Origin of the sequence: Mycolicibacterium arenosum (assembly GCF_024320865.1) — a bacterium.
Classification (GTDB): domain Bacteria; phylum Actinomycetota; class Actinomycetes; order Mycobacteriales; family Mycobacteriaceae; genus Mycobacterium; species Mycobacterium arenosum.
This window is the reverse complement of the sequence record NZ_JANDBD010000007.1, coordinates 230,687-341,986: the sequence shown is the minus strand read 5'-3', so window position 1 is coordinate 341,986 and position 111,300 is coordinate 230,687. Positions and strand designations below refer to the sequence as shown.

The 111,300-nt window shown below is 69.0% G+C and carries 122 protein-coding genes, 1 tRNA gene and 2 pseudogenes (2 of these 125 only partly in view); 60 read left to right on the top strand and 65 right to left on the bottom strand.

Going from position 1 to position 111,300, the window contains the following annotated elements; genetic code table 11:
* On the top strand, positions 1-860 hold the 3' portion of the coding sequence (locus NM203_RS18825; protein WP_408633376.1) for a MinD/ParA family ATP-binding protein. The gene continues 232 nt to the left of window position 1, outside the view; only the last 860 of its 1,092 coding nucleotides appear in the window; its start codon lies beyond the left edge, outside the window; it ends in the stop codon at positions 858-860.
* Here NM203_RS18825 and NM203_RS18820 read toward each other — a convergent pair.
* On the bottom strand, positions 857-1,018 hold the full coding sequence (locus tag NM203_RS18820; protein WP_255061610.1) for a hypothetical protein: 162 nt from the start codon (positions 1,016-1,018) through the stop codon (positions 857-859). The two genes, NM203_RS18825 and NM203_RS18820, sit on opposite strands and share 4 nt — an antisense overlap.
* A 110-nt stretch (positions 1,019-1,128) precedes the next feature.
* On the opposite strand from NM203_RS18820, the gene NM203_RS18815 reads away from it, so the two are divergent.
* Both NM203_RS18815 and NM203_RS18810 read left to right on the top strand, forming a co-directional pair.
* Complete coding sequence (locus tag NM203_RS18815; protein ID WP_255061733.1) at positions 1,129-1,407, top strand: DUF4229 domain-containing protein; 279 nt, start codon at positions 1,129-1,131, stop codon at positions 1,405-1,407.
* 5 nt (positions 1,408-1,412) lie between these two features.
* Entirely contained in the window at positions 1,413-2,447 is a 1,035-nt protein-coding gene (locus NM203_RS18810) for an aminotransferase class V-fold PLP-dependent enzyme (RefSeq protein WP_255061732.1), read from the top strand.
* A gap of 32 nt (positions 2,448-2,479) precedes the next feature.
* Here NM203_RS18810 and NM203_RS18805 read toward each other — a convergent pair whose 3' ends face one another.
* The 3 genes from NM203_RS18805 to NM203_RS18795 all read right to left on the bottom strand — a co-directional run bounded on the left by NM203_RS18805 (position 2,480) and on the right by NM203_RS18795 (position 7,295).
* Entirely contained in the window at positions 2,480-3,277 is a 798-nt protein-coding gene (locus NM203_RS18805) for a class II aldolase/adducin family protein (protein ID WP_255061608.1), read from the bottom strand.
* Between the two features lie 93 nt (positions 3,278-3,370).
* On the bottom strand, positions 3,371-4,243 hold the full coding sequence (locus NM203_RS18800) for a 1,4-dihydroxy-2-naphthoate polyprenyltransferase (RefSeq protein ID WP_255061606.1): 873 nt from the start codon (positions 4,241-4,243) through the stop codon (positions 3,371-3,373).
* A 25-nt stretch (positions 4,244-4,268) separates the two neighbouring features.
* Positions 4,269-7,295 (bottom strand): arabinosyltransferase domain-containing protein, encoded by a 3,027-nt coding sequence (locus NM203_RS18795; RefSeq protein WP_255061605.1) that lies wholly within the window; start codon positions 7,293-7,295, stop codon positions 4,269-4,271.
* Between the two features lie 71 nt (positions 7,296-7,366).
* Here NM203_RS18795 and NM203_RS18790 point away from each other — a divergent pair, with 71 nt between their 5' ends.
* The 3 genes from NM203_RS18790 to NM203_RS18780 are packed head-to-tail and all read left to right on the top strand — an operon-like array spanning position 7,367 to position 10,342.
* On the top strand, positions 7,367-8,143 hold the full coding sequence (locus NM203_RS18790; RefSeq protein ID WP_255061604.1) for an S-methyl-5'-thioadenosine phosphorylase: 777 nt from the start codon (positions 7,367-7,369) through the stop codon (positions 8,141-8,143).
* Positions 8,140-9,168 (top strand): NAD-dependent epimerase/dehydratase family protein, encoded by a 1,029-nt coding sequence (locus NM203_RS18785; protein WP_255061602.1) that lies wholly within the window; start codon positions 8,140-8,142, stop codon positions 9,166-9,168. The genes NM203_RS18790 and NM203_RS18785 overlap by 4 nt, the downstream gene beginning before the upstream one ends.
* Before the next feature lie 46 nt (positions 9,169-9,214).
* A complete protein-coding gene (locus NM203_RS18780) occupies positions 9,215-10,342 on the top strand; it encodes a nitronate monooxygenase (protein ID WP_255061601.1) in 1,128 nt (375 codons plus the stop codon).
* A 7-nt stretch (positions 10,343-10,349) separates the two neighbouring features.
* Here NM203_RS18780 and NM203_RS18775 read toward each other — a convergent pair whose 3' ends face one another.
* Complete coding sequence (locus NM203_RS18775) at positions 10,350-11,378, bottom strand: sensor histidine kinase (protein ID WP_255061599.1); 1,029 nt, start codon at positions 11,376-11,378, stop codon at positions 10,350-10,352.
* On the bottom strand, positions 11,365-12,057 hold the full coding sequence (locus NM203_RS18770; RefSeq protein WP_255061598.1) for a response regulator transcription factor: 693 nt from the start codon (positions 12,055-12,057) through the stop codon (positions 11,365-11,367). The genes NM203_RS18775 and NM203_RS18770 overlap by 14 nt, the downstream gene beginning before the upstream one ends.
* A 100-nt stretch (positions 12,058-12,157) precedes the next feature.
* Here NM203_RS18770 and NM203_RS18765 point away from each other — a divergent pair, with 100 nt between their 5' ends.
* From NM203_RS18765 to NM203_RS18745, 5 genes are read left to right on the top strand one after another with little or no spacing between them, the layout of a single operon-like run.
* Positions 12,158-12,814, top strand: coding sequence for a glycosyltransferase family 2 protein (locus tag NM203_RS18765; RefSeq protein ID WP_255061597.1), 657 nt, complete (start codon positions 12,158-12,160; stop codon positions 12,812-12,814).
* Positions 12,811-13,488: a TIGR04282 family arsenosugar biosynthesis glycosyltransferase gene (locus NM203_RS18760; protein WP_255061596.1), complete on the top strand. Its 678-nt coding sequence runs from the start codon at positions 12,811-12,813 to the stop codon at positions 13,486-13,488. The genes NM203_RS18765 and NM203_RS18760 overlap by 4 nt, the downstream gene beginning before the upstream one ends.
* Entirely contained in the window at positions 13,478-14,107 is a 630-nt protein-coding gene (locus NM203_RS18755) for a methyltransferase domain-containing protein (RefSeq protein ID WP_255061595.1), read from the top strand. Before NM203_RS18760 ends, NM203_RS18755 begins: the two co-directional genes overlap by 11 nt.
* Entirely contained in the window at positions 14,104-15,210 is a 1,107-nt protein-coding gene (locus tag NM203_RS18750; RefSeq protein WP_255061594.1) for a molybdopterin-dependent oxidoreductase, read from the top strand. The genes NM203_RS18755 and NM203_RS18750 overlap by 4 nt, the downstream gene beginning before the upstream one ends.
* Entirely contained in the window at positions 15,207-15,665 is a 459-nt protein-coding gene (locus NM203_RS18745) for a hypothetical protein (protein ID WP_255061593.1), read from the top strand. The genes NM203_RS18750 and NM203_RS18745 overlap by 4 nt, the downstream gene beginning before the upstream one ends.
* On the opposite strand, the gene NM203_RS18740 is transcribed toward NM203_RS18745, so the two are convergent.
* Complete coding sequence (locus NM203_RS18740) at positions 15,591-16,946, bottom strand: hypothetical protein (RefSeq protein WP_255061592.1); 1,356 nt, start codon at positions 16,944-16,946, stop codon at positions 15,591-15,593. The two genes, NM203_RS18745 and NM203_RS18740, sit on opposite strands and share 75 nt — an antisense overlap.
* A 29-nt stretch (positions 16,947-16,975) precedes the next feature.
* Positions 16,976-17,479, bottom strand: coding sequence for a DUF302 domain-containing protein (locus tag NM203_RS18735; RefSeq protein ID WP_255061591.1), 504 nt, complete (start codon positions 17,477-17,479; stop codon positions 16,976-16,978).
* 58 nt (positions 17,480-17,537) lie between these two features.
* On the opposite strand from NM203_RS18735, the gene NM203_RS18730 reads away from it, so the two are divergent.
* On the top strand, positions 17,538-18,131 hold the full coding sequence (locus NM203_RS18730) for a TetR/AcrR family transcriptional regulator (protein WP_255061590.1): 594 nt from the start codon (positions 17,538-17,540) through the stop codon (positions 18,129-18,131).
* Positions 18,132-18,143: 12 nt separating this feature from the next.
* On the opposite strand, the gene NM203_RS18725 is transcribed toward NM203_RS18730, so the two are convergent.
* On the bottom strand, positions 18,144-18,698 hold the full coding sequence (locus tag NM203_RS18725) for a hypothetical protein (protein ID WP_255061588.1): 555 nt from the start codon (positions 18,696-18,698) through the stop codon (positions 18,144-18,146).
* Between the two features lie 18 nt (positions 18,699-18,716).
* Between NM203_RS18725 and NM203_RS18720 the strand changes: the two genes are divergently transcribed.
* The gene (locus tag NM203_RS18720) at positions 18,717-19,487 is read left to right on the top strand and encodes an endonuclease/exonuclease/phosphatase family protein (protein ID WP_255061583.1); all 771 of its coding nucleotides are present in this window, start codon (positions 18,717-18,719) and stop codon (positions 19,485-19,487) included.
* Between the two features lie 15 nt (positions 19,488-19,502).
* Here the strand turns inward: NM203_RS18720 and NM203_RS18715 are convergent, their stop codons facing one another.
* Positions 19,503-19,778: a DUF4235 domain-containing protein gene (locus NM203_RS18715; RefSeq protein WP_255061578.1), complete on the bottom strand. Its 276-nt coding sequence runs from the start codon at positions 19,776-19,778 to the stop codon at positions 19,503-19,505.
* Complete coding sequence (phoU, locus tag NM203_RS18710) at positions 19,775-20,455, bottom strand: phosphate signaling complex protein PhoU (RefSeq protein ID WP_255061576.1); 681 nt, start codon at positions 20,453-20,455, stop codon at positions 19,775-19,777. The genes NM203_RS18715 and phoU overlap by 4 nt, the downstream gene beginning before the upstream one ends.
* Before the next feature lie 181 nt (positions 20,456-20,636).
* Between phoU and NM203_RS18705 the strand changes: the two genes are divergently transcribed.
* Both NM203_RS18705 and NM203_RS18700 read left to right on the top strand, forming a co-directional pair.
* Positions 20,637-21,818 (top strand): zinc-dependent alcohol dehydrogenase, encoded by a 1,182-nt coding sequence (locus NM203_RS18705; protein ID WP_255061575.1) that lies wholly within the window; start codon positions 20,637-20,639, stop codon positions 21,816-21,818.
* Between the two features lie 54 nt (positions 21,819-21,872).
* Entirely contained in the window at positions 21,873-22,889 is a 1,017-nt protein-coding gene (locus NM203_RS18700) for an iron-containing redox enzyme family protein (RefSeq protein ID WP_255061574.1), read from the top strand.
* On the opposite strand, the gene NM203_RS18695 is transcribed toward NM203_RS18700, so the two are convergent.
* The 4 genes from NM203_RS18695 to NM203_RS18680 all read right to left on the bottom strand — a co-directional run bounded on the left by NM203_RS18695 (position 22,866) and on the right by NM203_RS18680 (position 25,436).
* A complete protein-coding gene (locus tag NM203_RS18695; RefSeq protein WP_255061570.1) occupies positions 22,866-23,090 on the bottom strand; it encodes a CDGSH iron-sulfur domain-containing protein in 225 nt (74 codons plus the stop codon). The genes NM203_RS18700 and NM203_RS18695 overlap by 24 nt on opposite strands.
* Complete coding sequence (locus tag NM203_RS18690) at positions 23,087-23,779, bottom strand: HemK2/MTQ2 family protein methyltransferase (protein ID WP_255061568.1); 693 nt, start codon at positions 23,777-23,779, stop codon at positions 23,087-23,089. Before NM203_RS18690 ends, NM203_RS18695 begins: the two co-directional genes overlap by 4 nt.
* 145 nt (positions 23,780-23,924) lie before the next feature.
* A complete protein-coding gene (mbp1, locus tag NM203_RS18685) occupies positions 23,925-24,164 on the bottom strand; it encodes a microaggregate-binding protein 1 (protein ID WP_255061567.1) in 240 nt (79 codons plus the stop codon).
* 120 nt (positions 24,165-24,284) lie between these two features.
* Positions 24,285-25,436: an NAD(P)/FAD-dependent oxidoreductase gene (locus NM203_RS18680; protein ID WP_255061566.1), complete on the bottom strand. Its 1,152-nt coding sequence runs from the start codon at positions 25,434-25,436 to the stop codon at positions 24,285-24,287.
* Positions 25,437-25,540: 104 nt separating this feature from the next.
* On the opposite strand from NM203_RS18680, the gene NM203_RS18675 reads away from it, so the two are divergent.
* On the top strand, positions 25,541-27,106 hold the full coding sequence (locus tag NM203_RS18675; protein ID WP_255061565.1) for a Na+/H+ antiporter: 1,566 nt from the start codon (positions 25,541-25,543) through the stop codon (positions 27,104-27,106).
* A 1-nt stretch (position 27,107) separates the two neighbouring features.
* Here NM203_RS18675 and NM203_RS18670 read toward each other — a convergent pair whose 3' ends face one another.
* The 5 genes from NM203_RS18670 to NM203_RS18650 all read right to left on the bottom strand — a co-directional run bounded on the left by NM203_RS18670 (position 27,108) and on the right by NM203_RS18650 (position 30,587).
* The gene (locus NM203_RS18670) at positions 27,108-28,232 is read right to left on the bottom strand and encodes an AI-2E family transporter (protein ID WP_255061564.1); all 1,125 of its coding nucleotides are present in this window, start codon (positions 28,230-28,232) and stop codon (positions 27,108-27,110) included.
* On the bottom strand, positions 28,233-28,370 hold the full coding sequence (locus NM203_RS18665; protein ID WP_255061738.1) for a hypothetical protein: 138 nt from the start codon (positions 28,368-28,370) through the stop codon (positions 28,233-28,235). It abuts the gene before it with no gap.
* Positions 28,371-28,493: 123 nt separating this feature from the next.
* On the bottom strand, positions 28,494-29,108 hold the full coding sequence (locus NM203_RS18660; protein ID WP_255061563.1) for a pyridoxamine 5'-phosphate oxidase family protein: 615 nt from the start codon (positions 29,106-29,108) through the stop codon (positions 28,494-28,496).
* Between the two features lie 7 nt (positions 29,109-29,115).
* Entirely contained in the window at positions 29,116-30,264 is a 1,149-nt protein-coding gene (menE, locus tag NM203_RS18655) for an o-succinylbenzoate--CoA ligase (protein WP_255061731.1), read from the bottom strand.
* Positions 30,261-30,587, bottom strand: a complete 327-nt coding sequence (locus tag NM203_RS18650) for a DUF3349 domain-containing protein (RefSeq protein ID WP_255061561.1) — start codon at positions 30,585-30,587, stop codon at positions 30,261-30,263. Before NM203_RS18650 ends, menE begins: the two co-directional genes overlap by 4 nt.
* A 249-nt stretch (positions 30,588-30,836) precedes the next feature.
* Here NM203_RS18650 and NM203_RS18645 point away from each other — a divergent pair, with 249 nt between their 5' ends.
* Genes NM203_RS18645 through NM203_RS18635 form a run of 3 tightly spaced genes read left to right on the top strand, consistent with a single transcriptional unit; the run spans position 30,837 to position 32,727 of the window.
* A complete protein-coding gene (locus tag NM203_RS18645) occupies positions 30,837-32,090 on the top strand; it encodes an inorganic phosphate transporter (RefSeq protein ID WP_255061558.1) in 1,254 nt (417 codons plus the stop codon).
* A 32-nt stretch (positions 32,091-32,122) separates the two neighbouring features.
* On the top strand, positions 32,123-32,407 hold the full coding sequence (locus NM203_RS18640) for a hypothetical protein (RefSeq protein ID WP_255061557.1): 285 nt from the start codon (positions 32,123-32,125) through the stop codon (positions 32,405-32,407).
* Positions 32,408-32,415: 8 nt separating this feature from the next.
* Entirely contained in the window at positions 32,416-32,727 is a 312-nt protein-coding gene (locus tag NM203_RS18635; protein WP_255061556.1) for a DUF3349 domain-containing protein, read from the top strand.
* A 94-nt stretch (positions 32,728-32,821) separates the two neighbouring features.
* Here NM203_RS18635 and NM203_RS18630 read toward each other — a convergent pair whose 3' ends face one another.
* The 10 genes from NM203_RS18630 to NM203_RS18585 all read right to left on the bottom strand — a co-directional run bounded on the left by NM203_RS18630 (position 32,822) and on the right by NM203_RS18585 (position 40,152).
* Positions 32,822-33,208, bottom strand: a complete 387-nt coding sequence (locus NM203_RS18630) for a VOC family protein (RefSeq protein ID WP_255061555.1) — start codon at positions 33,206-33,208, stop codon at positions 32,822-32,824.
* A gap of 165 nt (positions 33,209-33,373) precedes the next feature.
* A complete protein-coding gene (locus tag NM203_RS18625) occupies positions 33,374-34,138 on the bottom strand; it encodes an ABC transporter permease (RefSeq protein ID WP_255061554.1) in 765 nt (254 codons plus the stop codon).
* The gene (locus NM203_RS18620) at positions 34,135-34,887 is read right to left on the bottom strand and encodes an ABC transporter permease (protein ID WP_255061553.1); all 753 of its coding nucleotides are present in this window, start codon (positions 34,885-34,887) and stop codon (positions 34,135-34,137) included. The genes NM203_RS18625 and NM203_RS18620 overlap by 4 nt, the downstream gene beginning before the upstream one ends.
* Positions 34,884-35,936 (bottom strand): efflux ABC transporter ATPase subunit, DrrA-related, encoded by a 1,053-nt coding sequence (locus NM203_RS18615; protein ID WP_255061552.1) that lies wholly within the window; start codon positions 35,934-35,936, stop codon positions 34,884-34,886. Before NM203_RS18615 ends, NM203_RS18620 begins: the two co-directional genes overlap by 4 nt.
* A gap of 32 nt (positions 35,937-35,968) precedes the next feature.
* The gene (locus tag NM203_RS18610; RefSeq protein WP_255061547.1) at positions 35,969-36,853 is read right to left on the bottom strand and encodes an SDR family oxidoreductase; all 885 of its coding nucleotides are present in this window, start codon (positions 36,851-36,853) and stop codon (positions 35,969-35,971) included.
* A gap of 9 nt (positions 36,854-36,862) precedes the next feature.
* Entirely contained in the window at positions 36,863-37,423 is a 561-nt protein-coding gene (locus tag NM203_RS18605) for a GNAT family N-acetyltransferase (RefSeq protein WP_255061546.1), read from the bottom strand.
* A 26-nt stretch (positions 37,424-37,449) separates the two neighbouring features.
* Positions 37,450-37,797 (bottom strand): hypothetical protein, encoded by a 348-nt coding sequence (locus NM203_RS18600; RefSeq protein ID WP_255061545.1) that lies wholly within the window; start codon positions 37,795-37,797, stop codon positions 37,450-37,452.
* A gap of 223 nt (positions 37,798-38,020) precedes the next feature.
* A complete protein-coding gene (locus tag NM203_RS18595; protein WP_255061544.1) occupies positions 38,021-38,563 on the bottom strand; it encodes a hypothetical protein in 543 nt (180 codons plus the stop codon).
* The gene (locus NM203_RS18590; RefSeq protein ID WP_255061543.1) at positions 38,560-39,120 is read right to left on the bottom strand and encodes a hypothetical protein; all 561 of its coding nucleotides are present in this window, start codon (positions 39,118-39,120) and stop codon (positions 38,560-38,562) included. The genes NM203_RS18595 and NM203_RS18590 overlap by 4 nt, the downstream gene beginning before the upstream one ends.
* 123 nt (positions 39,121-39,243) lie before the next feature.
* Positions 39,244-40,152, bottom strand: a complete 909-nt coding sequence (locus tag NM203_RS18585; RefSeq protein ID WP_255061542.1) for a 1,4-dihydroxy-2-naphthoyl-CoA synthase — start codon at positions 40,150-40,152, stop codon at positions 39,244-39,246.
* Between the two features lie 97 nt (positions 40,153-40,249).
* Here NM203_RS18585 and NM203_RS18580 point away from each other — a divergent pair, with 97 nt between their 5' ends.
* Positions 40,250-40,525: a hypothetical protein gene (locus NM203_RS18580; RefSeq protein ID WP_255061541.1), complete on the top strand. Its 276-nt coding sequence runs from the start codon at positions 40,250-40,252 to the stop codon at positions 40,523-40,525.
* Here NM203_RS18580 and NM203_RS18575 read toward each other — a convergent pair whose 3' ends face one another.
* From NM203_RS18575 to NM203_RS18555, 5 genes are read right to left on the bottom strand one after another with little or no spacing between them, the layout of a single operon-like run.
* On the bottom strand, positions 40,526-40,981 hold the full coding sequence (locus NM203_RS18575; RefSeq protein WP_255061540.1) for a nitroreductase/quinone reductase family protein: 456 nt from the start codon (positions 40,979-40,981) through the stop codon (positions 40,526-40,528).
* Positions 40,982-41,014: 33 nt separating this feature from the next.
* On the bottom strand, positions 41,015-41,731 hold the full coding sequence (locus tag NM203_RS18570) for an HAD family hydrolase (RefSeq protein WP_255061538.1): 717 nt from the start codon (positions 41,729-41,731) through the stop codon (positions 41,015-41,017).
* Complete coding sequence (locus NM203_RS18565) at positions 41,728-42,381, bottom strand: sensor domain-containing protein (protein ID WP_255061537.1); 654 nt, start codon at positions 42,379-42,381, stop codon at positions 41,728-41,730. Before NM203_RS18565 ends, NM203_RS18570 begins: the two co-directional genes overlap by 4 nt.
* Complete coding sequence (locus tag NM203_RS18560; RefSeq protein WP_255061536.1) at positions 42,378-43,622, bottom strand: RNA polymerase sigma factor; 1,245 nt, start codon at positions 43,620-43,622, stop codon at positions 42,378-42,380. Before NM203_RS18560 ends, NM203_RS18565 begins: the two co-directional genes overlap by 4 nt.
* A 14-nt stretch (positions 43,623-43,636) precedes the next feature.
* Positions 43,637-44,830, bottom strand: coding sequence for a CynX/NimT family MFS transporter (locus NM203_RS18555; RefSeq protein ID WP_255061535.1), 1,194 nt, complete (start codon positions 44,828-44,830; stop codon positions 43,637-43,639).
* A gap of 115 nt (positions 44,831-44,945) precedes the next feature.
* On the opposite strand from NM203_RS18555, the pseudogene NM203_RS33550 reads away from it, so the two are divergent.
* A pseudogene (locus NM203_RS33550) lies at positions 44,946-45,473 on the top strand (MFS transporter); the annotation flags it as partial.
* A gap of 106 nt (positions 45,474-45,579) precedes the next feature.
* Positions 45,580-46,053 (top strand): MFS transporter, encoded by a 474-nt coding sequence (locus NM203_RS18540; RefSeq protein ID WP_255061532.1) that lies wholly within the window; start codon positions 45,580-45,582, stop codon positions 46,051-46,053.
* A 51-nt stretch (positions 46,054-46,104) separates the two neighbouring features.
* On the opposite strand, the gene fadD8 is transcribed toward NM203_RS18540, so the two are convergent.
* On the bottom strand, positions 46,105-47,706 hold the full coding sequence (fadD8, locus tag NM203_RS18535) for a fatty-acid--CoA ligase FadD8 (RefSeq protein WP_255061531.1): 1,602 nt from the start codon (positions 47,704-47,706) through the stop codon (positions 46,105-46,107).
* 66 nt (positions 47,707-47,772) lie between these two features.
* Between fadD8 and NM203_RS18530 the strand changes: the two genes are divergently transcribed.
* Positions 47,773-48,018, top strand: coding sequence for a DUF3253 domain-containing protein (locus NM203_RS18530; RefSeq protein WP_255061530.1), 246 nt, complete (start codon positions 47,773-47,775; stop codon positions 48,016-48,018).
* A gap of 48 nt (positions 48,019-48,066) precedes the next feature.
* Here NM203_RS18530 and NM203_RS18525 read toward each other — a convergent pair whose 3' ends face one another.
* Entirely contained in the window at positions 48,067-48,531 is a 465-nt protein-coding gene (locus NM203_RS18525; protein WP_255061528.1) for a YciI family protein, read from the bottom strand.
* A gap of 118 nt (positions 48,532-48,649) precedes the next feature.
* On the opposite strand from NM203_RS18525, the gene NM203_RS18520 reads away from it, so the two are divergent.
* From NM203_RS18520 to NM203_RS18500, 5 genes are read left to right on the top strand one after another with little or no spacing between them, the layout of a single operon-like run.
* Entirely contained in the window at positions 48,650-50,257 is a 1,608-nt protein-coding gene (locus tag NM203_RS18520) for an amidohydrolase (RefSeq protein ID WP_255061527.1), read from the top strand.
* 31 nt (positions 50,258-50,288) lie between these two features.
* Positions 50,289-51,851 carry a long-chain-fatty-acid--CoA ligase gene (locus tag NM203_RS18515; protein ID WP_255061526.1) on the top strand — a complete coding sequence of 521 codons (1,563 nt, stop codon included), beginning with the start codon at positions 50,289-50,291 and terminating at the stop codon, positions 51,849-51,851.
* A gap of 45 nt (positions 51,852-51,896) precedes the next feature.
* Positions 51,897-52,880 carry an o-succinylbenzoate synthase gene (locus NM203_RS18510; protein ID WP_408633375.1) on the top strand — a complete coding sequence of 328 codons (984 nt, stop codon included), beginning with the start codon at positions 51,897-51,899 and terminating at the stop codon, positions 52,878-52,880.
* A 40-nt stretch (positions 52,881-52,920) separates the two neighbouring features.
* Positions 52,921-53,868, top strand: coding sequence for an oxygenase MpaB family protein (locus NM203_RS18505; protein WP_255061524.1), 948 nt, complete (start codon positions 52,921-52,923; stop codon positions 53,866-53,868).
* A complete protein-coding gene (locus NM203_RS18500) occupies positions 53,865-54,446 on the top strand; it encodes a TetR/AcrR family transcriptional regulator (RefSeq protein ID WP_255061523.1) in 582 nt (193 codons plus the stop codon). Before NM203_RS18505 ends, NM203_RS18500 begins: the two co-directional genes overlap by 4 nt.
* Before the next feature lies 1 nt (position 54,447).
* Here the strand turns inward: NM203_RS18500 and NM203_RS18495 are convergent, their stop codons facing one another.
* The gene (locus NM203_RS18495; protein WP_255061522.1) at positions 54,448-55,113 is read right to left on the bottom strand and encodes a DsbA family protein; all 666 of its coding nucleotides are present in this window, start codon (positions 55,111-55,113) and stop codon (positions 54,448-54,450) included.
* Between the two features lie 100 nt (positions 55,114-55,213).
* Between NM203_RS18495 and NM203_RS18490 the strand changes: the two genes are divergently transcribed.
* The 5 genes from NM203_RS18490 to NM203_RS18470 all read left to right on the top strand — a co-directional run bounded on the left by NM203_RS18490 (position 55,214) and on the right by NM203_RS18470 (position 60,023).
* Positions 55,214-56,194 carry a GlxA family transcriptional regulator gene (locus tag NM203_RS18490; RefSeq protein WP_255061521.1) on the top strand — a complete coding sequence of 327 codons (981 nt, stop codon included), beginning with the start codon at positions 55,214-55,216 and terminating at the stop codon, positions 56,192-56,194.
* Positions 56,195-56,207: 13 nt separating this feature from the next.
* Complete coding sequence (locus tag NM203_RS18485) at positions 56,208-56,927, top strand: DJ-1/PfpI family protein (RefSeq protein ID WP_255061520.1); 720 nt, start codon at positions 56,208-56,210, stop codon at positions 56,925-56,927.
* A gap of 68 nt (positions 56,928-56,995) precedes the next feature.
* Entirely contained in the window at positions 56,996-57,778 is a 783-nt protein-coding gene (locus tag NM203_RS18480) for an alpha/beta fold hydrolase (protein ID WP_255061519.1), read from the top strand.
* Between the two features lie 65 nt (positions 57,779-57,843).
* The gene (gene menD / locus NM203_RS18475) at positions 57,844-59,490 is read left to right on the top strand and encodes a 2-succinyl-5-enolpyruvyl-6-hydroxy-3-cyclohexene-1-carboxylic-acid synthase (RefSeq protein WP_255061518.1); all 1,647 of its coding nucleotides are present in this window, start codon (positions 57,844-57,846) and stop codon (positions 59,488-59,490) included.
* Positions 59,490-60,023, top strand: coding sequence for a DUF3592 domain-containing protein (locus tag NM203_RS18470; protein ID WP_255061730.1), 534 nt, complete (start codon positions 59,490-59,492; stop codon positions 60,021-60,023). Before menD ends, NM203_RS18470 begins: the two co-directional genes overlap by 1 nt.
* Here the strand turns inward: NM203_RS18470 and NM203_RS18465 are convergent.
* On the bottom strand, positions 59,984-60,667 hold the full coding sequence (locus tag NM203_RS18465) for a DsbA family protein (RefSeq protein ID WP_255061517.1): 684 nt from the start codon (positions 60,665-60,667) through the stop codon (positions 59,984-59,986). The two genes, NM203_RS18470 and NM203_RS18465, sit on opposite strands and share 40 nt — an antisense overlap.
* Before the next feature lie 86 nt (positions 60,668-60,753).
* On the opposite strand from NM203_RS18465, the gene NM203_RS18460 reads away from it, so the two are divergent.
* Positions 60,754-61,881: a glycosyltransferase family 4 protein gene (locus NM203_RS18460; protein WP_255061516.1), complete on the top strand. Its 1,128-nt coding sequence runs from the start codon at positions 60,754-60,756 to the stop codon at positions 61,879-61,881.
* On the opposite strand, the gene NM203_RS18455 is transcribed toward NM203_RS18460, so the two are convergent.
* A complete protein-coding gene (locus NM203_RS18455) occupies positions 61,878-62,702 on the bottom strand; it encodes an SDR family oxidoreductase (protein WP_255061515.1) in 825 nt (274 codons plus the stop codon). The two genes, NM203_RS18460 and NM203_RS18455, sit on opposite strands and share 4 nt — an antisense overlap.
* A 96-nt stretch (positions 62,703-62,798) precedes the next feature.
* On the opposite strand from NM203_RS18455, the gene NM203_RS18450 reads away from it, so the two are divergent.
* Positions 62,799-63,485, top strand: coding sequence for a demethylmenaquinone methyltransferase (locus NM203_RS18450; protein WP_255061514.1), 687 nt, complete (start codon positions 62,799-62,801; stop codon positions 63,483-63,485).
* On the opposite strand, the gene NM203_RS18445 is transcribed toward NM203_RS18450, so the two are convergent.
* Positions 63,482-64,279 carry an NmrA family NAD(P)-binding protein gene (locus NM203_RS18445; RefSeq protein WP_255061512.1) on the bottom strand — a complete coding sequence of 266 codons (798 nt, stop codon included), beginning with the start codon at positions 64,277-64,279 and terminating at the stop codon, positions 63,482-63,484. The genes NM203_RS18450 and NM203_RS18445 overlap by 4 nt on opposite strands.
* Positions 64,276-64,677: a nuclear transport factor 2 family protein gene (locus NM203_RS18440; protein WP_255061511.1), complete on the bottom strand. Its 402-nt coding sequence runs from the start codon at positions 64,675-64,677 to the stop codon at positions 64,276-64,278. Before NM203_RS18440 ends, NM203_RS18445 begins: the two co-directional genes overlap by 4 nt.
* An 87-nt stretch (positions 64,678-64,764) precedes the next feature.
* On the opposite strand from NM203_RS18440, the gene NM203_RS18435 reads away from it, so the two are divergent.
* Positions 64,765-65,325: a TetR/AcrR family transcriptional regulator gene (locus tag NM203_RS18435; protein WP_255061510.1), complete on the top strand. Its 561-nt coding sequence runs from the start codon at positions 64,765-64,767 to the stop codon at positions 65,323-65,325.
* 77 nt (positions 65,326-65,402) lie between these two features.
* Here the strand turns inward: NM203_RS18435 and NM203_RS18430 are convergent, their stop codons facing one another.
* The 4 genes from NM203_RS18430 to menJ all read right to left on the bottom strand — a co-directional run bounded on the left by NM203_RS18430 (position 65,403) and on the right by menJ (position 68,806).
* Positions 65,403-65,972, bottom strand: coding sequence for a hypothetical protein (locus NM203_RS18430; protein ID WP_255061509.1), 570 nt, complete (start codon positions 65,970-65,972; stop codon positions 65,403-65,405).
* A gap of 102 nt (positions 65,973-66,074) precedes the next feature.
* Positions 66,075-67,031, bottom strand: a complete 957-nt coding sequence (locus NM203_RS18425) for an alpha/beta hydrolase (protein ID WP_255061508.1) — start codon at positions 67,029-67,031, stop codon at positions 66,075-66,077.
* Between the two features lie 141 nt (positions 67,032-67,172).
* Entirely contained in the window at positions 67,173-67,589 is a 417-nt protein-coding gene (locus NM203_RS18420) for a GAF domain-containing protein (RefSeq protein ID WP_255061505.1), read from the bottom strand.
* Positions 67,589-68,806: a menaquinone reductase MenJ gene (gene menJ, locus NM203_RS18415; RefSeq protein ID WP_255061504.1), complete on the bottom strand. Its 1,218-nt coding sequence runs from the start codon at positions 68,804-68,806 to the stop codon at positions 67,589-67,591. Before menJ ends, NM203_RS18420 begins: the two co-directional genes overlap by 1 nt.
* A gap of 21 nt (positions 68,807-68,827) precedes the next feature.
* Between menJ and grcC1 the strand changes: the two genes are divergently transcribed.
* The 3 genes from grcC1 (at position 68,828) to NM203_RS18400 (ending at position 71,366) form a co-directional block, all read left to right on the top strand.
* Complete coding sequence (grcC1, locus tag NM203_RS18410) at positions 68,828-69,835, top strand: nonaprenyl/(2E,6E)-farnesyl/geranylgeranyl diphosphat synthase (RefSeq protein WP_255061503.1); 1,008 nt, start codon at positions 68,828-68,830, stop codon at positions 69,833-69,835.
* A 70-nt stretch (positions 69,836-69,905) separates the two neighbouring features.
* Positions 69,906-70,784, top strand: a complete 879-nt coding sequence (gene htpX / locus NM203_RS18405) for a zinc metalloprotease HtpX (RefSeq protein ID WP_255061502.1) — start codon at positions 69,906-69,908, stop codon at positions 70,782-70,784.
* A gap of 45 nt (positions 70,785-70,829) precedes the next feature.
* Positions 70,830-71,366 carry a hypothetical protein gene (locus tag NM203_RS18400; RefSeq protein ID WP_255061501.1) on the top strand — a complete coding sequence of 179 codons (537 nt, stop codon included), beginning with the start codon at positions 70,830-70,832 and terminating at the stop codon, positions 71,364-71,366.
* A 10-nt stretch (positions 71,367-71,376) separates the two neighbouring features.
* Here NM203_RS18400 and NM203_RS18395 read toward each other — a convergent pair whose 3' ends face one another.
* From NM203_RS18395 to NM203_RS18385, 3 genes are read right to left on the bottom strand one after another with little or no spacing between them, the layout of a single operon-like run.
* Positions 71,377-72,402 carry an NAD(P)H-dependent glycerol-3-phosphate dehydrogenase gene (locus NM203_RS18395; RefSeq protein WP_255061500.1) on the bottom strand — a complete coding sequence of 342 codons (1,026 nt, stop codon included), beginning with the start codon at positions 72,400-72,402 and terminating at the stop codon, positions 71,377-71,379.
* 55 nt (positions 72,403-72,457) lie between these two features.
* Complete coding sequence (locus tag NM203_RS18390) at positions 72,458-73,126, bottom strand: hypothetical protein (RefSeq protein WP_255061499.1); 669 nt, start codon at positions 73,124-73,126, stop codon at positions 72,458-72,460.
* 43 nt (positions 73,127-73,169) lie between these two features.
* Entirely contained in the window at positions 73,170-73,661 is a 492-nt protein-coding gene (locus tag NM203_RS18385; RefSeq protein WP_255061498.1) for a YajQ family cyclic di-GMP-binding protein, read from the bottom strand.
* 100 nt (positions 73,662-73,761) lie between these two features.
* Here NM203_RS18385 and NM203_RS18380 point away from each other — a divergent pair.
* Positions 73,762-73,844 (top strand) — tRNA-Tyr (locus NM203_RS18380).
* Positions 73,845-73,913: 69 nt separating this feature from the next.
* On the opposite strand, the gene NM203_RS18375 is transcribed toward NM203_RS18380, so the two are convergent.
* The 3 genes from NM203_RS18375 to NM203_RS18365 form a co-directional block, all read right to left on the bottom strand.
* Positions 73,914-75,632 (bottom strand): amidohydrolase, encoded by a 1,719-nt coding sequence (locus NM203_RS18375; RefSeq protein WP_255061497.1) that lies wholly within the window; start codon positions 75,630-75,632, stop codon positions 73,914-73,916.
* A 194-nt stretch (positions 75,633-75,826) separates the two neighbouring features.
* Positions 75,827-76,066 carry a hypothetical protein gene (locus tag NM203_RS18370; RefSeq protein ID WP_255061496.1) on the bottom strand — a complete coding sequence of 80 codons (240 nt, stop codon included), beginning with the start codon at positions 76,064-76,066 and terminating at the stop codon, positions 75,827-75,829.
* 43 nt (positions 76,067-76,109) lie between these two features.
* Positions 76,110-77,471, bottom strand: coding sequence for an acetamidase/formamidase family protein (locus tag NM203_RS18365; protein WP_255061495.1), 1,362 nt, complete (start codon positions 77,469-77,471; stop codon positions 76,110-76,112).
* 97 nt (positions 77,472-77,568) lie between these two features.
* On the opposite strand from NM203_RS18365, the pseudogene NM203_RS18360 reads away from it, so the two are divergent.
* Positions 77,569-78,900: pseudogene (locus tag NM203_RS18360) on the top strand (MFS transporter).
* Positions 78,901-78,967: 67 nt separating this feature from the next.
* On the top strand, positions 78,968-79,534 hold the full coding sequence (locus NM203_RS18355; protein ID WP_255061494.1) for a dihydrofolate reductase family protein: 567 nt from the start codon (positions 78,968-78,970) through the stop codon (positions 79,532-79,534).
* A 14-nt stretch (positions 79,535-79,548) separates the two neighbouring features.
* On the opposite strand, the gene NM203_RS18350 is transcribed toward NM203_RS18355, so the two are convergent.
* Entirely contained in the window at positions 79,549-79,797 is a 249-nt protein-coding gene (locus tag NM203_RS18350) for a hypothetical protein (protein ID WP_255061493.1), read from the bottom strand.
* A 153-nt stretch (positions 79,798-79,950) separates the two neighbouring features.
* Between NM203_RS18350 and NM203_RS18345 the strand changes: the two genes are divergently transcribed.
* Positions 79,951-80,283 (top strand): DUF3140 domain-containing protein, encoded by a 333-nt coding sequence (locus NM203_RS18345; RefSeq protein ID WP_255061492.1) that lies wholly within the window; start codon positions 79,951-79,953, stop codon positions 80,281-80,283.
* Positions 80,284-80,315: 32 nt separating this feature from the next.
* On the opposite strand, the gene NM203_RS18340 is transcribed toward NM203_RS18345, so the two are convergent.
* Positions 80,316-82,424 (bottom strand): lipocalin family protein, encoded by a 2,109-nt coding sequence (locus tag NM203_RS18340; RefSeq protein WP_255061491.1) that lies wholly within the window; start codon positions 82,422-82,424, stop codon positions 80,316-80,318.
* 150 nt (positions 82,425-82,574) lie between these two features.
* Here NM203_RS18340 and NM203_RS18335 point away from each other — a divergent pair, with 150 nt between their 5' ends.
* A complete protein-coding gene (locus tag NM203_RS18335) occupies positions 82,575-84,107 on the top strand; it encodes an alkaline phosphatase D family protein (RefSeq protein ID WP_255061490.1) in 1,533 nt (510 codons plus the stop codon).
* A 4-nt stretch (positions 84,108-84,111) separates the two neighbouring features.
* On the opposite strand, the gene NM203_RS18330 is transcribed toward NM203_RS18335, so the two are convergent.
* Complete coding sequence (locus tag NM203_RS18330; protein ID WP_255061489.1) at positions 84,112-86,370, bottom strand: GGDEF domain-containing protein; 2,259 nt, start codon at positions 86,368-86,370, stop codon at positions 84,112-84,114.
* Between the two features lie 302 nt (positions 86,371-86,672).
* Between NM203_RS18330 and NM203_RS18325 the strand changes: the two genes are divergently transcribed.
* Positions 86,673-87,245 carry a mycothiol transferase gene (locus tag NM203_RS18325; RefSeq protein WP_255061488.1) on the top strand — a complete coding sequence of 191 codons (573 nt, stop codon included), beginning with the start codon at positions 86,673-86,675 and terminating at the stop codon, positions 87,243-87,245.
* A gap of 1 nt (position 87,246) precedes the next feature.
* On the opposite strand, the gene NM203_RS18320 is transcribed toward NM203_RS18325, so the two are convergent.
* Together NM203_RS18320 and NM203_RS18315 are read right to left on the bottom strand one after the other, a co-directional pair.
* Positions 87,247-89,709 carry a phosphoketolase family protein gene (locus tag NM203_RS18320; protein WP_255061487.1) on the bottom strand — a complete coding sequence of 821 codons (2,463 nt, stop codon included), beginning with the start codon at positions 89,707-89,709 and terminating at the stop codon, positions 87,247-87,249.
* A gap of 93 nt (positions 89,710-89,802) precedes the next feature.
* On the bottom strand, positions 89,803-90,078 hold the full coding sequence (locus NM203_RS18315; RefSeq protein ID WP_255061486.1) for a hypothetical protein: 276 nt from the start codon (positions 90,076-90,078) through the stop codon (positions 89,803-89,805).
* A 306-nt stretch (positions 90,079-90,384) separates the two neighbouring features.
* On the opposite strand from NM203_RS18315, the gene NM203_RS18310 reads away from it, so the two are divergent.
* Positions 90,385-91,389, top strand: a complete 1,005-nt coding sequence (locus NM203_RS18310) for an AraC family transcriptional regulator (RefSeq protein ID WP_255061485.1) — start codon at positions 90,385-90,387, stop codon at positions 91,387-91,389.
* Positions 91,390-91,606: 217 nt separating this feature from the next.
* Here NM203_RS18310 and NM203_RS18305 read toward each other — a convergent pair whose 3' ends face one another.
* Positions 91,607-91,924 carry a hypothetical protein gene (locus tag NM203_RS18305; RefSeq protein WP_255061484.1) on the bottom strand — a complete coding sequence of 106 codons (318 nt, stop codon included), beginning with the start codon at positions 91,922-91,924 and terminating at the stop codon, positions 91,607-91,609.
* 169 nt (positions 91,925-92,093) lie between these two features.
* On the opposite strand from NM203_RS18305, the gene NM203_RS18300 reads away from it, so the two are divergent.
* The 4 genes from NM203_RS18300 to NM203_RS18285 all read left to right on the top strand — a co-directional run bounded on the left by NM203_RS18300 (position 92,094) and on the right by NM203_RS18285 (position 96,244).
* On the top strand, positions 92,094-93,269 hold the full coding sequence (locus tag NM203_RS18300) for an acyl-CoA dehydrogenase family protein (RefSeq protein WP_255061483.1): 1,176 nt from the start codon (positions 92,094-92,096) through the stop codon (positions 93,267-93,269).
* A gap of 9 nt (positions 93,270-93,278) precedes the next feature.
* A complete protein-coding gene (locus NM203_RS18295; protein WP_255061482.1) occupies positions 93,279-94,373 on the top strand; it encodes an acyl-CoA dehydrogenase family protein in 1,095 nt (364 codons plus the stop codon).
* Positions 94,374-94,529: 156 nt separating this feature from the next.
* Positions 94,530-94,862: a hemophore-related protein gene (locus NM203_RS18290; RefSeq protein ID WP_255061480.1), complete on the top strand. Its 333-nt coding sequence runs from the start codon at positions 94,530-94,532 to the stop codon at positions 94,860-94,862.
* 80 nt (positions 94,863-94,942) lie between these two features.
* The gene (locus NM203_RS18285; protein ID WP_255061479.1) at positions 94,943-96,244 is read left to right on the top strand and encodes an FAD-dependent oxidoreductase; all 1,302 of its coding nucleotides are present in this window, start codon (positions 94,943-94,945) and stop codon (positions 96,242-96,244) included.
* Between the two features lie 37 nt (positions 96,245-96,281).
* Here NM203_RS18285 and NM203_RS18280 read toward each other — a convergent pair whose 3' ends face one another.
* A complete protein-coding gene (locus NM203_RS18280; protein WP_255061478.1) occupies positions 96,282-97,664 on the bottom strand; it encodes an NAD(P)/FAD-dependent oxidoreductase in 1,383 nt (460 codons plus the stop codon).
* Positions 97,665-97,774: 110 nt separating this feature from the next.
* On the opposite strand from NM203_RS18280, the gene NM203_RS18275 reads away from it, so the two are divergent.
* The 3 genes from NM203_RS18275 to NM203_RS18265 all read left to right on the top strand — a co-directional run bounded on the left by NM203_RS18275 (position 97,775) and on the right by NM203_RS18265 (position 101,329).
* Positions 97,775-98,290 carry a hypothetical protein gene (locus NM203_RS18275; RefSeq protein WP_255061477.1) on the top strand — a complete coding sequence of 172 codons (516 nt, stop codon included), beginning with the start codon at positions 97,775-97,777 and terminating at the stop codon, positions 98,288-98,290.
* 551 nt (positions 98,291-98,841) lie between these two features.
* Positions 98,842-100,653, top strand: a complete 1,812-nt coding sequence (stpK7, locus tag NM203_RS18270; RefSeq protein ID WP_255061476.1) for a serine/threonine protein kinase StpK7 — start codon at positions 98,842-98,844, stop codon at positions 100,651-100,653.
* 199 nt (positions 100,654-100,852) lie between these two features.
* On the top strand, positions 100,853-101,329 hold the full coding sequence (locus tag NM203_RS18265) for a hypothetical protein (RefSeq protein ID WP_255061475.1): 477 nt from the start codon (positions 100,853-100,855) through the stop codon (positions 101,327-101,329).
* On the opposite strand, the gene NM203_RS18260 is transcribed toward NM203_RS18265, so the two are convergent.
* Entirely contained in the window at positions 101,326-102,102 is a 777-nt protein-coding gene (locus NM203_RS18260) for an aminoglycoside phosphotransferase family protein (RefSeq protein WP_255061474.1), read from the bottom strand. The genes NM203_RS18265 and NM203_RS18260 overlap by 4 nt on opposite strands.
* A gap of 36 nt (positions 102,103-102,138) precedes the next feature.
* Between NM203_RS18260 and NM203_RS18255 the strand changes: the two genes are divergently transcribed.
* The 3 genes from NM203_RS18255 (at position 102,139) to NM203_RS18245 (ending at position 104,520) form a co-directional block, all read left to right on the top strand.
* Positions 102,139-102,504: a nuclear transport factor 2 family protein gene (locus NM203_RS18255; RefSeq protein WP_255061473.1), complete on the top strand. Its 366-nt coding sequence runs from the start codon at positions 102,139-102,141 to the stop codon at positions 102,502-102,504.
* Positions 102,501-103,784: a threonine/serine exporter family protein gene (locus NM203_RS18250; protein WP_255061472.1), complete on the top strand. Its 1,284-nt coding sequence runs from the start codon at positions 102,501-102,503 to the stop codon at positions 103,782-103,784. Before NM203_RS18255 ends, NM203_RS18250 begins: the two co-directional genes overlap by 4 nt.
* A 133-nt stretch (positions 103,785-103,917) precedes the next feature.
* Positions 103,918-104,520 carry a rhomboid-like protein gene (locus NM203_RS18245; protein WP_255061471.1) on the top strand — a complete coding sequence of 201 codons (603 nt, stop codon included), beginning with the start codon at positions 103,918-103,920 and terminating at the stop codon, positions 104,518-104,520.
* Here the strand turns inward: NM203_RS18245 and NM203_RS18240 are convergent.
* Positions 104,507-104,977: a PNPOx family protein gene (locus NM203_RS18240; RefSeq protein WP_255061470.1), complete on the bottom strand. Its 471-nt coding sequence runs from the start codon at positions 104,975-104,977 to the stop codon at positions 104,507-104,509. The genes NM203_RS18245 and NM203_RS18240 overlap by 14 nt on opposite strands.
* 255 nt (positions 104,978-105,232) lie before the next feature.
* Here NM203_RS18240 and NM203_RS18235 point away from each other — a divergent pair, with 255 nt between their 5' ends.
* Positions 105,233-106,786, top strand: coding sequence for a serine/threonine-protein kinase (locus tag NM203_RS18235; protein WP_255061469.1), 1,554 nt, complete (start codon positions 105,233-105,235; stop codon positions 106,784-106,786).
* Positions 106,787-106,865: 79 nt separating this feature from the next.
* Here NM203_RS18235 and NM203_RS18230 read toward each other — a convergent pair whose 3' ends face one another.
* From NM203_RS18230 to NM203_RS18220, 3 genes are all read right to left on the bottom strand, one after another.
* Positions 106,866-107,270, bottom strand: a complete 405-nt coding sequence (locus NM203_RS18230) for an STAS domain-containing protein (RefSeq protein ID WP_255061468.1) — start codon at positions 107,268-107,270, stop codon at positions 106,866-106,868.
* A gap of 269 nt (positions 107,271-107,539) precedes the next feature.
* Positions 107,540-108,304, bottom strand: coding sequence for an esterase (locus tag NM203_RS18225; RefSeq protein WP_255061467.1), 765 nt, complete (start codon positions 108,302-108,304; stop codon positions 107,540-107,542).
* Between the two features lie 14 nt (positions 108,305-108,318).
* A complete protein-coding gene (locus NM203_RS18220) occupies positions 108,319-108,930 on the bottom strand; it encodes a DUF6636 domain-containing protein (RefSeq protein ID WP_255061466.1) in 612 nt (203 codons plus the stop codon).
* Positions 108,931-109,093: 163 nt separating this feature from the next.
* Between NM203_RS18220 and NM203_RS18215 the strand changes: the two genes are divergently transcribed.
* From NM203_RS18215 to NM203_RS18205, 3 genes are read left to right on the top strand one after another with little or no spacing between them, the layout of a single operon-like run.
* Entirely contained in the window at positions 109,094-109,717 is a 624-nt protein-coding gene (locus tag NM203_RS18215) for an AIM24 family protein (protein WP_255061464.1), read from the top strand.
* Positions 109,718-109,727: 10 nt separating this feature from the next.
* Positions 109,728-110,435: an AIM24 family protein gene (locus NM203_RS18210; protein WP_255061463.1), complete on the top strand. Its 708-nt coding sequence runs from the start codon at positions 109,728-109,730 to the stop codon at positions 110,433-110,435.
* The gene (locus NM203_RS18205) at positions 110,432-111,193 is read left to right on the top strand and encodes an AIM24 family protein (protein WP_255061462.1); all 762 of its coding nucleotides are present in this window, start codon (positions 110,432-110,434) and stop codon (positions 111,191-111,193) included. The genes NM203_RS18210 and NM203_RS18205 overlap by 4 nt, the downstream gene beginning before the upstream one ends.
* On the opposite strand, the gene NM203_RS18200 is transcribed toward NM203_RS18205, so the two are convergent.
* Positions 111,190-111,300: the 3' end of a TerD family protein gene (locus tag NM203_RS18200; RefSeq protein ID WP_255061461.1), read on the bottom strand. Its footprint extends 525 nt past the window's final position; only the last 111 of its 636 coding nucleotides appear in the window; the start codon falls outside the window, past its right edge — the gene reads right to left on this strand; it ends in the stop codon at positions 111,190-111,192. The two genes, NM203_RS18205 and NM203_RS18200, sit on opposite strands and share 4 nt — an antisense overlap.

The window sequence follows — 111,300 nt, the reverse complement described above, 5'->3', positions numbered from 1 at the left end:
GCTGGCGGCGGCTGGTGTACCTGTCGTCGGGCACGCTGGTGAACCTCGGCGACGGGGCGAAGGCCGCGCGGCGCGACACCCTGACGGCGCAGGTGAACCGGCCGCTGCGGGGCTGCTACCGCATCGCGGTGCTGTCGCTCAAGGGCGGCGTCGGCAAGACGACGATCACCGCGACGGTCGGTGCGACGCTGGCGTCGTTGCGCGGTGACCGGGTCATCGCCGTCGACGCCAACCCGGATCGCGGGACGCTGAGCCAGAAGGTGCCGCTCGAAACCCCCGCCACCGTTCGGCACCTGCTGCGCGACGCCGAGGGCATCGCGAGTTACAGCGACGTCCGGCACTACACGTCCCAGGGTCCCAGCCGCCTGGAAGTGCTTGCCTCCGAGAGTGATCCGGCGGTGTCCGAGGCGTACAGCTCGGAGGACTATCGGCGCACCCTCGAGGTGCTCGAACGGTTCTACAGCCTGGTGCTGACCGACTGCGGGACGGGCATGCTGCACTCCGCGATGTCGGCGGTGCTCAAGAAGGCGGACCTACTGGTGATCGTCAGCTCGGGGTCGGTCGACGGTGCGCGCAGCGCCTCGGCGACGCTCGACTGGCTGGACGCGCACGGTCACCGGGATCTGGTGCGGACGTCGGTCGCGGTCGTCAACGCGGTGCGGCCGCGGTCGGGCAAGGTCGACTTGAAGAAGGTCGACGATCACTTCGCGCGACGGTGCCGGGCGGTGCTGCACGTGCCGTTCGATCCGCACCTCGAGGAGGGCGCCGAGATCAGCCTGGACCGGTTGAAGACGCCGACGCGCGACGCGCTGCTGGAGTTGGCGGCCGTCGTCGCGACCGGGTTCCCCGCGACGCGCTAGCGCGGGTCGGTGTCGGGGTTTCCGATGCGGCGGAGGAAGTCGGGATCGTCGTCGGGGCCGATCATCCGGGTCTGCGGACGGGTGCCCACGGTCCGCGTCAACCGCCAGACCGCGTAGGCCAATCCCGCCAAGATGAGGACGAGGAGCAGATACTGCACGAAAACCTCCTTGCTCCGAGCATACGCGCCGTCGGTAGGCTCGGGCCGTGACTGAAGCCGACGACAACGCCGACGCGTCGCCCGAACCGGCTGCTGGACAGGCCTCGACGCTGGTACGGGACGTGCTCGCCTACCTGGTGGCCCGGCTGCTGCTGGCGGCGGCCCTCGCGGCGGTGGTCTACGTCGTGGGGCATCTCCTGAGCCCGGACTTCCCGATCACGGTGGCGGTCCTGTTCGCCATCGTGCTGGCGTTCCCGCTGGGCATCGTGGTGTTCGCGCCGCTGCGGCATCGCGCGACGGCGAGCATCGCGGCGTACGACGAGCGCAGGCGGACCGACCGCGCGCAGTTGCAGGCGCGGCTGCGCGGCGACGAGCCCACTGAGCGGTGACCGGAGTGCGTTCGGCGTTCGGCGCCGAATTCCCCGGAGCCCCAGGGTTTCTCAACTCGGCGACGTACGGCCTGCCCCCGTCGTTCCTGTCCGAGGCGTTGACGGCCAGCCTGGCCGAGTGGCAGGCGGGCACCATGCACGCGCCGTCGTTCGACGAGCCGGTGCGCCGTGGCCGCGAGGCGTACGCCGCGCTGATCGGCACCTCAGCCGAGTCGGTGGCGATGGGCGGCAGCGTGTCGGCGCTGCTCGGTCTGGTGGCCGCGGCGGTGCCCGACGGCGCCCGGTTCGCGACGCTGACGGGCGAGTTCACCAGCACGACGTTCCCGTTCGCAGCGCAGGCCGCCCGCGGGGTCACGGTGGTCGAGCTGAGTCCTGACGAGTTGGTGACGTCGGCGACCGATTACGACGGTGTCGTCGCCAGCGTCGTGCAGTCGTCCAACGGCGCAGTGCTCGACGTCGACGCGCTACGCGACGCGGTGGCGGGCACGGACACGGTGACGGTGCTGGACGCAACGCAGGCCGTCGGCTGGAAGAAGCTCGATCTGGGTTGGGCGGACGTGACCGTCGCGGCGGTTTACAAATGGCTGCTGGCGCCGCGGGGTACGGCGTGGATGTCGTTGAGCCCCCGCATCTCCGGGGCGATGGTGCCACACGCCGCGAACTGGTACGGCGGCGAGGATCCGTGGTCGACGATCTACGGGCTGCCGCTGCGCCTGGCCGTCGACGCGCGACGCTTCGACACCTCGCCTGCGTGGTTCGGCGCGCTGGGTGCCGGCGTGACGCTGCCGTGGTTGGCCGGGCTGGACGCCGCCGAGGTCGAGGCGCACTGCGTCGGGCTGGCGAATCGGCTGTGCGCTGAACTGTCGCTACCGCAAGCGGATTCGGCGATCGTGTCGCTTCCCATCAGCGGCGCCGCGGACAGGTTGGCGGCCGCGGGCATCCGGGCCTCGGTGCGGGCGGGCGCGGTGCGGGTCGGCTTCCACGTCTACAACACCGACGACGACCTCGACCACCTCCTCTCGGTGATTTCGGCGCGCTAACCGGTCGTTGGTGACCCGAAGCCGCGCCGAGATCACTCGAAGAGGTCGGGCTGCTCGCGGGTGATGCGGTCGTACAGCGGCTGGAAGCTGAACCACCCGGCGAAGTGCGTACCGACCTGACCGGACGTCAGCTTGGCCATGTCGGGGTCGATGAGGATCGGCTTGCCGACGGCCTCGGCCATCAGCTGCGCCTGGCACGACCGCTCCATGGTGATGAACCACCAGGCCGCCTCCTCGACGGAGTGCCCGACGGTGAGCAGGCCGTGGTTGCGCAGGATCGCCGCCTTGCGGCCGCCGAGTTCGTGGGCGATGCGCTTGCCCTCCTCGAGGTCGAGCACCACCCCCGAGTACTGGTCGAACAGGGCGTGGTCGTCGTAGAACGCACACGCGTCCTGGGTGATCGGATCGAGCAGCCGACCGAGCGTCGACCAGGTCTTGCCGTACACCGAGTGCGAGTGGGCGGCGCCGATGACGTCGGGACGCGCCGCGTGCACCTGCGAGTGGATCGCGAAGGCGGCCTGATTCAGCGGCCGGTCGCCCTCGACGATGGTGCCGTCGTGCCGGACCAGCAGCAGGTCGCTGACCCGGATGTGCCCGAAGTGCATGCCGAACGGATTGACCCAGAAGTGGTCGGTCAGCTCCGGGTCGCGAGCGGTGATGTGGCCGGCCACGCCCTCGTCGAAGCCGAACTTGCTGAACAGCCGGAATGACGCGGCGAGCCGCTGCTTGCGGTGCAGGCGCTCCTCGTCGATGGTGCGCTCCTGCGGCATCAGCGCCGCGGTGTTGCCACCTGCCAGTCGGGCGGCCTGTTCGGCTTCGTTCTCGGACATGGGTTCAGGGTAGGCCGCTTACCTCCGCCGAACGTTGGTTACCGACACGCGAAACCGCGCGGGACCGTGGCGGTAACCAACGTTCGCGCGGAACTAGGAGCCGAAGATCAGCGCCAGCGTCACCGCGACCGACCACACCAGCATCGTCAGGCCGGTGTCGCGCAGCACCGGAATCAGGTCCTTGCCGCCGAGTCCCCTGCGCACTGGGCCCGCGGCGCGCACCGCGAGCGGCAGCGCCATTAGTCCGGCCAGGCACCACGGCGTCGCGACCGCCAGCACCAGCGTCAGCACGAAGGCCACCGCGATCAACACCTGATACAGCAGCCGCGTCCTCTTATCGCCCAACCGCACCGCGAGGGTGATCTTGCCCGACTCCTTGTCGGTCGGTATGTCGCGAAGGTTGTTGGCCACCAGCACCGCCGACGACAGCGCACCGGTCGCCACGGCCAGCGCCGCGCCCACCCAGTCGACGCGCAACGCCTGGGTGTACTGGGTACCGAGCACCGCGACCAGGCCGAAGAACACGAACACCGCGACCTCGCCGAGCCCGCTGTAGCCGTACGGCTTCGCCCCGCCGGTGTACAGCCAGGCGCCCGCGATGCACGCAGCGCCGACCGCGACCAGCCACGGTTGGCTCACCAGCGCCAGTGCCAGGCCCGCCGCGGCGCCGACCCCGAGACTGATGAGCGCCGCCGTCAACACCGCCTTCGGGGATGCCACGCGGGACCCGACGAGTCGCAGCGGCCCGGCCCGCACGTCGTCGGTCCCGCGGATGCCGTCGGAGTAGTCGTTGGCGTAGTTCACGCCGACGATCAGCGCCAGCGCGACGACCAAGGCCAGCAGCGCTTTCCACCACACCGCACCGTCGAGGTACGCAGCGGCCCCGGTGCCCGCGAGCACCGGGGCGACGGCGTTCGGCAGCGTGCGCGGACGTGCGCCTTCGATCCACTGCGCGACGGTGGCCATGGGCGTCATCGTCGCACGCGTCGCGTCACGGCCGTTCGGGTGGCTGGGCGGGTGTGCCGCCCGCGCCCGCGACGACGTCGCGCTCGATCGTGACGTCGTAGCGGTCGCGGCCCACCGTCGCCGACCACACCCGCACGGAGCCCCAGTCGATCTCGGGGTGTCCGACCAACCGGGTCGCCACCTCCTGCAGTTCGCCGAGTTCGGCCACCCCCGCGAAGGAGCCGCCGATGGTCGGGTCCCGGTCCTCGGTGAAGAACGGCCGCGGCGACTCGATCACGGTGTCGGGGGTCTCTGCCAAGCCGGTGGAGACGACGGGGATGTCGGTGACGCACGGGAAGAGGAACGACTGCGGCCACGCGACGAGAACCGGTCCCCGAGTGGCGAGGAAGTCGCCGAGACCCACGATCGACCTCGACCGCGGACCGGTGACGGCGAGCCAGCCCAGGTCGTCGGTCCGGCCGTCGACCGCGCGGATGCGCACCCGGTCGGCGGAAGCGGGTGCCGACTCCGCGTCCACACCGACCGTGCGCCACAGCGGATGGTCGGGATCCTCGTCGACCGCCACTCGATCGACGGGCGCGACCTCGCCCACCGGCACGACGCCTCGTGCAGTGTCGCGGCCGTACTCGAGGACCAGCGCGTTGCCCTCGCCGAGGCGCCCCGATACCGACACCGCCACCCCGGTGCCGGGTCGCTGCGGCGGCAACGCGAACCAGCGGCTGACGAGCCGCCCGGCGGTCTCCGGGCTCGCGACCCGGCTGCCCCACACGAACGCCGACGCGCCCGTTCCCGGCGGATCCGGTGGCGGTGCGCCTGGGTAGAACCCCGATCCGGTGCCGAATCCCTCGGTGAGGTCGTCGTCGTCGGACGGCGCGAGGGGCGGGCCGTCGGGGAGTACCTGGATGTCGTCGGCCAACCCGCAGTCCCGCGCATCGTGCAACCGGTTCAGGTTGGCCAACGCCAGGGACCCCTCGGGCCGCCGCAGCGGGGCCGCGACGAAGGAGCCGACGAGCAGCAGCACCGACGTGGTGGCCGCGACGACCGCGACCGGAGCCGGGGAGATGCGGACGACGACGCCGGGGTGTCGTCGCGCCACCGCGAGAGCCGCGATCGCCGCCACCGCGAACCACAGCAGCGGGTTGGTCAACGGCAGTCCGAGGGGTTGGACCGGACCCTCCGACCACGGCACGTCGTAGGCCGCCGACAACCACCATGCGTTCGGCCCCGTGAACGCGACGGCGGCGGCGACGGCGCTCAGCGCGGCCGTGAGCACCCCGGCGACGACTCCGTACCCACCCGGTGCGCGCACCCGCTCCGAGACCAGCACCACCGCCACGGTCGAGAACGCCGCGAGCAGCGCTGCGGTCGCGCCGAGGTGATAGGACCATTTCGACGGGACGGCGGCCAGTGCGGCCAGGCTGATCACGACCATCGCCGCGAGACGCAGTGCCGCGGTGTCGAGTCGCCTACGCCGCCGGGCGAACGCGACGACGGCGGGCACCATGACCGCGGCGATCAGCACGGGTGCGCGCTTGGCGAAGCTGCCCTGTTGGTCCCGGCCCAGCAGATAGTGATAGCGGTCCGGTTCGGACGACCACGGCAGCGTCGGGCCGAAGAACGTGTGCCACCCCGTGGCCGTGCGCAGTGCGTCCCAGGTCTGATCGCAGAACACCACCGTGAGGACCGTCGCGGCCAGGCACGCGATGGCCGCGAATCGCAGTGCGAGGTCCAGACGGTCGCGCGCACCGCGGCGCGCGACGGCGAGCGCCCGCGGTGCCATGACGACCACGGGACCGGCGAGCAGGACGGCGGTCGGCGACACGGCGACCGTCAGCGCCGCGGTCAGTGCCGCGAGCCCGATGCCGAAGGCCGAGCGGGACCGCCACATCAACGCGAGCACCGTCGCAACACCGGCTGCCACATAGGATTCCGGTCGCGTCCCGAGGTTGAACGGCAACCACGCAGCGAGGAAGAACACCGCCGCGAGCAGGCGCACTCCGACCGCTCGGCCGCGTACCGGCAGGGCCGCGGCCAGGATCCCCCTGGACAGCACCAACCACGTCGCGATGCCTAGCAGCGTGCTGGGAAGCCGCAGCCACAGCGGCGCCAGGCTCACCGCGGTGAAGTGCGACAGCACCTCCTGACTCAACGCGAACGGCACTTCCGAGGCGTTCCACCACCGGTAGAAGTTGCCGGGCGACCCGGTATCGGCGACGGTCCGCGCGATCGTCGTCGCCCACCCGTCGTCCACCGCCAGCGGGCCGACGACAGCCCACCCGCCCAGGAGGACGACGACACCGGCGTCGATCCACCACACGCGGCGCGGCCGCAGGCGAGCCCGCCGCACGGAGCGCCGCCAGCGCGATCCCCACCCGAGTGCGACCAAGGAGGCTGCCGCACAGAGCAATTGAACGGCGATCAGAACCGACTTCGTCATGGTCGGACTCGTCGCGAACGGCGACCGGGTCTGTGCTGTAACCGAGATTCCCTTAGCCGCAACGGGACTCAGATCGGTGAGGAAGGCGAACACCCGCGGTACGGGCTGTCCGTCCAAAACGACCGGCTCACCCGCTCCCGACACCGACATCCCCGTCGCGTCGGCGGCGACGGTCACCGCACAGTCCGGTGCGTTGCGGGCCACCGGGACGTCGATCCGCGCGTCGTCGGAGTCGATGCGGATGCCGGTCGCGGTGGTGCGCACCGTCAGGCCCTCGCCGGGTGCGCCGGTGGCCAGCACCGTCGACGGGGCGCCGTTCCACCGCAACGCCGGACACCGCAGTTCCGCGGTGAGCGTCGCGGGGCGGTAGGGGACCAACAGTGCCGACGTCGGCGCGGCCGGTCCGGTTGCGGCCGGCCACGTCACGGTGGCCGACTGCGCGAACACGGGTGCGAACGGCAGCAGGCACGCGGTCAGCAACCCGCCGACGGCGATGACGAGCGCGACGATGCGCGACGTTGACGAGGTGGCGAGCAGGGTGGCCTTTCGGGTTGCGACCGGTCGCGGTAGCGGGCAGTGGGCTCCGGACGAGCCTGTCAGCCGTCCTAGGTCCACGTCGTGAAATCGGCCGCCTCGTCACCCGCCCGTCACGCGTCGCCGGCGGGGCATGCACCACAATGGGGACGATGATCGGAGTAATCGGAGGTAGCGGCTTCTACTCGTTCTTCGGAGACGACGCGCGCAGCGTCACCCCCGACACCCCCTACGGCGCCCCCAGTGCGCCGATCACCATCGGCGTCGTCGGGGACCACGAGGTGGCGTTCCTGCCGCGCCACGGCGTCAGCCACGAGTTCTCGCCGCACACCGTCCCGTACCGCGCCAACATGTGGGCGCTGCGCGCGCTCGGCGTGCGTCGCGTGTTCGGGCCCTGCGCCGTCGGCAGCCTGACCCCGGACCACGGGCCGGGCGCGATGGTGGTGCCGGACCAACTGGTCGACCGCACCCGCTCGCGCGAGGACACCTACTTCGACTCCGGCGGCATCCACGTCGACTTCGCCGACCCCTACTGCCCGTCGCTGCGGGCGGCGGTGACGGGTCGGCCCGGCGTCGTCGACGGGGGCGCCATGGTCGTGATCCAGGGGCCGCGGTTCTCGACGCGCGCGGAGAGCAAGTGGTTCGCGAACCAGGGCTTCACGCTGGTCAACATGACGGGGTACCCCGAGGCGGTGCTAGCCCGTGAGCTTGAGATGTGTTATGCGGCAATCGCATTGGTCACCGACCTGGATGCGGGCATCGAGACCGGCGGCGGCGTCAAAGCCGTTGACGTGTTCGCCGAGTTCGAGCGGAACCTGGTGCCGTTCAAGCAGCTGGTACACGACGCGATCACCGCGGTGGACGTGGAGCGGACCTGTACGCACTGCCAGCCGCACGAGGGGATGACCCTTCCGATCGAGTTGCCGTGAGGGTTCTCGTCACCGGCGCGGCGGGCTTCATCGGCTCGCGGGTCTGCGCGACCCTCACCGCCGCCGGTCACGACGTCGTCGGCGTCGACGTCATGCTGGCGGCCGCACACGGCACCTCGCAGCCACCCGACGGGGTCGACGCGCTCGACGTCCGCGACGCCGTCGGTGTCGCCGCCGCGCTCGAGGGCGTCGACGTGGTGTGTCATCAGGCCGCGATGGTCGGCGCGGGCGTCGACGCCTCCGACGCCCCGGCCTACGGCAGCCACAACGACTACGGCACCACGGTGCTGCTCGCGGAGATGTTCGCAGCGGGCGTGCAGCGCCTGGTGCTGGCGTCGTCCATGGTCGTCTACGGCCAGGGCCGGTTCGCGTGCGACGAGCACGGCGACGTCGACCCACTCCCGCGTACCAGGCAGGACCTCGATGCCGGGGTGTTCGAGCACCGCTGCCCGGTGGGCGGCGAGCAACTCGGGTGGCGGCTCGTCGGCGAGGATGCGCCGCTGCGGCCGCGCAGCCTGTACGCCGCGAGCAAGACCGCGCAGGAGCACTACGCGCTGGCCTGGGCCGAGGCGACGGGCGGCAGCGTGACGGCCCTGCGCTATCACAACGTGTACGGGCCGAACATGCCGCGCGACACCCCGTACGCCGGGGTCGCGGCGATCTTCCGGTCCGTCCTCGAGCGGGGCGGCGTGCCGCGGGTGTTCGAGGACGGCGGCCAGATGCGCGACTTCATCCACGTCGACGACATCGCGGCGGCCAACGCGGCGGCGGTCGAGGCCGAGCTCGGAGGTTTCGCGGCCTTCAACGTGTGCTCGGGACAACCGGTTTCGATCCTGGATGTGGCGACGGCACTGACGCGAGCCCGCGACGGGTCGACACCCGAGGTGACGGGGGAGTACCGCAGCGGCGACGTCCGGCACATCGTGGCGGATCCCGCGCGCGCTGCCGAGGTGCTCGGTTTCCGGGCCGCGATCAGTCCCGACGACGGGCTGAGGGAGTTCGCGTTCGCGCCGCTGCGTGCGTGAGCTTTACCGGACGTCGGGGCGAGCGGAGCGACGGCATACTGGCACTGTGAAACTCGACATCTGTCAACAATTCGGCATCGACTTTCCGCTGTTCGCGTTCAGCCACTGCCGCGACGTGGTGGCTGCGGTGACGAACGCCGGCGGATTCGGCGTGCTGGGCGCGACGGCGTACACGCCCGAGCAGCTCGACCGGGAACTGGCGTGGATCGACGATCACGTCAACGGCAAGCCGTACGGCGCCGACATCATCGTGCCCGCCAAGTTCGAGGGCAAGGGTGAGGCGCTCGCCAAGGGCGACCTCGCCGCGCGAATCCCGGACGGCCACAAGGACTTCGTCGCGAACCTGTTGACCGAGCACGGGATCGAGCCGGAGGCCACGCCGCGGCTCGGCGGCACCATGCTCTCGGGCGACACCGGCCACGAGCTGCTGGACGTGGCGATGAGCCATCCCATCAAGCTGATCGCCAACGCGCTGGGCGTGCCGCCCGATTACATGATCGAGGCGGGCCGCGCCAACGGGGTGCCGGTCGCGGCGCTGGTCGGCGCGCGGGAGCACGCGCTCAAGCAGGCCGCGGCGGGCGTCGACCTCATCGTCGCGCAGGGCACCGAGGCGGGCGGGCACTGCGGCGAGGTGAGCACGCTGGTGCTGATCCCCGAGGTACTGGAGGCGCTGGAGGCGATCGGCAGCGACATCCCGGTGCTCGCGGCGGGCGGCATCGTCAAGGGCAGGCAGATGGCGGCGATGGTCGCGATGGGCGCCGCGGGCGCGTGGACGGGATCGGTGTGGCTGACGACGGAGGAGGCCGAGACCGCGCCGCACACCGTGCAGAAGTTCCTCGCGGCCACCTCGCGGGACACCGTGCGTTCGGCGGGCCGGACGGGAAAGCCGTCGCGCCAACTGGTTTCGGACTGGACCGACGCGTGGCTGCCCAACGAGAAGGGGCAGAAGCCGCTGCCCCTGCCACTGCAGTCGATGCTTAGCGAGCCGGTGCTGCGCCGCATCGACACGCTCGCCGAGCAGGGCCACGAGGGCGCCCAGAAACTGGCGACCTACTTCGTGGGGCAGGGCGTCGGGATGATGAACAAGGTGAAACCCGCCCGCGACGTGGTGCTCGAGTTCATCGAGGACTACCTGGCCGCGGCGCAACGCCTCGGCGAATCCATCCCGGACTGACCGGACGCTACTCCTCGCCGGCCAAGGGCAGGCGCACCTCGAAGCGCGCCCCGGTATCGCGGTTGTAGGCGGCCAGCGAGCCGTGGTGGGCTGCGACCAGACCCGCGGCGATCGCCAGGCCCAGCCCCGACCCGCTGGGCAGCGAGGCGTCATCGCGCGGCACCCGGCCGTTCGATCCGCGGTAGGCGACGTCGAAGACGCGCGCCAGGTCGGCCTCGTCGATCCCCACGCCGGTGTCGTCGACCCGTGCCCAGGCGCCCCGGTCGTCGGCGCCGACGGCGAGTGCGACGGTGCCGCCCTCCGGCGTGTGCGCGATCGCGTTGGCGACGAGGTTGGACAGCACCCGCACCAGCGCGCGATCGCTGCCGATGACCCGCACCGGTCGCTCGGGCAACTCGGTGCGCAACACGACGCCGGCCCGTTCGGCGGCGATCCGGTGCGCGGCCATGACGTCGTCGACGACCTCGTCCAGCGCCACCTTGTCGTAGGCCGGTTGGACGGCGCCCGCGTTGATCTTCGACATCTCGAAAAGGTCGTCGACCATCTCGGAGAGGCGAACGGTCTCGTGCTCGATGTGCTTGGCGTGCTTGCTCACCTCGTCGTTGGACAGCACCCCGTCGGCGATGGCCTCCGCCACCGCGCGGATCCCGGCCAGCGGCGTGCGCAGATCGTGGCTGACGAACGCGACGAGTTGCCTGCGAGACTGCTCGGCGGCCTGCTCCGACTCGCGGATCTCCTGCTCCCACACCGTCCGCCGGGCCTGATATCGGGCCAGCATGACCGCAGCCGGGATGGTCACGATCGAGACGATGACGAGCACCACCACGATCCGTTCGAAGCGGAGCGTGGCCATGAACCCGCTGGCGCCGAGCACCCCGGTGAACGTCGCCAGGGTCGGGATGAGAACCAGCACGACCATGCTGACCGCCAAGGACCACGACCGCGCGAAGCGGATCACGACGGCGCCCAGGAGGACGACGGGGACCGAGCACGCCAGCGCCAGGCCGACGAGTTCGGCGAATTCAGCCAGGCGCATCGGGGCCGCCGCTCCACATGTAGCCGCGCCCCCATACCGTCTGCACGCGGTGCTGGTCGCCGAGCTTGGATCGCAGCCGCTTCACATGCACGGTCACCGTCGACAGGTCACCGAAATCCCACTGCCACACCCGTTTCAACAGCTCCTCCCGGCTGAACACCACATCGGCGTGGGTCACCAGGAACAGCAGCAGGTCGAACTCCCGGTTGGTCAGGCTTACCGGCCTCCCGTTGACGGTCACCGAGCGGGCGGCGGCCGACACCACCAGGCCGCCCGACGTGACGGTCGCCGTCGACGCGTCGGTGCTCGTGGTCGGGCCGCGACGCAGCACCGACCGCACGCGCAGGGTGAGCTCGCGTGGGCTGAACGGCTTGGTCACGTAGTCGTCGGCGCCGACTTCCAGACCGGCGATCCGGTCGGCTTCCTCGGTGAGCGCCGTCAGCAGGATCACCAGGACGCGAAACCCGCTGCGTTCGCGCAGCGTGCGGCAGATCTCCAGGCCGTCGGGGCCGGGCATCATCACGTCCAGAATCGCGAGGTCGATGCGCTCGGAGTCGAGCAGTTGCAGCGCCTCGTTGCCGTCCCGGGCGGTCGACACGTCGTGCCCATCGCGTTCCAGATAGCGGCGCAGCATGTCGCGCACGACGTTGTCGTCGTCGGCCACCAGCACTCGCGTCACATGGCCGAGGTTAGCCCCAGGCCGCAGAATGAATCCTCATGTCATCGTTTCGTCAGGTCCGTAAGGGTTTGCTTCAGCGTGATCGGGATAAAACTGCACTGTGAACGACGGTCCCGTCACGGTAGTTCTGCCGTGTCTGAATGAGGCGTCGTCACTGCCCGGCGTGCTCGACGCGCTTCCGGCGGGCTATGAGGCGCTCGTCGTGGACAACAACAGCACCGACGGCACCGCCGACGTGGCCCGCGCTCACGGCGCCCGCGTTGTCGCCGAATCCGCGCCGGGCTATGGAGCCGCAGTTCACGCGGGGATCGTGGCCGCACCGCCGGGAATCGTGGCGGTGCTCGACGGGGACGGGTCGATGGACCCCCGCGAACTGCCGCCGCTCGTTCGCGAACTGGAGGCGGGAGCCGACATGGCCGTCGGGCGCAGGCGCCCGGTGCCCGGCCTGCGGTGGCCCTGGCACGCGCGTCTAGGGACCTCGGCGGTGAGTTGGCGGCTACGCGCCAAGCACGGGCTGCCGGTGCACGACATCGCGCCGATGCGGGTCGCGCGCCGCGACGCGGTCCTCGCGCTCGGAGTCACCGACCGCAGGTCGGGCTATCCGGTCGAACTGCTGATGCGGGCCGCCGCCGCCGGGTGGCGGGTGGTCGAGTGCGACGTCAGCTACGGGCCGCGGACAGGCGGGCAGTCGAAGGTCAGCGGATCGTTGCGCGGGAGCTTCCACGCGACTGTCGACTTCCTGCGGACCATCTCGTGATCCCCGTCGCCGCTCTGGTCGTGGCCAAGGCGCCGGTGCCCGGTCTGGCCAAGACGCGCCTCGCCGCGTCGATAGGCGCCGAGGCGGCCGCCGATTTCGCCGCCGCGGCGCTGCTCGACACCCTGGACGCGGTGGCCGCCACCCCCGTCGCGAGCCGGGTGGTCGCCCTCACCGGCGATCTCGCCGCCGCCGCGCGGTCAGACGACCTACGCGTCCGACTCGCCGACTTCACCGTCGTACCCCAGCGGGGCGACGGTTTCGCCGAACGGCTGGTGCACGCCCACGCCGACGCGTCGGAGGCCGCCGGTGGCCTGCCCGTGCTGCAGATCGGGATGGACACGCCGCAGGTCACCGCTGAACTGCTCGCCGACTGCGCCACCGCGCTGACCGGTGCCGACGCCGTACTCGGCATGGCCCTCGACGGCGGTTGGTGGGTGCTCGGCATCCGGAACGCGCGCAGCGCCGAATGCCTTGGTGAGGTCCCGATGTCGCGAGCCGACACCGGTGCTGTAACGCTTGCCGCTCTGCGCGGCACTGGTATCGAGGTGCGTCTGGTGTCCGAACTGGGCGACGTCGACACCATCGGTGACATCGACGTCGTCGGCCGAGCCTGCGCGCCCGGCACTCGTTTTCATCGATTGGCAGCGGCAGAAGGAGCTTGGCGTGCTGGGTAATCTCTACGACCGCGCACTGACTGGGGAACGATGTTGGATCCGCAGGGACGACGGCACCGTGTCCGGGCTGCCCGTCCACAGTTGGCTGCGCACCCTCGCTGCGGATGCGGGCTTCGATCGCGCCATGGTGGGCCTGTGTGCGGGGCCCACGATCGACTTGGGTTGCGGCCCAGGCAGATTCGTCGCCGACCTGGTGCAGCAGGGGGTTCCCGCGCTCGGTGTCGACCAGTCGGCGACCGCGGTCGCGATGGCCCGCCGCCGGGGGGCGCCGGCACTGCGCCGTGACCTCTTCGAGCCGCTGCCGGGGACCGGACGCTGGTCGACGGTGCTGCTGGCCGACGGCAACGTCGGCATCGGCGGCGACCCGCTGCGCGTACTGCGCCGAGCGGCCGAACTGCTGGGGTCGAAGGGCCAGTGCGTGATCGAGGTAGACGCCGCGACCAAGGACGTGCAGTCGCACTGGGTGCGGTTGGAGTCGGCGGTGACGGTCGGACCGTGGTTCCGCTGGGCCACCGTCGGGGCCGAGGGCCTGCGCGGCCTCGCCGACGCAGTCGGGTTGGCGGTCACCGCGATCGAGTCGATGGACAATCGGGTGTTGGCGACGCTGTCGGCCGCATGACGACGGCCACCGCACGCGGTCCCGCCGTCACGGCGCGCGTCGGCGCAGCACTGGGCATCGCCGTCGTGGTGTGCTTCGGCACCGGACTGATCAGCCACTTCATCCAGCACCCGCAGCCGTGGTTCTGGTGGCCGACGCGACCGGTCTGGCTGTACCGCGTCACGCAGGGTCTGCACGTGGTCTCGGGGATCGCCGCGATCCCGCTGCTCGTCGTGAAGCTGTGGTCGGTGTGGCCCAAGCTGTTCGAACGTCCGATCCTCGGCGGCCCCGTCCGGCAACTCGAGCGGCTGTCGATTCTCGTCCTGGTCGCATCGATGCTGTTCCAGCTGAGCACCGGTCTGCTGAACACCGCGCAGTGGTACGCCTTTTCGTTCTACTTCCCAACCAGTCATTACGCGATGGCCTGGGTGGCCATGGGTGCGGTGCTGGTGCACATCGGCGTGAAGCTGCCCGTGATCCGGCGTGCGCTGGGCGAACCCCTTGGAGACGTCGCGTCCGGTGGTGCCGTGGGCCCGTCGCGCCGCACGGTGCTGGTCGGTGCGGGCGTGGCGACGGCGCTGGCCACCCTGGCCACCGCCGGGCAGACGGTCCCGTGGCTGCGGCGGGTGTCGGTGCTCGCGCCGCGCTCGGGTGAGGGGCCGCAGGGGGTTCCGATCAATCGATCCGCGGCCGCCGCCGGCGTGCTGCGAAGTGCCCGCTCCCCGGACTATCGCCTGACCGTCGTCAACGGAGCGACGACACGGGTGCTGACGATCGCCGACCTCGCGGCCATGCCGCAGGCCACCAGGGAACTGCCGATCGCCTGCGTGGAGGGCTGGAGCGCCAACGCCGAGTGGACGGGTGTCGTGCTGGCCGACCTCGTCGCCCTCGTCGGCGGCTCGCCGGATTCCGATGTCCGGATGATCTCCCTCGAGCCGCCGGGGCCGTACTCGCGCACGACGCTGCCCGCCGGGCACGCCCGCGATTCGGCCACGTTGATCGCGCTTCGAATCAACGGGGAGGTGCTCAACCTGGACCACGGCTATCCGTGTCGGCTGATCGCACCGACGAGACCCGGTGTGCTGCAGACCAAGTGGCTGACCCGGATCGAGGTGCTGCCGTGAGGGCGGTATTGATCCTGGCCGGGCTGGCCATGGCGGGTTACGGGGCGCTGCTGCTGTGGGACAACCCGTGGGAGGTGATCCTGAACATCGGGATCTGGGCGGCCGCGGGAGTGGTGTTGCACGACTTCGTCTTCGCGCCGCTGTGCGCTGCCGCGGGGTGGGCCGCGCGCCCCCTGGTCCGCGGTCGGCTGTGGCGGCCGGTCGTGGTGGCCGCGACGTGTTCGGTCGTGCTGGTGCTGCTGGCCGTCCCCGTCTACAGCAGACCCGGTGCACGCGCCGACAACGCGACGGTGCTCGATCGCAACTATCCACTGGGGCTGTGGGTTTCGCTGGCCGTCGTGTGGGCGTGCGTGCCGATCTACTATCTGATCGTCCGGCTGCTACCAGTTCGTGAAGATGAAGTGGTTGATCAGCAGCGCGCCGACGACGTTCAGAGCGAGCCACCAACGGTGTGATCGAGGCGGCGTCAGCGCGGCGGCGGCCACCAGCCACACGGTGAACGGCAGCCAGATGCGTTCCGTCTCGGCCTTGCTCAGCATGCTGAGGTCCGCGCACAGGATCGCCAGCAGTGCGCCGAGCACCACCAGGTGCAGGCCGGACCTGCTCTTCAGCGCCGCGATGTCGAACGTCCGCGCCAGCCCCGCCACGGTGCCCAACCCGACCGCGCACACGGTCGACGCGAGGTTGGCCCACGACCAGTACTGGAACGGCCGGTCCAGCGCGATCCCCTGCCAGTACCGATCCTGCACCAGGTGATAGCCGTCGAACCACCAGAACCCGGCCAGCCAGAACACGGCGACGACGGCGAGAGCGGCGAGTACGGCGGGCAGTAGTACCCGCAGGGCCGCGCGCAGGTTCTCCGCGGACACCAGCACCGCCACGGCCGGGATGGCCATCAGGCCCACGCCGTAGTTCAGGAAGATCGCCCAGCCCAACAGAAGTCCGCCAGCGGCCGCGTAGAGCACGGGAAGGCGGGGGTTCCCGCGCGTCGCGATGGCCAGCAGCGCGATACCCCACGCCGCGACACCCGCGAAATACCCGTCGGCGGACACCGCGACCCAGATCGCGGTCGGGGCGACTGCGACGAACGGGGCCACCAGGCGCGCGGTCTGCTCGTCGGCCAGGACCCGCGCGGCGACGACGATCGCGGCCGCCGCACTGGAGCCGGCGAGCAGGCAGAGCAGGCCGGCCCACGCGCCGCCGCCGAGGCCGATGCGGTCCAGCCAGACGAACGTCAGCAGCGCACCCGGTGGATGTCCGGACACGTGGGTGATCCACGAATTCGGTTGGAAATCCAGGATTCTGCTTGAGAAGGTGCGCACGGCTTCGGGGATGTCGGTGATCGTCGGCACCTGGCGCAGGTACTCGTGCCGGGCGGTCAGCCGACCGGCGAAGCCGCGCTGCCAGCCGTCGATCATCGCCAGCGAGAACGCCCACGCGCACGCCGTCGCCCACGTCACCCACGGCACCGCGGGCCACGGCAGCCTGCGGGCCACCGCCTGCCCCCACAGCACCGCGGCGACACCGATGACGATGGCGGGCAGTGTGCCCCAGCCGACGTGTGCCTCCCACCACCCGAATATCGGTGCGGTGTCCGCGAAGTCCCTCAGACGTTGCGGGGTCGCGTTGACGAGCGGGCGGACGATACCGAGGTCGAGGTACTTCGCCGAGAACGCCGCCGCCACCAGAAGCACCGCGACGACGACCGCGATCAGCTCACGGCGGATGGACCTCACGTCCACCCACATTAGGTGGGCCCGGCGGGCTATCCGGCGGCGGACTGCAGCAGTGCGACGACCGCCGCGTCGAGCCGTTCGGCCGCCGCGGTGGCCGGTGCGTCCCCGTAACCGGCGATCGCGCTGGCCACGCGGTCATAGGAGAGCGTGACGCCGCCGTCGCGTTCGACGATCAGGATGGTCACCGGAGCGTAAGAACCGGCGTCGGGAACCGACGTCGCCATGGTGCTCATCGTGACGGGGTTGCCCGCGATGATGCGCAGCATCCGGCGGCCGCGTTCGGGCGTGCGAATCGTGATCGCGGAGCCGAGGTCGAGGGACAGGAACTCGATCAGGCCGCTGGTACCGGCGGCCTCGGCGACGATCGCGTCGTACTCCGCCCGGTTCGCCGCCGTGTTGGAGCGGCTCAGCAGGCCGGCCAGGTCCGCCCGGCCGAGGCCGGCGTACACGCCGTCGACGACGTCGTCGAACGGCCGCTCGGTACGGACCGTGACGCGCTGCAACGGCACGGTGGTTTCGGTGGACTCGGCCATGACGCGGTGAACGTCCAACTCCGTACCGGGTATTCCGCACAGTGCGTAACCTTGGCGAATGGCACGGCCGCGCACGTTCGACGAGGCGGCGGTGGTGCATGCGGCGCGGGCGGTGTTCTGGGACCGCGGCTACGCGGCCACGTCCGTCGACGATCTGTCGAAGGCGACGGGGCTGGGCAGGGGCAGCCTCTACAGCGCGTTCGGGGACAAGCACGCGCTGTTCGTACGTGCACTCGAGGAGTACTGCGCGTCCGCACTGGACCGAGTCACCAGGCAGCTTCAGCAGACGGGCGTGCCCGCCTTCGAGCGGCTCTCCGGACACCTCCGCAGAATGGCCGTCGGCGCCGCCGCGGACACGGCCCGGCGCGGCTGCATGACGGCCAAGTGCGCCGCTGAACTGGGCGGCAGCGATGCCGACGTCGACCGCATCGTCGGCGACACCCTCCGGCGCTGGCGCGGTGAACTCATCGACTGCGTCATCGAGGCGCAGTCGGACGGGGTCATCGCATCCGACGTCGATCCGGAGTCGCTGGCAACCGTGCTACTGGCGCAGGTGCGCGGCTTCGAGAGCCTCCACCGGGCGGGCGTCGCTCAGGAGCAGTTGGTGGTCGCCGCCGAGCAACTGCTCGTGCTGGCGGCGGCGCGGACCTGATTCGCATCCCGTCTACGGTTGGCCGGCGATCTCGAGCCGATCGGCGAGGAAGAGGAACGCCGCGGCGAAGTCGTTGTCGCCGGTGGCGGAGCGCACCGACGTCCAGTCGATCTGTTCGCGCACGGCACGCGCCGCGGGGAGCAGGCGCGCGTAGTCGCAGTGGTGTTCGTTGAGCGATTTCAGCTTCTGCACGAACACCGTGGTCGCCGACAGCACCGGCATGGGCACCGCCAACACCTCGTGAACGGTTGCCGCGCCGATCATCTCGCGGTCGACGACGCTGCCGTTGACCCGGTGCAGGACGTCGACGAGCGCGGTGCCGAGTACGGCCTTGAACAACCAGTTCTCCGGTGGCCGTTCGATCCGGAAGCCGGCGCCGCGCAACGTCGTCACCGCCTGCTCGACGTCGGATTCCGCGACGACGAGATCCACGTCGTGCACCGGTTCGGGCCCGCCGTGCACCCACAGGGCGTAGCTGCCCGCGAGCGCGAACGACATTCCGTCAGCCGAGAGCGCTGATGCGGCGACCTTCAGAGCGTTGCGCAGTGGTGATCCGTCATCCGTCATGGTGGGTATGAAGTACCCATGCGAGTGGCCACGTTCAACATCCTGCACGGCCGCGACCTCCGGCGGGACGTCGTCGACATCGACGCGTTCGCCGACTGCATCCGCGACATCGACGCCGACGTGCTGGCGCTGCAGGAGGTCGACGTCGACCAACCACGCTCGGGGATGGCCGATCTCACCGCGGTTGCGGGTGCGGCGATGGGCGCGGTGAGCCAGCGGTTCGTCGCCGCTATCTCGGGCACCCCTGGCGCCACCTGGATGGCGGCCACCGGGACGACGCAGCCGGGCACCGCGGCCTACGGAATAGCGCTGCTGTCGCGGTTTCCCGTCAGTTCGTGGCAGGTGATCCGACTTCCCCACATCCGGGCGCGCTTCCCGATGTACCTGCCCGGAGCGCGGAAGGTGCTGATCGTCCACGAGGAACCGCGTGCCGCGGTGATCGCGCGCCTAGAAACCCCCGAGGGGAGTGTGACGGTGGCGAACACGCACCTGTCGTTCGTCCCAGGGTGGAATCGCACCCAGCTGCGACGGATCACACGCGATCTGCGCCTTCTGCCCGGCCCGCGGGTGCTGGTCGGCGACCTGAACATGACCCCCACCGCCGTCCGCCGCTGGTCGGGCATGCGAGCCCTCGGCGGCGCGGCCACGTTCCCCGTGGACCGGCCGGACCGCCAACTCGACCACATCCTCACCGACGACACGGGCCTGCGCGCCACCGCGGTCGATGCTCCCGCGCTGCCGATCTCCGACCATCGACCGCTGATCGTCGACGTGACACGCGACGGTTAGCGGCGGCGCCGGCGCCTACTTCGGCGGGCTCTCCCGCGTCACCGCGCGGTAGCCCTTGGCGCTCGCCCGGTTCACCGCCCCTCGGACCAGGCCGAAGACCAGGCCCTGCAGCGCTGCGGCAGCCAGCGTCGACCGCGTCGACTTGGTCAGGTCGTCGGGGTCGGGCGGCGGATCATCCGAGCTGTTGACCGCCTTCCACAGCTGGTTGAACACCGCTCCGGCCAGTAACCCGACCGCAACGCTCGCCGCGAGCGAGAGCGGTTGGTACAGCACCTTGGTCGTTCGGCTCATAGCGTTGCCTCCATCGCCGCCTCGTAATCCGTCCGCTCCGGTGTCTCGCCGGTCGCCTCGAAGACGATTCGCCGCGCGATCTCGACGGCGTGGTCGGCGAAGCGTTCGTAGAATCGGCCCAGCAGTGCGACGTCGACCGCAGCCGCGGCGCCGTGCGTCCACGTCGCATCGGAGACGAGGGTGAACAAGCGGCGGTGCAGATCGTTCATCTCACGGTCCGCCGGACCGACCTCGCGTGCTTTGTCGGCGTCGAAGTCGGCCAGTGCGTGGTGAGCGCGATTCGCGAGTTCGACTGCCACTCTGCCCATTTCAGCGAAGTGTGCGGTGGTGTCCGAGGGTATCGCGGGTGCAGGGTGGTTTCGTTGGGCGACCTTGGCGACGTTGGCCGCCAGCCCACCCATGCGGTCGGCGTCGCCTGCGATCCGGATGGCCGACACCACGAATCGCAGCTCGCGCGCAACGGGTGCCTGGCGTGCCAGCACCGTCAGGGTGCGGTCCTGCACCCGTTGGTTCAGCGCGCTGAGATGGGAGAGCTCGCTCCACACCCGGTCCGCGGCGTTCATGTCGCCGTAAACCACAGCGGCGGTGGCGCTCGACATGATCGAACCCGCCGTGGCGCACATCGCGCCGAGCTCGGCGGCCAGCCGGTCCAGCTCGGCGTGGAACGTGGTGCGCATGTCACACCCCCTGTCATCTTGCGGCGACGTACCCGCTGACGCGAGCGTTAAACGTCGGCGTTGATTGACGCGCGCGAATGCTCAGGGCAGGCGCGAAACGTGTTCGTGGGGCTGGTTTCAGCGTGGTGGCCGAGGGTAGAGCGAGCAGTCGACACGCACGCGATACGACCGAGGAGGTCAGATGAAGGCGGTTACCTGGCAGGGCAAGCGCGACGTACGGGTGGAGACCGTCCCGGATCCGAAGATCGAGAACGACACCGACGCGATCATCGAGGTGACGTCCACCAACATCTGCGGGTCGGATCTGCACCTGTACGAGATCCTGGGCTCGTACATGACACCCGGCGACATCCTGGGGCACGAGCCGATGGGCGTCGTTCGCGAGGTCGGACCGGGGGTGCCGAACCTGTCGCAGGGTGATCGGGTGGTCATACCGTTCCAGATTTCCTGCGGCAGTTGCTTCATGTGCGACCGCCGGCTGTACACCCAGTGCGAGACGACTCAGGTTCGGGAGCAGGGAATGGGTGCGGCGCTGTTCGGCTACTCGCAGCTGTACGGCTCGGTGCCGGGTGGACAGGCCGAGTACCTGAGGGTGCCGCAAGCGCAGTTCACCCACATCAAAGTGCCTGACGGACCGCCTGATTCGCGGTTCGTCTATCTCTCCGACGTGCTGCCGACGGCATGGCAGTCGGTGGAGTACGCGGAGATCCCCGACGGCGGATCGGTCACGGTCCTCGGTTTGGGGCCCATCGGCGACATGGCCGCGCGCATCGCCCACCACCTCGGCTACCGGGTCATCGGAGTCGACCTGGTGCCCGAGCGACTCGCGCGCACCGCGGCGTTCGGGATCGACGTCGTCGACCTGAACACCGTCGACGGTTCCGTCGCGGACGTCATCAGGGACATGACCGACGGCCGAGGCACCGATTCGGTGATCGACGCGGTCGGGATGGAGGCACACGGGTCGCCGGTCGCCAAGATCGCCCAGCAGGCGACGTCGTTCCTTCCCGACGCGCTGGCGCGGCCGCTGCTCGAGAAGGCGGGTGTGGACCGGTTGGCCGCACTGCACTCGGCGATCGACATCGTCCGCCGCGGCGGCACGATCTCGCTCATCGGGGTGTACGGGGGAATGGCCGACCCGATGCCCATGCTGACGCTGTTCGACAAGCAGGTGCGGATGCGGATGGGACAGGCGAACGTGAAGCGCTGGGTGGACGACATCATGCCGTTGCTCACCGACGCCGATCCGCTGGGCGTCGACACGTTCGCCACCCACGTGGTTTCGCTGGACGAAGCGCCGCACGCGTACGAGATCTTCCAGAAGAAGCAGGACGGCGCGGTGAAGGTGATCCTGAAACCCTGATCGCGATACTGGTCACCGCCGTTTCGGCGGAGCCACGGCGGGTACCGGATCTCGGTGACATACGCAGCGACCAACCTCGAGCCCGCACTTCCGACCGCGGTCGGGCCGGTGTCGGGGGCGATACTGGAGCACCTGAGCGGCCGGGCGCCGCGTCGGTTCTATGTACCGGTGGAGGCGCCGGTCGGCGATTCCCATCCGTGCGGGCTCGACGTCCAGCTCGCGCTCTACATCTGCTACGAGCTGCACTACCGCGGCTTCGCGGGCGTGGACTCGCGTTGGGAGTGGGATCCGGGTGTGCTGCAGTTCCGAGGTCGCCTCGAGCAGACCTTCCTCAATCTCATGCGCGACGAGATCGGTGACATCGCCGGCGTCACGGCCGCCGACGAACTCGCGCGCCTGTCGGTGGAGCCGGCCGACGGCGACGGTCCGTCGTACCACCTCGGCGACACCGGCACGTGGCAGCAGATGCGGGAGTACTTCGTGCACCGGTCGGTGTACCACCTTAAGGAGGGCGATCCCCACGCCTGGGCGATTCCGCGGTTGACCGGCACGGCCAAGGCGGCGTTCGTCGCGGTCGAGTTCGACGAGTTCGGCGGCGGTCGAGCGGACCACGGTCACCAACACCTCTTCGCCGAGCTGCTGGCGGCTGCGGATCTCGATCCGACCTATCTCCACTACCTCGACGACGTGACGGCCGAAGCGCTCGCCGCCGTGAACCTCATGTCGATGTTCGGGCTGCACCGTGACCTGCGCGGTGCCGCGGTGGGACACTTCGCCGCCACCGAGACCACGTCGTCGCCGGGCTCACGTCGGCTGGTGGACGCGCTGACCCGCATGGGTGCACCCGAACCGTGCCTGCGCTTCTACCGTGAACACGTCGAGGCCGACGCCGTGCACGAACAGGTGGTGAAGACCGACGTCGTCGGCGACCTGGTGAGCCGCGAGCCGCAGCTGGAAAGCGATGTGGTGCTGGGGATCCGGGCGTTCGAGTGGATCGAGGACCGGCTGGCCGAGCATCTGATGACGTGTTGGCGCGACGGCCGGAGCTCACTCCGGCGCGGGCTCGACTGACGTCTTCTTCGCCGCTTTGCGGCGGTGACTCGTATCGCACAGCGGATACGTCTTGCTGCGTCGGCACGTGCAGATCGCGACCTGAAAGCGGTCCGATTCGACCACCGTGCCGTCGGGTGCCTCCACGCGTACCGGGCCCTCGACGAGCACGGGTCCGCCTTTGACGATGCGGACGAGCCGCACCTGCTCGCTCTCCGTCACGGAACGTCGGCTCGGATCACGATGAGCTGCTCGGTGCGCCTGCCCACCGGCAACCGCCCCGTGCTCTCGAGCCAGCGGGCCCGTGCGGTGAGCACCGGACCGAACGGAATCCACTGGCGCGCAATGACGGAGGCCTTCAGGCCCGTGGCGCGCAGGGACCGCAGCGATGCGTCGATACCGCACAGCTCCGATTGCACTAGGAGCAGCGTGCCCTCGTCTCCGAGGAGGTCGGGCGCCGCCGCGCAGAGCGGGTCGAGGACGAGCCGACCGTCGGGACCCGCGTCGTACGCGAGGGCCGGACCGATGTTCGCGGGAACGGGGGCGACCTCGGGATCCTCCGGACACGGGACGTAAGGGGGGTTGCACAGGACGAGGTCGAAGGGGCCACTGAGCGCCGCGGTCCGGAAGGACTCCTGCCGGACGTCCACGACGACACCCGCTGCGGCGGCGTTCGTCCGCGCGCATGCGACCGCTTCCCCGGACAGGTCGAAGGCTGTCACGGATTCCGCGCCGAGACGGGCGGCTTCGATGGCCAGCACGCCGCTACCGGTGCACAGATCGGCCACCCGGTTGCCCGGTGCCAGCCCGGTGGTGGCCATGGTGGCTGCCATCAGCCGCGAATCCTCCTGCGGCCGATACACACTGCGGACCCGATCGACGGCGATGTCGATGTCGTACGTTGCGGTCACGGAATCCTCTTCCGGTTGATGCGATTTGCAGGCTGATACCCGACCTGTGAGGTTTCAAGCGAAAGGCACTGCGTCGCAACATGTGGCACAGCGGCAACGACGAACCCGGCGACCGTATGCGGTCGCCGGGCTCGTCGTCGATGAATCAGTTCTGGTGCGCCTCTTGACGCTTCTCGGCTGCGGAGGCGCCGGCGCGGGCCGCGTCGGCCTCGGCTTCCTTCTTGGCGACGTCGCGCTGCGCGTCCGCCTTGTCCTGCTGGGCCTTGCCCTCTTCGGACAGGTTCTCGTTACCGGTCACGGCTCCCACCGCTTCCTTGGCCTTGCCCTTGACGTCTTCCACGACGCCCTTGGCGCCTTCTGCGGGACCGCTCTTGTCGTCAGCCATGGTGGCTCCTCTCGAGATCGTGCGGGTCGCCCGAATAAGCAACCCGTGACGAACGCATGCCCGTCATTCGACGCCTCAAACAGCCGGGCGAGCATTTCTCGTGCTCGACGGGCAGCGAGGTCAGCGGACGGGTGTCGGAGCGGGCCCGCCCTCGACGATGAGCCGTCCCCCGAGGTCGTAGTCGTCGTCGGCGTTGTGGGTGAGCACGCCGACGAGTACGCCGTCGCGCTCGTACCACACGGTGAAGCCGTCGTCGTGGTCCACGATTCGGCTGTGCTCGTAGCCGTCGCCCCACGCGCTGTACTTCAGCGTCGCATCGCCGATGTCGGACCAGAATCCCGGCGCACCCGACCACGACACGGTTCGGCCCGCCGCGCGTGCCCCCGCGACCTCACCCTGATCCGCCGCATCCTGCCAGTGCTCGACGGCGATCGCACGGCCGGCATCGGCGTTGTGCGCCAACGCGATATCGCCCGCGGCGTAGACGTCGTCGGCGGAGGTGCGCATGTGCCCGTCGACGACGATGAGCGAGTTCTCGACGCGTAGTCCGGCAGCCCGTGCGAGGTCGCTGTTGGGCGTGACGCCGGTGGCGGCGAGCACCAGGTCGGCCTCGATAGTCCGTTCGTCGTCCAGAAGCACCGAGTGCGAACCGATCTCGCGTACCGAGGTGTTGCCGACGTAGCGCACACCCGTCGCGGTCACCAGGTCGGTGATGCGGTGCCCGGCGTCGGAACCCAGCCGCTTCTCCTGGGGGAGTGTGTCGGGTGCCACCAGATGGACGGTGATTCCGCGCATCGCCAACGACGCCGCCGCCTCGCATCCGATGAACCCCGCACCGATGACGACCGCCGTCTTCGCACCGGTGGCCGCCTCGCGCAACCGACGGGCGTCGGTCAGCGACCGCAGTGACAGCGCGCGCTCACCGCCGGGAACGAGCAACGGCCGAGGTGCCGCTCCGGTGGCCAGCACCAGGGCGTCGTAGGCCATCCGGTCGTCGCCGAGCAGGATGGCGTGGTCGGTGACGTCGAGTTCGGTGACGGTCCCGCGGTGCAGTTCGATGGATCGCTCGGCGAACCAGTCAGCGGGGTGAAGGGCCACGTCGTCGGTCGTCCCGCGCAGGTACTCCTTGCTCAGCGGTGGACGTTCGTACGGCGGATCGGGGTCTTCGGTCATGATCCGCACGGGTGCGTCGGCGTCGTGTTCGCGAAAGGCTTCAGCCGCCGCGACGCCGGCGGGGCCGCTTCCGATGATGACCAATCCTGCTGCACTCATGCACGGTGCGTACCCGCTTCGGCACCGGCGACACGGCAGGGCGGGTTGCGACGGCTCGTTTCGGGTATCGCGCCGGGTCTGACCTTGTAGAGGAGTGGTGGGCCGTGATCGTCGTGCTGGTGCTCGTCCTTGCGACGGTGGTGCTGGCTCCGCTCGCGCAACGCGTCTCCGTGCCGTATCCCGCGGTGCTGTTGGCGTTCGGGATGCTGCTCGCCGCGGTGCCCGGCCTGCCGATCCCCGAACCGAACCCGGAGTGGATCCTGCCGCTGGTGCTGCCGCCTCTTCTGTTCGCCGCGGCCAGGCGGACGTCGTGGCGGCAGTTCCTCGACAACCGGCGTGCCATCGGCCTTCTCGCGGTGGCGCTGGTGGCGGTGACCGCCTTCGTGGTCGGCGTGGTGTTGAGCGCGGTGGTGCCGGGTCTGCCGCTGCTCGCGGGAGTGGCCGTCGCCGCGGCCATCGCGCCACCCGATCCGGTGGCCGCTACCGCGGTGGCTCAGAAGCTGCGGCTACCGCGTCGCTTGCGCACCATTCTCGAGGGCGAAGGACTGTCGAACGACGCGACGGCGCTGGTCCTCTACGACGTCGCGATCGCCGCGACGCTGACGGGTGCGTTCTCGGCGGGACACGCGGCGACCGAACTCGGGCTGGCCGTGGTGATCGGAGTCGCCGTCGGGGTGGCGATGGCGTTCGTCGCCCGCCGGTTGCTCACTGCGTTGCCCGCACATCCGGCGGGCAGCGCGCTGGTCCTGGTGGTTCCGTTCGCCGCGTACGCGGCGGCCGACGTCGCGCACGGCAGCGGCGTGCTCGCGGTGGTCACGGTCGCGCTCGGACTCAGTCGCTACGGTGACGTGGAGTCGTCCCAGACCCGCCTGGCTACCGGCGCCACCTGGGAGATCCTCGAATTGCTCATCACGGGAGTGGCTTTCGCCTTCGTCGGCTTGGAGATCCGCAGCGTCGCGTCGAATGTGACCGGGCCGTTGAGCACGGCGCTCGTGCAGGCCCTCGTCGTCACGGCGGTGGTGATCGTGCTGCGCTTCGCCTGGATCTTCCCGGTCGCCGCGGTGGACGAGCGACTGCGCCGCCGCAAGGGCGTCGGCGCCGAACCGGTGGGCTGGCGCGAGATGACGGTGGCGTCCTGGTCCGGGATGCGCGGTGTGGTCACGCTCGCCGCGGTGCTCGCGCTGCCGGTGGCGCCGACTCCCTTCCCGGAGCGGGAGCGCCTGATCTTCATCGCGTTCGTGGTGATCGCCGTGACCATGCTGGTGCAGGGGATGACGCTGCCGCTGGTCGTGAAGTGGTTGGGCGTCAAGGCTTCCGACGACGAGATCGCCGGTGAGGAGCAGGACCTGATCCGCCGCGCGCGGCAGGCGGGTAACGAACGTCTGGACGAGTTGCGCGACGCGGGGGACATCCCCGCCGACGTCATCGACCACGCCGACGAGAACGCCGACCGGATGTGGCACTCGCTGGGTTTCAAGCCCGAGGAGCACTCGGCCGAGGAGGCCGAGCGGACGGTCGACCACGCGTTCACCGCGAATGCGGTGAAGGACCAGATGCTCGCCGCTGCGCGCGAGGAGATCGTCACCGCCAGAACGGAGTCGGGTGTTGATCCCGTGCTCGTCGACGTCGTGTTGCGTCGTCTCGACGCGCGCGGCACCCAGCCCGAGTGACTCAGCCGGTGTCGTCGGTTGTCGCGTCGATCAGCGGACCGTCGTCCCGCTTCAGCTCCACCGACGCCGCCTCGGGTTCCTCGGCGCCCAGCACGCGGACGAAGCTGTTGGCGAACGCGATGAGAGGCACCGCGAGCAGAGCGCCGATGACACCGGCCAGCACGTAGCCGGTGGTGATGCCGAGAACGACGGCCAGTGGGTGCAGCGACACCGCGCGCCCCATCACGAGTGGTTGCAGCACATGGGCTTCCAGCTGCATGACGGCGATGATCAGTACCAGGGTGATGAGCGCGTAGACCAGTCCCTTCGCGAACAGCGCCACGATGACCGCCAGGAACCCGGTGACCAGGGCGCCGACCACCGGGACGAACGCGCCGATGAAGATCAGCGAGGCGAGTGGCAACGCCAGCGGGATTCCCATGATCGCCAGCCCGCTGCCGATGGCGACGGCGTCGACGAGAGCGACGAGCGAGGTGGCGCGGGCGTAACCGGCCAGCGAGTGGAAACCGGCCGCACCCGCCTCGCGGACGCGATCCCGCTGCGGTGCGGGAACGGCCTTGGTGACGAACTGCCAGATGCCGCGCCCGCCGAGTAGGAAGAAGATCACCGCGAAGAGCGTCAGCAGTGCGCCGGTGAGGATTTCGGCGATGGTGCCCGCGGTGGACAACGCGCCGGTCGTGAGCTGGGTTTGATTGTTGCGCAAGGCGTCGATGATCGAGTCGCCCGCGCGGGTCAACTGGTCGCTGCTCAGATGCAGCGGTCCGGTGGCGAGCCAATCCCTGGCGCCCTCGATGCTGCGGGTGATCTCGTCGACGAGTTGGGGTGCGCCGTCGACGAATTGGTTGACGACGAACGACAGGATCGCGACCAGAGCGGACAGTCCGAGGATCACCACGAACGCGACGGCACCGCCCCGTGCCGCACCGTAGCGATCGAGTGCGTCGACCGCGGGCAGCAGTAGAGCGGCGAGCATCAGGGCCAGAGCGACTGGCACGACGACGAAACCGAGCCTGCGCAAGACCTCCAGAAGTACGACGGCCGCGGCGAAGATGACGAGTAATCGCCATGACCACGCCGCGGCCCGTCGAACCAGGGGGCTTACCGACTCCTCATGGGAGTCGGTCACCTACAACCAGACTTTTCGGCCTCCGACGGGCCGTCCGACCGCGCCCAGGATCCAGAAGACCACGCCGACGACGAGAAGAATGCCGCCGATCGTATACAGGATCGAGAGGCCAGTGAAGTAGCCGATCAGCAGCAGCACTACACCGAGAATGATCATCGTTCTATTCCGATCTGTTCGAGGGGTTGTTCCCTGGCACAGGGAATTGCCCGTTCCGTCAAAACCAAACCGGCGAAAGTGAATCAATTCGGTGACGATCGCTGTCTAGTAGAGCACCTTCCGCATGTTGTCTTCTGCGTAGTACCTCTCCAGATCGGCGTCGGACATGTCGGGTTTGATGGCTTTGGCCAGCTGCGCCACCGTCGGCACGGCGGTGGGGTCCCAGGTGTCCGGCCGCCACGCGTTGGATCGCAGGAACGCCTTGGCGCAGTGGAAGAACACCTCCTCGACGGCGATCTCCAGAGCCAGGATGGGCCGCTTGCCGTCGACGATCATCGCGTCGAAGTAGTCGGCGTCGGAGAGGACGGTGCCGGTGCCGTTGATCCGCAGCGTGTCACCGCGGCCGGGAATCAGGAACACGGTGCCGACGTGCGGGCGCTGCAGCAGGTTGAGGAACCCGTCGACGCGCTTGTTGCCGGGGCGTTCGGGGATGGCGATGGTGCGTTCGTCGATGATGTGGACGAAGCCCGGCGGGTCGCCCTTGGGGGAGACGTCGACGCGGCCGTCGGCGTCGGTGGTGGCGACGAATCCCAGCGGGGAGGCGGACAACCAGGTCTGCTGGTCCTCCGAGAGACGGTCGGTGACCTTCTTCGCCACGGCCGGATTGGGTTCACCGATGATGGCCCGGAGGGCGTCGACCGACGTGACTTCAGCGCGCATCACTCCATCATGCGCCCGCACCGAACCTGACGGTCAGCTCCCTTCGGTCCAGCTTGCCGATGCCGCGGCGGGGGAGCGTGTCGAGCACGTGCAGCTCGCGTGGTGCCGCCGTGGGGTCCAGGTCGCGGGCGACGTGATCGCGCAGTTCGGCGACGGTCGGCGCGGTGTGCCCCGGTGTCAGCACGACGGCCGCCACCACACGCTGGCCCAGCCGCTCGTCGGCCACGCCGAACACCCCGCTGTCCGCGATGGCGGGATGGGTCGCGAGCGCGGCCTCGACCAGCTGGGGGAACACCGTCAGCCCGCCCGTGCTGATCGCGTCGTCCACCCGGCCGAGGATGCGCAGCGCACCCGAATCATCAAGTGTGCCAACGTCATCGGTGCGGAACCAGCCCGGCTCCGAGAACGGGTCCGGCGTCGCGGGATTGCGGTATCCGGTGGCGACGGTCGGGCCGCCGAGCACCACCCGACCGTCGGCGATCCGGATGCGCACGCCGTCCAGCGGGTGACCGTCGTACACGCAGCCGCCCGCGGTCTCGCTCATGCCGTAGGTCCGGACGACGCGCACGCCGGCCGCCGCCGCCCGCTCGGCGACGGTCGGGGGCATCGGGCCGCCGCCGATCAGCACCGCGTCCAACTCGGCCAGCGCCGCAGCCGCCGCGCGGTCGCGCAGCGCCTTGTCCAGCTGCACCGCCACCAGCGAGGCGTAGCGTCGGCTCGAGCCCAAACGCGCTATCGCCGTTGGCAGTTCGGCGACCTCGAAGCTGGCGGGCAGCGCGACCGGGGTGGTGCCCGCCACCGTGCTGCGCACCAGCACCTGCAGGCCGGCCACGTGGTGGGCGGGCAGCGCCAGCAGCCAGCGGCCGGGCCCGCCGAGTCGGACGTGCGTCGCCGTGGCACTCGCGGTCAATGCGGCCGCGGACAGCATGGCGCCCTTGGGAATTCCCGTCGTCCCCGAGGTGGACACCACGACGGCGACGTCGTCGTCGATGTGCTCGCCCGCGCGCAGCGACGTGGTGAGGAGGTCGGTCTCGCGCTCGTCGCCGACGGGCACGGGCAGGACCGCGTCACCGCCGATCAGGGCGGTTTCGAGAGCCGGGAGGATCGCCAGCGCGGCCTCGCCGGCGCCGACCGGAAGTGCGCGCAGGACGGCTATGCCGGGCCCTCCGCGTCCTCGTCGGCGGACTCGTCGCTCTCGCGCGGATCGTCCAGCGGCCACCCTTTGGCGGCGAGTCGCGCGCGCACCCGTTCGACGTCCTCCTCGCGCGGCAGTTCGTCGGTGAGTTGGGTGATCAGCACACCGATGTCGATGTGGTCGAACTCGCCTTGCTCGATGAGGGTTCGCGCAACGGTCTTCACCTCGTCGTCGGTCAGACGACGGGTCAGCAGGGCCATCAGCGGCACCCGGTCGGGTCCGGGCACCCCCTCGGGGTAACCGGCGGTAATCCACGCGACGATCTTCGACAGAAATGCGTTCACAACGACAACTCCCCGAGGGTGTGCGGACACGACGAATGCTAGTGCCGATCGGACGACGAGAACCCCCCGACGCAACCCTGTGAAGTTGCTGGCAGCGTGTCTGTGAACACCCTGTAAGGCGGTGCGGCAGAACGTGGGTGAACACTCGGTGAACAACTTTGCGGAAACGGAAAACTCGCAGCTCAGCGGGTGCAAAGGTCGGTGAGTCCGGCTAGGTGAATCACCGCGGATGGCCGCACAATTACCGCCATGAGCGCAGAGCTGATCATCCTGGTGCTGTTGATTGCCACGGCACTGGCTTTCGACTTCACCAACGGGTTCCACGACACCGGAAACGCCATGGCGACCTCGATCGCCACCAAGGCCTTGAAGCCGAAGACCGCCGTCATCCTGGCGGGCATCTTGAACCTCGTCGGCGCCTTCCTATCCGTCGAGGTGGCCGTCACCGTCACCACGTCGGTGCTGAAGATCCAGGACGGTAAGACGGGTTCCCTGGTCTCCGGAATCGACGCCTCGACCGGCCTGACGATCATCTTCGCCGGTCTCATCGGCGGGATCCTGTGGAACCTCCTCACGTGGCTGTTCGGCATCCCGTCGAGCTCGTCGCACGCACTGTTCGGCGGGCTCATCGGAGCCGGCCTCGCCGCGCTCGGTCTGGCGGGCGTCAACTGGAGCGGCGTGCTGGGCAAGGTCATCATCCCGGCCCTCGCAGCGCCGTTCATCGCCGGTCTGGTCGCCGCCTGCGGCACCTGGATGGTCTACCGGATCACGCGCAACGTCATGAAGAAGCGTCGTGAGGACGGCTTCCGCTGGGGCCAGATCGCGACGGCCTCGCTGGTCGCCCTGTCGCACGGCACCAACGACGCCCAGAAGACGATGGGCGTCATCGCGCTCGCCCTCATCACCACCGGCCACCTCACCGGCGACGTCAAGGAGAACGGTCTGCCGTTCTGGGTCATCGCGTCCTGTGCGCTCGCCATCGGCCTCGGCACCTACATCGGCGGCTGGCGCGTGATCCGCACGCTCGGAAAGGGTCTCGTCGAGATCGAGTCGCCGCAGGGGCTGGCCGCCGAGGCGTCCTCGGCGGCGATCATCCTGAGCTCGAGTGCCGCGGGCATGGCGCTGTCGACGACGCACGTGGCCACCGGCTCGATCCTCGGCAGCGGCGTCGGCAAGCCGGGTGCGCAGGTGCGCTGGGCGGTCGCGGGCCGCATGGCCGCAGCGTGGCTGATCACCCTGCCCGCCGCCGCTCTCGTTGGGGCGCTGTCGTTCTGGCTGTCGCACGGCGTGGAGGCACTCACCGGGTCCGGTCTGGCGGGCGACGGGCTCATCTTCGTGATCCTGGTCGGCCTGTCGGGCTACATGTACTGGCGCGCGCAGCAGCAGAAGGTCGATCACAACAACGTCAACGCCGATTGGGACGAGTCGAGCAACTCGGTGGTCCCGGCGGAGGTGCGCGACGCGAGCAAGGACGCTCCGGCCCAGCCCACGGCGTCGGTCTAGCCCGAGTCCACTGAGAATCAAAGGAATCTGAGATGACTTATCTCGAAGCCATCGGCAAGGTGCTCGTCATCGGCCTGGTCCTCGGCGCCGGACTGCCCGCGTTGTTCGCGGTTGGGCTGGTGGCCTTCTCGAACGGATCAGGTGGAACGCACGAGGACGGCACCACCGTCGCACCGAACCCGGTGCTGAAGGTCCTCGGGCTGTTGCTGTTCGCCTTGGTCTCGGCCGTCATCGTGATCGCGATCCTGTGGATCACGAAGGCCACCATTCAGCACCACTTCGGCTTCAACCCCGTCCCCTTCCTTCCGGGAAAGTGAGCTAGCCCATGACCGAGACGAATCACTCCCACTCGTTCGACAGCGTCGTGAACTGGCTGCGCGCGGGCTACCCGGACGGCGTGCCGCCGAAGGACTACTTCCCGCTGCTGGCGCTGCTGAAGCGCTCGCTGACCGAGGACGAGGTGGTCCGGGCGGCGCAGGCGGTGCTGAAGTCGAACACCGGCGACACCGTCACCGAGGACGAGATCCGCACCGCCGTCGCGGCGATCATCGACAAGGAGCCGAACCCCGAGGAGATCCACCAGGTCGCCTCGCGGCTGGCGTCGGTGGGTTGGCCGCTGGCGGCGACCGCCCGCTGACCGTCCGCCGGCCCGCCCGCCACCCCTCCCGCCGGAATAGCGTTCCTGGCTGTCAATCCGCGAGCTAGACAGCTGGGAATGCTGTTCCGGCGAATCAGTTTCGGGTGTCGCGCCGCAGCGGGTGCTGCTCGGGCACCTGGACGAAGATCAGCGTCACCCCGTCGGGATCGGTGACGTGCATTTCGTGTAGCCCCCACGGCTCCTGCCTCGCCGCGCGCGCGATCTCGACGCCGCGGCCCTCGAGCTCGGCCTGCGTCACGTAGACGTCGCGCACCTGCAGCCACAGTGCACCGGGAAACGGCGGCGCGCCCGCTGCCTGCCCGCCGTGGCCGGCGAGTTCGATCAGCGACTGCCCCGCGTAGAACACCGTGCCCGCGCCGTACTCGCGGGCGATCGCCAAGCCGATGGCGTCGCGGTAGAACGCGACCGATCGTTCGTAGTCCGCCGGCCGGAACAGCACACGGCTGGCGAGTATCTCCATGCCTCTGTGTCTAACACACCGCCTCTCAATCCCGCGAACGTTGGTTACCGCCACGCTGAATCGCGATTTCGCGTGTCGGTAACCAACGTTCGGCGGCGCTCAGGCGGACGTTCGGCGGCGCTCAGGCGGACGTTCGGCGGGGCTCAGGCGGACTTTCGGCGGGGCTCAGGCGGACGATTCGGCGGCCAGGCGATAGCCGCGGACGGCCATCGGGCCGAACACCGCGAACAGTCCGACGACCCACGCCAGCGACTGCAGCGCCGGCCACAGCACCGGGCCGCCCTCGGCGAGGCCGCGCATCGTCTCGATGGCGGGCGACATCGGCTGCGCGCGAACGATAGGCTCCAGCCAGCCGGGGAAGACGTCGACGGGCACCATGCCGGAGTTGAAGAACAGCAGCAGGAAGCACACCGTCGATAAGCCGGTGATGATGTTCTTGCCGTTCGCCTGCACCCCGAACGCGACGATAACCGTCGAGAAGCCGATCACCATCAGCACCGGGATCAGCACGAAACCGACTGCTCCGAGCCAACTCTGGAAGCGCAGCCCCATCGCCACGCCGACGGCGGTGATCGCGACGGCGCCGACGAACGCCCGGCCCGCCTCGGCGAGCAGTCGGCCGACCAGCGCGCTCGCGCGATGCACCGGCAGCGTCCACAACCGGCTCAACAACCCGGATTCGCGCTCGTCGGGCAGGGCGGCGCCCGCGCCGATGGCGCCGAACATCGCGCCGACGATCGCGCACATCGGCACCAGCCCGTACAGGCTGCTGCTGCCCGTGAGGTGGCGGATCGATTCGCCGATCACCAGGTGGTACACGACGAGCAGGAACGTCGGGAAGATCAGCGCCTGTATGAGGACGACGGGCTCGCGGGTCCACCCGCGCAGCAACCGGCCGGCCTGCACTCGACTCTGTACGACCAAGGTCATCGGGCCCGCCTCTGCATCCGCACCGCGATCGCGCCGAACACCACCAGCAGCCCGGCGCACCACGCCACGCTGATGGTCAGGTTCGTCGGGTCGACGCGGCCGATCGTCAGGCCGCGCAGTGTCTCCGCGATCTGCGACACCGGTTGATTGCGCACGAACGGGCCGAGCCAGTCCGGGAACGCGTCCGCGGGCGCGATGCCCGTCGACAGCATGACGAGCAGCAACTGGGGAATCAGCAGCGTCTGCCCCGCGGCCTCGGCGTTGGTGGCCACCGATCCCATGGCGTCGGCGCCCAGCGACAGTGCCAGCGACAGAACCAGGGCGATGGCCCCGAACGCCGCGATGTGCCCGGCGTGGCCGTCGAACCCGAAGCCGAAGGCGTAGCCGATCGCGACCGACGCCACCAAAGCCGCGGTCGCGCGGATCAGCGCCGACAGCATGCGCGCGCTCACCGGGACGAACGCCGACATCGGTAGCGTCCGTAGTCGAACACCCATGCCGCTCAGGTGATCTCGCGCCGCACGGTCGGCCGTCGTCATCGCGGTGAAGATCATCGCCTGCACGACGATGACGGGCAGGATGTACTGCGGGTACGACGAGGTGCCCGTGCCTTCAACATCCACGACCATCCGCAGCGTCAGGTTGAAGCACAGGAAGAACGCGACCGGCCCGCCGATCGCGAAGACCAGATCGCCGTCGCGCAGCGTGCCGAGCACCGACCGCTCGGTCAGCGCGCCGAGCGCGGTCACGACGTCTCCGCGGGTACTGATCCCCGAGTCGCTTCGCTCCTGCCCGCCGGTACTGATCCCCGAGTCGCTTCGCTCCTGCCCGCCGGTACTGATCCCCGAGTCGCTTCGCTCCTGCCCGCCGGCGCCCCGGTGAGCGCGAAGAACACCTCGTCGAGCGACGGCTTGCGCAGCGAGATGTCGGTGAGCTCGACACCGAGATCGCCCACGCGACGGAACACCTCGGACAGCGTCGCGATGCCGTCGGGCGCCGGGACCGACACCGTGCCCGCGTCGGCGTCGATCTCCAGTCCGTTGAGTCCGGCCAACGCCTCCGCCACCCGATCCACGTCACCCGCGTGCAGCGGCGTCACCTCGCAGTAGCTGCCGCCGATTCGTCGCTTGAGCTGCTCGGCGGTGCCGTCGGCGATCACCTCGCCGCGGTCGATCACGACCATCGAGTCCGACAGCGCGTCCGCCTCCTCGAGGTACTGCGTGGTGAGCAGCGTCGTGATGCCCTGTCCGGCAAGCGAACCCACCAGGTCCCAGACTTCGCGCCTGCTGCGCGGGTCGAGCCCGGTCGTCGGCTCGTCGAGGAACACGACCCGAGGCGGCGCGACGAGCCCGCATGCGATGTCGACACGGCGCCGCATGCCGCCGGAGTACGTGGAGACGCGCCGGTCCCCGGCGTCGGTGAGGCTGAACGTTTCGAGCATCTCGTCGGCTCTGGCGCGTGCGGCTCGGCGCGACAGCCCGCGCAGCCGGCCGAACAGGACGAGGTTCTCGCGCCCGGTGAGCAGCCCGTCGATCGCCGCGTACTGACCGGTGAGGCCGATGCTCGCGCGGACGTCAGCCGCCTGCTCGACGACGTCGAAGCCCGCGACGGTGGCGCGGCCGGTCGTCGGCCTGAGCAGCGTCGAGAGGATGTTGATCGTGGTCGTCTTGCCCGCGCCGTTGGGGCCGAGGACGCCGAGCACGGAGCCGGCGGCCGCGGTGAACGTCACGCCGCGCAACGCCTCGCTGTCGCCGAACGTCTTGGTGACCGCGTCGCACTCGATGGCAGGTTCAGGCACGCCCGCGAGTATGGCATGCCTAACCTAACTAACTAGCCGCCGGGTTGGATGCGCTGGCGCTTCATGACGGCGTTGACGGCGGCGGGCGCGAAGCTGTTGACGGTGTGCGCGGCGACCGCCATCCGCGGCGCGATCCGGATGGGCCGCGTGCGCGCCGCGGTCACCATCCAGTCGGCCGCCTCGTCGGCGGACAGTCCCGGCAACCCGTCGTAGGCACGCGTCGGAGCGATCATCGGCGTCTTCACCAACGGGTAGTACAGCGTCGTCGAGTGCACGCCGTCGCGGTCCCACTCCGTCTCGATGACGCGGCTCACCGCCGTCAGCGCGGCCTTGCTCGCGTTGTAGACCGAGAACAGCGGCGAGGACTCGCTCAGCACGCCCCATGTCGAGACGTTGATGATGTGGCCGTCGCCGCGGGCGCGCATACCCGGCGCGAATCCGCGGATCAGCCGCAGCGGCGAGTAGTAGTTGAGCGTCATCGTGCGCTCGACGTCGTGCCAGCGGTCCAGCGACTCGGCCAGGGGGCGGCGAATCGACTTGCCCGCGTTGTTGATCAGCACGTCGACGCCGCCGAGGTCGCGTTCCACATCGGCCACCAGCGCGTCGACCGCGTCCAGGTCCGAGAGGTCGCACGGAACGGCTCTCGCCTCGCCGCCGGCGTCGATGATGCGATCGACGACACCGTCCAGCAGCTCCTGCCTGCGCGCTGCGACCACCACCACGGCACCCTCGCGGGCGAGCTTCACCGCACCCGCCTCGCCGATCCCGGACGACGCGCCGGTCACCAGGATGCGTTTACCGCGGAGGTCGACGGGCTCGCGCCGCGGCCGCACGCTGACGAGCTGATCGAACAACGGCGGCCGCATGCTGGCCAGCAGCAGGCTGTCGGACAGTCGGCGCAACGGGCTCTTGCTCACGGGTGGAGCTTAGGTGGCCGCGAATTCGCGAAGGTTGACGACTGCGAGCGTCTGCTCGGCACCGAACTCGTCGAAGCGCATGGCCGGCGTGAACCCGAGCCGACGGGCCAGCCGCAGTGACCGTTCGTTGTCGCTCTGCGTCACGACGATGACGGCCTCGTCGGGCATGTCGGCGGCCGCGCGCCGCAGCAGCGCGGTGGCGGCCCGGTACGCGAAGCCGCGGCCCCAGTCGCTGCGGCAGAGCGTGTACGCGAGCTCGAGTTCCTCGCCCTCCGGCGTGAGGTGACCGGGGTGGTGGGCACCGCGTCGGGTCAGCGAGATGGTGCCGAGGAAGTCATCGGTGGCCTTGTCCGCGATGACGTAGGCGCCCGGCGCGTCCGTGACCGCGGTGACGCCCGAGCGGTCGAGGTCGCGTTCGACCGCGGCACGTTCCTGCGGACCGCCGAGGTGGGCGCGCACCTCGGCGTCCGTGACGTGGGCGATGATCGCGTTCCGGTCGTCGGCGCGGGCTTTACGCAGGACGACGTCACCGGCGTCGATGCGCTGCGTCGTGAGCATCGGGGTGGGCACTCCACCAGAGTGCCAGACGTTCCCGGTCACGCCTCGGCGCGCGGGGCGGCACGTAACACGCAGCGCGCGTAGCCAATCCAACAGACGAGGGTCGCGACCAGCGTGACGGCGATGACCAGCACCGGCCCCATCGCCACCGAGATGCCCACCGCTTCGCCTCCGGGCAGGCTGCGGGTGGCCGCGGGCATCAGCATGAACGGCAGGACGCCGCCGGCGAAGGCGGCCATCGCGCCGATGACAGCGACCCCGAATGCCCCGCGTATCGCACCCCACAGCATCGCCGCGGCGGGCAGGTAGACCAGGATCGCCAGCGGTAGAGGTCGCAGGCCGGCGTCGACGGTGCCGGTGGTGGTCCACAGTCCCCACCCCGCCATCTCCGCGGAGCCGTGTACGGCGTGGGCCGAGAACCAGGGCAGCAGGGACGCGGCCGCGACGATCAGGACACCGAGGACGACGATCGTCCACTTGGTGATGGCGGCTTCGATGGCGCGGCTCCCGTTTCGCGTGAGGTCCCCGACAGCCTAGCGAGCGCCCGCACAGCGACTCGTGCACCCGCGGGAGCGGTGAGCGCTCTCGCGGGTGCACGAATCGTGGCTGTTAGACGGCGAGCAATCGGTCGAAGAAGTCGCGGTAGCGCCGCAGGGCGACGCGGAGATCCTCGGTGGAGGCATCCTCGCGGCGGGCCCACTGCGCTTCGAGCCCGGAGCGCGCCTGCGCGAAGCTGTTCGTCAACTGGTCGACGACGTCAGTCACCAGGCCGTCGGCCTTCTGCACGCACTCGCGGGGATCGTCGACGAAGCTGGCCTGGACGTGATCCCAGCGTGCTCGCAATCCGGTGAGCTGGTCCTCGGCGATCAGCGTCGAGTCCGTCGTGGCGTCGGTCGGCGGAGCGACCTGCTCACGGGCCTGCTCCCCGTGGACGTCGCGCTCGGGCGAACCGTCCTGATCGCGCCGGACGTCGGCGACCGAGTCGGGCTGCAGGTGCGCCGGCTCCGGCTCCCGGAGATCCTGCGTCTCGGCGGTCCAATCGCCTTGTGCGATGGACGGATCCAGGACGTTGTCGCCCTGACGCGGAGGTGCGGGCTCGTGGGTCTGCTCGGGCGTGCGGTCGAATTCGGTGTGGTGATCGTGGGTGGTCATGCGCTTGCCTCCTGAGTGTTGGTTTCGGCTTCGAGCAGCTTCTCGAAGAGTGCGCGGTAGTGGACGAACGCCTGGCGTTGCTGCTCGGTGCCGACGTCGCCGTGCTGCTGTGCGAGGTGGATGTCGTGCGCCGCGCGGTAGTTCTCCACGACTTTGGGGTGGTCGACGGAGATGTCGGCGGACTGCCGCTCGAAATCGTCGACGGGATAGCCGCGTTCGCGCATCACCTCGGTGACGAGCACGTCAGCCTCGCCGACCGCGCTGGCAGGGTGGTCGACGAAAGCGATTTGCACGGCCCGCCAGCGGTTGGCGTAGCCGTCCAACGCGGCCGGGGACAGCGGGCGGATGTCGAGCTTCGCACGCTGGCGTTCACGCTCTGCGAGTTCCTTCGCGGCGGCCTTCTCGTCGCCCGCGCGGGACACGGTCCGTTCGTACTCGGGGCCGTAGTGTTCCTTGAGCCGTTCGGTTTTCCGCTTGTTCGAACCGCTCAACGTCACGATGGCAACGACGACGGCTATCGCCGCGACCGCCAACAGAATCCATACCCAAACAGGCATTTTCGGTACCTCCTCATCCTCTGAGGAGACGAGTACCCAGGCCGTTCCTACGGAAACGTCAATATCCCGGTTCTCCGTGATTTCACCCTTTGGGGTGACTGGGTCGACGCTGAAATATCTGCCCTAGAAGTAGCGGGGGAACTTCGACCAATCCGGATCGCGCTTCTCCAGGAACGCGTCCCGGCCCTCGACGGCCTCGTCGGTCATGTAGGCCAGTCGCGTCGCCTCGCCGGCGAACACCTGCTGGCCGACCAGCCCGTCGTCGAGCAGGTTGAACGCGAACTTGAGCATCCGGATGGCCTGCGGCGACTTGCCGTTGATCTCGGTAGCCCATTGCAGCGCAACGTTTTCCAGTTCCGCGTGGTCGACGACCTCGTTGACGGCCCCCATCGCGAACATCTGCTCGGCGGTATAGGGCCTGCCGAGGAAGAAGATCTCGCGGGCGAACTTCTGACCGGTCTGCCGCGCCAGGTACGCGGACCCGTAGCCGCCGTCGAACGACCCCACGTCGGCGTCGGTCTGCTTGAAGCGGGCGTGCTCGCGCGACGCCAACGTAAGGTCGCACACCACGTGCAGCGAGTGGCCGCCGCCGGCCGCCCACCCGTTGACCAGGCAGATCACCGGCTTCGGCATGAAGCGGATCAGCCGCTGCACCTCGAGGATGTGTAGCCGCCCGGCCTGCGCGGGATCCACGGTCTCGGCCGTCTCGCCCGCGGCGTACTGGTAGCCGGTGCGGCCGCGGATGCGCTGGTCACCGCCCGAGCAGAACGCCCAGCCGCCGTCCTTCGGCGAGGGCCCGTTGCCGGTGAGCAGCACAACGCCGACGTCGGGGGACATCCTGGCGTGGTCGAGAACGCGGTACAGCTCGTCGACGGTGTGCGGCCGGAACGCGTTGCGCACCTCCGGGCGGTCGAACGCCACCCTGACGGTCGGCTGCGGCTTTCCGTCGACGACGTGGCGGTGGTAGGTGATGTCGGTCAGCTCGAAGCCCGCGACGGGCTGCCAGAGTGACGCGTCGAACGGATTGCTCACGGCTCGACTCTAGAGCGCGGCCTGTTTCACAGCTATCGGCCAGGGGTACTGAGTGGCCCGAGCGCGCGGTTCGCCGCCATGACGAGAGAGGGCCACGATGAAGCGGTCAGCGGGAGTATTGGTGTCGGGATTGGTCGCGGGCTTCATGCTCGCCGGCTGTTCGCCGTCCATTCAGGGTGGCGACACGCCGTGCAAGGACTTCCTGGAATCCGACGAGAAGACGCAGACCGAAGCGGTCTCCAAGATGCTCAAGGACGAGAAGGGCGCTGACGCAGCGCAACTCGAGATCACCGGGACGCGGTTGGCTGTTCAGACCTACTGCCAGACGGCGGGTACGCCCGACACGAAGATCAGTCAGGCACCGCACCTGTAATCACGCGGGGTCGAATCTGAAGACGGCGCAACGCCCGGCGAGTGCTTCGAACTCGTCGGGCGTTCCGTCTGTCACCAGCCCCGACCGCTTCATGAACGAGACGCCCGTGGGCACCAGCTCGGGGAACCGTCGCAGCAGCGGTCGCGCCTCGTCGGCGGACAGTTCGACCATGCGCACCAGCTCGGAGTTCCGGCCCGAGGACAGCGTCGCCGTGTCCGCGGCGCGGGCGTTCTTCTCCCAGTCCGCACCGGGGAAACCGGCGACGACGTAGCGCACTCCGTCGACGTACATCGGGGTGATGGGCGTCGACCGCGGCTGCCCCGTCTTGCGGCCCGGCACGGTCAGCACGAGGGGGCCCTCCTTGCCGGAGATCGGCAGGCCGAGTCGCATCATCAGCATGAACACCTTGTTCATCGGTTTGAGCCACCACGGCGGGGTCGGTTTCTTGTCGGCCATGATTCGAGCCTAGAGCGGTTCTACACCCTCGTCCTAGACGACGATGCCCTCGGCGGCCAGCGCGCGGACCAATCCGTCGGGCCTGCTGTCCGTCGGTAGCGGGTCGACGAGCGCGAACCCGCAACCGATGGCGCGGGCGCCGCCGTCGGCCTCCTCGCTGTCGCCGACCATGAGTGCGTCGGCGGGGTCGACGCCGAGGCGCTGCAGGGCGATCCGGAAGATCTCCGGATTCGGTTTCACCGCACCGACTTCGAACGACAGGATGTACTCGTCGACGTCGTCGTAGGCGCCGAGGGTGCGGAACGCCGACCGCACGTCGAACGCGATGTTCGACACCACGGCGGTCTTGCGTCCCTGGCGGGTCAGCCCCGCCAGTACCCGCGCCGTGTCCGGGTAGGGCGTCCAGTTCGCCGGGTCGATCAGCTTGTCGTACAGCGCCTCGGCATGGTGTTGTGCGACACCGGATTCGCGCAGCACGTGCAGGTAGGCCTCGCGGTGCAGATGCGGTTCGAGGTCGCGGTTCACCCAGTTGCGGTACTGCTCGTCGTTCATCTCGACCGAGCGCCCCGTGGGGGCGGTGAGCCTGCGCATGAGTTCGGCCTGCACGTGGACGTCGACGGACTTCTCGTCGACCTCGATCTCCGAGAACCAGCTGTCGTCCTCCTCGAGCCGGAACAAGGTCCCCGAGTAGTCGAACAGCACTGCGCGGTAGTTCTTCCCGTCGCTTCGCTCGCCGGGGTTGGCGCTCATGTCATCTTCTCCGTGATCGCGTCGATGAGGTTGGGGGTCGGATCGGGGCCGTCGCCCGCGCACGCCTGTACGTCGAGGATCACGTTGGCGCGCAGGGCGATAGCGCGATGGCACAGCCAGTCGTGATCGTCGAGTCCCGACGCCAGGGTGGCGCCCTGCTCGATCGCGCCGACGTCGCGGGTGCGCCAGACGTTGTCGAAGCTGCCGGTGTCGACGGTGACCGTGGTACCTGCGCACCGCTTCAGATCGTTGGTCAGCCTCGACAGTTGCCGTTGCGCCTCGGCCGTCATGTCGTAGGCGATGACGGCCTCGGTGAGTCGCGGGATGTTCATGGCGTCGCGCATCGTCACCCCGTGCACGGTGCGCGGGCCGCTGTCGGCGTAGGCGCTCGCCATCACCGGGTAGACCGCCTCCGCGCAGCCTCGGGGTTGGTCGCGCATTCCGTCGCCGGATTCGAAGTCGGAGAACGGCTGTGCCACCAAGCCGACCTTGGCGATGATCGACTGCGCCTCCGCGGGCGTCAGCAGGATCCGCTCCAGATCGGCGGGGGCGACGGTGGCGCTCGGCAGGGGTGGCCGAGGCGGTGGGATCTCGGGCGCGGCCGAGCACGCGGACAGTGCGACCGCGGAAAGCGCCAGGAGGACTCTCATGTGCGCGCCCGAGCCGCCTTGTCCAACAGCACGTCTCGCTCCGCGCCGTTGGTGGTCAGCGCTGCGGCCGCATCGAACTCGCGGGCGGCCTCGGCGTGTCTGCCGAGACGTGCCAGCAGTTCGCCGCGCACGCTGGGCAGCAGATAGGAACCCGTCAGCCCGTCGATCGCGTCGATGACGGCCAGCCCGGCCGCGGGCCCGTCGCGCATCGCGATGGCGATGGCGCGGTTGAGTTCGACGACGGGCGACGGCGCCGCCTGGACCAGCCCGTCGTAGAGCGTGACGATGCGCGCCCAATCGGTGTCGGCGGCGGTGGGTGCGACGGCGTGACACTCGGCGAGTGCGGCCTGCAGCGCGTACGGTCCCCAGCCGGTACCCCTGCGCTGTACCGCCTGTGCCGCCCGCTCGAGCGCGGCGACGCCCCTGCCGATCTGTGCGCGATCCCATCGGGTGCGGTCCTGGTCCTCCAGCAGCACCGCCCGCCCGTCGGCGTCGGTGCGGGCCGCGAACCGTGAGGACTGGAACTCCATCAGCGCCACCAGTCCGTGCACCTCGGCCTGCTCCGGCAGCAGCGCGGCCAGCACGCGGCCCAATCGCAGTGCCTCCGTGCAGAGTTCGTCGCGAATCCAGCGCTCACCGGACGACGCGGAGTAGCCCTCGTTGTAGATGAGGTAGAGCACGCTCAGCACCGACGACAGCCGCGTCGGGTACTCGGCGGGTTCCGGCACGACGAACGGGACGCCCGCGTCGCCGAGCGTCTTCTTGGCACGGGTGATGCGCGCCGCGACCGTCGCCTTCGAGGTCAGGAAGGCCCTGGCGATCTCCTCGGTGGTCAGGCCGCCGACCACGCGCAGCGTCAGCGCGATCCGCCCCTCGCGAGCCAGCACCGGATGCGTCGAGATGAAGATCAGCCGCAGCACGTCGTCGTCGATGCGCTCCGGATCCCACGACTCGTCGACGTGGTGCTCGAGTTCGCGCGCCAGCACCGCGTACTTGTCGTCGAGCCGGTCCAGCCGGCGCCAGTGGTCGATCGCCTTGCGTTTCGCGACCGTCGTCAGCCACGCGCCGGGGTTGCGCGGAACGCCCGCCTCGGGCCACTGCTGCAGCGCCTCGATCAGGGCGTCGGAGGCCAGGTCCTCGGCGAGGCCGACGTCTCCGACCGACCGGGTCAGGGTCGCGACGATCTTCGCCGCCTCCATGCGCCACACCGCGTCGACGGTCTGCTGCAGGTCGGCCACCACGGTCTCCACCGTAGTCAGACGTAACGGTCGCGGCCCGCCGCCGCCCCGGCGACGATCTGGACGGCGTACACGACGAGGAACATGATGAACGGCACCGTCCAGCCGTGCGAGACGTCGTGCAGCAGACCGAACAGGAACGGCCCGGTGCTCGCGATCAGATAGCCGAAACCCTGTGCCATGCCGGACAGTTGCGCGGTGTCCTCGGCGTCGCGGGCGCGCAGCGCGATAACCGCGAGCGCCAGCGAGAACGCGCTCATGCCCACGCCGATCAGCACGCTCCACACCCACGGGGCGGCCGCGGGATCGACGAGCATCCCGACGACACCCGCCGCCCCGACGACGCCGAGCGCGACGATCCACCGGCTCTGCCCCGCGCTGCGGGCCGCGAGCGGGGTGATGACGAGCGCGACCGGCACGCCCATCAGCGAGATGAGCCCGACGAGTGTGCCCGCTTCGAGCTTGCCGATGCCGTTGTCGATGAAAACCTGTGGCAGCCAGCCCATCACGATGTAGGCGACGAAGCCCTGGCAGCCGAAGAACAGCGTGACCGACCACGCCAGCCGGTTGCGCAGCAGCGAGCGTCGGCCCGTGCTCCGACTGAGTTCGGAGTTCCAGGTGGCGCGGTGCCGCCGCGACGCCGGAATCCAGATCAGCAGCGCGACGAACGCGAGCACCGCCCACACCGCGAGGGCCTGCCGCCATCCGCCCAGCACGTCCTCGGTGGCAGGCGCCACCGCCGACCCGAGGGCGCCACCGCCCTGCAGCGCCGCGGTGTAGATGCCCGTCATCAGACCGATGCGGGCCGGGAACGAACCCTTGATGACGACGGGGATGAGCACGTTGGCCAACGCGATGCCCGCGCACGCGGCGAGCGTGGCGCCGAGCATCAGGTACGGCCCGTCGACGGCGCGCACGGCCAGCCCCGCGGTGAGCAGGACCAGCGCCACCGAGATCGTCCGGCCCAGGCCGATCCGCTCACACAGTCGCGGCGCGGCCAGTCCCGCGGCGGCGAAGCACAGCGGCGGGAGCGACGTCAGGACGCCCGCCCAGGTGGCCGACGTGCCGAGGGTGTCGCGCATCTCGCCGAGCAGCGGCGCGACGCTGGTGACGGCGGGCCGCAGGTTGAGCGCCGCGGCGGCCACGGCGATCGCGAGAAGGGCGCCACCCGCGACGACCGTGGTGCGTTCGTCGAGACGGTTGTCGGCCATTCCGTTCACTGTGCCAGCCGCCGTCGGCCGCTCACGCATTCGGTGGTCGGCGGTCGTGATTCCGTCCGCAATCCGTGATGCGGCTCGGCGCCGCCGGTCAGCAGACTGAACGCGTGTGACGACGCTTCGCCGACTGCAGGCCGCGGCGTTCGTCAGCTCCTACGACCGGTTCATCACGCCGGTTCTGCTGCTGCCCATCGCCGCCGGCTTCGACGTCTCGCTGGTGGTGATGAGCTCGGCCGCGACGCTGTACTACCTGCTGTACGGGCTGATGCAGCCGGTGTGGGCGATGATCTCCGATCGGCTGGGGCGTATCGCGGTCGTGCGGCTGGCGCTGGCGGTGGCGGCCGTCGCGGGCGCGGTCTGTGCGGCGGCGCCCGGCCCCGATGTGGTGATCGCCGCCCGCGCCGTGTCGGGGGCGGTGCTGGCGGGCGTCATCCCCGCGTCCCTGGTGTGGGTCGGCGAGGCACTTCCGGGTGACGAACGGCGCGGCACGTCGAGCCTGATGGGCGGCATCTACCTGGGCACGCTGGTGGCGAGCGTCGCGGGCGCCGCCGCCGCGCACGTCGACATGTGGCGCGCGGCCGTGGTGGCGTCGGCGGCGGTGTCCGCGGTGCTGGCGGTCGCGCTGCTGCGCACGACGACGCCCGCGCCACCGGGCCGACCGCGGGTGTTCGACGCGGTGCGGCACGCGATGACGCCGTCGGTCGCGCTGGTCGTGGTGCTCGCCGTCGTCGAGGGGGGGCGTCGTGCACGGCTCGCTGACGTACTTCCCGGCCGCGCTCGAGCGCCTCGGCACCGGGTACGCCGTCGCGGGATTGTCCGTCGGGGTGTTCGGCCTCGGCGTCGTCGTCGCGAGTCGGTGGGTGCAGACCAGCGGTTGGTCCCGCCGCCGCATGATGGTGGTCGGCGGCGCGGCGCTGACCGGCGCCCTGACGATCGCGGCCGTCGAGCCGGGGATCCCCGGCATGTTGATCGCTGCAGTGCTGCTCGGCGCGGGCTTCGCCGCCACGCATGCGCCGCTGCAGGCGTGGGCCACCAGCGTCGCCCCGCAGGGCCGCACCATCGCGGTGGCGTTCTTCGTCGGTGGCGCACTCGCCGGGGCCGCAGCCGTCACCGCGCTGGGTTCGGCGAGTGCGTCGGCGGGGGACTTCGGGGTGCTGTTCGGCGTCGCGGCGGTGGTTGCCCTGGCGTTCACCCTCGCCCTCACTCGCCGAACGTGAAGGTATGCGCGAGTTTCCGACGAATTCTCGCGCATACCTCGACGTTGGCGGCTACCCGATCGCGCGGTCGCTGCCCTCCCAGAACTGCTTGCGCACGGCCTTCTTGTCGGGCTTGCCGAGCGCGGTCACCGGCACCGAGTCGACGACGATCACCTGCTTGGGGGACTGCACCGACCCCTTGCGCTCCTTGACCGCGGCCTGGATCTCGGCGGTCATCGTCGCGACCGCGGCCTCGGACGAATCAGCGTCGGGCCGCAGCACGACGACGGCGGTCACGGCCTCGCCCCACTTCTCGTCGGGGGTGCCGATGACGCACACCTGCGCGATCGAAGGATGTTCGGCGACAACGTCTTCCACCTCGCGCGGGAAGACGTTGAACCCGCCGGTGACGATCATGTCCTTGGTCCGGTCGACGATGTACCAGAAGCCGTCCTCGTCTTCGCGGGCCACGTCGCCGGTGTGCATCCAGCCGTCGCGGAACGTCTCGGCCGTCGCCTCGGGCTTGTTCCAGTAGCCGCCGGACACCAGCGGACCGGACACGCAGATCTCGCCCACCTCGCCCTGCGCGACCTGCTTGCCGTTCTCGTCGAGCAGCGCCGTCCGCGCGAACACCGTCGGACGCCCGCACGAGGTGAGCCGCTTCTCGTCATGATCGCCCTTGGCCAGGTAGGTGATGACCATCGGCGCCTCGGACTGCCCGTAGTACTGCGCGAAGATCGGGCCGAAGCGGGCGATGGCCTCCTTCAGTCGCACCGGGTTCATCGCCGAGGCGCCGTAGTACACCGTTTCCAGCGACGACAGGTCACGGGTGTGCGAATCCGGGTGGTCCATCAGCGCGTAGATCATCGACGGCACCAGCATCGTGGCGGTGATCTTCTGCTCCTCGATCACCCGCAGCACCTCGGCCGGGTCGAACTTCGTCAGCACGACGAGTTCGCCGCCCTTGATGAGCGTCGGCACGAAGAACGCCGCCCCCGCGTGTGACAGCGGTGTGCACATCAGGAACTTCGGATGCTCCGGCCACTCCCACTCGCAGAGCTGGATCGTCGTCATGGTGGTGATCGACTGCACGGTGCCGATGACGCCCTTCGGCTTGCCGGTCGTCCCGCCGGTGTAGGCCATGCCGCCGATGTGATCCGGCGGCAGGTCCGCGGCCACCAGAGGTTTCGGCGTGTACTTGGCGGCCTCGGCGTTCAGGTCGACCGCAACGTCGGCCAACTCCGAGGGGACCGGGCCGATCGTCAGCACCTGCTTGAGGCCGGGCACCTTCTCGAGCAGCCCCAGCGCGCGCTCGACGAACATCGGGTTCGGATCGATGATCAGCGACGTGACGCCCGCGTCGTTCAGCACGTAGGCGTGGTCGTCGAGTGAGCCGAGAGGGTGTAGTGCCGTGCGCCGGTAACCCTGCGTCTGGCCCGCGCCGATGATCATCAGCACCTCGGGCCGGTTCAGCGACAGCAGGCCGGTCGCACTCCCGCTGCCCGCGCCCAGCGCCTCGAAGGCCTGAATGTACTGGCTGATGCGTTCGGCCAGCTCGCCACCGGTCAGCGTGGTGTCGCCGAGGAACAGCACCGGCCTGTCCTTGTTGCGCTTCAGCGCGCCGACCGTGAGGTGTCCGGAGTGGATGGGATGGCGCAGCAGGTCGTCACTCATAACCTCAGATTAGAACGTGTTACAGAAACGGTTTCAAGGGCCGTCGCAGCGGGCTTCCCTGGACTCGTGAGCGAGGACCGTCTGAAGGCCGTGATCCTGGACCTCGCCAGGCAGCGCGGACCTGCGAAGTCGATCTGCCCATCGGACGCCGCGCGGGCCATCGGCGGTGACGACTGGCGCGACCTGATGGACGACGCGCGCGCCGCCGCCCGCGACCTCGCGCGGGCCGGCGAGGTCGAGATCACGCAGAGGGGTGAGGTGCTGGACCCGGACGCGACGTGGCGCGGACCCATCCGGATCCGCGCCACGTAGCGATTCGGGCGCGCTACTCCGAGCCGAGGCCGGACAAGCGCGCTGAAATCACAGGAGCCTGTCCGCCTCGGCCCGAGCCTGCACCGCGATCTTCTCGGCGAGCTCGGCACGCCACTGGATCTCCTTCTTTATCCACGGGTTGTCCATCGGGAAGTCGGCGGAGTCGGAGACCTTCCGCACCTCGAGCTTCACGCCCGGACCGAGCGGCACCTTGCGCGCCCACTGCTTGGCCTCCTCCTTGGAGGACACCTCCAGCAGCCAGAAGCCGTTGAACAGCTCCTTGGCCTCGGTGTACGGGCCGTCGGTGACGACGGGCGGGTCCTGGTTGAAGTCGACGACGAAGCCGTCCTCCGGCCCGGTCAGTCCCTCGCCGGCCAGCATGACGCCGGCCTTGATGAGCTCCTCGTTGAACCGGCCCATCGACTCGATGATCTCGTCGAAGTCGATCTCCTGCTCCGCCATCAGGGCCTCGGCCTCGGGGGTGGACCGCATGATCAGCATGTAACGCGCCATTTCCATCTCCTTCGGGTGTGCGGGAGGGGCTCTTCCCCATCCTGCCTTCGCAATGACGTCGAACGGCAACCCCCCGAAATCGACACGGGCCGCGAACTTTTCTTGAAAGAATTTCCCCGTGCCTGCTGACCTGGTGATTTTCGGAACCGTTCTGACCGTCGACGATGCCCAACCCACCGCTGAAGCGCTGGCGGTGACCGACGGCCGCATCGTCGCCGTCGGATCCAGGGCCGACGTGGAGCCGCACCGCGGCCCCGACACCGACGTCGTTGAACTCGGCGACGGCTGCGTGATGCCCGGTTTCGTCGAGGCGCACGGCCACCCGCTGATGGAGGCGATCGTGCTGGCCCAGCGCATCGTCGACATCCGGCCCGTCACGATGCGAAGCTCCGGTGAGGTGCTGGCCGCCATCCGGGCCGAGGTGCGCAACCGCGGGGCGGAGGGCGCCTATCTCAACGGGTGGGATCCGCTGCTGCAGCTCGGGCTGCCCGAGCCGACGCTGGCGTGGCTCGACGCGCAGGCGCCGAAGACCCCGCTGGTGATCATCCACAATTCGGGCCACAAGGCGTACTTCAACACCGCCGCCGCACACGCGAACGGGCTGACCCGTGACACCCCGGACCCGAAGGGCGCCAAGTACGGCCGCGCCGCCGACGGCGAGTTGGACGGGACGGCCGAGGAGACCGGCGCGGTGTTCTCGTTGATCGGCGGTGCGATCGATCCGAACGGCTACCCGGCGATGCTGCTCGCCGAATGTGCACGGCTGAACCGGGCCGGGTTGACGACGTGCTCGGAGATGGCGTTCGACCCGTCGTTCCAGCCGGCCCTCGACGCGCTGCGCCCCGAGCTGACCGTCCGGTTGCGCACCTACGAGATGTCGACGGCGGCGCTGTCCACCGATTCCAGCCTCGACAACGGCGACGATGTCGTGAAGCAGGTCGGCATCAAGATCTGGGTCGACGGATCACCCTGGATCGGCAACATCGACCTCACGTTCCCCTACCTCGACACCGAGGCGACCCGCGCCATCGGCGTCACGCCGGGCTCGTGCGGCCACGCCAACTACACGCGTGAGCAGCTGCACGAGATCGTCGAAGCGTACCTGCCGCTGGGTTGGCAGATGGCGTGCCACGTGCAGGGCGACAACGGGGTCGACACCATCCTCGACGTGTACGAGCAAGCGCTGCAGGCACATCCGCGGCCCGATCACCGGCTGCGGCTCGAGCACGTCGGTGCCATCTCGCCGGAGCAGCTGCAGCGCGCCCACGATCTCGGGGTCACCTGCAGCATCTTCGTCGACCAGATCCACTACTGGGGTGACGTCCTCGTCGACGGGCTGTTCGGTCCCGAGCACGGCTCGCGCTGGATGCCCGCCGGGTCGGCCGTGAAGACCGGCATGAAGATCTCGTTGCACAACGACCCGCCGGTGACGCCGGAGGAGCCGCTGCGGAACATGTCGGTCGCGGTGACCAGGACGGCGCCCAGCGGCCGCGTGCTGGCACCCGACGAGCGGCTGACCGTCGAGCAGGCGATTCGCGCGCAGACCATCGACGCGGCGTGGCAGTTGTTCGCCGACGACGTCATCGGCTCGCTGGAGGTCGGCAAGTACGCGGACCTGGTCGTGCTGTCGGCCGATCCGCGGGCGGTCCCGCCGGATACCATCGCCGACCTCGACGTCCTCGCGACGTACCTGGCGGGCAAGCGGGTTTACGCGAAAGCGAGTTGACAACCGGTGTTGTCATGACAGGCTTTGCGTCATGTCAGCGTTGCCCGAACCCCGTTTCCTCGACGAGCGAACCGCCCACTGGGCGAAGACCAAACCCGATGCCGAGGCCATCACCTTCCTGGAACGCACCTGGACGTGGTCGCAGTGGTACGACCGCATCCGCCACCTCGCGGGCGCCCTCGCCGACCGGGGTGTCGGCCGCGGCGACGTCATCGCGTTCCTCGACAAGAATCACCCGGCGTGCGCCGAAACGGTGCTGGCCGCAGCCTCTTTGGGGGCGGCGACCGCGATCATCAACTTCCGCCTCGCCGCCGATGAGATGGACTACGTACTGAACGACTGCGGCGCCAAGCTGCTGATCGTCGGCACCGAGCTGAAGCCCGGCATCGAGAAGATCCGCGACAAGCTGCCGAACGTCGAGCACCTCATCGAACTGACGCCCGACGGCAAGGACGGTGACGAGTACGAGGCGATGCTCGCGGCGGCGACACCGGTGGACCGCTCGCCCGACGTGGAACCCGACGACGTCTGCATCATCATGTACTCGTCGGGGACCACCGGCAGGCCCAAGGGCGTCTCGCTCACCCAGGCCAACCTCATCGCGCACACCGTCAACGCGTTCGACGGCTGGGAGATGGACGCGGACGACAAGAACCTCGTCGCCATGCCGCTGTTCCACGTCGGCGGCACGTCGTACATGCAGCTCGGTCTGCACGAGGGCATCGCCAGCTACATGACGCGCGACGTCGACGGGGCGCAGCTCGCCGCAGGCATCCTGGCGGGTGCCAACCGGACCTTCCTGGTGCCCGCGGTGCTGGCCAAGGTGCTCGAGATCGGGCCCGACGCGGTCAAGCTGTTCAGCGCGTTGAAGACCTACGGGTACGGCGCCTCGCCCATGCCGCTGCCACTGCTGCGCCAGGCGCTCGAGGCGTGGCCGGACACCGACTTCATCCAGGCCTACGGGCTGACCGAGGTCGGCGGCGTCATCAGCCTGCTCGCGCCCGAGGACCATCGAAACGGCAACGAGGAGCGGATGGTCAGCGCCGGCCGGCTGGTGCCGGGGGCCGAGGTGCGGGTGGTGGACCCGGACACCCTCGAGGACGTCAAGCAGGGCGAGCAGGGTGAATTGTGGTTCCGCACAAAGCAGTTGATGAAGGGCTACCACAACAAGCCCGAAGCGACCGCCGAGGCCATCACCGAGGACGGCTGGTTCCGCACCGGCGACATCGGCCGCGTCGACGAGGACGGTTACATCTTCGTCGAGGACCGGTTGAAGGACATGATCATCACCGGCGGGGAGAACGTCTACTCGATCGAGGTCGAGCGCGTACTGGCCGAACACCCGGCGATCGCCGAGGTCGCGGTCATCGGCATTCCCGACGAGAAGTGGGGTGAGGCCGTGAAAGCCGTTGTCGCGCTGGAGGGTGACGCCACCGAAGCGGACATCATCGCGTTCGCCCGCGAGCGGCTGGCCGGCTACAAGTGCCCGAAGACCGTCGACATCCTCGACGAGTTGCCGCGCAACCCCACCGGCAAGATCCTCAAGAAGGACCTGCGTCAGCCGCACTGGGAGAACGCCGGCCGCAAGGTCTAGCCGAGTTGGAATCTGACGACGCGAAAGCGCCTTTTCCGTCGTCAGATTCCGAGTCGCGGGCAGACTGGGGACGTGCCGACGCTCGACGACCTCCTCGACCGCCTGCACGTGGTCGCGCTGCCGATGCGGGTGCGCTTCCGCGGCATCGACGTCCGCGAGGTGGCGCTGTTCCAGGGACCCGCCGGCTGGGGGGAGTTCGGGGCGTTCCCCGAGTACGGACCCGCCGAGGCGGCGCACTGGCTGGCCGCGGGTATCGAGGCCGCCTACGAGCCGTCGCCGCCGGCGGTGCGCGATGCCATCCCGATCAACGCCACGGTGCCCGCCGTCGAGGCCGAGCGGGTGCCCGACGTGCTGGCGCGGTTCCCCGGCGCGCGGACCGCCAAGGTCAAGGTGGCGGAGAGGGGGCAGACCCTCGCCGACGACGTCGCACGGGTGAACGCGGTGCGCGCGCTGGTGCCCACGGTTCGGGTCGACGCCAACGGCGGGTGGACGGTGCCCGAGGCCGTCGCGGCCGCCACGGCGCTGACCGCCGACGGCCCGCTGGAGTACCTCGAGCAGCCGTGTGCGACCGTGCCCGAGCTCGCCGAGTTGCGCGCGAAGATCGACGTTCGCGTCGCCGCCGACGAGAGCATCCGCAAGGCCGACGACCCGCTGTACGTCGTGCGATCCCGCGCCGCCGACGTCGCGGTGGTGAAGGTGGCACCGCTCGGCGGGGTGACGCCGTTGCTGCACATCGCCTCTCAGATCGACGTGCCGATCGTCGTGTCGAGCGCGCTGGACTCCGCGGTCGGCATGTCGCGCGGACTGCTCGCCGCGGCGTGCCTACCCGAGCTGCGGCACGCGTGCGGTCTGGGCACCGGCGGGTTGTTCGTCGAGGACGTCGCCGATCCGCTGGTGCTCGTCGACGGCGCGCTTCCGGTCCGGCCCGTCGTCCCCGATCCGGCGCGGCTGGCCGCACTGGCCGCGCCCGCCGACCGCAGGCGGTGGTGGATCGAGCGCATCGCGGCGTGCCTCCCCTTGACACGTTGACACAAAGGCCTAGTCTTTGTGCCAACGCTGGGAGGCGCCCATGGTCACTGTCGATCGAGTTCACTCCGAGGTCGCCGTGCGGCCCCGCGTCATGGCCGAGTTCCGCAAGCACACCGGCAGCACCCTCGGCGGATTCTTCGGTGCCGCGGCGTTCGACGAGGTCGCCCTGGTCCCCGTCGCCGCCGCGGTCGACAGGACCGGCCGGTTCGAGGCCAACTTCGCCGATCGCGGTGTGCGCAGCGGCTTGTCGACGTTCCTCGCGATCTGGGGCGACGCGGAGGACCGCGCCGCCGAGGGGAACCGGCTCAGGACGCTGCACCGCGACGTCCGGGGCCGGGGTAAGGGCGAGTTCGCCGACGTCCGCTACAGCGCGCTGGATCCGAAGCTGTGGAACTGGATCGCGGTCAGCGGCCTGTTCCTGGTGCTGAACTCCTTCACCCCGTGCACGGGTATCACGATGACCGATCCCGAGCGCGACGCCGCCTACGAGCAACTGCTCGAGGCGTTCCGCGCGCTGGAACTGCCGGGGCGCAACGCCAAACTCCCCGCCACCCACGACGAGGCCGTCGCCTACTACGACGACATGGTCGCCACCGAACTCGCCGCCAACCCGTTCCTGCGCAAGGTGACTCGGGATCTGACGCGGCTGCCACTGCCCACCCTGATGCTGCCGCCGACGCTGCGCCGCGCGCTGGCCCCACCGTGGCTGCTGCTGCGGCCCGTCGCAGGCCGCGTCGTCAAGGTGTGCTCGTTCGGCATCCTGCACCCCGGCGTCCGCGATCTGACGGGATTCCGCTGGGAGGCGCGCCACGACCGCGAGTTCGAGCTGTACTGCAGGCTCCTGCAGCTGGCGTGGCGCACGTTGCCGGACCGGTTGCTGCTGATTCCGTTGGCTCGCAACCGCATCGAGTACGAGAAGCTGGTGCGCCTGCACCGTTCGGTGGCGCTGGAGTCCTTCGCGCCCCCGCCGGGGTGCCCGGCCCGGTGAAGCGGACCAGCGCCAGCCGCAGTGAGCAGGAGACGGCGATCCTCAAGGCCGCCGCCGAGGAGGTGGCGCTCGTCGGGATCGGCCGAGCCGGCATGGACGTCATCGCGCGACAGGCGGGCGTCAGCCGCAGCACGCTCTACCGCCGATTCCCCAGCCGCGAGGCGCTGATCGCCGAACTGGGCCGCCAGACACTGGAATTCGCGTTCGAGCGACTGCAGACCGTGAGCATCGACGACGGTCCGCAGGAGGCGTCGGTCGCCGCCTTCCGCGAGGGGGTGCGCCTGCTGGCGAGCGACCCCGTCATGCGTCGGTTCCTGCAGCTCGACCCCGACTTCACCGCCACCGCGGACATGGTCGACGAGGCTCGCCAGTTCCTGGTCCACGCGTCGAAGGCCATGGCGAAGGCGATGCGCGCCGCGGGTGCCCGCATGCCCGACGCCGACCTTCTCGCGGTGTGCGAGTTGCACATTCGCATGGCCACGTCACTGGTGCAGGTGCGCACGGGCGTGCTGGACGTCGACGACGACGACGCCGTGGCGCGGTACGCGCGCATGCACCTCGCCCCGCTGGTGCGCTGACCTACTCGCCGATCACCTTGTCGAGCCAGGCGGGATCGTCGAGGTCGACCTCGGCTTCGGCCTCGAGGTCGTAGACGGTCGGCGTGCTGGTGGAGCCGAACTGGTCCATGGTCTCGAGGTTGGCGTCGCTCATCTCCACCGGGTCGAGCGCGGGTTCGGCGGCGGCGACGCGATTCACGGTGTCGGCCGACGCTCCGACGTCGTTCGCGATCTGCGCGATGTCGTCGTCGGTCGGCTCCACCTCGGTCCGCAACATGTTCTCGAACAGCTGCGCGACGAAGGCCATGACGAGCGCGGGGCTCGCGCCGTCCTCCTCGGCCACCAGGAAGATCGCGTTGCTCGCACGAGCCGAGTAGTCGATGACGCCGTCGTCGAGGAAGGTGACAGGGCGCAGCGTGAGGGTCAACTCCCCGTCGTTGATGTGGTCGTTCAGCTGCTCGACGTACTCGCCGAAGAACTCGCCGCAGTGCGGACACTGGGGCTCGAGGAAGAACTCGATCCGGGCGTCGCGCGAGGTCCCCAGTTCGACGCCGAATCCGTCCCGGCTCAGCCCCACTCCGGTACCCGGCTCATCACCCGCGACGGCCCTGCCGTCGATCACGGACGCGCATCCGGCGGTCAGCAGCGCCAGAGTCGCGATAACCGCTCCCAACCTGCGCATCCTCATAGCGCGAGACTTTAGTGCGTCACACGCCGTCAGGGCGATGTCCTGATCTGTGGGGCCCATGGCATAGACGACACGGCCGTCGATCGCCAACACTGGGGGAGTGCTGAGATCCGTGGTCGTCGTGGGGTTCGAGGGTGTGCAGGCCCTCGACCTCGTCGGCCCGTTCGACGTGTTCACCGGCGCGACGGCGCTGCTGGCCGGGCACGGTCGACCCGCCGACGGCTACGACGTGACGCTGGCGTCCGTCGACGGCGCCCCGGTGGCGACCGGCACCGGGTTGGAACTGGTCGCCCGCCCGCTCCCTGATTCGGCGGGTCCGTTCGACACCGTCGTGCTGCCCGGCGGCTTCGGCACCGACTCCGCTCGACGCGACCGGCGGCTCGTCGACTGGGTCGTGGCCGCAGCGGCGAACTCCCGTCGGGTGATCAGCGTGTGCAATGGCGCCATGCTCGCGGCCGAGGCCGGTCTGCTCGACGGCTGCCCCGCGACGACGCACTGGGCCTACGCCGCCGCGATGGCCGCCGAGTACCCGGCCGTGCGCGTCGACCCCGAGCCGATCTTCGTGCGCAGCTCGGAGAAGGTGTGGACGGCTGCGGGGGTGACGTCCGGCATCGACCTGGCCCTGGCCCTGGTGGAGGACGACTTCGGGTCCGAGGTCGCGCAGACGGTGGCGCGCTGGCTGGTGATGTACCTGCGGAGGCCGGGCGGCCAGACGCAGTTCGCCGCGCCGGTGTGGATGCCGCGCGCGAAACGCGAGCCGATCCGCGACGTGCAGGAGGCCATCGAGTCGCATCCCGGCGGCGGTCACAGCGTCACCGAACTCGCTAAACGGGCCGCGATGAGCCCCCGCCACTTCACGCGGGTGTTCACCGACGAGGTCGGCGAGGCTCCGGGTGCCTACGTCGAACGCGTCCGCACCGAGGCCGCCCGCCGTCAGCTCGAGGAGACCGACGACACGGTCACCGTCATCGCGATGCGCTGCGGCTTCGGCACCGCGGAGACCATGCGACGCAACTTCGTTCGGCGCGTGGGTGTTTCGCCCGATCAGTACCGCAAGTCGTTCGCCTACACATCCGCCTGAGAGGAACACCGCCATGCAGATCGCCGTCGTGCTCTATCCCGGTTTCACCGCCCTGGACTTCATCGGTCCCTACGAGTCGCTGCGGAACATCCCCGACGCCGAGGTGCGCTTCGTCTGGCACGAGGCGGGCCCGATCGCCGCCGACTCCGGTGTGCTGCTCGTCGGGGCGACCCACTCGTTCGACGAAACCCCTTCGCCCGACATCATTCTGGTGCCGGGTGGGCCCGCCACGATGGAGCACGCCCGCGACGAGGTGGTGCTCGAGTGGCTGCGCCGCGCACACGAGACGTCGACGTGGACGACGTCGGTCTGCTCGGGTTCGGTGCTGCTGGCCGCGGCGGGCATCCTCGAGGGCCGGCGCGCCACGTCGCACTGGATGTGTCTGCCGATGCTCAAGCCGTTCGGGGTCACGGCGGTGAGCGATCAGCGGATCGTGCACGAGGGAAAGATCGTCACCGCCGCCGGAGTGTCCGCGGGCTTGGACATGGGGCTGTGGCTGACCGGGCAGATCGTCGGCGAGGCCAAGGCCAAGGCCATCCAGCTGGTGATCGAGTACGACCCGCAGCCGCCGTTCGACTCCGGCCACATGTCCAAGGCCTCGGCGTCGACCAAGGCGCTGGCCACGGCGGCGCTGTCGGCCGACATGGTCAAGACCGGCCAGCTCGGCGCCCCGGTCAAGCTGCTGTGGGACCGCGCCATCCACATCGCCCGCAGCGGTCGCAGGACCGCGTGATTCGTGCACGCGAAAGAGCGCTCACCGCGCCTCAGCGTGCACGAATCGCAGTGGGTAGGGTCGGCCGGGTGAATTTGGCGTACGACGACCGCGGCTCCGGGGATCCGGTCCTCTTCATCGCGGGGCGCGGGGGAGCGGGCCGGACGTGGCACCTGCATCAGGTGCCCGCCTTCCAACGCGCCGGCTACCGCGTCATCACGTTCGACAACCGGGGCATCGGTGCGACGGAGAACGCGTCGGGCTTCACCACCGAGCAGATGGTCGGCGACACCGCCCGGCTGATCGAGAAGATCGACGCCGGGCCGGTGCGCATCGTGGCGGTGTCGATGGGCGCGTTCATCGCCCAGGAGCTCATGGTCGCGCGGCCGGACCTGGTGTCGGCGGCGGTGCTGATGGCCACCCGCGGCCGCGAGGACCGCACCAGGGCCTTCGGTCGCGAGGCGGAGCGCGAGTTGCAGGCCTCGGGTATCGAGCTGCCGCCGAAGTACGACGCGAAGCTGCGGCTCATCGAGAACTTCTCGCCGACCACGCTCAACGACGACGCCGCGGTGCGCGACTGGATCGACATGTTCACCATGTGGCCCACCAAGCCGACGCCGGGCCTGCTCGCCCAGGTCGACGTCGCACCCACCGGCAACCGGCTGCCGGTGTACCGGAGCATCGAGGCGGCCGTGCTGGTGATCGGTTTCGCCGACGATCTGCTGCTGCCGCCGCACCTGGGCCGCGAGGTCGCCGACGCCATCCCCGGCGCCCGCTACCTGCAGATACCCGACGCCGGACACCTCGGCTTCATCGAGCGGCCCGACGCCGTGAACGCCTCGGTTCTGGAGTTCTTCGGGTCCGGCGTCTAGTGACGGCACGGTGACCCCGGATTCGCCGCCGAGGCGTCCCCGACGGGGTGTGACACGCTGTAGTAATGGCTAACCCTTCGACGACGCAGGCCCGCATCGTCGTCGACGAACTGATTCGCGGCGGCGTCCGCGACGTGGTGCTGTGTCCCGGTTCGCGCAACGCACCGCTGGCCTTCGCACTGGCCGACGCCGACCGTGCGGGACGGCTGAGGCTGCACGTCCGCATCGACGAGCGGACGGCCGGCTTCCTGGCGATCGGCCTGGCTTTGGGGGACGGGATGCGGCCGGTTCCGATCGCGATGACGTCGGGTACCGCGGTGGCCAACCTGGGCCCCGCCGTCGTCGAGGCAAACTACGCGCGCGTGCCGCTCATCGTGCTCAGCGCCAACCGGCCCTACGAGTTGCTGGGCACCGGCGCGAACCAGACCATGGAGCAACTCGGCTACTTCGGCACGCAGGTGCGGGAGACGATCAGCCTCGGCCTCGCGGAGGGCGCCGTCGACCGGATCGAGGCCCTGAACGCGCAGTGGCGCTCGGCGACGTGTCGGGTTCTGGTGGCGGCCAAGGGTTCTCGCAGCGCCAACGCAGGTCCGGTGCAGTTCGACATCCCGCTGCGCGAGCCGTTGGTGCCCGACGTCGGTGAAGATGAGGCTCATGGCTCCCCGTATCCCGGACGTCCCGACGGCAAGCCGTGGACCTACACGCCCGCGGTGACGTTCGACCAGCCGCTCGACATCGACCTGACGCCTGACACCGTCGTCATCGCCGGCCACGGTGCGGGTGTGCATCGAAACCTCAGTGACCTGCCGACGGTCGCCGAGCCGACGGCGCCGCCGGCGCTCAACCCGCTGCATCCGCTGGCGTTGCCCTCGGTGCGGCCCAAGCAGGTGATCATGCTGGGCCGGCCCACGCTGCACCGGCCGGTGTCGGCGCTGCTGGCCGACCCGTCACTGCCGGTATTCGCGCTGACGACCGGCCCGCGGTGGCCCGACGTATCGGGGAACTCGCAGGCCACCGGGACGCGCGCGGTGCTCAGCGGCACCCCCGACCCGGACTGGCTCGCCCGGTGCGGACAGGCCAACGCGCGCGCCGTCGAGACCGTGCGGGCGCAGCTGCACGCGCATCCGCTCACGACGGGACTGCACGTGGCGGCGGCCGTCGCCGAGGGGCTGCGACCGGGTGACCAGCTGGTGCTCGGCGCCTCGAACCCCGTGCGCGACGCGGCCCTGGTCGGCCTGAGTGCGCACGGCGTGCGGGTGCGCTCGAACCGCGGGGTCGCCGGGATCGACGGCACCGTGTCGACGGCGATCGGCGCCGCGTTGGCCCACGACCCGACCGGCGGCCGCACGATCGCGCTGATCGGCGACCTGACGTTCGTACACGACAGCTCGGGCCTGTTGATCGGGCCCACCGAACCGTCGCCGAAGAGCCTGACCATCGTCGTGTCCAACGACAACGGCGGCGGCATCTTCGAGCTCCTCGAGCAGGGCGACCCGCGGTTCTCGGATGTGTCCTCACGCATCTTCGGAACCCCGCACGACGTCGACGTCGGCGGACTCTGCCGGGCGTATCACGTGGACTTCGCTCAAGTGGAGGCCGAGGGTCTGGCCGACGCGCTCGCCGAGCCGTTCGAGGGTATGCGGGTGCTCGAGGTGAAGGCCGACCGGTCCTCACTGCGGTCGCTGCACGCGTCGATCCGGGCGGCCCTGTGATCAGAGCGGTTAAGTTGCGTCTCAGCAGGATTCGACGCGTCGTGCTCCCGCATCTGATCGGTGATCCGGGCGAGTCGAGAGCGCAGCGCGTCATCCGGCGGATCCGTGTCGGTGTCGTCATCGCGGCGTGTCTGGTGACGTTGCAGTCGCTGCTGCTCGTCGTCGGCGCGTGGCGCAACGACCGCCAGATCGAGCGTCACATGGGGGTCGCCGCCGCCGAGGTGCTCGACGCGGGCCCGCGGCGGTCGACCATCGAGTTCGTCACCCCCGACCGTGTCACGTATCGGCCGGAACTCGGCGTGCTGTATCCGTCGGAGTTGGAGAACGGCATGCGGATCTACGTCGAGTACGACAGGACGAATCCGGATCTGGTTCGGGTACAGGACCGTAACGCGTCGCTGGCGATCATCCCGGCCGGATCCATCGCCGTCGTCGGCTGGCTGGCCGCCGCCGCGATCCTGCTGGTACTCGGAGTGCTGGAGAGGCGGGCCCGTCAGGACTCCATGACCGTGGACAGCCAGTTGTCGTCGTAGACGTCGAGTCTCCTGTCCTTGTCGAGGTCGTAGACGTAGGGCATCGCGGTGTCGAGCGGATCCAGCATGTAGAGGAACTCGAAGTTGACGTTGGTCGTATCGGTGGTGTCGACCGCCGGCTGCACCGACTCGATTCTGGCGACCTGCTCCTCGGGAATGCCTGCGCCACGGGCGAATCCGGCCATCTCCTCGACCGTCGGCTCGTTGGGCCCACCGTCCCACGTCGTCCACAGGGCGGCGACGAAGCGCTGGAACGCCGGCCCGGTGGTGGTCACGGTGTCGCTGGCGGCGCCCGGCGTGACGGCCGCGAACATCGCGTTGGCCACCCGCTCGGAGTGCTTGCCGTTGTCCTTGTCCAGCAACACCATCGGGCGATACGTGATGGCGAGCCTGCCGATCGCCACGTAATAGGCCAGTCGGTCACCGAAGTCGGCCTGCACGTCGGCGCACTGCCTGCACTGCGGTTCGGTGTAGAACTCCAACTGAATCGGGGCGTCGGCCACGCCGATCGTGATCCCCGACCCGTCCTCGGACAGCACCGCCGGGACGGGGGTCGGGTCGCGTTGCGCGGTGCCGGTGGCGACGCTCGAGCAGCCGGTCACAAGCAGCGTCAGCGCCAGCACCCACGCGATCGCGACCCGCATCACACAAGTATGTCCGCCCTGAGGCTTCGCGTGTCGTATCCCCGCACGCAACCTTCTGGACAGACTGCTGCGTCACTCTCGGTGACGTGCGCGTTGCGATCGTCGCAGAGAGTTTCCTCCCGAATGTCAACGGTGTCACCAACTCGGTGCTTCGGGTGATCGAGCATCTCCGTCGCACCGGACACGAAGTGCTCGTCATCGCCCCGGACACGCCGCGGGGTGAGGCGCCCGCCGACCGCGTTCACGACGGGGTGCGGGTGCACCGGGTGCCGTCGTACATGTTCCCGAAGATCACCTCGTTGCCGCTGGGCGTCCCGTGGCCGCGGATCGTCGCGGTACTGCGCGGTTTCGAACCCGATGTGGTCCACCTGGCGTCGCCGGCGCTGCTCGGCTGGGGTGGCGTGCACGCCGCCCGTCGGCTCGGGGTGCCGTCGGTCGCGGTGTTCCAAACGGACGTCGCGGGATTCGCCGAGAGCTACGGCATGGGCCTCATGTCGCACGCCGCCTGGGCGTGGACACGTCGCCTGCACAGCAAGGCCGACCGCACGCTGGCGCCGTCGACGTCGGCGATGGAGAACCTGATGGCGCATCGCATTCCGCGCGTGCACCACTGGGGCCGCGGCGTCGACGTCACGGGATTCGTGCCGTCCGCACGCGACGAGGAACTGCGCGCGCAGTGGTCACCCGACGGCAGGCCGATCGTCGGCTTCGTGGGACGGCTGGCGCCGGAGAAGCACGTGGAACGCCTCGCAGGTGTGGCCGCGCGGGGGGATCGGCAGGTCGTGATCGTCGGCGACGGCGTCGACCGGGCCAAGCTCGAGAAGGTCATGCCGACCGCGGTGTTCACCGGCGCGCTGTACGGAGCCGACCTCGCGAGGGCCTACGCCAGCATGGACGTGTTCGTTCATCCCGGCGAGCACGAGACGTTCTGCCAGGCGGTGCAGGAGGCGATGGCGTCGGGGCTGCCGGTGGTGGCCCCCGACGCCGGCGGCCCCCGGGACCTGGTGACGCCGATGCACACCGGCCTGCTGCTCGGCGTGCCCGAGTTCGAGGCCAGGCTGCCGACCGCCGTGGATCACCTGCTGGCCGAGCGTCAGCGCTACTCGGTGGCCGCACGCCGCAGCGTGTTGGCGCGGACGTGGCCCAAGGTGTGCGAGCAGCTCGTCGCCCACTACGAAGAGGTCCTGGGTCAACGCCGCTGCCAAGCCGCCTAGCCCTGCGCCAGTTCGGCGACGGGCTGCCACTCCTCCCACAGCTTGATGCGGCTCTCGTAGTCCGCCTTCGCCAGCGAGAGCGGCTTCTCGCCGAAGAACACCCGCAACGGCGGCGGGGACGCGTCGACGACCTTCAGGATCGCCTTCGCCGACGCCGTCGGATTGCCGGGCGTGGGCATGCGCTGGGCGCGCTTGCGGTTCGCGTCCTCGTGCACCTCGGCGTACGCCTCGAGTTCGGTCGCCCGCTTGGACGACGGGCCCGCCCAGTCGGTCGAGAACCCGCCCGGCTCGATGAGCGTGACGTGGATGCCGAACGACTCGACCTCCTGCGCCAGCGCCTGCGAGAAGCCCTCGAGCGCCCACTTGGACGCGTGGTAGATGCCGACGTTCTGGAACGCGGTGATGCCGCCGATCGACGACACCTGCACGATGTGCCCGCTGCGCTGCGCCCGCAGGAACGGCAGCGCGGCCTGTGTCACCCACAGTGCGCCGAACACGTTGGTCTCGATCTGATCGCGCGCCTCGGCCTCGGTCAGTTCCTCGATGAAGCCGAACTGGCCGTAGCCGGCGTTGTTGACGACGATGTCGAGCCGCCCGAAGTGGTCGTGGGCCTGCGCGACGGCTGCGAAGTCCGCCTCGCGGTCGGTGACGTCGAGCTTCAGCGGCAGCAGCGCGTCACCGTACTGGGCGACCAGGTCGTCGAGCGTCGACGTGTCGCGGGCCGTCGCCGCCACCTTGTCGCCGCGTTCGAGCGCCGCGATCGACCACTCGCGCCCGAAGCCGCGCGAGGCGCCCGTGATGAACCACACCTTCTCAGCCATATCCGTTCCCTTTCTCTCGCTGCTCGCCGTAGAACAGCAACGCCACCACGGGCCACCCATTCCCGGAACGGATGCATTCACAGGTAGCGTTGAGCCGTGAGCCGCGCGTCGCTGGAGAAGAATCCGCACGAGGTCGCGTCGATGTTCGACGCCGTGGCCAAGCGCTACGACATCACCAACACGGTGCTCTCGATGGGCCAGGACCGGTCCTGGCGACGCGCCACCAGGGCCGCCCTGCAGATCGGCCCCAACGACAAGGTGCTCGACCTGGCCGCGGGCACCGCGGTGTCGACGGTTGAGCTCGCGAAGTCGGGCGCCTGGTGCCTGGCCTGCGACTTCTCGGTCGGCATGCTGAAAGCCGGCGCGGGACGCACGGTGTCGAAGGTCGCGGGTGACGCGACGAAACTGCCGTTCGACGACGGCGTGTTCGACGCGGTGACCATCAGCTTCGGGCTGCGCAACGTCAACCCGCACGTCGAGGGCCTGCGCGAGATGGCCCGCGTGACCCGGCCGGGCGGCAGGCTGGTGGTGTGCGAGTTCTCGACGCCGACCAACCGCGCCTTCTCGTTCGCGTACAAGGAGTACCTGATGCAGGCTCTCCCGCGGATGGCGGGCTTGGTCTCCAGCGACCCGGAGTCGTATCAGTACCTGGCCGAGTCGATTCGGGCCTGGCCGACGCAACCCCAACTCGCACAGGACATCTCGTCGGCGGGCTGGTCGGCGGTGCGGTGGCGCAACCTGTCGGGTGGCATCGTTGCGCTGCACTCGGCGACGAAGCCCTAAGCCGCGAACTCCTCGAACGATCGCGGCGCTCTGCCCGTCAATCGCAGCACCTCGTCGGTGACCCGGTCCTCGGCCCCGGTGGCGATCGCCGCGTCCATAGCTGCCAGCGCCGTCGCGTACTCCGTTGGCATGCCGCCGGATTCGAAGATCTCGGCGAGGCGGTCGGCTGTGACGCCGACGTGCCTGACGGGCCGGCCCGACGCCCGACTGAGAATCGCGGCCACGTCGTCGTAGCTCAGTGCCTGCGGCCCGGTGAGGATCGTCTCCCGGTTCATCGCGACGTCGGACGTCAGCGCCGCGGTTGCGACTCGCGCGATGTCGCGCGCGTCGATGAAGCCCACCCGCCCGCTGCCCGTGGCGGAGACGATCTCACCGCGTGTGCGGATCGACTCGCCCTGCACGTGCGTGCCCGAGAAGTTCTGCATGAACCAACTCGGCCGCAGCACCGCCCACTCCGGGAACGTCTCGGCCACCGCCGCATGCACGCGACCCAAGCCGGGATCACCCTCCTCGACGGGCGAACCACTCTGTAGCACAGCACGTTTCACCCCCGAATCGCGCGCGGCCGACAGGAAGGGCCGCATCGCCGCCACGGGATCGGAGTCGTCCGCGGGGGCGATCAGGTACATCCGGTCGACCCCGTCGAGCGCGGTGTCCCAGGTGCCCCGGTCGTACCAGTCGAATCGAACCGCGCCGTGGCGCGCGGCCGCCAACACCCGTTCGCCTGACGCCGACAGGTACTCGACGACGAACGCGCCGACCGTTCCGGTGGCGCCGATGACGAGCGTGGTCACGACAGCGTCTCCGCGAGCACCAGCGGATTCCAGTAGTCGCGGTACTCCTTCATGAGTCCGTCGGTGAGCGTCAGGACCACCACGTACGCCATCTCGTAGGGCGCGCCGGTGGCCTTGATGCGCCCCTTCGCCGACCACTCGACGATCGCGGTGTCGGGATCGACCGTCTGATGCACGTCGAGGTGAGTCACCTCCTCGAAGTCGATCTGCGCGGGGACGGCCCGTAGGTACTCGCCGGCGGCCTGCTTGCCCTCGACGCGCGTCGGGCTGCCCGGCGGCGCATAGGGGAACTCGAGCACGATGTCGTCGTGCGCGCGGGCCAGCCAGCCGTCGATGTCGCCGCGGCTGAACGCCGTCGTGGCGGCCGTGAACACCGCTTCCGGGGTGGTTTCGGTCATCGGGGTCTCCCTGTCGGATACGATTCGGACCGTCGGTCCGCTTGGTTCCACCATACGGACTGACGGTCCGTTTACGCAAGGGGTGTGATGAGCGAACGCGCTGACGCCGCGCGCAACCGGCAGGCCGTGCTCGACGCGGCGGGCCGGCTGTTCGACGACGCCGCCGATCCGGGCACGGTCTCGATGGACGACGTCGCGCGTGCCGCGGGCGTCGGCAAGGGCACGCTGTTCCGCCGGTTCGGCGACCGGGTGACGCTGTTGGGCGCCGTGTACGACGCCCGGCTCGCCGATCTGAGCGCGGCCGTCGACGGCGGGCCGCCTCCGCTCGGTCCCGGCCCCCCCGCCCGTGAGCGCATCCCCGCCCTGCTCGACGCGATGGTCGACTTCAAGCTCGACAATCGCCGGTTGGCGATGGCACTCGAGCAGAACAGTTCGTCGACGCTGTACCGGTCGCCGAGTTACGTGGCTACGCACCAACTGCTTTCGCAACTGCTGGCCCAGGTGATCGACCCGGACGAAGCGGACTGGACGGCGTACGCGCTACTCGCCGCCACGCGCATCGACCTGGTGGATCACCTCGCCACCGAACTCACCCGCGACGAGATCCGCGTGGCGCTGAGGCGTTACGTGGAACGGGTGCTGGGCTGACTCGCGCACGAGATGGAAACTGGCGACGTTCACCCGCCGTTTTCGTCGTCAGATTTTATCTCGCGGGCCGCGAGCCGTCAGTCGCAGTAGCCGCAACGCCCGCTGGGCAACAACTCCAGCCGGCACGACGCGCACACCTTCGGGGCCACGGCGTCCACCCGGAGTCGTTGCCGCACCGGCGAACGCACGGGGGCGGGCCGCGGCGTTGCGACGCGGCCCGTGAGCTTCGTCTTGTCCCACCCTCGGGCCTCGCGCCGGGAGAAGTGGTCGTAGCACGCTGAGCGCATCTCGGCCGCGGCGCGCTGCAGGTTGCGCGGAAGCGGTTGTCCGATAAGCGAGTACGCCGACGCGTAGCCGTCGCTCACCTCGAGGGTGTCAGTCTCGACCACCAGTGCGGTCAGCGCGGGCTCGCCGTTGCGCAGACACATCTCGGCCACCAGCGTCAGCGAGGTGTCGACCCACTCCATCAGCGGAATCGCGGTGCGGATGCCGGTGCCGGACTGCACCGTGTCGGCGATGTCGGGATAGGTGATGCGGCCCTGCGCTTCACGGGCGACGCCGACCAGCACGTCGTAGCCGTGGTGCGCCCACTCGAACTTGGCGTCGTCCAGGGCAACCGGCGTCCCGTCGCGGGTGACCGCGTTCATGCCCACACGATATCGCCGCGCGCACAGCACCTTCCACGCCGACGGGCCGACTTCGCCGAGGGTTCACCCAGGCGTCGCCGGCCCGTCAGCTGCGTCGTGGGATCAGGCGCCCAGCGTCCGGAGGATGTCGGGCTTCATGTTGTCCAGCTGCTGGCTCCAGTACGCCCAGTTGTGGGTGCCGCTGGCCGGGAAGTTGAACGTCCCGTTGCTGCCACCCGCGGCGGTGTAGGCGTTCTGGAACGCGACGTTGCTGTCCTTCGTGAGACCTTCCAGGAAGGTGGCGGGCAGGTCGCCGCCGCCCAGCTCGCTCGGTTTGCCGTTGCCGGTGTAGACGTAGATGCGCGTGCCGTTGGCGGCGATCCTGCCCGCCTGCAGCGTCGGGTCGTTGCGCTGCCAGGTGGGTCCGCCGCCGGGCCCCCACATCGCCGTGGCGTCGAAGCCACCGGCGTCGCGCATCGAGAAGCCCACCAGTGTCGGCCAGATGCCCTCGGACAGGTTCTCGAAGCCCGACAGCGATCCCGCATACGAGAAGGTGCCGGGGTGGTACGCCGACAGGATCAGCGCGGCACTGCCCGACATCGAGAGGCCGACGACGGCGTTGCCGGACGGTGAGATGCCCTTGTTGGCGGACAGGTAGGCGGGCAGCTCCGAGGTGAGGAACGTCTCCCAGTTGTAGGTCTGTGTGGTGCCGTTGCCGACCGCCGGCGAGTTCCAGTTGGTGTAGAAGCTGGACATCCCGCCGACCGGCATGACGACGGAAACCCCTGAGCCGGCGAACTTCTCGAATGCGTTGGTCTCGATGTCCCAGCCGCTGTTGTCGTCGCGGGCGCGCAGGCCGTCGAGCAGGTAGACGGCGCGGCTGCCACCGGGCTGGAATCGCACCAGCACGTCGCGGCCCATCGCCGCCGACGGGACCATAAGGTCTTCGACGGGAAGGCCCGGCCTCGAGTAGGCCCCCGCGGGTGCGGTGCCGCCTGTGACCGCTATCAGTGCGGGCAGCAGGAGCGCGACAAGCACACCGGCCCACAAGCGACGCAGTCGACCATTGAAAGCAACCATGAGTGTGAACGTCCTTCGTCACCGTGTTGAGACACACGGGGAATGGGAGGGGGAGTCGGACGCAGTCTGCTTCGCGTCTCTGGTGTCTCATCGCCGCGCCGCAGATGCCCGTTACCCGAATCGGCAATCCTTACGGATACGTCACAGACTCGCGTACTCGTCCCATATGGCCTGCGATTCGGCCGCCACCCTTGTGTCGTGCGTCCGCTGGAAGTTGCGGCCGCCCCGCGCGAACGTGGCGAGTACGGCGGCGGGAACGCGGTGTTCCGGAACGGGTCGGGACCACCGGCACGGTCGGACGTGCACCAGGTCGACCGCGGCGCCGCCCTCGTCGTAGCGGTACGGACCGTCGATCCGGCCGACCCGGTAGAAGCCCGAGGCATCTCGGGTCCAGACGAACGCACCGTCGTCGACGTCGGCGAACCGCTCGACACGGCGCTCGTTGCCGTCGATGTCACCGACGCCGACGAGTCCGAGCGCGAATGCACGCTCAATTGTTGCGGCCCAGTCGATGTCGTCACTGCGCGATCGCATCGGCGCCCGGTACACCGCGGTCATCAGCTGAACGGCGGACGTGCGTCCAATCGACGCGAGCCGGCACCCGCGCGCCGCCAGATCCGCGCGACCCAGTCGGCGTCCTCATCGGTGACGAGGTTGCCCATCACCCGCACCGCGATGCCCATGAGGAAGTGCGATCGCATCGCGATCGGTCCCGTCGCCGGTAGGAATCGCGGGATGGTCAGCAGCAACCCCAGCCGCCGGGCCACGGAGAAACCGCGGGCGTAGTGTCGCTGCAACTCGGCGGGCCAGGCCACGCCGAGGTCGGCGGCTCCGAGCATCTCGACCGCCAGCCGCCCGGTTTCCAGTCCGTAGTCGATGCCCTCGCCGTTGAGCGGGTTGACGCACGCCGCGGCGTCGCCGATCAGCATCCAGTTGCGGCCCGCGACACCGGATACCGCGCCGCCCATCGGCAGCAGTGCGGACAGGCCGGCGCGGGGTTCCCCCTCGAAGCCCCACTCCTCGCGGCGCAGGTTCGTGTAGTGAGCGAGCAGCGGGCGCAGCGCGGCGTCGGCGGGCCGCTTCGCGGTGGCCAGCGCCCCGACGCCGATGTTCACCTCGCCGTTGCCCAGCGGGAAGATCCAGCCGTAGCCGGGTAGCACGTCGCCTTCGGGGGAGCGCAGTTCGAGGTGCGACGTGATCCACGGCTCGTCGGCGCGCGGCGTGGAGATGTAGGCGCGGATCGCGGTGCCGTACACCGTCTCCCGGTGCCACTGCCTGCCGAGCACCCGCCCGAGCGTGGAGCGCACGCCGTCGGCGACGATCAGGTGCTCGCAGCCGACCTCGCGGCCGTCGTTGAGCACAACAGCGGTCACGCGTCCGGAATCACGAACGACGTCAACGGCTTTGGTACCCAGCAGCATCTCGGCGCCGTCGTCAGCGGCGACCATGCGGATGCGGTCGTCGAGTTCGGTGCGGGGGACCGCGCTGCTGGTCGGTGGGAAGGACGGTCCGGGCCACCGCACTTCGACGTCGGCGCCGAAACCCGACATGCGCAGCCCGTGATGGCGGACTCGGCCGTCGAGCCACGGTCCGAGGCCCAGCAGCTCCAGCTCGGCGACGGCGCGGGGAGTGAGACCGTCCCCGCACGCCTTGTCGCGGGGGAACTCCGCGGAGTCGATGACCAGCACGTCACGCCCGGCCCGTGCGGCCCACGCCGCAGCGGACGAACCGGCCGGACCGGCACCGATCACCACCACGTCAGATCTGAGCTGCACACCTCACAGTATGTTGGAGCAATGAAGACACCAGCGACGGTGGTGGCGGGCGTTGACCTGGGTGACGCCGACTTCGCCGCTCGGGTGCGCGAAGGAGTGGCGCGCGTCGAAGAGCTGATGTCCGTTGAACTGGGCAAAGCCGACGAGTTGATGGCCGAGGCCGTCACCCATCTGTTCCAGGCCGGCGGCAAGCGCTTCCGGCCGCTGTTCACCGTGCTGTCAGCGCAGCTGGGGCCGGATCCCGACAGCTGGCAGGTGACCTACGCGGGCGCCGTCATCGAGCTGGTGCACCTGGCCACGCTCTACCACGACGACGTCATGGACGAGGCGCAGGTGCGGCGGGGCGCCGACAGCGCCAACGCGCGCTGGGGTAACAACATCGCGATCCTCGCGGGCGACTACCTGTTCGCGACGGCCTCGCGGCTGGTGTCGAAGCTGGGGCCCGACGCGGTGCGGGTCATCGCGGACACGTTCGCCCAGCTCGTCACCGGACAGATGCGCGAGACGCGGGGCGCCGCCGATCACGTCGACTCCGTCGATCACTACCTCAAGGTGGTCTACGAGAAGACCGCCTGCCTGATCGAGGCGTCGGGCACGTTCGGTGCGACGTTCTCCGGGGCCGACGAGGAGCAGATCGCGCGGTTGGGCAGGCTGGGCGGCATCGTCGGAACGGCCTTCCAGATCTCCGACGACATCATCGACATCGAGGCCGACCCCGACGAGTCGGGCAAGCTGCCGGGCACCGACCTGCGTGAGGGCGTGTACACCCTGCCGGTGCTGTACGCGCTGCGCGAAACGGGTCCGAATGCCGATCGGCTGCGCGAGCTGCTCACCGGACCGGTCGAGCGGGACGAGGACGTGGCCGAGGCGCTGAGCCTGTTGCGAAGCTCACAGGGCATCGCCGCAGCCAGGGAGAAGGTGGCGCGGTACGCGGAAGGCGCACGTGAGGAGCTCGAGAAGCTTCCGGACCTGCCGGGCAGGCAGGCGCTGACGACGCTTCTGGACTTCACGGTCAATCGGCACGGCTGAGGATTTCGGAAACTTAACCCGGCGTCCCGAGCGTTCAAGTCAGCGAACCACTTCTTAAGGAAGGAAGCTGATGACCTGGCATCCGCACGCGAACCGGCTCAAGACCTTCGTGTTGCTGGCGCTCTTCTCGGGCCTGATCGTCGCGGTCGGCGCGATGTTCGGCCGCAACATCATGTTCCTGGCGGTGCTCTTCGCCATCGGCATGAACGTGTACGTCTACTTCAACAGCGACAAGCTGGCGTTGCGGGCGATGCACGCCCAGCCGGTCAACGAGCTGCAGGCGCCGGCGATGTACCGCATCGTCCGCGAACTGGCGACGACGGCGCACCAGCCGATGCCACGGCTCTACATCAGCGACACCGACGCGCCCAACGCGTTCGCGACCGGCCGCAACCCGCGCAACGCCGCGGTGTGCTGCACGACGGGGATCCTGCGCATCCTCGATGAGCGCGAACTGCGCGCCGTGCTCGGCCACGAGCTGTCGCACGTCTACAACCGCGACATCCTGATCTCCTGTGTCGCCGGCGCGATGGCGTCGGTCATCACGGCGCTGGCCAACCTCGCGTTCTTCGCGAGCATGTTCGGCGGTAACCGCGAAGGTGGCACCAATCCCTTTGCGATCCTTCTGGTTTCGCTGCTCGGCCCGATCGCCGCGACGGTGATCCGGATGGCCGTGTCGCGGTCGCGGGAGTACCAGGCCGATCAGTCCGGCGCTGAGCTGACGGGCGACCCGCTGTCGCTGGCGAGCGCGCTGCGCAAGATCAGCCGAGGGGTTGAGCAGGCGCCGCTGCCGCCGGAGCCGCAGCTGGCCGACCAGGCGCACCTGATGATCGCCAACCCGTTCCGGGCGGGCGAGAAGATCGGCAAGCTGTTCTCGACGCACCCGCCGATCGAGGAGCGCATCGCGCGGCTCGAGGCGATGGCCGGGCGCGGCCCCGGCCAGTACTAGGGCCAAGGTGGTGCACTTGGCCACCGCAACCCTTATGGTGATCGGGTGCTGAGCAGAATCCTGATCGGCCTGGTTGCTGCGGGGGCAGCTGTGTTCGGTGTGCCCGGAGTCGCGGGTGCCGAACCGGAACCAGCGCCGGCGCCGCCCCCGCCCAATGCCAACGTCTTCACGCCCGTCTCTCCTGCGGACTTCGCGCAGCAGAACGGCGAGATCTACGCCTTCGCCGTGCCCGGTGACCTCGCCTGCGTCATGAGCCGCGGCTCCGGCAGCTACGGCTGCAGCGGTGCCATTCCGGCCGCCCCGAACGGCGCCAACGTCGTCACGGGTTCGCAGCAGGGCCCGGCCGGGTTCGCCAACGCCGATCGCCCGATCTACCTCTTCGAGACGCTGCCGAAGCGGCTCGAGCCGGGCACGCGGATCAGCTTCCGCAACGTCACCTGCGGCACCGACGGCACCTCGACGATCTGCACCAACAACTACGACGGCGGCGGCTTCGTGATCAGCCCCGCGGCGAGCTACATCATCGAGCCGAACAACCCGCTGCTGCAAGACGGCGGCGGCCGCAACCCGTACTTCAACTGATTCGCGAGCGTCAGAAGCCCGAGCCGTGCACCTCGTGGCCCGGTTTCTCGGCGGCCAGCCCGCGGTAGGCGTCCTCGACCGTCGCGCCGTGGTTGATGACGGCGTCGACCTCGCGGGCGATCGGCATGGTGATGCCGTACTTCTCGGCGAACTCCATGATGACGCTGGCGGCCTTGACGCCCTCGGCCACCTGGTTCATGGCGGCGATGATCTCCTCGATGTTCTTGCCCGAGCCGAGTTGCTCGCCGACGTGACGGTTGCGGCTGCGCTGGCTGGTGCAGGTGACGATCAGGTCGCCCATTCCGGCGAGGCCCGCGAAGGTCTCGCGCTTGCCGCCCATCGCCTCGCCGAGCTTGGACATCTCGTTGACGGCCCGCGCCATCACCAGGGCACGGGTGTTCTCGCCGATCCCCAGCGCGTAGCCCATCCCGACCGCGATGGCGTACACGTTCTTCAGCGCACCGGCCATCTCGACGCCGACGACGTCGTCGGTGGTGTAGGTGCGGAAGCGCTTGGTGCGGAACAGCTTTCCCAGGTCGGCGGCGAGCTTCGTGTCGGGCATCGCGAGCACCGCAGCTGCGGCGTAACCCTCACCGACCTCGCGCGCGATGTTCGGCCCGGCCAGGATCCCCGCGGGATGGCCGGGCAGCACCTCGTCGACGATCTGACTCATCCTCATGTTGGTGCCCTGCTCGAGGCCCTTCACCAGCGACACCACCGGCACCCACGGCCGCAACTCCTTGGCCAGGTGTTCGAGCACGCCGCGGAAGCCGTGCGACGGAACCCCCATGACGATGACGTCGGCGCACTCGGCGGCCTCGGAGAAGTCGTTGGTGGCCTGCAGGGTGGGCGACAGTTCGACCTCGTCGCCGAGGTATTTGGAATTGCGGTGGTTCTTGTTGATGTCGTCGGCGGTCTCCTCCGAACGCACCCACTGCAGCGTCGGCCCGCGCCGCGCGCAGATGGACGCCACTGTGGTGCCCCAGGAGCCTCCACCGAGGACGACGACTTTGGGTTCGCGTTGACCGGTTGCCATGCCGCTCAGCGTATTGCCGAGGCGGTGGCGGGGAGGCCGCTTTCGATGCGGCTGGTTACCAGCCCCAGCCGCCGCCCTTGTTGTCGCCGGGCGTCGCGGAGTTGTTGTCGGGCTTCTTCTTGACCGTGGGCGAGGCGCTGATCGGCGTCCTGGTGACGCCGATCTCGGGCTTCTTCGTCGTGGGCGGGTCGTAGCGCGGGTAGTACTGCTGCTGCTGTTGCGGCGGTGGCGCTGACTCCGGCGGCGCTGGCGGTGGCGGCGGGGGAGGTGGTGGCAGCAGCACCGACGGCGGGGCGGGAGGCGACAGCGACGCGCTGGGCGTGGGTGTCGCGCTCGGGGAGGGGGCGGGCGCGGTCGTCGTCCCGGTGTCCAGCGGTGCGGGTGACGAGCTCGGCCACAGCAGCACGACGATCGACGCCGCGGCCGCGACCAACGCGAGCGCGACGAGCACCAGCTTGGCCGCATTGGTGCGATACCAGGGCGTCTTTCGCAGCCGGAACTGCAGCTGCGTGGACGTCGGCCGCGAAAGCGGGTGCGGCGCATAGGTGGTCGCGTAGCCGGTGTCGAGCGCGTCGCCGTTGGTGCGAACGGGCCTACCCGCGAAGCCCGGCGGCAGGTCGTCGCGACGCCGGTCGTGGGGCTCGAACGGGAGCAGCGGCATCCGCAACCGGGTGTCGGTCAGCGCCTCTTCGGCGGAACGGCGAATCTGCCGCCGCTCCGTCATGCGATCAACCGGGCCCACCGATCGAGCTTAACCCCGTTCCGGACTACCGGTAATTCACGAACTGCAGCGCGATGTCCAGGTCGGCGCCCCGCAGCAGCGCCTGGACGGCCTGCAGGTCGTCGCGCTTCTTGGAGCTGACGCGGATCTCCTCGCCCTGGATCTGCGCCTTGACGCCCTTGGGTCCCTCGTCGCGGATGAGCTTGGTGACCTTCTTGGCGTCCTCGCTCGAGATGCCCTGCTTGATGCTGCCGATCACCTTGTACGTCTTGCCCGACGGCTGCGGGTCGCCCGCGTCGAAGGCCTTCATCGAGATGTCCCGACGGATCAGCTTCTCCTTGAAGACGTCGACGGCGGCCTTCACCCGCTCCTCGGTGGAGGAGACGAGGATGATGCCCTCCTCGCCCTGCCACTCGATGGTGGTGTCGGTGCCGCGGAAGTCGAATCGGGTGGCCAGCTCCTTGGCCGCCTGGTTCAGGGCGTTGTCGACCTCCTGCCGGTCGACCTTGCTCACGACGTCGAACGATGAATCCGCCATTGGATGCGCTCCTCTTCCCTCCGGGTGCGTTTTCGTCTTAGGCCCATCTTCGTTGTACCCTGCTACTCGCACCAAACCCGGTTCGGCTTTGGAGCGACTAGGCAGGTTGCCCGAGCGGCCAATGGGAGCGGACTGTAAATCCGTCGGCTAACGCCTACGCAGGTTCGAATCCTGCACCTGCCACACACGTCAGGCCCCCTTTCGAGGGGGCCTGATTTGGTTTGGTCAGCCCCTCGCCACCCCGGCAGTCACTTAGGCGTCGCTGGGAAACCACCGGCCCTCGAACACCGTGCCGAGCACCGCGATCTGGTTGAGGTGATCAGGTGCGACGGCGTAGGGGTCGTCGCCGAGCACGGTGAAGTTGGCGAGTTTCCCCGCGGCGATGCTGCCGAGCTCGTGTTCCATCCGCCACGAATAGGCGGCTTCGATCGTCACGGCCCGCAACGCATCGTGGACCGAGATCCGCTGATCCGGACCCGCGACGCGGCCGCTGGGGGTGATGCGGTTGACCGCGCACCACGCCAGGGTCAGCGGATCCGACGGGCCCATCGGCAGGTCCGAGTGGAACGACAACGGGATACCTCGGTTCAACACCGACGCGGACCGGACCATCGCGTCGGCCCTGGCCGCTCCGAGGCCGTGCGCAGCGTACTTGTCCGCGAACCCGACGGGGTAGTACGAGTTGGCCGAGACGATGGCGCCCAGCTGCGCAATGCGGTCGATCTGCTCCTCGGTCGAGTTGGCGAAGTGGACGAGCACGGTGCGGTGGTCGGCACGCGGATGGTCTGCCATGCACTCCTCGATGGTGTCGAGCACCAGGTCGAGCGCCGCGTCACCGTTGACGTGAATGTGCAACTGCCACTCGGCATTCCAGTAGACCCTCGCGAACGCGCGAAACACGTCCGGCTGCATCATCCACTCACCGTGATGACACGGATCGGGCTGGCCGTCGCCATCGAGGTACGGGTCGCGCATCTGCATGAGCTGACTGATGATCGCGCCGTCGGCGAACAACTTCACCTGTTTCGGCAGCAGCCGGACCTTGCCCGAGCAATGACGTTCCACCTGCCGGTGGGCGTCGGCGACCGCGTCCGCGGGGTCCATACCGCTGTCGGCCTGACTGCGCGCATCGACCAGAAACGTCGAGAGTAACGGGGTCTCGGGCGCCCCGAGGATGTCCTGATAGAGCTCCCAAGGTTCGAGGTCCCATATGATTCCGGGCTCGTTGAACGCTGTGACGCCGTTGTGGTGCAGGTAGTCGACCATCAGCCGCAGGCCGGTGGCGATGCGCTCATCGGTCATGAAGTGTGGCGCCAACGACGGCAGAAGCAGGTTCATGCCGGATTCCCACCAGTGGCCGGCGAGGACGTCCACCATCGCGCTCGCCGGCCCGCGATCGGCCATGTCGGCTGGTGTGATGCCGAGCGCTGTGATGGCCGTGGTGTTCAGGAAGAATTCGTGACAACTGCGCTGCCACACGGCAATCGGCCGCGAGCGGCTGACGCCGTCGAGCACGGCGCGGTCGAGGTGGCCGTGCCAGAGCCGGTGATAACCCCAGGAGAAGAGCCACGTGTCGGGATCGGGCAGTGCCCGCTCTGCCTCCTGCAGCCGTTGTCTGTACTGCTGCTCGGACGTCGCGGCCGGGCACATCCGACCGGGCAGCACCCAGTCCTCCGTCGCGATGACCTCGGTGACCAGGGTGGTCGCGCCGAGCACCGGGTGCAGATGCTGGTCGATCAGGCCGGGCACGAGCACCGCGTCGGCGAAGCGCTCGTCCACTGCGCTGTGACCGCGGACGTCCTCGATGTCCCCGACGGCGGTGATTCGGTCACCGAGCACCGCGACGGCCGTGGCGTCGGGCAGGTCGGGATTCATGGTGACGACCCGGCGCGCCGGAAACACGATCCCCCGCGCCGGAGGCGAGCTCGCGTCCACCGCTTCGGGGTCGCGGAATCGGGAGTCAGCCGTCATCGCGTTGATACTCCCCCATCCCGCGCGCGATGTTCCGGAAAGCACGGATGTCACTCGAGCGCCGCGATAACCCCGATCGAACGACAAACCGAAATGCTGCCATCGGCGTGCGGGACACTGAAGAAGCTCTGGGCTTGCTGGCCGGCATGCCCGGGACTACGTCGCCGCCGAGATCACCGCCGCGGGCGCCGATTTCAGGGGAGCAACGGCAACTCGAGGATGTCGGCATTCAACGACTCACTGCCGACTTTCCACGTCGTGGCGAGCTCATCGATCTGTGCGTGCGCACCGTCGCGGGTGCGGTGCGCGGTGATGAGTTGGTTGCCGACGGCAGGATTGATCACCATGGCGATGTAGACGTGCTCAGGGCTTCCGACAACTGTGGCTGGTTCGATGATGTCCGGTTCGGTGCTGCTACTGGTGACGTCGGTCATCGGGCGAATGCTATCGGCCGAGAACGACCGGCGCGTAGCCGAGCTACGCGAAGTGGCTCTTGGATATCTGCGCATGGACGCCGACCGTCTTGTCCACCACCTGGCTGACGGAGAAGTTGGCTGCAGCGGAGAGGTAGGCGTACGCGGTGGCACGGTCCATGCCGCGGTCGCGCTCGAGGAAGTTCAGGGCGTTGACGACCGCGCGTCTCATGGCGATGTTGAGCTCGCTGCCCTGACCGTTGGCCGCCCCGTCCGGATCGGACAACCCGATCGGAATCCACGAATCCTGGTTCTCGGCAAAGGGATACATGTACGCAACCGACGGTGCATCGGCGCTGCCCTGCTTGCAGACCGTCAACCGGAAGGTGCCGCGCAACGCCCCCTCCATGGCGGTGAATGCGACTTCGCCGTCACCCATCGCCATGTGCGGATCGCCCACGTAGAACAGTGCACCGTCGGCGAACACGGGCAGGTAGAAGGTCGAGCCGGGGCCGAGCAGGCCGATGTCGATGTTGCCGCCGCCGAGAGTCGGTGGGATCGAGTTGGCGTTCGGCGACGTCAGACCGGGAGCGCTCGCGTAGGCGACGCCCATCATGCCCATGAACGGTCGGAGCGGAAAGCGCACGGCCGCATCGCCGAAGGGCATGACACCGTGGCCGTCCTCGACGGCGGTGAACGTGGAGACGTTGCCGTACTTCGTCGGATCCTTCGTAACCCGGCCATCGGTGGCCGGGGGCGGCATCACCTCGTCCAGGCCGATACCCGCCGGTGGCAACTTGTCGGCGCTGAGTCCGAGAGCGCCCTTGCCGTGGCGGCTCGACACCACTCCGTAGGGGACGCGCGGGACGGCCTCGACTGTTTCGATCTTCAGGACGTCTCCCGGCTGGGCCCCCTCGACTAAAATAGGGCCGGTGACGACGTGGGGGCCGTCGACGTCGAAGTTGCGGGGTGTCCGGCTGTATCCCGATGCGATGTTCACCGCATCCTGCAAGACGTCCGACTCGGCGACGCCATGAGACCCGAAGTACTCGACGGGATTTCGGCCCTGATCCTCCAGGATTCCCTCATGTGACACGGTGTCGGTGGTGACGGTCTGCCCCGATGCCATGCGTAGCACCGACTGCGACTCGACAGTCGGGACGTAGCCCCACAACACTTGATCGGGCTCGGAACTCAGGTAGTGGTCACCCGGTCTGGTCTCGGTGCCCGGCTGCAGGATGGGACCCCCGCTACCCGACCGGCCCGACGACGTCTCAGGACCTGAGCGCTCTCCCGACGACGAACACGCTGCGGTGCCGACGACGCCGACACCTGCGACCAATCCGGCGACCGCCTGCGCGAACCCCCTTCGTCCGATACCGCGGGAGATGGTTGCAGCGGCCTGCTCGGCTAGCGGATGAGTCATGGAAGGGGGATTCCCCGCCCCGATTTCCGACAGATTGCTGGGACGTAACGACCTCAGTGGGTGGTTAGCCGACTACGGCCAGCGGGAACAAGACGACATGTCCTCCTTCCACTCGTCTCGTGCAGAGACAACGCCGGAAGTGGAGTCGGGCTCGGTCCGCCAGGCGGTTGTCGGCGCCGGCATCGGCAACACCGTCGAGTGGTACGACTTCGCGATCTACGGCTTCCTCGCCACCTACATCGCCCAGGAGTTCTTTCCCTCCGCCGACGGCACGGCCGCCGTGCTCAGTACGTTCGCCGTCTTCGCCGTGGCGTTCTTCATGCGTCCCCTCGGCGGGTTCTTCTTCGGCCCGCTCGGTGACCGCATCGGTCGCAAGCGGGTGCTCGCGATCGTCGTCGTCCTGATGTCGCTGTCGACGCTGGGTATCGGCCTGGTTCCCGGTTACGACGTCATCGGTGTCGGCGCGCCGACCCTGCTCGTGCTACTCCGCTGAGTACAGGGCTTCTCCGCCGGCGGCGAGTACGGAAGCGGCGCGTGCTTTCTGGCCGAGTTCGCGCCGACGAGGCACCGCGGACTCGTCGTCGCGTTTCTGGTGTGGTCGGTGGTGATCGGCTTCCTGCTGGGATCGGTGACGGTCACACTGCTGGAGACGATCCTGTCCGAGGATGCGATGAACTCCTACGGGTGGCGCATCCCGTTCCTCATCGCGGGTGCACTGGGCGTCGTCGGGCTCTACATCCGGTTGCGCCTCCGCGACACCCCCGAGTTCGAGGCTCTGCAGGAGAGCGGCGAGGTGTCCGAGGCGCCGCTGAGGGAAGCGGTGCGCACGGCGTGGCGCCCGATCCTGCAGATCGGCGGCCTCGTGGTCATCCACAACGTCGGCTTCTACGTCGTGTTCACCTACCTGCCCACGTACTTCACCAAGACGCTCGAATTCACCAAGACCGACGCGTTCATCTCCATCACCGTGGCCAGCGTGGTGGCGTTGTTGTTGATACTCCCGCTCGCCGCGCTGTCGGACCGAATCGGTCGCAAGCCGGTGCTGATGGCCGGCGCCATAGGTTTCGGGGTCTTCTCCTACCCGCTGTTCCTGCTGTTGAATTCCGGGTCACTGGTCGCCGCGATCGGTGCGCACGCAGGACTGGCCGCCATCGAGGCGGTCTTCGTCTCGGCGTCCTTGGCGGCCGGCGCCGAGCTGTTCGCGACACGCGTGCGGTCGACCGGGTACTCGATCGGCTACAACGTGTCGGTTGCCCTATTCGGCGGTACCGCTCCCTATGTGGCCACCTGGTTGACGGATCGCACCGGCAACGAGATCGCCCCGGCGTACTACGTGATCGTCGCCGCGGTGGTGAGCCTGGCGACAGTGCTCACCATGCGGGAGACGGCCGGCAAGCCACTACAGGGAGTCGATGCGAAGGTTCAGTGAGCCGGCTTGACGAGCCACATTGGTGGGCGTCGCGATGAGCCTTGCCGTCCGGTGCAGTCTGAACTGCATGGGCACACTCATCTACGGCTTCAACGTGTCGGTGGACGGCTACATCGCCGACGCGCAGGGCAACATCGACTGGTCCGATCCGAGCGACGAACTGCACCAGTACTGGAACGACTTCGAGCGGGGGACCGCCCTGTCCTTCTACGGGCGGCGACTCTACGAACTGATGTCGGCGTACTGGCCGACCGCCGACGAGGCCGCCGACGCCACCCCGATGATCGTGGACTACGCGCGCGTCTGGCGTGCCATGCCCAAGGTCGTGTTCTCGCGCACGCTGGAGTCCGTCGACTGGAACTCCCGCCTGGAACGCGGCGACCCGGTCGAGGTGGTGACGAAGTTGAAGGCCGAGACCGACGGCAATCTGGAAGTGGCCGGCGCGACGTTGGCCGCACCGATCGTGCAGGCCGGACTGGTGGACGAGTTCCGGATCGTGGTCGCGCCCGTCGCCGTGGGCGGCGGCACGCCGTTCTTCCCGTCACTGCCGTCGTGGATCTCGCTGCGGCTGGTGGAGAACCGCACCTTCCCGTGCGGCACCGTCCTGCTGCGCTACGCGGCCAACCGCGACTGATCTCCCGGTAGCTGTCAGCTCATGGACTCGATGATCAGATCGGCAAGCGAATGCAGCGCGATCTGCGGATCCCTGACGCGGTGCGCCTCGCCGGCGCCATCTAGCCAGGTGATGGCGCGGTTCGTCTGCGTCGTGGAGAAGTGGATCGCGACCTCGACGTTGTTGATCTGCGTATGACACACCCGCTCGGTCTCTCCTCGACTGACGTGAGCAGGGATACCGCGACGTTCGAGTTCGGCGGCGAGAGTGGAGGCGGCGGCCATGTCGTATCCGTTACCCACCCAGCGAACTTTTATGCGGCGCACTCGTGATCCGGGCGCATCGTCAGCCGGGCCCTACCCCGACCGACGCTCCCGCCACACGTGGCAGGCGCGGCCGGGGTGTTTGGGCGCCGCCGCCGCGGGCAGTAGTCGATCATGAGCGACGAAGACGATGAGGCGGTGTACGCCGAGTTCAACGACGCCGTCAACATGACGGCCAATCAGCTCGAGGAGTGGCTCGACACCGACGACTCGAAGGCGGTCGGGCAGAAATCGGGCGGCGGTGAGTCGACGGGGCACATTAGCGGGCGGCACATCGTGAAGATCCTCCGGACGAAGAAGGACGACCTCTCCAAGGATGATGTCGCCCATATGCGCAAGGTCAACGGATACGTCAAACGTCATCTGGCGCAACGGCCGTCGGGAGACGTCGGGGATTCACCATGGCGGTACTCGCTGATGAACTGGGGCCACGACCCGACGAAGTGACGAAGCCACGGGCAAGCCGTGAACGAGTCCCGCTACACCGCCACCGTGCTCGTCTCGGCGGCGGGTTGGCGGGTGCGGATGATCAGCCGTTTGACGCCCTTGACCGAGGCCCGGTCCAACAGCTCCTGGTAGAGCTCCTCGGAGACGGTGCGGGTTCGGCTGAGCAGGAAGCCGCTGAGGCCGCGGGAGTCGCTCACGATCGCCCAGCTGTAGTCCGGTGCCAGGTCGACGATCCAGTAGTTGCCCGGCGGGGTGGCCGAGACCGGTCCGAAGAACGCCACGTTCAGCTTGTTGTTGTCGGGATCGACCGGCAGTGCGGCGCCCACGATGGTGATCTTCGGGCCGTTGTTGACGAAGTAGTTGCCCGAGTTCTCAACCCGGATGGATCCGTCCGGGTTGAGGGTGTACTCGGCTGTCGTGTTCACCAGGCCGATCGAGAAGAACTGCCGCACGCTGCCCAGTTCGTACCAGGTGCCGAGGTAGCGGTTCACGTCGACCACCGGAGGCGGGCCGAGCACCACCGCCGCCGCCTCCCCGAGCACGATGTACTGATCCGGTGCGCCGTAGATGCCGTAGAGCGGATCGGCCGGGCCGCGGCCCGCGTACATGTCGTTGACCCAGCCGGTCGCGAACGTGTAGACGGCATCGGTGTTCCCCGGCGGGGAGCGTTTGACGAAGAGCTGGCTGAAGAAGTCGATGATCGGAGAGCCGCCGATCAACGAGTCGACGTGTGAGCCGTCGGCGAGCACGACACCGACGAACTGGCCGGGACTCAGCGTCACCAGGTCGTCTGTCGTCTGGCCGTTGGCGTTCCACGCCTGTGGTGGTGCCGCGATCTGGTAGAGCGGGATGCCCGCCGCCCTCAGGCTGGCCAGGGCGGGCGCGAAGGTGCCGTTCGACGAAACACCGTCGTACATGACCACGCCGAGGAGGCTGTTTTCGGTTGGCGCCACGGCGTCGGTGTAGAAGCCGCCCGCCGCCGCTGCCAGCGCCCCGCCCGCCGAGTGCCCGGTCAGGATGAACTTGTCCGGCAGCACGCCCTGATAACCCGCGGCGCCTGCACTGTTGGTCAGCGACACCCGGTTCGGGTCGGCGAACAGGTCGGCGACGCCCTGCTGCATCGCGACGGTGTTGAGGCTGCAGCCGGCGCAGGAGAAGAAGCCGAAGGACGGGATGTTGGGAACCACCACGACGCTGTTGGTCTCCTGAGCCAACTGCCGGGCCAGCGCCGAATACCACGACTTGCTGCCCAGGAAGCCGTGCTGCAGCCACATCACGCCCTGCGCCTGCACCGTGCCGTCGGCCTGCGTGGGGAAGTACCAGTCGGCCGCGCCGGTGTAGGTCGCGGAGCCGACCGGGATCTGAACGTCCGAACGGCCCACCTTGACGCCGGTCACGCCGAGGTTGGACGACGCGCCCGGAATCGGCTGAGCCGGAACGCCGACGACGTTGGCGGGTACCGCGGGAGCCGATGGGAGCAGGCCGAAGGCGGACAGCAAACTGAACACCACCGTGGCCAGCGGTCCCGGCGGGCGTACTGAGCGCTCGACCGGCGCGGCCGCGCTGCGCAGCGTGGCGGCCTCGGGGGCGACGGCCTCGGCGGGCTCGAGATCGGACGACAACGTGGCCTCGACCGCGGTCGGCGTCGCCGGTGCTTCGACCGCGGGTTGTTCAGTGGCGGCGACCGGTTCAACGGCCTCCGCCACGGGCTCGGCCTTGGGCTCGGGCTCGGGCTCGACCGCGCTTGCAGGCTCGGATTCGGGTGCTGTCACCTGCTTGACGGGCGTCGACGACTCCGTGGCCACCTCGTCGACGGTTTCGTCGCGCCGCACGGTCACCGTGGAGGCGCTCACCGTGGTCGTCGGCCTGTCGAGGTCCTTCGGCGGGCTACCCGTCGAATCCTTCTCGGTGGCTTGCTCATTCGCGTCCGCCGTCGCGGACTCCGACACCGAGGCGGTGTCCGACGGCGACTCCGGGGAAGACTGCGACTCGGGGGAGGACTGCGACGATTCCGAGGTCGCGGACGCACCGCCGCCCGACGGCTCCGTCTCGGCGGCGGCCGCCCCGTGGCCGGCCCCGAGCGCGATGCCCGCGCCGACGATGCCGATTCCGATTCTGAGCAGCAGGCGGTTCGTCGACACGGCCGGACTGTAACCGGACCCGCCCGCTGACGGGAATCGAATTGTCGTAGACGTCAGGAATTCGATATCAGCGCTGGACGTACCCCGTGACGTCACCGACACGTCGACCGCAGGGCGCCCGCCGGAAAGCTCGGCAGCGCATGTTTCGACGTGTCTCACCTCAACCGCCGCACGGTGCTCAAGGGCGCTGCGGTGGTCGCCACCCTGCCTCTGATCGCCTGGACTCCGCCGATGCGGCTCGCCGGCGACCCGTTCACGCTCGGCGTCGCGTCCGGTGAACCGACCGCCGACGGCGTCGTGCTCTGGACCCGGCTGGCCCCGGATCCGCTCGCCGAGGACGGCCGCGGAGGCATGCCGAATCGCACGGTCGACGTCGATTGGCAGCTCGCCCACGACGAAGGATTCACTCGGATCGTCCAGACCGGAACGGTGTCGGCCGCGGTTGACTCCGCCCATAGCGTGCACGTCGAGCTGAGCGGCCTGCAGCCGGGCGCGGACTATCACTACCGATTCCGCGCCGAAGGCCACCTGTCACCGGCGGGTCGAACGCGGACCGCTCCGGCTGCGGGCTCGCTGGCGCCGCTGACGATGTGCGTCGCGTCGTGCTCGCACTTCGAGCAGGGCTGGTTCACGGCGTATCGCAGGCTGGCCGAGGACTCTCCGGATCTCGTTCTTCACCTCGGCGACTACCTGTACGAGTACGCCGCCGGTAGGAGTCCCCGGCGCGTTCGCGACCACGCCGGTCCGGAGACCGTGACGCTCGCGGACTACCGGCGCCGCCACGCGCAGTACAAGACCGATCCCGACCTGCGGGCCGCGCACGCCGTCGCGCCCTGGCTCGTGGTGTTCGACGACCACGAGGTGGCCGACAACTGGGCCGACGACACCCCCTCCGCACCGGACGCGAACTTCCCCGCGCGGCGTGCGGCGGCGTTGCAGGCGTACTACGAGAACATGCCGCTGCGGTCCACCGCCCGCCCGTCCGGCGTGGACATGACGCTCCACCGGCGGGTGAACTGGGGTGCGCTGGCCACGTTCCACATGCTCGACACCCGGCAGTACCGGACCGATCAGCCCTGTGGTGACACGTTCGCCTCGGACTGCGTGCAGCGCTTCGATCCCACCGCGACGCTCACGGGTGCAGCCCAGGAGCGGTGGCTCCTGGACGGGTTCGCGCAGTCGGCCACCCGCTGGGACGTGCTGGGCCAGCAGGTGTTCTTCGGCCGGGTCGACGTCGTGTCGGGTCCCGGTGGCGGTTACAACCCCGACGGGTGGGACGGCTACGTCGCCAATCGGCAGCGGATCATCAACGGCATCGAGAACTCTCCGGTGCGCAACGCGGTGGTGCTCACCGGCGACGTCCACTCGCACTGGGCTGCCGAGGTGCACGAACGACCGGGGGATGTGGAGTCACCGGTTGTGGCAACGGAACTCGTCACGAGCTCGATCAGCTCGGGGGGCGACGGATCGGAGACCCGCGCGGAGATCGAGGCCGTGCTGCCGGAGAACCCGCACATCCGCTACTTCAGCAATCGTCGCGGCTACGTGCGGACGCGGATCACCCCCGACGAGTTGCGCGCCGACTTCCGGACCGTGCCGTTCGTCGAGCAGCCCGGCGCGCCGGTCGGCACCGGTGCGACGTTCGTCGTGACCGACCGCGACGCGGTGCTGCGCAGGCTCTGAGCGCCTAGCGTGGGTGGGGCTCTGACGCCGGGCACCCGTCCGTCCGGTCACCGACGTCGACCACGAGACAGTCCCGCCCGTTCCGCTTGGCGGCGTACAGGGCCCTGTCTGCACGCGACAACAACTCGGAGATGACCGAGTCCGGATCGTCGGACGCCGTTCCGGTAGCCGGCGCCAACCCGGCCGACACGGTGACCGGCCCACCCTGCCCGTCGGCAGTCTGCGGCCCGGTCGCCAAGGATCGGATCCTGGCGGCTTCCTCTGCGGCCGTGGGACCGCCGGGCATGACGACGGCGAACTCCTCGCCGCCGAGACGGGCCGCCATGCCGCCGCACGCGGCGGCCGCGACGCGCAGTTGTTCACCGACCGCTACCAGGCACCCGTCGCCTGCCAGGTGGCCGAACCGATCGTTGTACGCCTTGAAGTGGTCGACGTCGACGAGCAGCAGTGCGGGTTCCCTTGACTCGGCGAGCATCTCGCGGAGATGGGCGAGGACCGCGCGCCTGTTCGGTAGGCGGGTGAGCGGATCGGTCAGACTCTGTATCTCGAGGAGCTTCGAACGGCTCCAGTCCAGACGTCGAGACCGCTCCAGTTGGTAGGCGAATCGCACGGTCACGAACGCCATGACCACCGCGGTGGACATGGCCAGCGCCTGATACCCGCTGAGCGGAATCGTCAGGGCCTCGAACACGATGATGCCCGTCAACATCACCACCATCGAGGGCATCAGGATGTTGTAGGCGATCTGGACGACGCACAGGCTCAGTAGAACCGAGATCGGCATGAGGAACGGCACGACGTCGAAGCCTCGTGACATCAAGATGGCGCGCTCGACCATCTGAGCCGTGAGGATCACCCCGACCGCGCCGACGTAGATGGGCGCCGACCAGCGCCGGAGGCGACGTGCGGAGGCTCCTACAGCGGCCACGATCGCTGCCGGCATCAACCCGATGACCAATGTCAGACGCCCGAAAGTCGCCGCCTCCGGAGGGATCTTGAGCAGCGGACCTTGAAAGAAGAAGATGAACGCGCACACCGCCAGGAGACCGATCATGATGAAACGTCTTGTGCGGCGGCCCAACTCCTCGTCTGAGTCCCGGAATTCGGCTTCGTCCTCAGGGGCGGCGAAGCGGAGGGTCGTGGCGGTCGCGTGTAACCGTGGTCCGAAGTCGTCGCGCGACGTCGGGGCGACGATGAGGGACGGCGGCTTCTCCCGGTCGGCGTAGGAGATCGTCGAGAGGTCGTGCACGGATCTGTCACGGCCCGCGGCCTTGGCTCGATAGAGCGCGCGGTCAGCCCGGTTCATCATGGTGTACAACAGATCCGATGCATCGGTTGCCGTCAGCGCGGCGGTGTCATTCGGTGGCAGGTACAGCTCTGCGGTGCCGGCGGAGGCGGTCAACGGACCGTTTCCGTCGGGCCGCGTGATGCCGATTTCTCCGATCGATGCGCGCAGGTGCTCGGCACGCGCTAGTGCAGTTTCGGGCGCGGTGTTCCGCCACACCACGGCGAACTCCTCGCCCGCGTAGCGGGCTGCCGATTCGTGCTCGTCGTCCAGCTGACGTCGAAGGTGCTCTCCGATCGATCGAAGGCATTCGTCACCGGCGGGGTGGCCGAAGTGATCGTTGAACGCCTTGAAATCGTCGATATCGAAGATGGCCAGCGTCACCGATCCGCCGGCCGAAATGATCTCGTATAGCCGTTGATCGAGGAATCGGCGGTTCGGTAGGCCGGTGAGACTGTCGATGCGCGTGAGCTCGTCGAGTGCCCGCGCGCGCATCCATGCGGCTCGGCTGCTGGCCTCCAGCTCGTATGCCGACGCCAACGACACGGCGACGATCCCCGCGGACGCCGCCATGTCGAACAGCGACCCCGTGGTGACCTGGTGCACGCTCAGTTCGGCGACGATGATGCCGACGAGTCCCAACAGAATCGCCGACGCCAGGTAGGCGAACCTGATCTGTGCGATCACCAGGCTCATCAAGATGGCGACCGGCACGACGATCGGCAGCGTCGGGGCGCCCTGCTGCAAGCCGGCGACGCGGATCACCATCAAGCACGCGACGTCCAGATACGTCGCGAGCACGAAGAGTGCTTGCGACCACCTGTTCCACGGGCTGTGCGAGCCGCTCAGCCATCGCAGCACGGCGGGCAACCCCACCCCGATCAAGAGCAGGGGAACCCAGGATAGCAGCGCCGAAGGCACGTCGAGCAGGTACTCGTGGAAGATGACGACCACGGCGACCCACACCAGTATGAGCAACCAGAGCTCCGATCGCGGACCGCGCCCGCCACGATCGAAGACCTCCTCAAACTCGCGTTCGAGAGCGGGACTCAATCGGCGTCCACGGTTGCTGAAGAGCCCCGTACGGTGCCCATCCGCGGTCGTCGCCACGATGCAACAATACTTAAGCCGAGGTCTTCACCGGTACTAACGCGATTTGCTGGCCAACACTCCGCACGGATCGCGCGAGCGTGGGTGAGGTGTGTGAGCGTTGCCGAACCCTTTGCTCGACGCGCTCCGCGGCGTCGCTAGACCATACGTGACCGCCTACGGTGGACCCGGTGGACCACTTCCAGGATCAAGCGACTCCGTGGGAACCACCGCTGGCGGGCACCGAGGTCGCGCATCTCGTCGGTGCCCTCGAGCGGCTGCGGACGACGTTCCGCTGGAAGGCCGACGACCTCGACGCGGCCGGCCTGTCCACCGGGGTCGGCGCGTCCGCGCTGACACTCGGCGGCCTGCTCAAGCATCTGGCCTTCGCCGAGGACTTCATGTTCACCGTGAAGCTGTCCGGAGCTCCGCTCGGCGAGCCGTGGGAGTCCCAGTGGGACGGTGACGACTGGGACTTCCGGTCGGCGGCCGACGATGCGCCTGACAGTCTCTACGCGGGCTGGGACGACGCCGTCGCCCGGTCGCGAACCCGCCTGGATGCGGCACTCGCCAACGGAGGCCTCGACCAGCTGGTGCACGTCGCCTCGGAGGAGGGCGAACACGCCAGCCTGCGCCGACTGGTGTGCGACCTTATCGAGGAGTACGGCAGGCACACCGGTCACGCCGACTTGCTCCGCGAGGTCGTCGACGGCCGCGTCGGCGAGGACCCGCCGCCGGGCTGGAAGCCGCTGTCAGGCAGCTGAACTACTCGTTGTCGCCGCCGGTCGACAGCGTCGCGGCGACGCCCGATCCGAACGACGCGCCGTGCGCCGCTGGCCAGGCCCAGTCCTTGACCTCGGGGATGTCGTCGCCGTGCTCGCGGGTGTACTCGCGCGCGGCGATCCGCTTGTCGACCATCTGCTGACGGAGCGTGGCGCACGTCGAGCCGAGGAACGGCACCCTGTCGATGACGTCGATCACCAGGTGATAGCGATCCAGGTCGTTGAGCATCACCATGTCGAACGGCGTCGTGGTGGTGCCCTCCTCCTTGTATCCGCGCACGTGCAGGTTCTCGTTGCCGGCGCGGCGGTAGGTCAGTCGGTGGATCAGCCACGGGTAGCCGTGATAGGCGAAGATCACCGGCTTATCGGTCGTGAAGATCATGTCGAACGCGCGGTCCGACAGTCCGTGCGGGTGTTCCCTCTCGTCTTGCAGGCGCATCAGGTCGACGACGTTGACGAACCGGATCTTCAACTCCGGCAGGTGTTGTCGCAGCAGGTCGACCGCCGCCAGCCCCTCCAGAGTCGGCACGTCACCGCACGTCGCGATCACGACGTCGGGATCCTCGCCCAGTGTCTCGGTGCCAGCCCACTCCCAGATCCCGAGACCGCGCGTGCAGTGGGCGATCGCCTGCTCCATGGTCAGGAAGTTGGGGCTCGGCTGCTTACCCGCGACGACGACGTTGACGTACTGCCGCGAGCGCAGGCAGTGATCGTAGGTGGACAGCAGCGTGTTGGCGTCCGGCGGCAGGTAGACGCGCACCACCTCGGCGCGCTTGTTGACCACGTGGTCGATGAAGCCGGGATCCTGGTGGCTGAAGCCGTTGTGGTCCTGACGCCAGACATGGCTGGAGAGAAGGTAGTTCAGGCTGGCGACGGGCCGCCGCCACGGGATGTGGTTGGTGACCTTCAGCCACTTGGCATGCTGGTTGAACATCGAGTCGATGATGTGGATGAACGCCTCGTAGCAGTTGAACAGCCCGTGCCGACCGGTGAGCAGGTAGCCCTCGAGCCAGCCCTGGCACTGGTGCTCGGAGAGCATCTCGACGACACGACCCGCGCGTGCCAGGTGCTCGTCGACTTCGGGGCCGAAGTACTCCGCGTTCCACTGCTTGTCGGTCGCGTCGAAGACGCCCTGCAACCTGTTCGACGCGGTCTCGTCGGGTCCGAAGATGCGGAAGTTGTTCGGATTGCGCCGTACGACGTCGGTGAGCCAGGTACCGAGCACCCTCGTCGATTCCGCGATGGTCGCACCCGGTGCGGGCACGTCGACGGCGTAGGCGCGAAAGTCGGGGAGCCGCAGGTCCTTCAGCAGCGCACCGCCGTTGGCGTGCGGGTTGGCGCTCATCCGCAGCGCGCCGGGTGGCGCGAGCGCGGCCAGGTCCTCCCGGAGGGTGCCGTCGTCGTCGAACAGTTCCGCGGGCCGATAGGACGCCAGCCAGTCGGCGAGCACCTGCAGGTGCTCGGGGGTATCGCGGGCGTTGGCCAGCGGTACCTGGTGGGCCCGCCACGACCCGGTGGTCTTCTTGCCGTCGATGTACGCGGGACCGGTCCAGCCCTTCGGCGTCCGGAACACGATCATCGGCCAGCGCGCGGGCGATTCGTTGTCGGAATCGGCTTTGAGTTCGGCGATCTCGTTGAGCACGGTGTCGAGCAGCAGGGCGAAGTCGCGGTGCGCGGTCGCGTGGTCGGTGTCCTCGTCTACCTCGAAGAAGTACGGGTTGTGCCCGTATCCGATCATCAGGCTGCGCAGGTCGTCGGTCGGAATACGATCCAGCACAGTGGGATTCGCGATCTTGTATCCGTTGAGATGCAGGATCGGCAGCACGACGCCGTCGTGCACGCGGTTGGTGAACTTGTTCGAATGCCAGCTGGTCGCCAGCGCGCCCGTCTCGGCTTCGCCGTCGCCGACGACCGCCGCCACCAGCAGGTCGGGGTTGTCGAACGCGGCACCGTATGCGTGCGACAGCGCGTAGCCGAGCTCACCGCCCTCGTGGATCGAACCGGGCGTCTCCGGGGCCACGTGCGACGGGATGCCGCCGGGGAAGGAGAACTGCCTGAACAGTCGCCGCATGCCTTCGAGGTCGGGGGTGATGTCGGAGTAGATCTCCGAGTACGTGCCGTCGAGGTAGGCGTTGGCCACCAGGCCGGGACCGCCGTGTCCCGGTCCGGTGATGTACAGCGTGGACTGCCGACGCTCGGCGATCGCCCGGTTGAGATGCGCGTAGAGGAAGTTCAGGCCGGGCGTGGTGCCCCAGTGGCCGAGCAGGCGCGGCTTGACGTCGTCGCGCGCCAGCGGCGTACGCAGCAGCGGATTGTTCAGGAGGTAGATCTGGCCCACCGAGAGGTAGTTCGCCGCCCGCCACCAGCCGTCCAGCTGGGCTACCGCCTCGTCGCTCAGCGGGCGGACGTCGGCGGGTTGCCAGTTCGTCGTCGCGATTGCGGTCATGTGAACCTCCAGATGCTCGGACTAGGTCAATACAACCCCCGAACCACGCCGCGCGCAGAACGGTCCTCGCGGAGTTCCCCGGCCGGACACCGCCTATTCGGCGGGCCGTCCGCAGCGTTCGTCGCAGGAGTGCCTCTTCCGGTACTTCTGATAGGCGTTGCCGCCGGCCATGTCGAGCGCGTCGCCGATGCGCGTCCAGCCGACGCCGACGTCGCGGGCCGCGTCGACGGCCAGTTGGAGGAGCTCCCTGGACTCGGGGGTTCGCGCGTGAGTGGCCTGTCGCGCCGCCGAGGCGAGCCGCTCGAGGGCGACCTCCTGCTCCGCGGTCCACGTGCGGCGTGCGCGCTTGCTCGCTGGCTGGTGATTCACGGGTACTCCTGAGAAGTCGGGGGCACACCTGGTGGGGTAGGCGAGACCGCCGCAGCGGTGAGGGGCTTGAGTGGTTCGGCTACGCCGTGAGGCCGACTGAGTCAGCGGACACTGCGGGCGGGTCCGGCAGGTACGGCGTGAACCATCGACCGCCGATGCGGTCGGGACTGGTGACGCGGCACATCGACTCCTCCGGGGGCTGCCGTCTGCATGGATGCAGGGATCGCGCATATGATCGCCGAGTTGCTGGCGCGCGATCTTGATCGATTCCGCCAGATTTTTGACTTTTCCCGCCACACTCGTCACGTGGCGAGTCTCATCCAGGCGACCGCGCTGTGGGGCTACCGCGAGGTGGTGCATCGGCTCGGCGGCGATCCGAGCGTCTACCTCGCGCGTTTCGGTATGCCGCGCGGAGTCGACGAGCGCGAGGACGAGTTCATCTCGTTCACCGCGTTCGCTGCCATGCTCGAGGCAACGGCCGACGAACTGAAGTGCCCGGATCTGGGCCTCCGGCTATCGCAATGGCAGGGCCTCGACGTCCTGGGCCCGGTCGCCGTGGTCGCCCGCAACGCGCGAACGCTGCTGAGCGCCGTTGACATCGTGGCGCACTACCTCTTCGTGCATTCGCCGGCGATGACGTTGAAGCGTGCGCCGTGGCCGGCGGACCCCGACATCGCGTTCGTGTTCGAGGTGACCGATTCGGACGTGACGTCGGCGATCCAGAGCTACGAGCTCAGCATGGGGATCGCGGTGCAGATCGTGCACCTGCTCGCCGGGCCCGACGTCCTGCCCGCCTACATCGCCTTCGCGCATCCCCAGCAGGGTTCGGACGACGCGTACCGAGAGGTGCTGGGGTGTCCGGTGCAGTTCAACCGGGCCTGGTGCGGCTGGGCGCTCTCCGCGGCGACCGCCGAACTCCCGATCGCCGGCGCGGACACCGCGACCCGCCGGCTGGCCCGCAAGTACCTCGATTCGCGCTACATCCCGCCGTCGGCGAGGCTGTCCGAGCGCGTGGCCGACCTGGCCCGCAACCTGCTGCCGACGGGGCGGTGCAGCGTCGAGGCGATTGCTTGCGAACTGGCTGTCCCGACCCGCACCCTGCAGCGGCGCCTCGCCGCCGAGGGCACCCGCTGCCAGGACGTCATCGAACGTGAACGACGCGGCCTCGCGGCCCGCTACCTCGCCAACCGGGACGTGGAGCTGAGTCACGTCGCCAGCCTCGTCGGCTACACCGAGCAGAGTGCGCTCAACCGGTCCTGCAAGCGCTGGTTCGACATGACGCCGCGGCAGTACCGGGCCGCGCAGCGATAGCCGGTTCGGCCTTGGGGTAACGGCAGCCACTCCCACGGGGCTGATGTGGCGACGATTACTCCGAAAGCAGCCGTTTGACAGGGTCGCCGCACTGCGCGCTTAAGTTCCTCTCAGGGACGCGCGTTACGTTCGCATCGGTGCTTCCCCCCAAGCACTCAACTGATCGGCCCCGCCACCTCATCCCCCCCCTTGGTGGCGGGGCCGTCTTGGTCTCTACTCACTGCTCCAGATTGCGCACGAACTGCTCGACCCCGTCGAACTCCGGGGCGTCGCTGCTCGGGTCGTCCCACCGCGTCAGCACGTAATTCGCCGCGCCCTTCAGAATGCGCAGGAACTCGGTGGTGTCGCCCGCATCCGCCTCCCGCAACCGGGACGCGATCGCGGGCGCGATGGGTTCGAGGGCGGTCGCCACGCTCATCCCGCTGTCCGAACCCGGCGCCGCCGAGATGAGCGCGACGATCTCCTCGAAATCGGTTCGCGCCAGATCCGAGTACTCGGCACTCAGGTCCTCGAGTACCTCGTCGACGTCGTTCACAGGCAACCGTCCTTTCGCTAAGAGATTTCGTCCGGTGCAAGGTGCCCGCAACGTCGGAAGTGAAAACCGACCACCGCGGGGGCGCGCACCGGGCGGAAGGTGTGCCCATCGCCGGCGCTTACCGGTACCCGCGGTTCCGACCGTCCGGTTGGTGGATATCGTCGAAGGCGTGAAGCTGACCCTGAGCGACGAGGACGCCGCCTTCCGCGACGAGCTGCGGCGGTTCTACTCCGAGGAGATCCCCGCGGACCTGCGCGAGCGGGTGGCCTCCGGGCACCCCAAGTGGCCCGACGACATGGTGACCACCCAGCGCATCCTCAACGCCAACGGCCTGGCGGTGCCGAACTGGCCCGTCGAGTGGGGCGGCAAGGACTGGTCGACGCTGCGGCAGCAGATCTGGCTCGACGAGATGCAGCTGGCCGGGGTTCCCGAACCGCTGGCGTTCAACGCCAAGATGGTCGGCCCCGTGATCGCGCAGTTCGGCTCGCAGGAGCTGAAGGAGCGGTTCCTGCCGCCGACCGCCAACCTCGACATCTGGTGGTGTCAGGGCTTCTCCGAACCCGAGGCGGGTTCCGACCTGGCGTCGCTGCGGACCACCGCGGTCCGCGACGGCGACGACTACGTCATCAACGGCCAGAAGACGTGGACGACCCTCGGCCAGTACGCCGACTGGATCTTCCTGCTGGCCCGCACCAACCCGGAGGCGCCCAAGAAGCAGGCGGGCATCTCGTTCCTGCTCGCCGAGATGTCCACGCCGGGAATCACGTTGCGACCCATCAAGCTGATCGACGGCGGCTACGAGGTGAACGAGGTGTTCTTCGAGGACGTCCGCGTGCCCGCGAACCAGCTCGTCGGCGAGGAGAACCAGGGCTGGACCTACGCGAAGTTCCTCCTCGGCAACGAGCGTTCGGGCATCGCGCGGATCGGGCTCACCAAGTCGTGGATGTCTCAGGTCAAGGAGCGTGCCGCGCAGGTCGACATCAACGGGGTTGCGCTGCTTGATGATCCGATCTTCGCCGCTCGCGTCGCCGAGATCGAGACCGGTCTGCTGGCGTTGGAGCTGACGCAGCTGCGCGTCAGCGGTTCGGATGCCGACGGCAAGCCGAATCCGGCGTCGTCGATCCTGAAGCTGCGCGGCAGCCAGCTGCAGCAGGCTGCGAGCGAGCTACTCGTCGAGGTGGCCGGACCCGAGGCGCTGCCGTTCAACGCCGGCTCCGACCTCGATGCGCCGGACTGGGCGCAGGACGCCGCGCCGCGCTATCTCAACTACCGCAAGACGTCCATCTACGGCGGTACCAACGAGGTCCAGCGGACCATCATCGCCTCGACCATCCTCGGATTGTGAGCTGCTGACATGGATTTCGACCTCACCGAAGAACAGCAGATGCTGCGCGACGTCACGCGCGAACTGCTCACCCGCAGCTACGACATCACGAAGCTGAACGAGACCGTCGACGCCGAGAAGGGCTGGAGCGCCGACGTGTGGGGCCAGCTGGCCGAGACCGGCATCCTCGGCCTCGGCTTCGATCCCGACGAGGCCGGCCACCTCGAGATCGTCACCGTCATGACGGAGATCGGCAGGCGGCTGGCACCCGAACCGGTGGCGCCGGGCGCGCTGATCCCCGGTGGCCTGATCGCCGAACTCGGCACCGACGAGCAGAGGAAACTGCTCGACGACGTCGCGGCCGGCGAGAAGCTGCTGGCCTTCGCGCACGGTGAGCCCGGCCAGCGGCTGCCCACGGCCGATGTGACGACGACGGCGACGGATGGCAGAATCAGCGGCCGCAAGCAGCCCGTGCTAGCGGGCGACTCCGCGGATGTGCTCGTCGTGACCGCGGCCCTGCCCGACGGCGGCGTCGGGTTGTTCCTCGTCGATGCCGCTGCGACGCAACGGCATTCGTATCGCACGTTCGACGGCAGGCGCGGCGCGCAGATCGACCTCGACGCCGTCGCGGCCGAACCGCTCGGGGCCGGTGGCGACGCGACCGAGCACGTCGTCCGCACCATCGTCCGTGCGCAGTCGGTGCTGTGCGCCGAAGCCGTCGGCGCGATGGAGGAGTCGCTGCGGCTGACCACCGAGTACCTCACCAGCCGCAAGCAGTTCGGGGTTCCGCTGCGCAATTTCCAGACGCTGACGCAGCGCGCCGCCGACATGTACGTCTCGCTGGAGCTGGCGCGCAGCATGAACCTCTACGCCGCGATCTCCGTAGCCGACGGGGTCTTCGATCCGGTCATCGCCGCCAGGTCCAAGCTGCAGATCGGTCGCTCCGCCCGGCACATCTCGCAGGAGGCGATCCAGCTGCACGGCGGCATCGGCATGACCGCCGAGTACCCGGTGGCGCACTACGCCGCCCGGCTCACCGCGATCGACAACACGCTGGGCACCGCAGACGACCAACTGCGCACGCTGATCTCGCACGTCGGCGAGTACGGCGTGGTCACGCTGTAGCGCGCCGAAACAACACACGATGACGGGAATCTGGCGAATTCCGTCATCTTGTGGATTCTCGAAGAGTGATTTCGCGCGCAGCACAAGCAAACCCGCGACCCCGAAATGGCTGGTAGCGTTTCACTCGATTCAGTCGCATGTCGAAAGGCCGATGCAATGCGCGTGACCACCAAGCTGACTGTCTGCTTCGGCGGACTGCTTCTCGCCGCGGGCGCCGGAGCCGGTATCGCCAGCGCGGAGCCGGACGTCGAGGCCATCGTCAACTCGCCGTGTAACTACTCGCAGGTGGTCGCCGCGCTGAAAGCGCAGGATCCGGCCGCCGCGAGCCAACTCCTCGGCAACCCGATCGCCAACGGCTATCTGCAGCAGCTGGTCGCGGCCCCGCCGGACGGCCGTCGCGGCCTGATCGCGCAGCTGCAGAAGTACCCCCAGCTGGCGGCGTACACCGGCACCATCAACGCGACCGCCGCCACCTGCAGCCAGTACTGAGCAAAATCCGCCCGCTTACCGAAGGGTTACGGTCGCGCACGACGTCCGCGGCCCGACTCGGTCCGCGGTAGGCACGTCACATGAGCGACAACAGTGGTGCCGAGGACTGCGACGTTCTGGTCATCGGCGCCGGCCTCGCAGGACTGCGCTGCGCGGGTGTCCTGGCGCGGAGCGGTCACGACGTCGTCGTCTGGGAGGCACAGGACCGGGTCGGCGGGCGAGTGCGAACAGACGTCGTCGACGGCTTCCGGTGTGACCGCGGCTTCCAGGTGCTCAATCCGGCGTACCCCGCGTTGCGGCGAGCGGTGGACGTCGCTGAGCTGCGATTGCAGGCGTTCGACGCCGGGGTGGTCGTCCGACGAGATCACGACCGCGTCACGTGGGTGCACCCGCTGCGCGAGTTCCGCGCGGTCCCGAAGATGCTCGTGCGCGGCGGGCTGACCCCGCCGGAGGTGTTCGCTCTCGTTCGCTGGGCGTTACCCGCGCTCCGGCCCGGCGCTCTGACGGCGGCACGCGACGACACGACCCTTCGAGAAGCACTGGAGCGCAGCAACGTTCACGGCTTGACTCGTCGCGTGATCGATCGCTTCCTGGCGGGCGTGCTGCTCGATGACACGGGATCGACGTCGAACGCCTTCGCGCTCCTGCTGGTGCGGATGTTCGCACTCGGGGCTCCCGGGTTGCCGGCCGACGGCATGGGCGCGTTACCCGCGTTACTGGCACGTCCAGTCGTCGATCGAATTCGCCTGCAGCGCAAGGCTGTTCGTCTCGTTCGCGCCGGCGTCGACTGGGAGGTGTCCGACGGCGACGCGACGGTACGCGCGCGGGAGGTGGTCGTGGCCGTCGACGGACCCGCGGCCGCCGTGCTCACCGGTGCGGCAGTACCGGCGATGAAGGGTGTGGTGACCGACTGGTGGGCCGCCGATGACGTACCGCCGGGCCCGGCGATGCTGTGCGTCGACGGACGCGCCGATCCGCCGGGTCCGGTGGTCAACACCGCGGTCATCAGTGCGGCCGCACCGACGTACGCACCGCCGGGCCGACACCTCGTCGCCGCGTCGGCACTCATCGGGCCCGACCGCCGAACGCCCTCGGAGTCGGTGATGCGCCGACACGCGAGCGACATCCTCGGGATCGACGCGTCCGGATGGACGTCGGTGATCCGGCACGAGGTCGCCGACGCACTCCCCGTCCAACCCGCACCGCTGATCGTTCGGCGCCCGGCGCGCAATCCGGACGGACTGTGGTTGTGCGGCGACCATCGTGACACGGCGTCGATTCAGGGTGCCCTGGTGAGCGGTCGCAGAGTGGCTGAGGCGATTTCGGCGGAGCGTTGCGCGCGAACGTCGACCTCGACGCCACCGCCGGGGCGCTCTGAGTAGTCGCCTCCGCGCTGCTGCCCGCAGCCCCAGTACTGAGTTAATCGGTGCTCATCAGCGCCGACAGTCGGTCGTTGGTCGCCGCCATGGCGGCGGTGAGGGCGGTGACCGTCGCCTCGCGGGTGTCCTCTGAGGCGAGTTCGGGGAACACCCCGCGCACCGCGTTGAGCCGTGCCGATTCGAGCCATGCCGTCAGACCCGGGTCCTGAAGCCAGCGGGCCTGAGCGAGGTTGTCCGACAATGTGATGCGTAACCAGTCCAGCGGCACGTCGGGGTGCGGCACCGGTGCGCACAGCGCGTTGCGGGCGTCGTCGTCGGGGTAACCGGTCTCGACGCGGGCGATCAGGGCGGAACTGAACACCTGCTGGCATCCGCGCAGGCTCTGCAGGGTGATCCGCTCACCGTCGAAGACCGGCACCGCAGGCGGTCGGGATAGTCCCGCCGCAGTGCAGTCGACGTACAGCGTGTCAGCGGTAGTGGCAATGTCGCCGTCCTGCAACGTCATTCGATCCGCTTCCACCATGAGCACCCGGCCCATCCGCACCACGTCGCGGATCCGGCGAAGATGCTCCAGTTCGCGCAGCGAGACGATGGCGCAGTGGTACATCGTCGGCACGACCGACGGATCGACGCGAAGTAGGTTGTCCTTCGCCTCCAGGCGCAGGAGGAGGTCGTCGAGCGAGTTCGCTTCGAACACGGCCTGCGTGGCCGTGACGAGTGAGGTGCGGAATCCAGGGCCCGGTTGGACGCCGGCGCGGTTCATCAGCCACGCGTCGCGCGGCACGATCCACCGCAGGCGCTCGGGGGCGACGCCGAGTCGCAGCAACCAGAGGCAGACGTCGATGCCGGTCTTGCCCGCTCCGACGATCGTGAAGCGCTCGTGTCCGGGCGCGTGGCGGGGCAGGTCGTTGGGCGCCACCACGTGCACACCGCTGCCGACGGCGAAAGGCGGCGGCCGCATCGCGGGCACCTCGGTCCGCAGATACGTCGCGTCGACCACCCGACGTCGCGCGACGACGGAGTGCTCGGTGCCGTCCAGCGTGCGAAACCTGTTGTGGCCCAGGTATCGAGCCATCGGCAGGTAGGTGAGGCGGTCGGTCGGCAGCAGGTGGTGGTGAAGCACCTGCTCGTAGTACGAGCAGACCTCGTTGCCGGTCGCCAGTTCGAGGAACCCCGCGTTCCACCCGGTGGTGTCGACGAGGTCGTCGCCCAGTGGCCGCGAATTCACCCCGTAGTAGGCCGACGGCTGGTGCAACCGGACGAAGGGGTACGACCGATTCCAGTGCCCGCCGGGCTGGTGGCCGTCGTCGATGAGCGTGACGGTGGTGTCGGTGTCCGCCGTCTCGGTCAGCAGGGTGTCGACGAACGCCATCCCCATCGCGCCTGCGCCGACGACCAGGTAGTCCGTTTCGAAAGTGGTCACTGGCGCCGACGTTACCGGCGAGGGCCGCACGCACCGGTGACGATGCGCTGACGTTCCTCGCGTCCTGTTAGCGTCCTGGATGCACACACCCCTATCGAAGGAGCGGCCGCGTGGCCCGCAGACTCGTACTGTCGACGACGATCGCCGTGGCGGCGTTGACCTGGACCTCCGGGATCGCCGCCGCCGATCCGCAGCCCGAGCAGACCGTGTACGCGATCGGCAAGTGCGTGACCGCCCAGCAGCCGGCGCAGGCCAGGCCCGAGCGCTTCGACTACAACTGCGACAACACCGGCGTCCTCGAGGGCATGACGTGGACGGAGTGGGGTTACGACGGGGCGAGGGGCACCGGCGACGACAGCTCCGTGGAGTGCCAGCCCAATTGCGCGCAGGGTCGCACGCTGACCAATCCCGTCGTCGTGCACGCGTGGAACCCCAGGCAGGAGAGGAACTCCGACTGTCCGCCGGGGGTGGCGTTCTACCGCGACATGACGATCGCCTACCCCGACGGCGTGCCGCCGTGGATCACACCGGACACCAACTGGGACGAGGGCACCGACTTCGTGACGGTCGACGGCATGCCCGCGGTGCACTTCTCGAACATGAATCCGTGGTGCCGGGTCTTCTAGTTATTGACACCACCCTGGCAACGATTGTGCTATGCGTTGTGTCCACACTTCGCCAGCAACTGTTCGCAATCGCGCTTTGCGCAGGTAACAACGGTAATCAAGATCGTTGAACCCCGTCGCCAGAATAGCGCTTTGGGGCTTGCCGCATTATTGACGGGCTACTAGCATTTGGCATTGTCTGACAGATGTGCCGCCGGGAGCGCCGTGGTTGGTGCAAACGGATCTGTCGGTTGGGGGCGCGTGCGAGCGCGTCTTTCGGTTGGAGGGGGCCCGGAAGGCGCGCTCGCCTTGCGCCAGCGGATTTGGTGCGGCAGGCGCGCGCCGGACGCTTCTAGGCTCGATTCATGCGATCGCTGCACCTCGGGCTCCTGACCAGATGCTCCGCGGAACGGCGTGCCCGCCCGCTGGGTCGGCCGGTGCTGTGGTGTCCGATGCCGCGAACGCCGCGGCCGTACGGAAATTGACGCAGCCTGACGAGACTTCGGGCATCCCCGGCAAACGTGAGGTAGCTTCAGACGACACACCGATAGGCCGCAGCCGAGGAGTTCACGGTGGATGCGACACAATTCGGTCCCTACCAGTTGCGAAAGCTGCTGGGCAGAGGCGGCATGGGCGAGGTCTACGAGGCCTTCGACACCCGCACCGATCGCGTCGTCGCACTCAAGGTCCTGCCGCATCACATGGCCGCCGACGAGACCTTCCAGCAGCGGTTTCGTCGGGAATCACAGGCCGCGGCCGGCGTCAGCGACCCGCACGTCGTCCCGATTCACGGCTTCGGCGAGATCGACGGCCGGCTCTACCTCGACATGCGCCTCATCGAAGGCCAGACGGTGGGGGAGTTGCTGGCCGATCGGAAGCGACCGCTGTCGCCGACGCTGGCGGTGTCCGTCGTCGAGCAGGTCGCCAACGCGCTGGACGCCGCGCACGCGTCGGGGCTGATCCACCGCGACGTGAAGCCGTCGAACATCCTGCTGACCGTGCGGGAGTTCGCCTACCTCATCGATTTCGGACTGGCGCGCACCGCGAGTGAGAAGGGCCTGACGACGGCGGGCAACACGCTGGGCACGTTGGGGTACATGGCACCCGAGCGCTTCGAAGCGGGCCCGATCGACGGCCGCGCCGACATCTACGCGCTGGCCTGCGTGCTCTACGAGTGTCTGACCGGCGTGCGGCCGTATCAGGCGGACAGCCTCGAGCAGCAGATCGCCGGGCACATGATGTCGCCCCCGCCGCGGCCGTCGGACACCGATCCCAAGCTCGCCGCGTTCGACGAGGTCGTCGCCAAGGGCATGGCGAAGAAACCGGGCAAGCGCTATCAGACCGCAGCCGAACTGGGTGCCGCCGCGCGACGTGCGCTGACGGCGCCGGTCCCGCGGGGCGGACGAACGTCGGGTCGACACTCCGCCCGCCGCTCCGTGAAGTCCACGGGCACAGGTCTTTCGAAGAAGGCGATGTGGATCTCGGCCGCGTCGATCGCGGTGGTCGCCGTGTGTACGGTCGGGGCGTGGCAGCTCTGGGGCGGAACCCGAAGCGGTGACACAAGGCCTGCCAGCGTCGCCGAAAGCACCGTTCCCCCTTCGGTTTCCGGCGGGGCGATACCCGAGATCGCGGCGTTGGTGCCCGAGAACATCCGCTCGACCGGCCGCCTGATAGTCGGCGTCAACGTGCCATACGCGCCCAACGAGTTCAAGGATCCGTCGGGCAAGATCGTCGGTTTCGACGTCGACCTCATGAACGCCGTCACCCGCGTGCTGGGCCTCACGGCGGACTACCGGGAGACGGCGTTCGAGAGCATCATCGGATCGGTCAGCAGCGGCAGCTTCAACGCCGGGATGTCCTCGTTCACCGACACTCTGGAGCGCGAACAACTGGTCGACTTCGTGACGTACTTCCAGGCGGGTACGCAGTGGGCGCGGCGCACGGGGACCACGGTGTCCCCGGATGCCGCGTGCGGCCTGCGGATCGGTGTCACGTTCGCGTCGATCCAGGAGACCACCGAGGTGCCCGCGAAGAGTTCGGCATGCGAGGCGGCGGGTCTGTCGCCGATCGACATGGTCACCTACACGCGTCAGGACGACCTGACCGCCGCGCTGGTCAACGGCGACGTCGACGCCATGTCGGCGGACTCACCGGTCACGGGTTTCACGGTGAAACTCAGTGCGGGAGCGCTGGAGACGACGGGCGACGTGTTCGACCTCGCACCGTACGGCTGGCCGGTGGCCCAGGACTCCAAGCTCGGGCAGGCGATGAAGCAGGCCCTCGAGTACCTCATCGCGAGCGGTGAGTACCGGACCATCGCGACCAAGTGGGGCGTGGAGGAGGGCCTCATCGACAAGCCGGTGATCAACGGGGCTACGGGCTAGGGCCGGGCACGGTCCATGCAGCCGTCGCCCCCGCCGGACCCCGCCTACGCCGACCAGTATCCGGCCCAGCCGGTGGCGCCGCCGCAGTACCCGGCACCGCAAACCCTGGCAGGGTCCTCCGAATCACCATGCACCCGTTGGCTACCCGTACCAGTCGCCTGCGCCCGCGCCGAGCATCGCCACGGCGATCATCGCCGGTGTGCTGGCGATCCTGCTCGGCCTGTACCAGGGCTTCCAGGCCGTCGTCTACGTCCTCATGGCGAGTATCACCACGTCGGTCGCGAACCAGACCGACCAGGGCGACCTCTACCTCGGTGACCTCGGTGAGCTCGCCTGGCTGCACACGTTCCTGATCGCCATGGGCGTCGGCAGCGCCGTCAGCGCCGTCGCGCTACTGGTGGGTGCGGTTCTGCTGCTGGTCCGAAAGCTGTTCTCGCGGTGGCTGATCGCGCTGGGGTGCTTCATCAGCATCGTCGTCACCGCGGTGCCCGTGATCCTCGTGCAGCTCTTCCTCACCGCACTGTCATCGCACTTCGACGAGGACTTCTCGCTCTTCTCCGGAACGGGCGGCTGGTTCGCGGCGTTCACGGTCCTGCTGTCCGTCGGCGTTCCGCTGGCGACCGCGGTCCTGGCCTTCCTGCCGTCCACCCGGCGGTACTGCGTCGCTCGTCGCTAGTCCTGCACGGCTTTCGCCAGCGTGACGAACCGCGTCAGGTCGGCGGGCCCGGCCGATAACGCGTCGACAGCGGCGCGGACCACCCGGATGATCACCCAACCGCGGCTGCGATCCTCGTCGAACCCCGCCGCGTCGACGAGCGCGAAGAAGCGACGCTGTACTCCCCAGCGGACGCTGTCGGCCACCTCGTCCCAGCGGTTCCAGAGCATGGGAGCGATCTCGAAGGCCGGGTCGCCGTTGACCGGTGTCGGTGCGATGGCCAGCCACGGCTCGCGGTCGGCGGCGAGCACGTTGGCGAAGTGCAGATCGCCGTGCAGAACGTGGCCGGCGGGTTCGGCGCCCAGGTCGCGGCACAGCGTGACGGCCTGCTCCACCAGGCGGTGCGGGATCGGCGCGCTGCGGGGCAACTCTGCGAAGTCCGCGGCCCACTGAGCGAGAAGTGTTGTCAGCGAGGGCAACTGCGGCATCGCGGGAACGTGTAGCCGTGGGTACAGTGCCGCGACCACCTCACACGCGGCGGCGTCGTCGAGGGCGTGCAGACTTTCCGGGCGGGCTCGCTCGAGCAGCAGTGCGCGACGGTGGGGGTCCGCTCGCAGCAGGCGTACCGCACCGCCGCCGTTCCACCGACGCAGCACCAGGTGAGCGTGTTCGTCGGCGCCCACCATCAGGACGGCAGGCGCGCCATCGCTGCGGACGGTCCGGGCGCGCGGGCTCAGCTCCGGACCGTCCACCGTGAGATTCCACTCGGCGACGAGGTCGTCGAGGGTGTTCACGTCTCCAGCATGTCAGAGGGATGCGAGAGTGATGGGGTGTCCACCTCCACTGAGCACCTGATGCACGCCAACCTTCTCGAGGTCTTCAACGAGCGTGACGAGGCCCTGCGCCGCGCCGCGATCGACCGCACCTACGCCGCCGACGTCCGCTGGATCGACGCGGAGGGCGAGACCGTCGGCCGGGAAGCGCTCGACGCGAAATGCGTTGCCCTGCAGGACGGCCTGGGACCGCTGCAGTTCGAGGCCGTCGGCCCGGTGCACGCGCTGCAGGGATTCGGGTACCTCGCCTGGCGGCTCGTCGGCCCCGACGGGCAGCAGGCGATGGCCGGGCTCGACGTCGCGCTGATCGAGGAGGGCGTGATTCAGGTGCTGTACACCGTGCTGACACCGCCGAGCGCGTGACGAGCCGGCGCGCGCGGTTCCTGCAGTCGATCCGCAAGGAGGTCCCGCAGGCGCTGACGTCGGGGGCCCACGACGACGACGCCGAGGTCGCGGCGATGCTGCGCGAGGTGGGCATCGCGCTGATCGAGTGCGAGCAGCCGACGCATCTGGTCGCGGCGCGGCTGCAGGCGATCGCCGCGAACTACACGCAGCAACAGGTCCGCGTCGTGGTGTTGCCGACGGCGCTGGTGGTGCAGGTGGGCTCGGTGGCCTACGAGGTCGAAACCGTCATTCAGCAGACGACGCAGCTGAACCTCGCCAGTCGGATCGACGCGGTCGCCGAGCTCGCCGAGGTCGGGGCGATCACCCCGGCCGACGCGGCGCGGGAAGCGGCCGAGGCGCGGACGACGCCGCCGCGGTTCGGTCCCGTCATCACGGTGATCGGCTACACGATCACGACCGTCGGCTTCGGCATGGTGATCAACCCGACGTGGGCGTCGCTGTGGGGCTACGTGTTCCTCGGGGCGGTCGTCGGCGCGATCGTCATGCTGGGCAGGCCGTTCCCCACGCTGAACGCGGTGTTGCCGGTGCTGGCCGCGGCGGTGGTCACGCTGCTGGCGAGCTGGTTCGTCGCGGATGCGGCCAACGACGGGCTGCTGCGGGTCGTGAGCCCGCCGCTGGTGGCGGTGTTACCGGGGCTGGCGCTGACGATCGCCGCGATGGAGCTGGCGAGCGCGCAGATCATCAGCGGCGCCACCCGGCTGATCTACGGTGTGACGCAACTGATGCTGCTCGTCTTCGGCGTCGGGCTGGGCGTGCACCTCGGTGACGCGGATCTCGAGCCGGTTCAGCCGTCGGCCCAGATGGGCAGCTGGTCGCTGTACGTCGCGGTGATCGTGGTGTCGGTCGGGCTGTACATCTACCTGTCGGCGCCGAAGGGATCACTGCTGTGGCTGATGCTCGCGGTCGGCGTCGCGTTGATCGGTCAGAAGGTGGGCGGGCTGTTCATGTCGCCGGTGCACGCCGGTGCGCTCGGCGCGTTTCTGGTGGTGCCGTTCGCGATGCTCGGGGCGCGGATCAAGACGTCGCCGCCGGCGATCGTCATGATGCTGGCGGCGTTCTGGGCGCTGGTACCCGGCGCGTTGAGCTTCGAGTCGCTCAGCGAGACGGCGGCCGGCCAGGGCGGCGTCATGGCGCTCGGCACGACGGTCGCGGCCATCTTCTCGATCGCCCTCGGCACGCTGGTGGGCTGGAGCGTGCTGGCCACGATCAACGCCCGGCTGCGTCGGGTCGCATCATGACGGTCGCCCCGCTGATGCTGCCCGTTCCTTCCCCGCCGAACGTTGGTTACCGCCACGCGAAACCGCGATTCGGCGTGGCGGTAACCAACGTTCGGCGCGTGGGGGCACCGGCTCGGGTTGCCCGGAGAAACTCGTGAAGGTCGCCCCGCTGAGCCTCGCGTGGCTCGCGATCCTGTTCGTGACGACGCGTCGCCAGCAGCGGGCCGGGGAGCGCGGCGCGCGACAGCTGCAGCGCAGGCACTCCACCAACCTGCGGCGGCTGGATCGCGAGCCGTCGCGGGTGCTCGTCTCGAGCCTGTTCTGGCTGGACGACCGCGTCTGGTGGCCGTATGTCCCGCTGTTCACCGGTGTCGTCGCGCCCGCGGAGCGACGGCTCGGCTGGTGGCGCTGGCTCGCGATCGGCTCGACGGCACACGTGGTGGCGACCTACGCGTCGCAGAGTCTGCTCGCCCGGTCGATCCGCAAGGGCACGGTGCCGACGAAGCTGACCAACGCGCGCGACGTCGGGGTGAGCTACTTCGTCCTGGGTGTGGCGGGCGCGCTATCCGGCTACGTCGAAAGGCGTTGGCGCGTCAGGTCGCAAGTCGTCGCGACCTCCGGTCTGGTGGTCAACGCCGCCGTGCGGCCGACGTTCACCGAGTTCGGTCACCTGACGGCGTTCGTCGTCGGGGTCGCCGTCAGCCCGCTGCTGCCCGATCGCGACGACAGGCCGTATCCCGCGTTCAGCGCGCGCTGAACACGATCGCCGACACGTCGAGCCGCTGCACGGCGTCGACCCAGTCGGCGAGCGTCGGCAGGGCGCCGTCGCCGAAGGTGAACCCCATGGCGCGCTGCGCCTTCTTGGCGCCGTAGCCGGATGCCACCCGAAACGCGATGTCGGCGACCGTGGCGGGGTCCTTGATGAGCCGGCCCGTCATCGGCGTGGTCTTACCCGCGTGCACGACGTCGACGGCCAGTCCGTCGGTGAAGTTGTACTTCCAGCCGGCTGACATCATCGCGTAGAGGTCGCCGTCGAGGTGATGGGCACTAACGGGGACGGCGAACGCCTTGCCGGATTTGCGGCCGGTGAACTTCAGGACCATGAAGTCCTTGAACGTCGAGCCGAGGACCGGTACTCCGGCGACGCTGCGCAGCAGGGTGTTGAGGACGCGCATCACCGCGTCCGGCGGGTGGGAGGCTTCGATGGCGGTCATGTGCTCACCGTAGGTGTGGCGTGACGCCCGCGCGGTGGATTGCCGTGACGGGCGTCACGACCGGACCGACGCAGGTGCGACGTGTAAGGTGGCATGCGAGCAATTGGCTTGTGCTGCTTCGACTTCGGTGTCGTCGCAGGTTACCCGCTTCGGGGAGCGGGTTAAGCGCACCTACATGCGGGAATACCGTCGACGACGACATGGCGACCTGCGACGTCAGCATGCCACGCGTAGAAGTGATCGGAAGGAACGCAGATGGGCTCCCCGGGTGTCGGCTCGCGTCTCGGCACGAGGTTCGGGAACTACGAGCTGCAGTCCGTCATCGGCATCGGTGGCATGGGTGAGGTGTACCGCGCCTTCGACACCGTGCGCGAACGGACTGTGGCGCTGAAGCTGCTGCGCACCGACGTCGCCGCCGACCCCAGCTATCGGGATCGGTTCAAGCGCGAGTCGCGGATCGCGGCGCGGCTGCACGAACCGCACGTCATCCCCGTGCACGATTTCGGCGAGATCGACGGCGTGCTCTACATCGACATGCGCCTGGTCGAGGGCGCCAGTGTCAAGGAGGAGCTGCGGGCCAACGGCGTGCTGCCGGCGGCACGGGCGGTCTCGATCATCACGCAGGTCGCGTCCGCGCTGGATGCGGCGCACGCGGCCGGGCTGGTGCACCGCGACATCAAGCCCGAGAACGTGCTGCTCACGCCCGAGGACTTCGCCTACCTGGTCGACTTCGGCATCGCCTACGGCGGCGGCGAGGCCACGGTGACGAAAACCGGGCTGATCATCGGGTCGTGCGCCTACATGGCCACCGAGCGGCTGAGCGGCAAGGCGGGTGGGCCGGCCTCGGACGTCTACTCGCTGACGTGCCTGCTCTACGAGTGCCTGACCGGCCGGGCGCCGTTCGAGGCCGGCGATCTCCGCCAGGTGATGAGCGCGCACATGTTCTCGCCCCCACCCCGGCCCAGCGCGATGCGCCCGGCGATCAACCCCGCGTTCGACGAGGTCATCGCCAGGGGCATGGCCAAGAACCCCGACGAGCGGTACGCCTCGGCCGGCGACTTGGCCAGGGCCGCCGCAGCCGCGATGACCGGTCGCGCTGCGCCCGCCGCTCCGCCGTCCCGGCCGATGCCGCCGCAGACCCGGCAGTTCCCGGCGCCCGCGTACACGCCGTACCCGGTGGCACCGTCGGCGCCGGTCAGGAAGGCGCGATTCAGCAGGACGCAGGTGGCGCTGCTCGTCGCGACGCTCGGGATGTTCGCGCTCGCGGCCGTGCTGGCCACGGTGGTGGTGTCCAGCGGCGGCGGGCAGAGCACCGAGGCGCGCACGACGCTGGCCCCGCCGCCCGCGCAGTCGAGCGAGGCACCCGCGCCGTCCCCGTCGGCGTCCGAGGAGACGACGACGACATCGACCACCCCGTCCACGACCACCGCGACGACGACGCCGTCGACGACCACGTCCAGCTCAGCGCCGAGCGGCAGCGGGTTGGCCGGCGTCTCGGGGATGGATTCGCAGGGCTTCACCGGTCACTCGGCGCGGTGCGACGAGGGCAGCACCCCGGCCGCGGCGATCCGAACGGCCAACTCGCTGGCGATCATCTGCGACCAGGGTTCGGGCAGCTACTACTACCGCGGCGAGCGGCTGCGCGACGGCGCCCAGCTGCAGCTTGCCAACGCCGTGCCCGCGGGCGGCGGCTTCGACGCGATCAATCCCGCCGACGGCGCGCGCTATCAGGTACGGCCCGATCAGCTGACGATCACGAGCAGCCGCGGCTCGGAGACGGACCCGGCGCTGGAGTACGGCTCCGACTAGCCACGTCCTCCCGCGAACGTGCGTGTCTGTACCCCCGACACGCCGAGCCGAGCCGCGAGTTCGCGCACGCTCGTCGCGGTCAGACGAGCGACGGCTCCGGCGCGGAGTCCAGCGTCTCGAGCTGCGGCAGGTTCTGCGCGCCGCACACCCGCAGCACCTTGCGCACCGCGGGGCTGGAGAGCAGCCGCCACCGCGAACCGCGTTGCGCGTACTGGTGTTCGATGCGACGTAGGACCGCCACCCCGGCGGTCGAGCAGAACGTGACATCGCGAAGGTCGACGTACAGGTCGTCGGTCGCGGCGCTGTGCTGTTCGACGTAGCGGGCCAGGTCGTGCGCATTGCTCGCGTCGAGCTCGCCCGCGATGGTGACGACGATCGAATTCGGCGTCACGGTCGCGGATGCGGATGCGTGTCGCCACGTTTCGGATTGCCCGAGTCTGGACGGATCCGGCCGGTAGCAGCGCAGTGTTCCCATATCGGTCATGGCGCCTCCTAGATGGCGGTGAGACCAGGTGGTGAGAGGCACGGTACTACGGATTTCGTCGAGGAAACCAGGATGTGAACGACTCTTAGAAAAACTGCTACACCTGCACAAATGGCATTTTTGCCAGGTACGGGAGTGGATTCGATCGGGCGGCCGGCCGGGAGTGCGACGGAATCGGTTGCGACGGCCGACCTCCGCAACGCGAGCCGTCCTCGACACCTGCGATTTTTCCCCGGCGAGCGACGCCCCGGAAGGTCGCCGACGCGGGATCAGGCGAGGATCGATTCGAGGTCGGCTCGCGGGACGGACACCTCGCGCGGACCGGCGGCTGAGAACGCCCACACCCCCTGGCCGAAGAAGAAGACGACGGCGTCGTCGGTCAGTGCGAAGGCCCGGTACATGTCCAGTCCGATCGGATTGGGTCCGATGTCGGCGCCGTCGAGCAGTTGCCGGAAATCGTCCTGCACGATCGGGTCCAGGGTGGCCGTCGGATCGCTGCCGGGCTTGAACAGGGTGTCGACGGTGATCGGCGTCTGCTGTGCGAGGTTGTAGGTCAGCGCGTCGTAGTTGGTCGTCGGGTGGGCGCCACCGACGTTGACGTACTCCTCGAAGACGACGCTGACGGTGCCCGACTCGGCGTCGCCGGATCGGTAGTCCTTGCCGGTGATGTCGAGCGCGTACGGATTGGGCGGGCCGGGACGGTCGGAGATGAGGTCGAGGAAACCGTCGCGTTGCCGGGTCAGCACGTCGACCATCGACGCTTGGTCGGGATAGTCGGCGGGGAACGCCATGTCGATGGTGTAGTCGCCCGCCTCCTCGTGCACGGTGCACGTCCCGTCGGCGACGGCGCCCTTCAGTTCGTCGCAGGCGGTGCCCGCGGCGGCGGGCATCGACGTCACGGCGGGTGTCGACGTCGTGGAAGTCGTTGTGGCGGTGACGGTTCGGGTCTCGGTCGCGGTGGGCGTGTCGGAGGTGCCGCACGCCGCGGTGGCGACGGCGGCGGCACCCAGCAGCGCGATCAGCTGAAATCTCATGGCGCGATTGTCGTTCAGCCGATCAGGTACTTCTCCCGCGACACGGAGAAGTAGTGCCCGGAATCGTTGTCGGTGCACCGGATTCCCGCGGACTCGCTGCTGCAGCTGATCGAGCCGAGAACCTGGATCTGGCCGTACTCGAGCGTGTGGGTGGCCGGCGGCATCTCCTGGCCGTAGCACCCGAAGCGCGCGGCCGAGCCGGCTTCGAGGTCGATCCGGCTGCCCCAGTTCGCGCCGCAGTTCTCGGGCTTGGGGGCCAGCCAGTCGTGGTCGGCGACCGCGCAGATGGCCGTGGCGAGGCCGTCGGTCGACGTGTACATCGAGCAGCGGATGTTGCCCGAAGGCGACTGGAACGGACCCGCGATCTCGTTGACGACGGGCTTCGGCGGCGCAGGCGGCGGGACCGTCACCGTCGCAGGCGGGGCCACGGTGATCGTCGTGTTCGGCGCGGGTGCCGTTGCGGTGGGCGCGTTCTGCGTCGGCGCCACCGTCGGCGTGACGGTGACGGTGGTGGTGGCAACGGGTTCGGTGTCCGGTGCCGAGCAGCCCACCACGGTGAGTGCGGCGAGGGCGGCGAGGCCCAGCGGCGCGAGGATGCGTCGGTTCCGCTCGTTGTGGGCGGCCATGGTCGTGTCCTTTCGTGCGTTCAGCGTCAGCCGGTCGGCTGAGCACCCGAATCATGCGGCCGGGCGCTTGGAGGAAACTTGTGATCTTGACGTCTGGAAGTTTCCTGCGACTGGAGAGCCGCATTCGGTTATCGTCATCGCTGACGAAGCGTGGGGAGGTCGAATGGCGCAGCTCTATCAGACATCCAGCAAGGTGATCGAAGCTCACCTGAACAACACGTCCATCAAAGCCCTGACCGGTTCGATGGTTGCCTACGAGGGCAACATCACGTTCAAGTCGGCGGGGTTCGGTGGCGGCTCGGGCATCATGGCCGGGCTCAAGCAACGCGCGACGGGTGAAGCGTTGTCGCTCATGGAGTGCCAGGGGACCGGGCGGGTCCTGCTCGCGGTGAACGCCCAGCACGTGACGATCATCGACGTGAACAACGAGCAACTCAAGGTGGAGTCCCGGCAGCTGCTCGCCATGGCGGGCAACCTCCAGACCAACGTGACCTTCGCCGGGCTCCGGGGAGCGTCGTCGGGGCAGGGCCTGTTCACCACCGTCGTCTCCGGGCAGGGCCAGGTTGCGCTGTTGTCCGCGGGCGGTCCGCTCATCCATCTCGAGGTGTCGCCGCAGTACCCGTTGGTCGTCGATCCGGACGCCTTCGTCTGCGCGAAGGGGAACATGCAGCAGAGCTTCATCACCGACGTGTCGTGGCGCACGGCCGTCGGCCAGGGCAGCGGTGAAGCCTTCTCGCTGCGGTGGGACGGCACCGGCCTCGTCTCGATACAGCCGGCAGAGCGCTAGGCGGACAACAATGTTCACGAAGGTCAATTCGAAGGTCGTCAAGGTCAACGTCGGTCAGGCCGGAGGCGTGATCGCACGCACCGGCGCGATGCTCTTCTACACCGGCCAGGTCTCGTTCGCGCCGCATCAGGTCCCCGGTGCAGCGCAGATGGGCGGCATGGGCGGCCTCATGGGCATGGCGGGCCGCATGATGCAGGGCGAGCACGAGCGCACCATGATCGCGCAGGGCAACGGCGAGGTGCACTACGGATACGCCGGTCTCGAGGTTCACGTCGTCGAGGTCTCCGGGGGCGGGACGCTCCGCGTGGAAGCGTCTCGCCTGCTTGCCAACACCGCCGGACTGCAGAGTTCGGTGGTGTCGGTGACCAGCAGCAGTGGCGGAAGCGGCGGCGGCGGGGGAGGTGGACTCAAGGGAATGCTGCGCGGCGCGGCGTCCGCGGCGCTGACCGGTCAGGGCCTGTTCACCACCCAACTGGCCGGGCAGGGCAGCGCCGTACTCCTAGCGCACGGCGGCGTGATTGAGTTGCAGGTCGGTGGAGCAAACCCCGTCGTCGTCGACCCGCAGGCCTTCGTCGGGGTCTACGGCAACGTGCAGACCGAACTGAAGACCGCAGGCAGTTGGCGTGACGCCGTCGGACGCGGAGCGGGCGAAGCGATGCAATTGAACTGTGTCGGACAGGGAACCGTGTTCGTGCAGGCCTCGGAGGAGAAACTGTGACTCAGCCACTGAACCCCATGACCCTGCCGGACGACGACAACATCCCGGACAACCACTACGCGTTCAACATCAACCTGGTCACACCGTGGTTCATCCGCAAGGGCGCGATGATCGCGTATTACGGCCAGATGGAGTTTCGCGCCCTGACGCACGGCCTCCACGGCGGCCTGCTGCACATGGTGGCCCAACAGTTCTCCGCGCCAATGTATTTCGGTGACTATGCGGTGGCCGAGGGGCAGGGCAAGCTGATCATCGGCGACCGCGGTTACGACATCAACGCCTACGATCTCGACGACGGCAACCTCACGATCCGGGCGGCGAACCTGCTCGCGTTCGAGCCGGGGCTGGCGATGAATCAGTCGATCGTGCCGGGATTCGTCACGCTGCTCGGGACGGGCAAGTTCCTCGCGTCGTCGAACGGTCCGGTCATCTTCATCGAGCCGCCGGCGCGGGTGGATCCCGAGGCGCTGGTCGGGTGGGCCGACTGCCCCGCTCCGAGTCACCACTACGACCACGGCTGGGTCAGCAGCATGATGGCCGCCGGTGCGGCGCGGTTCGGCGTCAACAGCGGCGAGGAGCGGCAGTTCGACTTCACCGGCGCCGGAACGATTCTCGTCCAGTCCAGCGAGAAGGTGCTCAGCGACTCGGCGATCGTGCGCACCATCGAGGGGCAGCTGTACGGACTGACGTCAGTCGGCCTGACGCATCTGAACGGGGTGATCTCGCAGCAGTTGGCGAGTCAGCAGCAGATGCGCTAGTCCTTGCTGCCCGTCGTCCACTGCATGCCCCACCCGTAGGCGGCGTCGAGGTCGCGCTGGCTGCCGTTGATGTAGCGGACCTCGCGGCTGACGTGGACGCCGCCCTC

Bases quoted from the DNA above. Each gene is read 5' to 3' on its own strand.
- NM203_RS18240 (WP_255061470.1), bottom strand. From the start codon at position 104,977: ATGACCGCCATCGAAGCCTCCCACCCGCCGGACGCGGTGATGCGCGTC.
- NM203_RS18385 (WP_255061498.1), bottom strand. From the start codon at position 73,661: ATGGCGGATTCATCGTTCGACGTCGTGAGCAAGGTCGACCGGCAGGAG.
- NM203_RS18435 (WP_255061510.1), top strand. From the start codon at position 64,765: ATGAGCGAACGCGCTGACGCCGCGCGCAACCGGCAGGCCGTGCTCGAC.
- NM203_RS18320 (WP_255061487.1), bottom strand. From the start codon at position 89,709: ATGACCGCAATCGCGACGACGAACTGGCAACCCGCCGACGTCCGCCCG.
- NM203_RS18440 (WP_255061511.1), bottom strand. From the start codon at position 64,677: ATGACCGAAACCACCCCGGAAGCGGTGTTCACGGCCGCCACGACGGCG.
- NM203_RS18805 (WP_255061608.1), bottom strand. From the start codon at position 3,277: ATGTCCGAGAACGAAGCCGAACAGGCCGCCCGACTGGCAGGTGGCAAC.
- NM203_RS18290 (WP_255061480.1), top strand. From the start codon at position 94,530: ATGCGCGTGACCACCAAGCTGACTGTCTGCTTCGGCGGACTGCTTCTC.
- NM203_RS18295 (WP_255061482.1), top strand. From the start codon at position 93,279: ATGGATTTCGACCTCACCGAAGAACAGCAGATGCTGCGCGACGTCACG.
- NM203_RS18725 (WP_255061588.1), bottom strand. From the start codon at position 18,698: ATGACGGATGACGGATCACCACTGCGCAACGCTCTGAAGGTCGCCGCA.
- NM203_RS18390 (WP_255061499.1), bottom strand. From the start codon at position 73,126: ATGACGGAGCGGCGGCAGATTCGCCGTTCCGCCGAAGAGGCGCTGACC.
- NM203_RS18375 (WP_255061497.1), bottom strand. From the start codon at position 75,632: ATGACGGCTGACTCCCGATTCCGCGACCCCGAAGCGGTGGACGCGAGC.
- NM203_RS18600 (WP_255061545.1), bottom strand. From the start codon at position 37,797: ATGGCGGGGTGGGGACTGTGGACCACCACCGGCACCGTCGACGCCGGC.
- NM203_RS18505 (WP_255061524.1), top strand. From the start codon at position 52,921: ATGGTCACTGTCGATCGAGTTCACTCCGAGGTCGCCGTGCGGCCCCGC.
- NM203_RS18705 (WP_255061575.1), top strand. From the start codon at position 20,637: ATGAAGGCGGTTACCTGGCAGGGCAAGCGCGACGTACGGGTGGAGACC.
- NM203_RS18555 (WP_255061535.1), bottom strand. From the start codon at position 44,830: ATGGCCGACAACCGTCTCGACGAACGCACCACGGTCGTCGCGGGTGGC.
- NM203_RS18215 (WP_255061464.1), top strand. From the start codon at position 109,094: ATGGCGCAGCTCTATCAGACATCCAGCAAGGTGATCGAAGCTCACCTG.
- NM203_RS18640 (WP_255061557.1), top strand. From the start codon at position 32,123: ATGACTTATCTCGAAGCCATCGGCAAGGTGCTCGTCATCGGCCTGGTC.
- NM203_RS18210 (WP_255061463.1), top strand. From the start codon at position 109,728: ATGTTCACGAAGGTCAATTCGAAGGTCGTCAAGGTCAACGTCGGTCAG.
- NM203_RS18645 (WP_255061558.1), top strand. From the start codon at position 30,837: ATGAGCGCAGAGCTGATCATCCTGGTGCTGTTGATTGCCACGGCACTG.
- NM203_RS18455 (WP_255061515.1), bottom strand. From the start codon at position 62,702: ATGGCTGAGAAGGTGTGGTTCATCACGGGCGCCTCGCGCGGCTTCGGG.
- grcC1 (WP_255061503.1), top strand. From the start codon at position 68,828: ATGAAGACACCAGCGACGGTGGTGGCGGGCGTTGACCTGGGTGACGCC.
- NM203_RS18235 (WP_255061469.1), top strand. From the start codon at position 105,233: ATGGGCTCCCCGGGTGTCGGCTCGCGTCTCGGCACGAGGTTCGGGAAC.
- NM203_RS18735 (WP_255061591.1), bottom strand. From the start codon at position 17,479: ATGGCCGAGTCCACCGAAACCACCGTGCCGTTGCAGCGCGTCACGGTC.
- htpX (WP_255061502.1), top strand. From the start codon at position 69,906: ATGACCTGGCATCCGCACGCGAACCGGCTCAAGACCTTCGTGTTGCTG.
- NM203_RS18660 (WP_255061563.1), bottom strand. From the start codon at position 29,108: ATGCGCGCTGAAGTCACGTCGGTCGACGCCCTCCGGGCCATCATCGGT.
- NM203_RS18635 (WP_255061556.1), top strand. From the start codon at position 32,416: ATGACCGAGACGAATCACTCCCACTCGTTCGACAGCGTCGTGAACTGG.
- NM203_RS18565 (WP_255061537.1), bottom strand. From the start codon at position 42,381: ATGAGAGTCCTCCTGGCGCTTTCCGCGGTCGCACTGTCCGCGTGCTCG.
- NM203_RS18465 (WP_255061517.1), bottom strand. From the start codon at position 60,667: ATGCGGGTCGCGATCGCGTGGGTGCTGGCGCTGACGCTGCTTGTGACC.
- NM203_RS18230 (WP_255061468.1), bottom strand. From the start codon at position 107,270: ATGACCGATATGGGAACACTGCGCTGCTACCGGCCGGATCCGTCCAGA.
- NM203_RS18355 (WP_255061494.1), top strand. From the start codon at position 78,968: ATGGGCACACTCATCTACGGCTTCAACGTGTCGGTGGACGGCTACATC.
- NM203_RS18420 (WP_255061505.1), bottom strand. From the start codon at position 67,589: ATGACCGCGGTGTACCGGGCGCCGATGCGATCGCGCAGTGACGACATC.
- NM203_RS18495 (WP_255061522.1), bottom strand. From the start codon at position 55,113: ATGAGGATGCGCAGGTTGGGAGCGGTTATCGCGACTCTGGCGCTGCTG.
- NM203_RS18525 (WP_255061528.1), bottom strand. From the start codon at position 48,531: ATGGCGCGTTACATGCTGATCATGCGGTCCACCCCCGAGGCCGAGGCC.
- phoU (WP_255061576.1), bottom strand. From the start codon at position 20,455: ATGCGCACCACGTTCCACGCCGAGCTGGACCGGCTGGCCGCCGAGCTC.
- NM203_RS18730 (WP_255061590.1), top strand. From the start codon at position 17,538: ATGGCACGGCCGCGCACGTTCGACGAGGCGGCGGTGGTGCATGCGGCG.
- NM203_RS18790 (WP_255061604.1), top strand. From the start codon at position 7,367: ATGATCGGAGTAATCGGAGGTAGCGGCTTCTACTCGTTCTTCGGAGAC.
- NM203_RS18285 (WP_255061479.1), top strand. From the start codon at position 94,943: ATGAGCGACAACAGTGGTGCCGAGGACTGCGACGTTCTGGTCATCGGC.
- NM203_RS18425 (WP_255061508.1), bottom strand. From the start codon at position 67,031: ATGGTTGCTTTCAATGGTCGACTGCGTCGCTTGTGGGCCGGTGTGCTT.
- NM203_RS18800 (WP_255061606.1), bottom strand. From the start codon at position 4,243: ATGGCCACCGTCGCGCAGTGGATCGAAGGCGCACGTCCGCGCACGCTG.
- NM203_RS18220 (WP_255061466.1), bottom strand. From the start codon at position 108,930: ATGGCCGCCCACAACGAGCGGAACCGACGCATCCTCGCGCCGCTGGGC.
- NM203_RS18680 (WP_255061566.1), bottom strand. From the start codon at position 25,436: ATGAGTGCAGCAGGATTGGTCATCATCGGAAGCGGCCCCGCCGGCGTC.
- NM203_RS18345 (WP_255061492.1), top strand. From the start codon at position 79,951: ATGAGCGACGAAGACGATGAGGCGGTGTACGCCGAGTTCAACGACGCC.
- NM203_RS18225 (WP_255061467.1), bottom strand. From the start codon at position 108,304: ATGAGATTTCAGCTGATCGCGCTGCTGGGTGCCGCCGCCGTCGCCACC.
- NM203_RS18350 (WP_255061493.1), bottom strand. From the start codon at position 79,797: ATGGCCGCCGCCTCCACTCTCGCCGCCGAACTCGAACGTCGCGGTATC.
- NM203_RS18625 (WP_255061554.1), bottom strand. From the start codon at position 34,138: ATGACCTTGGTCGTACAGAGTCGAGTGCAGGCCGGCCGGTTGCTGCGC.
- NM203_RS18570 (WP_255061538.1), bottom strand. From the start codon at position 41,731: ATGAGCGCCAACCCCGGCGAGCGAAGCGACGGGAAGAACTACCGCGCA.
- NM203_RS18595 (WP_255061544.1), bottom strand. From the start codon at position 38,563: ATGACCACCCACGATCACCACACCGAATTCGACCGCACGCCCGAGCAG.
- NM203_RS18395 (WP_255061500.1), bottom strand. From the start codon at position 72,402: ATGGCAACCGGTCAACGCGAACCCAAAGTCGTCGTCCTCGGTGGAGGC.
- NM203_RS18515 (WP_255061526.1), top strand. From the start codon at position 50,289: ATGTCAGCGTTGCCCGAACCCCGTTTCCTCGACGAGCGAACCGCCCAC.
- mbp1 (WP_255061567.1), bottom strand. From the start codon at position 24,164: ATGGCTGACGACAAGAGCGGTCCCGCAGAAGGCGCCAAGGGCGTCGTG.
- NM203_RS18720 (WP_255061583.1), top strand. From the start codon at position 18,717: ATGCGAGTGGCCACGTTCAACATCCTGCACGGCCGCGACCTCCGGCGG.
- menD (WP_255061518.1), top strand. From the start codon at position 57,844: ATGGCTAACCCTTCGACGACGCAGGCCCGCATCGTCGTCGACGAACTG.
- NM203_RS18590 (WP_255061543.1), bottom strand. From the start codon at position 39,120: ATGCCTGTTTGGGTATGGATTCTGTTGGCGGTCGCGGCGATAGCCGTC.
- fadD8 (WP_255061531.1), bottom strand. From the start codon at position 47,706: ATGAGTGACGACCTGCTGCGCCATCCCATCCACTCCGGACACCTCACG.
- NM203_RS18575 (WP_255061540.1), bottom strand. From the start codon at position 40,981: ATGGCCGACAAGAAACCGACCCCGCCGTGGTGGCTCAAACCGATGAAC.
- NM203_RS18715 (WP_255061578.1), bottom strand. From the start codon at position 19,778: ATGAGCCGAACGACCAAGGTGCTGTACCAACCGCTCTCGCTCGCGGCG.
- NM203_RS18370 (WP_255061496.1), bottom strand. From the start codon at position 76,066: ATGACCGACGTCACCAGTAGCAGCACCGAACCGGACATCATCGAACCA.
- NM203_RS18775 (WP_255061599.1), bottom strand. From the start codon at position 11,378: ATGCGCCTGGCTGAATTCGCCGAACTCGTCGGCCTGGCGCTGGCGTGC.
- NM203_RS18430 (WP_255061509.1), bottom strand. From the start codon at position 65,972: ATGAACGCGGTCACCCGCGACGGGACGCCGGTTGCCCTGGACGACGCC.
- NM203_RS18750 (WP_255061594.1), top strand. From the start codon at position 14,104: ATGACGACGGCCACCGCACGCGGTCCCGCCGTCACGGCGCGCGTCGGC.
- NM203_RS18580 (WP_255061541.1), top strand. From the start codon at position 40,250: ATGAAGCGGTCAGCGGGAGTATTGGTGTCGGGATTGGTCGCGGGCTTC.
- NM203_RS18365 (WP_255061495.1), bottom strand. From the start codon at position 77,471: ATGACTCATCCGCTAGCCGAGCAGGCCGCTGCAACCATCTCCCGCGGT.
- NM203_RS18630 (WP_255061555.1), bottom strand. From the start codon at position 33,208: ATGGAGATACTCGCCAGCCGTGTGCTGTTCCGGCCGGCGGACTACGAA.
- NM203_RS18485 (WP_255061520.1), top strand. From the start codon at position 56,208: ATGCAGATCGCCGTCGTGCTCTATCCCGGTTTCACCGCCCTGGACTTC.